This is a genomic window from Zhenpiania hominis (assembly GCF_014333425.1).
Lineage (GTDB): Bacteria > Bacillota > Clostridia > Peptostreptococcales > Anaerovoracaceae > Hominibacterium > Hominibacterium hominis.
Genome location: NZ_JACRYT010000005.1, coordinates 57,672 through 164,115 on the forward strand (window position 1 = coordinate 57,672; position 106,444 = coordinate 164,115).

At 40.8% G+C, this 106,444-nt stretch carries 99 protein-coding genes and 1 pseudogene (1 of these 100 running past the window's edge); 86 read left to right on the forward strand and 14 right to left on the reverse strand.

The genetic code is table 11. The annotated features are described in order from the left end of the window. Window positions 1-812, forward strand: partial view of a metallophosphoesterase gene (locus tag H9L42_RS06800; RefSeq protein ID WP_187302639.1) — the 3' portion only. Its footprint begins 400 nt before the window's first position; the window shows 812 of its 1,212 coding nt (coding positions 401-1,212); its start codon lies off the left edge, out of view; the stop codon is at window positions 810-812. A 3-nt stretch (window positions 813-815) separates the two neighbouring features. Here the strand turns inward: H9L42_RS06800 and H9L42_RS06805 are convergent, their stop codons facing one another. Beyond that, window positions 816-1,058 (reverse strand): YlmC/YmxH family sporulation protein, encoded by a 243-nt coding sequence (locus H9L42_RS06805; RefSeq protein WP_187302640.1) that lies wholly within the window; start codon window positions 1,056-1,058, stop codon window positions 816-818. Between the two features lie 58 nt (window positions 1,059-1,116). On the opposite strand from H9L42_RS06805, the gene H9L42_RS06810 reads away from it, so the two are divergent. From H9L42_RS06810 to H9L42_RS07055, 51 genes and pseudogenes are all read left to right on the forward strand, one after another. Next, entirely contained in the window at window positions 1,117-1,833 is a 717-nt protein-coding gene (locus H9L42_RS06810) for a ClpP family protease (RefSeq protein WP_187302641.1), read from the forward strand. A 59-nt stretch (window positions 1,834-1,892) separates the two neighbouring features. Next, the gene (locus H9L42_RS06815) at window positions 1,893-2,993 is read left to right on the forward strand and encodes a P-loop NTPase family protein (RefSeq protein WP_187302642.1); all 1,101 of its coding nucleotides are present in this window, start codon (window positions 1,893-1,895) and stop codon (window positions 2,991-2,993) included. 160 nt (window positions 2,994-3,153) lie between these two features. Next, window positions 3,154-4,839: a Na/Pi cotransporter family protein gene (locus tag H9L42_RS06820; RefSeq protein WP_187302643.1), complete on the forward strand. Its 1,686-nt coding sequence runs from the start codon at window positions 3,154-3,156 to the stop codon at window positions 4,837-4,839. Window positions 4,840-4,886: 47 nt separating this feature from the next. Continuing rightward, complete coding sequence (locus H9L42_RS06825; protein ID WP_465270651.1) at window positions 4,887-5,579, forward strand: response regulator transcription factor; 693 nt, start codon at window positions 4,887-4,889, stop codon at window positions 5,577-5,579. Continuing rightward, window positions 5,576-6,529 (forward strand): sensor histidine kinase, encoded by a 954-nt coding sequence (locus tag H9L42_RS06830; RefSeq protein ID WP_187302644.1) that lies wholly within the window; start codon window positions 5,576-5,578, stop codon window positions 6,527-6,529. Before H9L42_RS06825 ends, H9L42_RS06830 begins: the two co-directional genes overlap by 4 nt. Window positions 6,530-6,539: 10 nt before the next feature. Then, the gene (locus H9L42_RS06835; RefSeq protein ID WP_187302645.1) at window positions 6,540-8,849 is read left to right on the forward strand and encodes a monovalent cation:proton antiporter family protein; all 2,310 of its coding nucleotides are present in this window, start codon (window positions 6,540-6,542) and stop codon (window positions 8,847-8,849) included. Between the two features lie 135 nt (window positions 8,850-8,984). Next, window positions 8,985-10,466, forward strand: coding sequence for a DUF1538 domain-containing protein (locus H9L42_RS06840; RefSeq protein WP_187302646.1), 1,482 nt, complete (start codon window positions 8,985-8,987; stop codon window positions 10,464-10,466). Beyond that, complete coding sequence (locus H9L42_RS17265; protein WP_187302647.1) at window positions 10,453-11,106, forward strand: P-II family nitrogen regulator; 654 nt, start codon at window positions 10,453-10,455, stop codon at window positions 11,104-11,106. The genes H9L42_RS06840 and H9L42_RS17265 overlap by 14 nt, the downstream gene beginning before the upstream one ends. Before the next feature lie 210 nt (window positions 11,107-11,316). Continuing rightward, a complete protein-coding gene (locus tag H9L42_RS06850) occupies window positions 11,317-12,333 on the forward strand; it encodes a CpaF family protein (protein ID WP_346726293.1) in 1,017 nt (338 codons plus the stop codon). Between the two features lie 233 nt (window positions 12,334-12,566). Then, a complete protein-coding gene (locus tag H9L42_RS06855) occupies window positions 12,567-13,844 on the forward strand; it encodes a hypothetical protein (protein ID WP_187302649.1) in 1,278 nt (425 codons plus the stop codon). 39 nt (window positions 13,845-13,883) lie between these two features. Beyond that, on the forward strand, window positions 13,884-14,135 hold the full coding sequence (locus H9L42_RS06860) for an AbrB/MazE/SpoVT family DNA-binding domain-containing protein (protein ID WP_187302650.1): 252 nt from the start codon (window positions 13,884-13,886) through the stop codon (window positions 14,133-14,135). A gap of 144 nt (window positions 14,136-14,279) precedes the next feature. After that, complete coding sequence (locus H9L42_RS06865) at window positions 14,280-15,167, forward strand: DUF5688 family protein (protein WP_187302651.1); 888 nt, start codon at window positions 14,280-14,282, stop codon at window positions 15,165-15,167. Window positions 15,168-15,240: 73 nt separating this feature from the next. Continuing rightward, window positions 15,241-15,567, forward strand: coding sequence for a hypothetical protein (locus H9L42_RS06870; RefSeq protein ID WP_187302652.1), 327 nt, complete (start codon window positions 15,241-15,243; stop codon window positions 15,565-15,567). Between the two features lie 227 nt (window positions 15,568-15,794). Beyond that, window positions 15,795-16,601: a DUF6017 domain-containing protein gene (locus H9L42_RS06875; RefSeq protein ID WP_187302653.1), complete on the forward strand. Its 807-nt coding sequence runs from the start codon at window positions 15,795-15,797 to the stop codon at window positions 16,599-16,601. A gap of 401 nt (window positions 16,602-17,002) precedes the next feature. After that, a pseudogene (locus H9L42_RS17350) lies at window positions 17,003-17,251 on the forward strand (fibronectin type III domain-containing protein); the annotation flags it as partial. 111 nt (window positions 17,252-17,362) lie between these two features. Further along, the gene (locus tag H9L42_RS06880) at window positions 17,363-18,325 is read left to right on the forward strand and encodes a CAP domain-containing protein (protein ID WP_187302654.1); all 963 of its coding nucleotides are present in this window, start codon (window positions 17,363-17,365) and stop codon (window positions 18,323-18,325) included. A gap of 195 nt (window positions 18,326-18,520) precedes the next feature. Continuing rightward, entirely contained in the window at window positions 18,521-22,276 is a 3,756-nt protein-coding gene (locus H9L42_RS06885) for a SpaA isopeptide-forming pilin-related protein (RefSeq protein ID WP_187302655.1), read from the forward strand. Window positions 22,277-22,346: 70 nt separating this feature from the next. Then, window positions 22,347-22,682: a single-stranded DNA-binding protein gene (locus tag H9L42_RS06890; RefSeq protein WP_187302656.1), complete on the forward strand. Its 336-nt coding sequence runs from the start codon at window positions 22,347-22,349 to the stop codon at window positions 22,680-22,682. Beyond that, window positions 22,657-23,019, forward strand: a complete 363-nt coding sequence (locus tag H9L42_RS06895; protein WP_187302657.1) for a plasmid mobilization protein — start codon at window positions 22,657-22,659, stop codon at window positions 23,017-23,019. Before H9L42_RS06890 ends, H9L42_RS06895 begins: the two co-directional genes overlap by 26 nt. Before the next feature lie 82 nt (window positions 23,020-23,101). Then, on the forward strand, window positions 23,102-24,301 hold the full coding sequence (locus H9L42_RS06900; RefSeq protein ID WP_187302658.1) for a relaxase/mobilization nuclease domain-containing protein: 1,200 nt from the start codon (window positions 23,102-23,104) through the stop codon (window positions 24,299-24,301). Further along, window positions 24,291-25,313, forward strand: a complete 1,023-nt coding sequence (locus tag H9L42_RS06905) for a DUF3801 domain-containing protein (RefSeq protein WP_187302659.1) — start codon at window positions 24,291-24,293, stop codon at window positions 25,311-25,313. The genes H9L42_RS06900 and H9L42_RS06905 overlap by 11 nt, the downstream gene beginning before the upstream one ends. Continuing rightward, window positions 25,297-27,093: a VirD4-like conjugal transfer protein, CD1115 family gene (locus H9L42_RS06910; RefSeq protein ID WP_187302660.1), complete on the forward strand. Its 1,797-nt coding sequence runs from the start codon at window positions 25,297-25,299 to the stop codon at window positions 27,091-27,093. The genes H9L42_RS06905 and H9L42_RS06910 overlap by 17 nt, the downstream gene beginning before the upstream one ends. Window positions 27,094-27,096: 3 nt before the next feature. Beyond that, a complete protein-coding gene (locus tag H9L42_RS06915) occupies window positions 27,097-27,381 on the forward strand; it encodes a glutamyl-tRNA amidotransferase (RefSeq protein WP_187302661.1) in 285 nt (94 codons plus the stop codon). A 14-nt stretch (window positions 27,382-27,395) separates the two neighbouring features. After that, window positions 27,396-28,232: a VirB6/TrbL-like conjugal transfer protein, CD1112 family gene (locus H9L42_RS06920; RefSeq protein WP_187302662.1), complete on the forward strand. Its 837-nt coding sequence runs from the start codon at window positions 27,396-27,398 to the stop codon at window positions 28,230-28,232. A 27-nt stretch (window positions 28,233-28,259) separates the two neighbouring features. Beyond that, window positions 28,260-28,670, forward strand: a complete 411-nt coding sequence (locus H9L42_RS06925; RefSeq protein WP_187302663.1) for a DUF3846 domain-containing protein — start codon at window positions 28,260-28,262, stop codon at window positions 28,668-28,670. Continuing rightward, a complete protein-coding gene (locus H9L42_RS06930; RefSeq protein WP_187302664.1) occupies window positions 28,667-29,116 on the forward strand; it encodes a PrgI family protein in 450 nt (149 codons plus the stop codon). The genes H9L42_RS06925 and H9L42_RS06930 overlap by 4 nt, the downstream gene beginning before the upstream one ends. Next, complete coding sequence (locus tag H9L42_RS06935; RefSeq protein ID WP_346726294.1) at window positions 29,001-31,322, forward strand: VirB4-like conjugal transfer ATPase, CD1110 family; 2,322 nt, start codon at window positions 29,001-29,003, stop codon at window positions 31,320-31,322. Before H9L42_RS06930 ends, H9L42_RS06935 begins: the two co-directional genes overlap by 116 nt. A 17-nt stretch (window positions 31,323-31,339) precedes the next feature. Next, window positions 31,340-33,010, forward strand: coding sequence for a peptidoglycan DD-metalloendopeptidase family protein (locus tag H9L42_RS17000; protein WP_243235690.1), 1,671 nt, complete (start codon window positions 31,340-31,342; stop codon window positions 33,008-33,010). A 59-nt stretch (window positions 33,011-33,069) separates the two neighbouring features. Continuing rightward, the gene (locus H9L42_RS06945; protein ID WP_187302665.1) at window positions 33,070-33,342 is read left to right on the forward strand and encodes a hypothetical protein; all 273 of its coding nucleotides are present in this window, start codon (window positions 33,070-33,072) and stop codon (window positions 33,340-33,342) included. Then, a complete protein-coding gene (locus H9L42_RS06950) occupies window positions 33,314-34,018 on the forward strand; it encodes a hypothetical protein (protein WP_187302666.1) in 705 nt (234 codons plus the stop codon). Before H9L42_RS06945 ends, H9L42_RS06950 begins: the two co-directional genes overlap by 29 nt. 4 nt (window positions 34,019-34,022) lie before the next feature. Then, window positions 34,023-34,970 (forward strand): ArdC-like ssDNA-binding domain-containing protein, encoded by a 948-nt coding sequence (locus H9L42_RS06955; protein ID WP_187302667.1) that lies wholly within the window; start codon window positions 34,023-34,025, stop codon window positions 34,968-34,970. A gap of 502 nt (window positions 34,971-35,472) precedes the next feature. Beyond that, window positions 35,473-36,081: a recombinase family protein gene (locus H9L42_RS06960; RefSeq protein ID WP_187302668.1), complete on the forward strand. Its 609-nt coding sequence runs from the start codon at window positions 35,473-35,475 to the stop codon at window positions 36,079-36,081. Window positions 36,082-36,887: 806 nt separating this feature from the next. Beyond that, window positions 36,888-37,607: a sugar transferase gene (locus H9L42_RS06965; protein WP_243235691.1), complete on the forward strand. Its 720-nt coding sequence runs from the start codon at window positions 36,888-36,890 to the stop codon at window positions 37,605-37,607. A gap of 24 nt (window positions 37,608-37,631) precedes the next feature. Then, window positions 37,632-38,606, forward strand: coding sequence for a UDP-glucose 4-epimerase GalE (gene galE / locus H9L42_RS06970; RefSeq protein ID WP_187302669.1), 975 nt, complete (start codon window positions 37,632-37,634; stop codon window positions 38,604-38,606). 19 nt (window positions 38,607-38,625) lie between these two features. Beyond that, a complete protein-coding gene (locus H9L42_RS06975) occupies window positions 38,626-39,726 on the forward strand; it encodes a glycosyltransferase (RefSeq protein ID WP_187302670.1) in 1,101 nt (366 codons plus the stop codon). A gap of 141 nt (window positions 39,727-39,867) precedes the next feature. Continuing rightward, window positions 39,868-41,826, forward strand: a complete 1,959-nt coding sequence (locus H9L42_RS06980) for an HAD family hydrolase (protein ID WP_243235697.1) — start codon at window positions 39,868-39,870, stop codon at window positions 41,824-41,826. Between the two features lie 71 nt (window positions 41,827-41,897). Next, window positions 41,898-43,277: a hypothetical protein gene (locus tag H9L42_RS06985; protein WP_187302672.1), complete on the forward strand. Its 1,380-nt coding sequence runs from the start codon at window positions 41,898-41,900 to the stop codon at window positions 43,275-43,277. Then, the gene (locus tag H9L42_RS06990; RefSeq protein ID WP_187302673.1) at window positions 43,258-44,313 is read left to right on the forward strand and encodes a glycosyltransferase; all 1,056 of its coding nucleotides are present in this window, start codon (window positions 43,258-43,260) and stop codon (window positions 44,311-44,313) included. The genes H9L42_RS06985 and H9L42_RS06990 overlap by 20 nt, the downstream gene beginning before the upstream one ends. Before the next feature lie 14 nt (window positions 44,314-44,327). Beyond that, the gene (locus tag H9L42_RS06995; protein ID WP_187302674.1) at window positions 44,328-46,199 is read left to right on the forward strand and encodes a DUF2264 domain-containing protein; all 1,872 of its coding nucleotides are present in this window, start codon (window positions 44,328-44,330) and stop codon (window positions 46,197-46,199) included. 42 nt (window positions 46,200-46,241) lie between these two features. Beyond that, the gene (locus H9L42_RS07000; protein ID WP_187302675.1) at window positions 46,242-47,399 is read left to right on the forward strand and encodes a Coenzyme F420 hydrogenase/dehydrogenase, beta subunit C-terminal domain; all 1,158 of its coding nucleotides are present in this window, start codon (window positions 46,242-46,244) and stop codon (window positions 47,397-47,399) included. A 168-nt stretch (window positions 47,400-47,567) separates the two neighbouring features. Beyond that, window positions 47,568-48,959, forward strand: coding sequence for a lipopolysaccharide biosynthesis protein (locus tag H9L42_RS07005; protein WP_187302676.1), 1,392 nt, complete (start codon window positions 47,568-47,570; stop codon window positions 48,957-48,959). A 55-nt stretch (window positions 48,960-49,014) separates the two neighbouring features. Further along, the gene (locus H9L42_RS07010; RefSeq protein ID WP_187302677.1) at window positions 49,015-49,968 is read left to right on the forward strand and encodes a UDP-glucuronic acid decarboxylase family protein; all 954 of its coding nucleotides are present in this window, start codon (window positions 49,015-49,017) and stop codon (window positions 49,966-49,968) included. 3 nt (window positions 49,969-49,971) lie between these two features. Beyond that, window positions 49,972-51,180: a nucleotide sugar dehydrogenase gene (locus H9L42_RS07015; RefSeq protein WP_187302678.1), complete on the forward strand. Its 1,209-nt coding sequence runs from the start codon at window positions 49,972-49,974 to the stop codon at window positions 51,178-51,180. A 134-nt stretch (window positions 51,181-51,314) separates the two neighbouring features. After that, complete coding sequence (locus tag H9L42_RS07020; protein ID WP_187302679.1) at window positions 51,315-52,286, forward strand: LCP family glycopolymer transferase; 972 nt, start codon at window positions 51,315-51,317, stop codon at window positions 52,284-52,286. A gap of 16 nt (window positions 52,287-52,302) precedes the next feature. After that, window positions 52,303-53,037 (forward strand): CpsB/CapC family capsule biosynthesis tyrosine phosphatase, encoded by a 735-nt coding sequence (locus tag H9L42_RS07025; RefSeq protein WP_187302680.1) that lies wholly within the window; start codon window positions 52,303-52,305, stop codon window positions 53,035-53,037. Between the two features lie 11 nt (window positions 53,038-53,048). Continuing rightward, complete coding sequence (locus tag H9L42_RS07030) at window positions 53,049-53,774, forward strand: YveK family protein (protein WP_187302681.1); 726 nt, start codon at window positions 53,049-53,051, stop codon at window positions 53,772-53,774. 18 nt (window positions 53,775-53,792) lie between these two features. Beyond that, on the forward strand, window positions 53,793-54,473 hold the full coding sequence (locus tag H9L42_RS07035; protein ID WP_187302682.1) for a polysaccharide biosynthesis tyrosine autokinase: 681 nt from the start codon (window positions 53,793-53,795) through the stop codon (window positions 54,471-54,473). 18 nt (window positions 54,474-54,491) lie between these two features. After that, window positions 54,492-55,376: a glucose-1-phosphate thymidylyltransferase RfbA gene (gene rfbA / locus H9L42_RS07040; protein WP_187302683.1), complete on the forward strand. Its 885-nt coding sequence runs from the start codon at window positions 54,492-54,494 to the stop codon at window positions 55,374-55,376. A 43-nt stretch (window positions 55,377-55,419) separates the two neighbouring features. Then, the gene (locus H9L42_RS07045; protein ID WP_187302684.1) at window positions 55,420-56,442 is read left to right on the forward strand and encodes a PfkB family carbohydrate kinase; all 1,023 of its coding nucleotides are present in this window, start codon (window positions 55,420-55,422) and stop codon (window positions 56,440-56,442) included. Beyond that, the gene (locus H9L42_RS07050) at window positions 56,405-57,328 is read left to right on the forward strand and encodes a protein kinase domain-containing protein (protein WP_187302685.1); all 924 of its coding nucleotides are present in this window, start codon (window positions 56,405-56,407) and stop codon (window positions 57,326-57,328) included. The genes H9L42_RS07045 and H9L42_RS07050 overlap by 38 nt, the downstream gene beginning before the upstream one ends. Before the next feature lie 410 nt (window positions 57,329-57,738). Beyond that, window positions 57,739-58,281 carry a LexA family protein gene (locus H9L42_RS07055; protein ID WP_187302686.1) on the forward strand — a complete coding sequence of 181 codons (543 nt, stop codon included), beginning with the start codon at window positions 57,739-57,741 and terminating at the stop codon, window positions 58,279-58,281. Window positions 58,282-58,457: 176 nt separating this feature from the next. Here H9L42_RS07055 and H9L42_RS07060 read toward each other — a convergent pair whose 3' ends face one another. From H9L42_RS07060 to H9L42_RS07070, 3 genes are all read right to left on the reverse strand, one after another. Beyond that, entirely contained in the window at window positions 58,458-59,528 is a 1,071-nt protein-coding gene (locus tag H9L42_RS07060) for a DUF3102 domain-containing protein (protein ID WP_187302687.1), read from the reverse strand. A 115-nt stretch (window positions 59,529-59,643) separates the two neighbouring features. Beyond that, a complete protein-coding gene (locus tag H9L42_RS07065; RefSeq protein WP_187302688.1) occupies window positions 59,644-59,886 on the reverse strand; it encodes a YdbC family protein in 243 nt (80 codons plus the stop codon). Window positions 59,887-60,610: 724 nt separating this feature from the next. Then, window positions 60,611-60,850, reverse strand: a complete 240-nt coding sequence (locus H9L42_RS07070) for a helix-turn-helix domain-containing protein (RefSeq protein WP_187302689.1) — start codon at window positions 60,848-60,850, stop codon at window positions 60,611-60,613. A gap of 145 nt (window positions 60,851-60,995) precedes the next feature. Here H9L42_RS07070 and H9L42_RS07075 point away from each other — a divergent pair, with 145 nt between their 5' ends. Then, window positions 60,996-61,214 carry a hypothetical protein gene (locus H9L42_RS07075; RefSeq protein WP_187302690.1) on the forward strand — a complete coding sequence of 73 codons (219 nt, stop codon included), beginning with the start codon at window positions 60,996-60,998 and terminating at the stop codon, window positions 61,212-61,214. Window positions 61,215-61,421: 207 nt separating this feature from the next. On the opposite strand, the gene H9L42_RS07080 is transcribed toward H9L42_RS07075, so the two are convergent. Further along, window positions 61,422-61,880: a JAB domain-containing protein gene (locus H9L42_RS07080; RefSeq protein ID WP_187302691.1), complete on the reverse strand. Its 459-nt coding sequence runs from the start codon at window positions 61,878-61,880 to the stop codon at window positions 61,422-61,424. A 307-nt stretch (window positions 61,881-62,187) separates the two neighbouring features. Between H9L42_RS07080 and H9L42_RS07085 the strand changes: the two genes are divergently transcribed. The 20 genes from H9L42_RS07085 (at window position 62,188) to H9L42_RS07180 (ending at window position 81,358) form a co-directional block, all read left to right on the forward strand. Beyond that, window positions 62,188-62,661: an RNA polymerase sigma factor gene (locus tag H9L42_RS07085; protein ID WP_187302692.1), complete on the forward strand. Its 474-nt coding sequence runs from the start codon at window positions 62,188-62,190 to the stop codon at window positions 62,659-62,661. Continuing rightward, complete coding sequence (locus H9L42_RS07090) at window positions 62,658-62,888, forward strand: helix-turn-helix domain-containing protein (protein WP_187302693.1); 231 nt, start codon at window positions 62,658-62,660, stop codon at window positions 62,886-62,888. Before H9L42_RS07085 ends, H9L42_RS07090 begins: the two co-directional genes overlap by 4 nt. 377 nt (window positions 62,889-63,265) lie before the next feature. Continuing rightward, window positions 63,266-64,387 (forward strand): tyrosine-type recombinase/integrase, encoded by a 1,122-nt coding sequence (locus H9L42_RS07095; protein WP_187302694.1) that lies wholly within the window; start codon window positions 63,266-63,268, stop codon window positions 64,385-64,387. Next, window positions 64,384-66,072: a tyrosine-type recombinase/integrase gene (locus H9L42_RS07100; RefSeq protein ID WP_187302695.1), complete on the forward strand. Its 1,689-nt coding sequence runs from the start codon at window positions 64,384-64,386 to the stop codon at window positions 66,070-66,072. Before H9L42_RS07095 ends, H9L42_RS07100 begins: the two co-directional genes overlap by 4 nt. A 15-nt stretch (window positions 66,073-66,087) precedes the next feature. Next, entirely contained in the window at window positions 66,088-67,578 is a 1,491-nt protein-coding gene (locus H9L42_RS07105; RefSeq protein ID WP_187302696.1) for a tyrosine-type recombinase/integrase, read from the forward strand. Between the two features lie 4 nt (window positions 67,579-67,582). After that, window positions 67,583-67,927: a DUF6262 family protein gene (locus H9L42_RS17005; protein ID WP_243235699.1), complete on the forward strand. Its 345-nt coding sequence runs from the start codon at window positions 67,583-67,585 to the stop codon at window positions 67,925-67,927. A 112-nt stretch (window positions 67,928-68,039) separates the two neighbouring features. Further along, complete coding sequence (locus H9L42_RS07115; protein ID WP_187302698.1) at window positions 68,040-68,384, forward strand: Flp pilus assembly complex ATPase component TadA; 345 nt, start codon at window positions 68,040-68,042, stop codon at window positions 68,382-68,384. After that, window positions 68,374-69,120, forward strand: a complete 747-nt coding sequence (locus H9L42_RS07120) for a type II secretion system F family protein (RefSeq protein WP_187302699.1) — start codon at window positions 68,374-68,376, stop codon at window positions 69,118-69,120. The genes H9L42_RS07115 and H9L42_RS07120 overlap by 11 nt, the downstream gene beginning before the upstream one ends. Window positions 69,121-69,127: 7 nt before the next feature. After that, a complete protein-coding gene (locus H9L42_RS07125) occupies window positions 69,128-70,183 on the forward strand; it encodes a type II secretion system F family protein (protein WP_187302700.1) in 1,056 nt (351 codons plus the stop codon). Between the two features lie 12 nt (window positions 70,184-70,195). After that, window positions 70,196-70,354 carry a Flp1 family type IVb pilin gene (locus H9L42_RS07130; protein WP_187302701.1) on the forward strand — a complete coding sequence of 53 codons (159 nt, stop codon included), beginning with the start codon at window positions 70,196-70,198 and terminating at the stop codon, window positions 70,352-70,354. Then, on the forward strand, window positions 70,354-70,728 hold the full coding sequence (locus H9L42_RS07135) for a TadE/TadG family type IV pilus assembly protein (RefSeq protein WP_187302702.1): 375 nt from the start codon (window positions 70,354-70,356) through the stop codon (window positions 70,726-70,728). Before H9L42_RS07130 ends, H9L42_RS07135 begins: the two co-directional genes overlap by 1 nt. After that, the gene (locus H9L42_RS07140; RefSeq protein WP_187302703.1) at window positions 70,718-71,929 is read left to right on the forward strand and encodes a DUF5702 domain-containing protein; all 1,212 of its coding nucleotides are present in this window, start codon (window positions 70,718-70,720) and stop codon (window positions 71,927-71,929) included. The genes H9L42_RS07135 and H9L42_RS07140 overlap by 11 nt, the downstream gene beginning before the upstream one ends. Beyond that, window positions 71,913-72,674, forward strand: coding sequence for a hypothetical protein (locus H9L42_RS07145; RefSeq protein ID WP_187302704.1), 762 nt, complete (start codon window positions 71,913-71,915; stop codon window positions 72,672-72,674). The genes H9L42_RS07140 and H9L42_RS07145 overlap by 17 nt, the downstream gene beginning before the upstream one ends. 1 nt (window position 72,675) lies before the next feature. Continuing rightward, the gene (locus H9L42_RS07150; protein ID WP_187302705.1) at window positions 72,676-73,263 is read left to right on the forward strand and encodes a DUF6382 domain-containing protein; all 588 of its coding nucleotides are present in this window, start codon (window positions 72,676-72,678) and stop codon (window positions 73,261-73,263) included. A 424-nt stretch (window positions 73,264-73,687) separates the two neighbouring features. After that, the gene (locus tag H9L42_RS07155) at window positions 73,688-75,001 is read left to right on the forward strand and encodes a saccharopine dehydrogenase family protein (RefSeq protein WP_243235692.1); all 1,314 of its coding nucleotides are present in this window, start codon (window positions 73,688-73,690) and stop codon (window positions 74,999-75,001) included. Between the two features lie 76 nt (window positions 75,002-75,077). Continuing rightward, a complete protein-coding gene (locus H9L42_RS07160; RefSeq protein WP_187302706.1) occupies window positions 75,078-76,751 on the forward strand; it encodes an APC family permease in 1,674 nt (557 codons plus the stop codon). Between the two features lie 177 nt (window positions 76,752-76,928). Further along, on the forward strand, window positions 76,929-77,471 hold the full coding sequence (locus H9L42_RS07165) for an SPOR domain-containing protein (RefSeq protein ID WP_187302707.1): 543 nt from the start codon (window positions 76,929-76,931) through the stop codon (window positions 77,469-77,471). Between the two features lie 20 nt (window positions 77,472-77,491). Then, on the forward strand, window positions 77,492-78,784 hold the full coding sequence (locus tag H9L42_RS07170; protein ID WP_187302708.1) for a replication-associated recombination protein A: 1,293 nt from the start codon (window positions 77,492-77,494) through the stop codon (window positions 78,782-78,784). After that, entirely contained in the window at window positions 78,762-80,789 is a 2,028-nt protein-coding gene (locus H9L42_RS07175) for a bifunctional 4-hydroxy-3-methylbut-2-enyl diphosphate reductase/30S ribosomal protein S1 (RefSeq protein ID WP_187302709.1), read from the forward strand. Before H9L42_RS07170 ends, H9L42_RS07175 begins: the two co-directional genes overlap by 23 nt. A 74-nt stretch (window positions 80,790-80,863) precedes the next feature. Further along, complete coding sequence (locus tag H9L42_RS07180) at window positions 80,864-81,358, forward strand: shikimate kinase (RefSeq protein ID WP_187302710.1); 495 nt, start codon at window positions 80,864-80,866, stop codon at window positions 81,356-81,358. 28 nt (window positions 81,359-81,386) lie between these two features. Here H9L42_RS07180 and recN read toward each other — a convergent pair whose 3' ends face one another. Continuing rightward, window positions 81,387-83,006, reverse strand: a complete 1,620-nt coding sequence (gene recN, locus H9L42_RS07185) for a DNA repair protein RecN (RefSeq protein ID WP_187302711.1) — start codon at window positions 83,004-83,006, stop codon at window positions 81,387-81,389. 18 nt (window positions 83,007-83,024) lie between these two features. Further along, window positions 83,025-83,474 carry an arginine repressor gene (locus H9L42_RS07190; protein ID WP_187302712.1) on the reverse strand — a complete coding sequence of 150 codons (450 nt, stop codon included), beginning with the start codon at window positions 83,472-83,474 and terminating at the stop codon, window positions 83,025-83,027. A 170-nt stretch (window positions 83,475-83,644) separates the two neighbouring features. Between H9L42_RS07190 and ruvC the strand changes: the two genes are divergently transcribed. The 8 genes from ruvC (at window position 83,645) to H9L42_RS17270 (ending at window position 91,925) form a co-directional block, all read left to right on the forward strand. Further along, window positions 83,645-84,139, forward strand: a complete 495-nt coding sequence (ruvC, locus tag H9L42_RS07195) for a crossover junction endodeoxyribonuclease RuvC (protein ID WP_187302713.1) — start codon at window positions 83,645-83,647, stop codon at window positions 84,137-84,139. Between the two features lie 10 nt (window positions 84,140-84,149). Then, the gene (gene ruvA, locus H9L42_RS07200) at window positions 84,150-84,755 is read left to right on the forward strand and encodes a Holliday junction branch migration protein RuvA (protein WP_187302714.1); all 606 of its coding nucleotides are present in this window, start codon (window positions 84,150-84,152) and stop codon (window positions 84,753-84,755) included. Between the two features lie 10 nt (window positions 84,756-84,765). Further along, complete coding sequence (gene ruvB, locus H9L42_RS07205) at window positions 84,766-85,809, forward strand: Holliday junction branch migration DNA helicase RuvB (RefSeq protein WP_187302715.1); 1,044 nt, start codon at window positions 84,766-84,768, stop codon at window positions 85,807-85,809. A gap of 3 nt (window positions 85,810-85,812) precedes the next feature. Then, the gene (queA, locus tag H9L42_RS07210; RefSeq protein ID WP_187302716.1) at window positions 85,813-86,850 is read left to right on the forward strand and encodes a tRNA preQ1(34) S-adenosylmethionine ribosyltransferase-isomerase QueA; all 1,038 of its coding nucleotides are present in this window, start codon (window positions 85,813-85,815) and stop codon (window positions 86,848-86,850) included. 256 nt (window positions 86,851-87,106) lie between these two features. Beyond that, a complete protein-coding gene (locus tag H9L42_RS07215; protein WP_187302717.1) occupies window positions 87,107-88,144 on the forward strand; it encodes a YARHG domain-containing protein in 1,038 nt (345 codons plus the stop codon). 150 nt (window positions 88,145-88,294) lie between these two features. Beyond that, window positions 88,295-89,017, forward strand: a complete 723-nt coding sequence (locus H9L42_RS07220; protein ID WP_187302718.1) for a LytR/AlgR family response regulator transcription factor — start codon at window positions 88,295-88,297, stop codon at window positions 89,015-89,017. 17 nt (window positions 89,018-89,034) lie between these two features. Beyond that, a complete protein-coding gene (locus H9L42_RS07225) occupies window positions 89,035-90,312 on the forward strand; it encodes a sensor histidine kinase (RefSeq protein ID WP_187302719.1) in 1,278 nt (425 codons plus the stop codon). Between the two features lie 110 nt (window positions 90,313-90,422). After that, window positions 90,423-91,925: a diguanylate cyclase gene (locus H9L42_RS17270; RefSeq protein ID WP_187302720.1), complete on the forward strand. Its 1,503-nt coding sequence runs from the start codon at window positions 90,423-90,425 to the stop codon at window positions 91,923-91,925. Window positions 91,926-91,974: 49 nt separating this feature from the next. Here H9L42_RS17270 and H9L42_RS07235 read toward each other — a convergent pair whose 3' ends face one another. Continuing rightward, a complete protein-coding gene (locus H9L42_RS07235; RefSeq protein WP_187302721.1) occupies window positions 91,975-92,802 on the reverse strand; it encodes an alpha/beta fold hydrolase in 828 nt (275 codons plus the stop codon). 175 nt (window positions 92,803-92,977) lie between these two features. Here H9L42_RS07235 and tgt point away from each other — a divergent pair, with 175 nt between their 5' ends. The 4 genes from tgt (at window position 92,978) to H9L42_RS07255 (ending at window position 98,103) form a co-directional block, all read left to right on the forward strand. Further along, window positions 92,978-94,096 (forward strand): tRNA guanosine(34) transglycosylase Tgt, encoded by a 1,119-nt coding sequence (tgt, locus tag H9L42_RS07240; RefSeq protein WP_187302735.1) that lies wholly within the window; start codon window positions 92,978-92,980, stop codon window positions 94,094-94,096. Between the two features lie 344 nt (window positions 94,097-94,440). Continuing rightward, the gene (locus H9L42_RS07245; protein WP_187302722.1) at window positions 94,441-94,791 is read left to right on the forward strand and encodes a DUF6054 family protein; all 351 of its coding nucleotides are present in this window, start codon (window positions 94,441-94,443) and stop codon (window positions 94,789-94,791) included. Window positions 94,792-94,859: 68 nt separating this feature from the next. Then, window positions 94,860-96,038 (forward strand): 23S rRNA (uracil(1939)-C(5))-methyltransferase RlmD, encoded by a 1,179-nt coding sequence (gene rlmD, locus H9L42_RS07250; RefSeq protein WP_187302723.1) that lies wholly within the window; start codon window positions 94,860-94,862, stop codon window positions 96,036-96,038. Window positions 96,039-96,732: 694 nt separating this feature from the next. After that, window positions 96,733-98,103, forward strand: coding sequence for a restriction endonuclease subunit S (locus tag H9L42_RS07255; protein WP_187302724.1), 1,371 nt, complete (start codon window positions 96,733-96,735; stop codon window positions 98,101-98,103). A gap of 37 nt (window positions 98,104-98,140) precedes the next feature. Here H9L42_RS07255 and H9L42_RS07260 read toward each other — a convergent pair whose 3' ends face one another. Beyond that, a complete protein-coding gene (locus H9L42_RS07260; protein WP_187302725.1) occupies window positions 98,141-98,950 on the reverse strand; it encodes a tyrosine-type recombinase/integrase in 810 nt (269 codons plus the stop codon). Between the two features lie 98 nt (window positions 98,951-99,048). On the opposite strand from H9L42_RS07260, the gene H9L42_RS07265 reads away from it, so the two are divergent. Continuing rightward, the gene (locus tag H9L42_RS07265; RefSeq protein WP_187302726.1) at window positions 99,049-99,636 is read left to right on the forward strand and encodes a restriction endonuclease subunit S; all 588 of its coding nucleotides are present in this window, start codon (window positions 99,049-99,051) and stop codon (window positions 99,634-99,636) included. Here H9L42_RS07265 and H9L42_RS16815 read toward each other — a convergent pair. The 5 genes from H9L42_RS16815 to H9L42_RS16820 all read right to left on the reverse strand — a co-directional run. Further along, on the reverse strand, window positions 99,629-101,188 hold the full coding sequence (locus tag H9L42_RS16815) for a restriction endonuclease subunit S (RefSeq protein WP_207734940.1): 1,560 nt from the start codon (window positions 101,186-101,188) through the stop codon (window positions 99,629-99,631). The genes H9L42_RS07265 and H9L42_RS16815 overlap by 8 nt on opposite strands. Then, entirely contained in the window at window positions 101,188-102,618 is a 1,431-nt protein-coding gene (locus tag H9L42_RS07275; protein ID WP_187302727.1) for an N-6 DNA methylase, read from the reverse strand. The genes H9L42_RS16815 and H9L42_RS07275 overlap by 1 nt, the downstream gene beginning before the upstream one ends. After that, complete coding sequence (gene hsdR / locus H9L42_RS07280) at window positions 102,615-105,875, reverse strand: type I restriction-modification system endonuclease (protein ID WP_187302728.1); 3,261 nt, start codon at window positions 105,873-105,875, stop codon at window positions 102,615-102,617. Before hsdR ends, H9L42_RS07275 begins: the two co-directional genes overlap by 4 nt. A gap of 42 nt (window positions 105,876-105,917) precedes the next feature. Further along, window positions 105,918-106,130, reverse strand: coding sequence for a helix-turn-helix domain-containing protein (locus H9L42_RS07285; RefSeq protein WP_346726296.1), 213 nt, complete (start codon window positions 106,128-106,130; stop codon window positions 105,918-105,920). Between the two features lie 134 nt (window positions 106,131-106,264). Beyond that, a partial coding sequence (locus H9L42_RS16820) for a hypothetical protein (RefSeq protein ID WP_465270650.1) occupies window positions 106,265-106,444 on the reverse strand: 180 nt, incomplete at its 5' end.

The following is a 106,444-nucleotide window of genomic DNA, read 5'->3' on the forward strand; positions in this document are numbered from 1 at the left end:
TGTTTCACGCGGGGAACATAAAAGTAAGCGAATATCCTATTTCCATAGAGAAAAATTGTGGAGCAGGAGAGGAACTGCGAGTGGTGCTGGCGGCGGATATGCATATGGGGTATAGTGTCGGAGAAAAACAGATCGAGAAAATGGTAGAAGCGATCAACCGCCAGAATCCGGATCTGGTGTGTCTGGCAGGAGATATTTTTGATAATGATTATGCTGCTGTGCAGAATCCGGAGCGTCTAATCGAGCTATACCGGTCGATAAAAAGCAGGTATGGCGTCTATGCCTGCTTTGGAAACCACGATGTAGCGGAAAAGCTGATTGGCGGATTTACATTGCCTGCGGACGAAAGCCCGGTGAATGAAAAAGAAATGTACCGTTTTTTGCAAAGAGCGGGTGTTCAGCTGCTGGAGGATCAGAGTTTGCTGATTGATGATTCCTTTTATTTGATTGGAAGGCGAGACTATTCCAAACCGGGAACGAAAACGGAACGTAGAGCATCTATTGAGCAGCTAACACAAAATTTGGATAAAAGTAAGCCGATCCTGCTTATGGATCACCAACCAAAAGAATTACAGGAAGACGCGGACGCAGGGGTGGATGCTGTATTTTCCGGCCATACCCATGATGGACAGATCTTTCCGGGAAACCTCTTACTACCTCTCTTCTGGGAGAACGCCTGTGGATATTTAAAAAAAGAGGAGCTTCATTCGATTGTGACCTCCGGCGCTGGGGTATGGGGACCGGCCATGCGTGTGGGAACGGATAGTGAGATTGCGGTTATTGACATTTCCTTTACAGGCGAAAGGGAATGAGGTCTAATCTTCTGATTTAAAGATGATCATGTCTTCTCCGATTTTCACAATATTGTTCCAGGGGAGCTGAATCCACTGTTCGGAAGAGTGTTTGAAGGGACCTTTGCTGTGATAGCTGGGAATGAGAACCGCTTTGATAGTGCCGTCCTTTCGCTCAAAAAGCATTTCTGTATCCCAGAGTTGGCCGTGGCTGCAGCCTTTTGACAGATCGACGATTTCTTTGCTTCCAATTTCACTTAGTCGCATAATGACCTCCTGACAGGTAAATACTATTACCAGATTATATTAAGAAAGGGAGCGGATTATGAGCAGAAACAAGGAAATAAGCGAAGAAAAGAATCTTCCTTCGGAGGAAGACAAGAACAAGGAACTGATTAAGGAGTTGGGCCTTCTTTCTGTGGGAACTGATTTTGAGAGTGACGTTCAGTATATCAATATTATTGGCAGTGTGGAAGGGCATATGGTACTTCCGGCGGATAATAAAACCACAAAGTACGAACATTTAATCCCCCAGCTTGTAGCAGTAGAGGAGAACCCTAAGCTGAAAGGTCTGTTGGTGATTCTCAATACCGTGGGAGGAGATGTAGAGGCGGGACTTGCACTCGCGGAAATGATTTCTACGCTTTCCAAACCAACGGTATCTTTAGTGCTGGGAGGGGGGCATAGTATTGGAATTCCTCTGGCAACCTCCACCGACTATTCCTTTATCGCGGAAACCGCGACTATGACGCTTCACCCTATTCGTACAAACGGTCTTGTCATAACAGCGGAAACCACATTTGATTATCTGAGGAAAACGCAAGACAGGGTGATTCGCTTTATTGAAACTCATTCAAAGGCGGATCGGGAGACCATTACGAGACTGATGAATCGTACAGATAATATGCCAAATGATGTGGGGACAATTCTGTTCGGACATGAGGCGGTGGAAATCGGTATCATCGATGAAGTAGGAGGCTTGAGCCAGGCGCTGCAAAAGCTAAGGGGAATGTTTTCGAAAGAATCAGAAGAAAACAATTGACATATATTTACAGTTGTGATATTGTTAAAAAAAGGAAATTTAAAAGGGGGCAACTGTAAATGGAAAATATAAAAATTGCGGTTATTACTCCGGATCGGGACTATGGCCGAGCTTTGGGGTTGGCGCTAGTAGATGTGTACAAAAATTTTACGGTGACTTTGTATCAAAGCGCACCGGTACATAATGAACTTACCGGTTATGATCTAATCTTAAATGATGGAGCCGAAGGCATTGGAGAGAGAATCGTCGGTCTTGTGGAAAAGCCATCTATGACAGATCAAGATTATGAGCAAAAACGTTTTCTTTTGTATAAGTATGGAAATGTACGGCAGCTTGCCGCTGAACTTCTTTTTATTTACAGCCTTTTGACAGGCAGAAGAGCGCTGCCTATAAGGAATCGCGACGTAAAATTAGTTGTGTTTTGCGCGGCAGAAGGCGGGATGGGATGCACCTCAGCGGCGATAGCTTTTGCGCGGGAACTGACTCGTTTTCATGGAAAGAAAGTTTTATATATCAGTTTGGAAGAAATGGAGTCGACATTAGAGTATATGGGGGCGTTTCCGGAGGGAAAAAGTATCAGCGAGTACCTGTATTACTTGTTTCAGGAGAAAGAACGAAAACAGATTCCGTTTATTGAGAGTTTTCTGGTCTTTGATTGTTATGGCGTGGATTCGTTTCTTCCGTCACCTGGAAGAAACGCGCTGCGAAGTCTTGACTCAGAAGAAATGCAGTATTTTATCAGTGCGGTTATGGATACCGATCGATATGACTTTTTAGTAATTGACGCAGGAAGCGGCATGGATAATAGTATTTTAAGCTGTTATGAGATGGCAGACAATATTTGTATGGTTGCAGAGTCAGAGAAATGCAGCTACAAGGAGGAACGATTTCTTGAGTATCTGATTTTTCTAAAAGGAGATAAAATTCTGGAGCGAATGGGGAAGTTAGTAAACCGCGTTTTTTGCGGAGGATTAAAAAAAGAGGAAGATAAAAAGAATGAAGGCCAATATCAGGAAATTCTCAGGATTATATGCAGGCTAGAGTTGGATCCGGAAAGTTTTAGCGAGGAAAAAGGAGTTCGTCTTATTGCCCAGGACGGCGCGTACGGAAGAGGTATAAAGAAGTTGGCCGAATCTGTTCTAAATAATGTGATTTTGTAAACTATAAGCAATAGGAAAAGGATATGTGGAATATTCGCATATCCTTTTTCCTTGGATTTAACATGAAATTAACATTCCCTTAACATAGACGGGCTTTCCTCACAGAATCTTAACTTCTATAATAAACTTGTCTAATTATGTTAATAAAAGGAGAAATGTGATGAATTCAGATGTATTCCAGATGGTGATTACCTTGCTGGGAGGTCTTGCGCTGTTCATTTACGGCATGAATTTAATGAGCGACGGTCTTCAAAAAGCAGCAGGGGAGAAAATGCAGAAAGTTTTAGCGCTTCTCACGAAGAATCCTATATTGGGTGTACTTGCGGGGACGGTATGTACGGCTGTCTTGCAGAGCAGCAGCGCAACAACAGTAATGGTGCTGGGCTTTGTAAGCGCGGGTTTGATGAAGCTGCCTCAGGCAATTAGCATTATTCTAGGCGCAAATATCGGAACAACGATTACCGCACAGTTAATTGCCTTTCAGATTGGCGATTACGCATGGCTTTTTGTCGCGATTGGATTTATTCTGTATTTTTTTATAAAAAAAGAAATCATTACAAATATAGGACAGACTACTTTTGCGTTTGGTATGCTTTTTGTCGGTATTAATATTATGGGAGAGGCGATGAAGCCGTTGGCAAGTTCGCCGTTTTTTATTGATTTAATGATGCAGGTACAGGATATTCCGATTCTAGGCGTGCTGCTCGGAACAGGGATGACCGTGCTTGTACAGAGCAGCTCCGCAACGATTGCTGTTTTACAGAACCTGGCGTCAACGGCTGCTGCTGATGGAGTGAGCAGTATTATAGGGCTTACCGGAGCGCTTCCGATTCTGTTCGGAGATAATATTGGAACAACAATTACTGCGCTTCTGGCTTCCATAGGAGGAACCATAAACGCCAAACGGACGGCTGCTGCCCATATTATATTTAACATAACGGGAACGTTTATTTTTATCTGGTTTATCCCACTGTACGCGGATTTTATTCAGTTTATTTCACCGAAAGGAGCGGAAGTAGATGTGATCGCCAGGCAGATCGCGAATGCGCATATGTGCTTTAATCTGTTTAATACTCTGCTATGGCTTCCGTTTATTGGAATTTTAGTTAAAATTGTCACAAAAATTGTGCCGGGAAAGGATACGGACCGGCTGCCATCTGAACCGGTTTATCTGGACTACAATGTTTTGGAACGCCCCTTCGCGGCCATTCATTTGGCAATGAAAGAGTTGTCGAGGCTGGCGGGATTTGCTTCCCAGATGTTGGTCGCGGCTAAGAAGGCATTCCTGGGAAACAGCATTAATGAAGTAAAAAATGTTCTTGAACTGGAGAAATCCGTAAACGAATTGCAGAAAAAAATTGTCAGCTACATGGCTTCCATTTCTTCAACTGATACGGTAACGGAAAAGCAGGCGGCACAGCTTTCCGGTCTGATGCATGTGGCGGCAGATATTGAACATGTAGGGGATTATTGTGAAAATATTGCAGTTTTCGCGGAAGAGAAAACGAAAAATAAGTATGAGTTTTCTGATGCGGCATGCGCGGAGATTTATGAGTGTTTTGATCATGCGGCACGTATGCTGAGAGACAGTATAGAAGCTCTGGAAACAGGCGACTACCGGGTGGCTAAGGGAGTGAAAGAGCAGGAAGAGCAGCTGAATCATATAGAAGTTCTCTTAAGAAAGCAGCATATGAAACGGATCAGCGAGAAAAAATGTTCTCCGGAGTTTACTGTCATTTATACAGATGTAATACATAATATTGAACGTATTGGCGATTGCTGCGATAATATTGCCAATGCGGTTCTGGATAATGTTAATTTTAAAGCTTCCGACAGCAGCAACTGAATTTGAAAAAAACACAAAATTATGATAAAATATTAGGGTGGTGGATAATCATGAAAAAAATTCTCATTATTGAAGATGAACCGAATATTCGGGAACTGGTACTGTATAACCTGAAAGCCAATGGATATGAAGGCATTGAAGCGGAAGACGGTTATATGGGAATTACGATGGTACATAAGGAAAAGCCGGATTTGATTCTTCTGGATATCATGCTTCCGGGTAAAAATGGATACGACATCTGCAAGGAATTGAGAGAAGAGGGGAATGAAACCCCGATTATTATGCTGACAGCTAAAAATGAGGAAATTGATAAAGTCCTCGGGCTGGAATTCGGCGCGGACGATTACATTTCAAAACCATTTGGAATTCGGGAATTGATGGCGAGAATTAAAGCAGTTCTGAGACGGTATGACAATACACATGACAATCTGCCGCCGGGTGAACATATTTTAAAGATCAATGATCTGGAAATCAATATTGAGAGACATCAGGTGAAAGTAGGAGAGCAGCTTGTGGATCTGACTTTGAAAGAGTTTGAGCTTCTTTGCTATCTGGCGGAAAACAGGGGGCATGTTTTAACTCGAGATCAGCTTTTAGACAAAGTCTGGGGGATCGAATATGCCGGAGAAACCAGAACAGTAGATGTGCATATCCGATATCTGCGTAAAAAATTGGGGCAGAGCGGGGATGAAGAAAAATATATTGAAACGATCAGAGGTAAAGGATATAAGATAAAATGAGAAATAAATTTATTCGAGCCGCAGGCGAAATTGTTCTGTTTAACCTGTTGGCGCTGTTTCTTGTTTACAGGCTGTTTATCGCATCGCGCATGGAAGCTGCGGGGTCCGTGGATGAAAGCATTTTTATTGTGAGGAGCGGACTGTGGATTTTTGTCGGGATCTATCTGATCGGTATGATTCTTTTAGGAATTCACATCTATCTCAATATGGTAAAACCTGTGGGCAGAGCTCATGAAGATCTGAAAAGGGCTGCGGAAGAAAGTAAACGGGCGGAGATGATCCGTAAAGAGTTTGTGGCAAATGTCAGCCATGAGCTGAAAACTCCCCTTACTTCCATATCTGGATTTATCGAGACTTTGCAGCAGGGCGCCGCGGAAGATCCGGAGATTCGAACCAGATTCATTGATATAATCGCAATTGAAACTTCCCGTTTAAAACGACTGATTGAAGATTTACTGGTTTTATCAGACATTGAAAATCGAAAAGAGTCCGCGGATGTTCAGGAATTCAGCGCTAAGGAGGAAATTGAGAAAACGGTACAGACCCTGCAACCGATTGCAGAAGACAAAAATGTAGAGTTAATAACCGGTTTTGATGAAGATGTTGTTATCTTGGGCAGTCCGGATCGCTTTCGCCAAATGATGGTAAATCTGATCGAAAATGCAGTGAAGTATTCAGAAGAAGGCGGTCGCGTTTGGATTGAAGCAAGAAAACTGGATACAAAGGTTCAGGTTACAGTGAAAGATGAAGGAATCGGTATTGCGGAAGAACATCTGGATCGACTTTTTGAACGTTTTTATCGCGTTGATAAATCCAGATCCGCAAAGGCCGGGGGGACCGGACTCGGATTATCCATTGTGAAACACATCGCGGCATTGTTCAATGCAGAGTTAAAAGTGGAAAGCAAGGTCGGGGAGGGATCAATTTTCTATGTAATCTTTGAAAGGTAGGCTATTATATATGGAGACACTCGACTATTTAATAAGTGATCTGGCATATATTCTCGTAGTAGCTGGAATTGTGACGCTGATTTTTAAGAAAATTGGTCAGCCGGTTGTTCTGGCATATATTATTGCGGGTTTTTTAATCAGTCCTAACTTTTCTTACCTTCCCACGATTATTGAAGTGGAGGATATCGAAGTATGGGCCAATATTGGAATTGTTTTTTTGATGTTCGGTCTGGGACTGGAATTCAGTTTTAAAAAAATTGCCACTGTGGGGGGAAGTGCCTTCGTTACCTCTATGACGGTGATGATGTCCATGATCATCATTGGATATGCGACAGGACAGCTTCTCGGCTGGGAGAAAATGGACAGTATCTTTTTAGGCGGAATGATTTCCATGTCCTCAACAATGATTATTCTAAAGGCCTACGAAGAATATAAGTTGAAAAAAGAAAAGTTTGCCCAGCTAGTATTGGGGACGCTTGTTATTGAAGATATCGGGGGCATTTTTATGATGATCATTCTGTCAACTCTCGCAGTCGGACAGAGTACATCTGGTTTGGATGTTTTCAAAAATATTGGGATGCTGCTGCTTGATCTTGTAATCTGGCTGGTTTTAGGAATTTATCTGATCCCAACTTTTTTAAAAAAAATATCCCGCCTTGTGAACGATGAATTGTTACTCATTATATCCATTGGGTTATGTTTGGGGATGGTTGTAATTGCTAACGCAATTGGCTTTTCATCAGCTTTGGGGGCATTCCTGGCTGGTTCGATTCTGGCGGGGACTTTTCAGGGCAAGCGGATTGAGAGTATGGTTAAACCGATCAAAGATTTGTTCGGCGCTGTATTTTTTGTTTCAGTAGGGATGCTGATTGAACCCAATCTGTTGGTCGAATATCTGGGACCGATACTGATAATCACTGCTGTTACGATTTTAGGGCAGATGACATTTGCCACACTTGGTATCCTTTTCTCCGGGCAGTCACTCCATACAGCGATTCGCGGAGGCTTCAGCATGGTTCAGATCGGTGAATTCTCATTCATTATCGCTTCTCTTGGAATGAGTCTTGGGGTAATCAGTGATTTTCTTTATCCGATTGTGGTATGTGTTTCTGTAATTACTACATTTACGACTCCGATATTTATAAAAAATTCAGAGCGTGTTTATGAATTTGCCCGGCACCATCTATCCCCCAAGTTGTACAAATTTTTGAACCGCCATACATCGGAACAACAGAGTACAGCAGATAAAGACTGGGACTGGAATCGATACATCAAGCGTTTTTTTGTCCGCACACTGATCTGTACGGTTGCGATTCTGTTCATATATGTTGGAGGAACCAGCTTTTTACTTCCTTTTTTACAAGAATATATGCATGGAATTGAGGCGAATTTCATTGCGGCGGGCATTACTTGTCTGTTTATGATACCGCTGATTAATATTATGTGTTCCAAAAAAAGCGTTTTGTATACGAAGTTGTGGCTGAAAAGTCAGGCGAATAGAATGCCGCTGTTGGCATTTACCGGCATGCGAATCGTTATTTCCTGCGGATTCATTGTTATGACTTTGAGAAAGCTGCTGCATCTCCCCTATATTCCACTTATCGTATTGTCTTTTGCGGCAATTGTATTTATTGTAAAATCGGACTATATCAAGGGAAAAACTTTGAAAATAGAGATGCGTTTCATAGAGAACTTTTATGAAAATACTCTTGCGAGACAGAAACGGGAGCGAGGGATAAAAGGAGAACATCACTGGCTGGATGAATCCTTTTTCGTAGTGGAATTCAATGTAACCAAGACGATCCCGCAGAATACGATTCTCGAGTTCTGTCAGAGCCGCTTTTTTCATGTGACGATTATTAAGATTATCCGAGATGGCAAACATCTCAATATGCCAAGTGGGAAAACCAGAGTGATAGAAGGCGATGTGATTCATGCGATTGGAACGAAAACGGAAATTGAAGCCTGCATCCTGATGCTGGAGAACGCGGAACATATCCAGGAACCACAGGAACCAATGGTGACGCTCAGAGAGTATATCTATGGTCAAATTTTTTACGAAATTGAGCCGGAAAAACAGATTATATGCTGTCCGATTGAAGTGGAAGAAGGAGCCAGCCTGATAAAAAAATCGATTAAAAATTCCGGATTCCGTACAAAATATAAAGGGTATATTCTTGGAATCGAAAGAGGAATGTTGTCGATTGTGAATCCGGATATTGATATGGTAATCGAAGAAGGCGATTTGCTGTGGGTAATCGGTACTCAAAAAATGGCAAATAGCTTGCTGAAAGCTGATTTTTTAGATGAAGAAGAATAAAATTTTTCAAAGAAACCGCAAGTTATATAAATTTGCGGTTTCTTTGAATTAACTTGCGAAATCTAAAAAGATGTGATATAATATTCTAAAAGTTCGTTATTTTCTGTCGAAACCAAGAAGAAAGGTGGGATGCGATTGAATGCACTATTAGAAAAGTTGAAGGAAGTCTTTGTTTCAGTACTTCCGATTACAATGATCGTTCTAATTCTGAATTTTACCCTGACACCCATGTCCGGCAGTATGGTAATCCGGTTTTTAATCGGAGCAGTATTGATTATCGCCGGTCTCTCGGTTTTTCTTCTGGGTGTTGATCTGGGAATCACTCCGATTGGGAACCATATGGGTTCCTTTATTACAAAGAGCAACAAATTCGTTATTGTAGTTTTGGCTGGAATGGCTCTGGGATTTTTTATTTCGATTGCCGAACCGGATCTTCACATTCTGGCTAATCAGGTGGATAGTGTAACCGATGGACTGATTCCCAAAATCACCATTGTCATCGTTGTTTCTATTGGAATCGCGGTGCTGCTTGGCACTGGACTAGGCAGAATTGTAAAAGGGTTTCCGCTTTATAAGCTTTTGACAATTCTCTATTTGATTATACTGGTTCTTGCTTTATTTACTTCAAGAGAGTTTCTTGCGATTTCTTTTGATGCGTCAGGAGCTACGACGGGCGCCATGACAGTTCCCTTTATTATGGCGCTGGCAATTGGCGTAACCGCTATGAGAAAGGACTCTAAATCATCGGAAAAAGATAGTTTTGGCTTGGTAGCGATTGCGTCTACTGGCGCGATTATAGCTGTGATGATAATGAGTATTCTTTTCGGCACTGATGAGATACACGGTAGCATGACGGTTGACCCTGGAGAAAATCCGGCGATCCTGCTTCCATTTGTTCAGGAGTTCCCGCATATCGCGTGGGAATCCGCTCTGGCGGTGTTTCTAATCTGCAATATTGCGGCAATTAAAGTAAAAGGACGCAACCTGAAACGGATCTGTATCGGACTTTTTTATAACTGGATTGGTCTGACGGTTTTTCTTGTCGGTGTAAACGCGGGTTTCCTGGACGCGGGAAGTTACATCGGCCATTATCTCGCAGGGAATTATTCAAATGTGATTCTGATTATTGTCGGATTTGTGATTGGGCTGCTTACCATTCTGGCAGAACCGGCAGTACATGTATTAACGCATCAGATCGAGACGGTTACGGCAGGATATGTAAAACGTCCCTATGTGCTGGGAGCTCTGTCAATTGGCGTAGGGTGCGCGGTGGCTCTCTCGGTAGTGCGGATTCTGATACCGGAATTGCTGCTATGGCATTATCTGCTTCCAGGTTATGCAATTTGTATTGGATTGATGTACTTTGCACCAAAATTGTTTGTGGGAATAGCCTTTGATTCGGGTGGCGTTGCCTCGGGACCAATGACCGCTACTTTTATTCTGACATTTACGCAAGGTGCGGCTGAGTATGTAGAATGCGCGGATGTGATGGTAGAAGGTTTCGGCGTGATCGCAATGGTAGCAATGACTCCGATTATCGCGTTGCAGGTTTTGGGTTTGATTTTTAAAATAAAAACAGCGAAACAGGGAGGAGGGGAACAAAGTGAAACCCTTTGAGTGCGTTTATTTTGTAGTTCATCATGGGCTTGCCAGTAAAATACTGCGTTTTGCAAGGAATCACGGAATTTTCGGAGGAACCATTTTTTATGGAGTGGGAACGGTAAAGAATTTCTGGCTGGAGGTTTTTGAGCTGAGCCATACAGAGAAAGAAATTCTTGTTATGGTAGCCAAACCAGGCTATGCTTTTCGTCTGATGAAGCTGCTGTATGAGGAGCTGGAAATGGAAAAACAAAACCATGGAATTGTATTCAGTGTGCCAGCTCTGAGCTTTACGGGCGGAGTTCATGAGACGGATTTGGAGGGAGAAGACAAGGAGGGTAAAAGCATGTATCATCTGATAACGGTGATTGTCAATAAAGGTGACGCGGAAAAAGCGCTGGAAGCGGCACAGAGCGCGGGAACACAGGGTGGAACCATTATTAATGCCCGCGGAGCGGGAAGACATGAAACAAGCAGACTCTTTTTAATGGACATTGAGCCGGAAAAAGAAATTCTGATGATGATTGTGAAAAAGGAAAACTCGCAGGCAATAACAGAGGCGATTAACCGGGAAATGCATATGGAAGAACAGGGAAAAGGGGTTATGTTTGTTCAGGAAGTAAGCAGGGCCTATGGACTCTATCATAAGGAAAAATAAACACGGCAGATGAAATCCTTTTTTAATGAGAGATGCTCTTCAATTTCAGAGCATCTCTTTTTCGTGAAATTAACAGAGGTACCAGTACATTTGTCAAAATTTGTCGAAAAAGAATGATTGCAAAAAAATTCCAGTGTGTTATACTATACACAAGAAAGGAAAAATAAGTAAAATATGGATAAAAATGAAATTATAAAGCAGGATATAAATGTGAGAACTATTATTCAGAAAATACGGAATGCTTTGGCTCTGGAGGAAGAGGAGTTGACCGATGAGTTTGTCCGCGAGACCATTGAGGCACATATTTTAAAGGATAGAAGACTGATACAGAGACATCCGAAAGACGTAGAAAAACTGATCGACCGAATTTTTTTCTCTATGCGGAGAGAACTGGACATTCTGCAGCCTTATATTGAAGATGAACAGGTCTCTGAAATTATGGTAAATGGAAAGGATCATATCTTCGTTGAAAAAAATGGAATGATACAGAAGGCAGAGATTCAGTTTGATACCACAGAAGATCTGGAAGAGCTGATCCGAAGACTGGCGGCAGGGGTCCGTCGGGAAATTAATGAATTAAACCCGATCGTTGACGCTCGTCTGCCGGATGGATCCAGAGTAAACGCTGTTTACAAAAATATTGCTCTGAACGGACCAATCCTTACGATTCGAAAATTTCCGCAGAAAGCAATTGATATGCCCGCGTTGATAACAATGGGGAGCATCACAAAAGAAGCGGCGGATTTTCTTCAATCTATGGTAAAAGCGGGGTACAATTGTTTTATCAGTGGGGGAACTTCTTCCGGGAAAACGACATTTCTCAATGTGCTGTCCAACTTTATTCCTCATGATGAGAGGGTAATTCTAATTGAAGATTCCGCGGAATTGCAGATTAAGCAGATCCACAATCTGGTGCGATTGGAATGCAAACAGGCCAATGTCCAGCAGAAAGGCAGGGTGACCATGGAGGATTTGATCAAGACCAGTCTGCGAATGCGTCCAGATCGTATTATCGTAGGGGAAGTCCGGGGAAAGGAGGTGATGGATATGATACAGGCAAATATATCTACTAGAGAAAAAATGCGTTTGATGTTTTTTAACAAATTTCAAAATCATATTGCAAAATTTACATTTTTTGCATATAATAACTATAAATTACAAGATACTTTTTTTCATAATTATAAATTGGAACAGGTTAAAGATGAGAAAGCTGATAGAAACAGTTGAGATAAGAGTAAACAAGTTATTAAATCTTTCAAGCAGTTAAATACGAGTGCAAGAAAGGAGAAGTTCAAAGAGTATTAAAAAAGGAGATCAAATAGTGATATAGTATGAGAGCCAGATCGAAATGTTTTAATCAATAGTGAAGCTACAAAAGGAAATGCGTAATAGTACCTAAATCGCTCCACCAAAAAAGCGAAAGAGATGTTAAAAAATATAATATTTGGCAGGAAATACAGATGGATAAGATAATATTAGAAAAAGGATGGGATTTATCGGCATATTCCGGTTTATGCAGTTATGGTAAAACACTTTTTAACACTGGAACTCTTTCCACTTACTTTTGTGCAAAGCAAGACTGGAATACATATCGATTTTTGCTTCAAGAACTCCATCTAAAGCAATTAGAAGGAGTGGATTTCCATGGAAGAGAAACATTTGAGGAAAGAATAAATAAATTAAAAGGGATCGATGAAATTTCTATATTAAAAAAACTATTTAAGTTAATTTGTATGCCAGGATGGTTAAGCGAAAAAATAGCATATATTTATTCATGGGAGCAAATTGATTATGCTTGGAAGGGATTCACGCAGCCAATGGATCCAGAAAAACGGAAACGATTAAAAGAAGTGGTGCGCGAGTTAGAATTATTAGAAGCAGATGATACGCTACCAATGGGAGAAAAAGCAATTCGAAGAAACAATTTGAAGGCAGAAAAGAAATATCTTAACGATGGGCCAAGTTACTATCCAATGAGACGGAAGAAAACAGGGGATAAGATTTATAAGACTTGTTTTGAGGATCATATCTCGAGACTTATTATGAGAGAACTTAGAAAATATAAGAATGGAGAGCCGATTCCTAATACCCCTTCATCTTGCTTGAGTGAGGAAAAAGGTGAGGCGCTTGTAACCAACCAGTTTTTAAAAGAAACGATACTGCACGATGAACCTCAGAAGAAAAAAGAGAAAGCGATCCTTTATGTGCATGGTGGACTGATTCAATGTCTTAAGGAGAAGCACCCGATAGAAAGCCGTAAAGCAAAGGTCTACACAATACGAGGCATTGTAGAATTGAATATCAATTACTGTCAAAAATGTAGCATACATTTTATTAGCATTGATGAGTTAAGATACTATCTAAAAAAATATCAGGCGATTTTTACAGATTTTCGTTGGATCGAAGAGAACAGTGCCCGAGAAGATGTAATAAATTATAGTTCTCAAATCCATCAATCGCCATTGTATTTATGTGGATATACAGTGGACTCCAAGATTGGTTTAGATGCTTCGACAAGGCAAAACATTCTAAGCAAGATTATAGATTTCGAGATTCTAAAGAAATATGAAATTATTCAGTATTTAGATTTTTTTATCAAACGGAATGGAGCGATTCAGGCTAATAAATTTGCAAAAGAAAAATGGAAGTCAGATATCGAATTTGTAAGAAGTTATCACTTTGAAACGCAGCAAGAGGTGTGCATAAAACAGATCAAGCGCATACAAAAGAAACGTTAAACGTATTAATAGTATTCTAACTAAGAAAAGGAGGATGAGATGAAAAGTACAGGAATCGTGAGAAGGATTGATCCCCTGGGGCGAATTGTACTTCCGAAAGAGCTACGACGAACCTTAGATATTGAACTTAGAGATTCAATAGAAATATTTACTGATGGGGATAGGATTTTGCTGAGAAAGTATAGAAAAAACTGTATCATTTGTGGTTCGGAAAGCGATCTTATGACCTTTAAGGGAAAACCTGTTTGCAGGGCATGTATTGAGAGTCTAAGAAGAGAAACTTGTGAATAATGCGTAATAACTTATATTCATGGGAGGTGATGATATAAGGATAAGAGAACATTAAGCTTAATGAGATGCATATAAAAAATTGGTTTTGGATTACAGCAGATAACTCTGCTGTTTTTTTGCGCGAAAATTTAGGAGGAGAGATTTATGGAGAAAAGAATGATCTATGCAGAGTTTAAAGCCCGGTTGATAAAAGAACTGGAAGAAAAATTTATGTGTGAAGGAGAATTACAAAAACAAACGGTCATTCAATCAGGAGACAGGATGTTAACCGGCTTACATCTTGAAAAAGAAAGTTCAGGGATAGCGTGTACCATCTTCATTGAGGACTTATATCGAGATTATTTAGAACATGGAGATTTTAATCTTGCTGTGCTTGGTGCAGGAGAACTTCTTCAAAGAGAAGCGCCAGAATTCATGCGAAATCGTGCAGTGGATATAACTCCAGAATATATAAAAGAAAATGTTTTTTGTGAATTACTCGGAGGACGTTACAATCAGGAATTCCTTAGAACCGTTCCTCATCTATCTGTGAAGAATACAGATTTGGCAATTACATATCGCTGTATGGTTGGAGAAGATTCAAGTGGAATTGCAGCTTTTTTTATTCATCCTGATCTGATGGCCTATAGTGGAATGACTTTGAAGGAATTACATCAGACGGCACTATCAAACACACAACGAATGTTCCCTATGGAAATTATGGAATTAGCTCCAGAGATGAAAGCCATTACGAATCAACAGAAAGTGTTTGGTGCGACAGCGATTCTCTATCCTGGTGTTTTGGAAGCAATTGCCGAAAAAGAAAACAGTGACTTTTATCTTCTACCTTCCTCAATTCACGAGATGATTCTTGTTCCAGATCAAGGTAACTTTTCTGAAAAGGAACTGAGATGGATTGTCAGGAGTGCCAATCAGGAAGTCGTAGCACCGAATGAGGTGCTGTCCGACAGCATTTATCGTTATAAAAAGGATGAAAGGAAGCTAGAGCGCTGTAAGGAACCGACGGAGCGTCAGGTGGAACAGGATCGTTAAAAAATATGAAAAGACTTCCTAAGAAACAGCCTTTTTGCCTATATAATAGAGCATAGGAGAAAGGAGTAGATGTATGGAAGAAGTAAGAATGGAACAAACACTTGAGGATCGGATCTGGGATCAGATTTGCCAAGATGTATGGGAACGGTTGAATCATAATCCAAAATATCAAGACGTCTTGGTGGAAAAGGAACGTTTATTGGACAGATATGAAAATGTGACACATATTTTAGAGTATACGTCCAGTGGAGAATTGCGACTATCTGAACAAGAGCAAGAAGCATTGAAATCTTTACTAAGGCTTGAAGATAAGTGTCAGGAAATCGAACAAAGAGAAATCTACAAAGAAGGCTTTCGCCATTGTTATTTCCTGTTGAAAGAAATTGAGAGGAGCGGTTAAAATGAAGGAAAAACAAACAGATTATATGATCTATTTTGGAAGGATAAATACAATCGTTATAACTTGTCACTGGAAAGAGTCGCGAGAAACGTTATGGAAAAATTATTTAAAGAAGTGATAAGAATGTAAGGGCAACAGGGCAACTGTTGCTTTTTATTATGGTAAGAATACGAAAGTAAGGTATGTTTTATTGCTGGAAGAGACAATAGCGAATAAGGAGGACCGCGATGGCAGTATTTCGTGTGGAGAAAACAAAAGATTATACGGTAATGGCAAATCATCATTTGAAGAATCAGACGTTGTCACTGAAAGCAAAAGGGCTTTTATCTTTGATGCTGTCGCTTCCAGATACATGGGATTATACACTCCGAGGACTATCCGTGATTTGTAAAGATGGTGTGGATGGAATTCGGACTGCGGTTAAGGAACTGGAAGAACAGGGGTATATAAAACGTAGACGAATCCGAAATGAAAAAGGACAATTGATAACGATAGAGTATATGATTTATGAATATCCAAACAGGGAAGGAATGCCTATCAAGGAAGGGAGGGAAATGGGGAACCCTGTGCAGGCGCTTCCAAAACAGGAAAAGCCTGCACAGGTACTTCCAATCCAATTAAATACGAAAGTATCAAATACACAAAAACAAAATACATCATCCATCAATATGGATTCCATAGATGCTATTCGCAGTAGGTTTTGCGAGAAACTTGACACCTGTACACTACAGAAAAAATTAGGGAAACGCCGACTGGATCAAATCATTGAACTTCTTTCTGAAACGGTATTTCTGGCTTCCCATCAAGAGTATTTTTCGATTGGAAAGTATGAGTATCCAGCGAAGTTGGTCTTGGAACGTCTGACATCGTTAGATTGCAGCCATTTAGAATATATTCTGGAATGTATGGAAAAGCAGAATCAACCAATTCGCAATATTCGCGAGTATTGGTTGACCGCATTATTTCGTGCTCCGGTTACGATTGATGCATACTATGATTCCGAAGTGCGATGCGAGAATTCGGATTTTTTATGATACACTAAAAAGAGGATAATTAAATGGAAGGCAGGAGATGGAAGATGGAGAGAACGAAATGGCATAGATGGATAGGACTACTTCTGATGATTCTAGTAATCAGCGGGAACTGTGGATGGAATCTGGATACCGTATATGCAAGCATGATAGGAAGAGTTACAAAGGTGAAGACACTTCCACAAGGTGTCCATACGATTCAGATAACCTGGAACCGAATAAAAGGCGCAAACTTTTATCAGATTTACCGTGCAGCAAAAAAGCAAGGACCATACAAAAAAATTAAAAAGACGAGGAAACGTTCTTTTTTCGATCGAAAGCGGGTGCCAGGAAAACGATATTGGTACCAAATTCGCGCTTGCAGGGGTAAATCGAAAGGATCATTCTCAAGAAAAACCAGCGGAATGTCCAAACCGGAAACCGTAACCGGGTTAAAGGTAGAACAGGTGTCGGATCAATGCCTTAATATAAGTTGGAAGCGAGCAAAGGGTGCAACTGCCTATCAACTATACCGATCTACATCCAAAACAAGTTCTTATAAAAAGATAGGGAAGATAAGGCGTACGAATTATCAAGATAGCCAACTTCAACCTGAAAAAACGTACTTTTATAAAGTCCGTGCATGCCGTGGAAATGTATATGGTAAATTTTCAACTCAAAGAAGTGGCCGGACTCGTGGGAGAGAGCGGCAACAGGTTACGATTCCAAAGAATCCCATACCGGATCCGTCCCTGGCTACACAGCGGCATCTGAAAATCTTAGATATGGAAACAGGGCAGGAAGTACAGGAGTTAAGCGCAGGAGAAGATTATCTGCTTTCCTCAAGCAGCTTATATGCAATGTCCACTTCGGAAGCCTATGATGCAGATTCAAAAACAAAAGCAATGTCCTATTGCCATATTACACCACAAAGGAGTGAGGAAGGAATCTTAAAAGCGGTTCTTTCTCCGCTTCTTGCTGGAACGCTCTACTTTCAGAATGAAGATGGAATTGAACGATCTTATCCGATTACAGAAGGGACCAAGATTCAGACAGCCTCTATGAATATCGAACTGGGAGGAGCGGTTCCGCCAGGATTTATCGAAAGCTATGAGACGATCTATAATCGGCAATATCTGTATCAAGTGGAGAAAAATCCGGAGCATCTTATTCTGATTGGGGCGGAAAATGAAAGAGTACAAACCGTATTTTTGATGGAACCCTATCAGATAAATACCGAGAATGCGTATTTAGAAGTGACGCAGACTGCATTTGGCGGGACGACTATCCAGCCAATCCGCTACTATAGTGATAAACTTTTGGAAGGACGGCTAAATTCATCTATTTCATTGCTTCGAAATGAAAGTACCCTGGCGAATATCGTGGCGAATGCTATTCGCGCGGGGAATGGACTTTGTGACTTGATAGAGAAAGAAGATCTTACGAAGAAAGCAGAAGAACAAGCCATACGTGTCTCTACATACAACGGGAACTCTTCCTATTGGCACAATCTCGGAGGAAATCCAGGGCAACGCTACGGGAACTGTGGCTATCAATCCGTAAATGAAAATATCACAAAAGGCGGAATGGGAAGCGCACATTGTGTAGCTGTGGCGGCAATTGACGCCTATTATACTTCACCAGGCCACCGACAGAACCTCTTAGCACCGTCCCATGCTTATATTGGAACGGGGATTGTGTATCATGGAGCAGACAGCTTTACGATTACCCAAGCCTATGCAAAATAAAAAAAGTAAGTAAAACAAAAGTCAACAGAAGCGTTGGAATCTCCGCGCTTCTTTTTTGATCGGGAAGGGATATATGAAGGATATACGAAAACGGTTAAAAGAACCTTAAGCTACGAAAGAAATGAATGCAGAAGACCTTCGGGTCTTTTTCTTTTACAAAAAGTAGATGCCAAGATGAAGAAAAGGGGAACTCTTATGGAAACGGTAAAGAAAAAAGGAAAACGATTTCTGATTTTGCTTTTGATTGCAATGCTGATTTGCGGAATTCCATTAGAAGTCCGTGCTGGAGCTGTGAAAGAATCCAACATAGCTCAGAACGGAGAAGCGATCCAATTGGAGGCAGCAGATATAAAAACAGAAAGCGTAATGAAAGAATTAGAGCAACAAAATGGGATGGTACTGTTCAGTACCGGAGCATCACCGCTTGCTGCAAACGCTCGTGTGGAATTAACCTATTCCAGAACCATCCAGTATGAAAATTTCTTTACGAGGAATTTTCGTGTAAAAATTGACGGAAAGACAAAAGTTGCATATTGTGTTCAACCAAAAGAAACACCACCTGCAGAAGGTGCACATACAGCAATCGATTATAATAACAAGCTTATGAGTAAGGCACTATACTACAGTTGGGGCTATCCGGGATATGATCGGAATACCAAGCAGTATGTAAGTAAAAAGGATGATGACGATGATTGGGCAGACGATGATGATGCCTACGCGCTTTGTCATATGATTCTAAGCTACTTATATGATAAAAGCAGTGCGGATTCAGACGCTTTTTACGGTGTCAGCAGCGACACGATTAAACTTGTCAAACAGGTAGCTGATAAAATCGAAAATGACTGGCCCGATGCACCTACGGATTCCTCATTAAAACTAAATTATTCCAGCGTCAAGGCAACGTGGGATGCAGAAAATCAAGTGCAAGAAACACCTGTATTTCGTCTAACTGCGCATTCCGATAATCGAATCCAGATCCCACTCCCCAAAGGCGTCAAAATCCATCGGACTCGTGATGGTGTTACGAAAACCTATGGAAGCGAACGAACAATTAAGGTATATGGTGGTGATACCTTTTATTTTACGGCGGACAAGAGTGTAAGAGGAACTTGGAAGACAGGAAATTTAGAGGGTTCTCTGTCCAGTTTTAATCCTTATTTAATAAGGGTTTCCGGAAGCCAGGATATTCTTTTTTGCGGTACTGGAGAAACTTCTAACACTTCCTTTTCGGTTACCTGGGTAGAATGGGGAAAATTAACCGTAAAAAAACTACTGGAAGACGGAGAAAAAAGTATCGATCTGGAACTGGATTTTTACGATGGGATTCAATTTCAACTTACAGGAAATAACGTAAATATTGCCTTAAAGCCGGACAAAAATGGGAATCTTATAGATTCAAATGGAAATACAACTTTGGAACTGTTACCTGGCACTTATGTTTTGAGTGAAACTTCTGTGCCGGATCGATATCGGGAAAAACTTCAAAAGGAGATTATTATTACAGCAGGGGAAGAACGCAAAGAAAGCTTGAATAACCTTGTGAAAAAAGGAAATTTTCGCCTTCTAAAGGTTTATAAAGAAGACCTGCAGGACAACGAATCCATCGTTTTTGATCGGGAAGCCGGGGTGGTATTCCGCGTTTGGGACGCAGATTATTACATGGCAGGCTGGAATTTTGAAGATGTGCCAACCATGTTTAAAGATGAGATTACAACGGATCAGAATGGAGAAGCCGGGACGAAAGACCTGCCGGTGGGTGAGTATCTGGTTCAGCAGGTGACAACCGATCAGAACCACTGGAAAGTGAAAGACTTTTTTGTTGACATCGAAGATAAAACAACCACAACAAAACCGATTACTGTGATTGGAAACAAAACGACCGAAGTACCCGTGAAATTTATTAAAATTGATGCAGAGACCGAGAAAGTGGTACGGATTGCTGGAATTCAGTTCCAAGTATATGATCGGGAAGGTAATTTGATTATACAACAGGATAAAAAAGGAAATCCGGTTGATACTTATGTGACAGATGCAAACGGAGAGGCCTGGATGGAAGCCGCATTGCCGGCAGGCCAGTATCAGGTAAAAGAAATCAAGGCTCCTCCGGGTTATGCACTTGCAGATGAGATGGTTTCCTTCTCTGTCAATTCCGAGACCCAAAAAGGAGAAGTCATCGAAGTACGAGTTGCGGATAAACCGCAAAAAGTGGAACTCCTGCTTCATAAACAGGCAGAGACCTTTCTTCCAGATCCAACATATGCACGCTTTTCCTATGTGGAGATGGCCATGCCATTTGTCAAATTTGATGTAATGGCGGCAGAGGACATAGAGACTGGAGATGGAACCATCCGGCTTAAGAAAGGATCCATTGCAGAATCCGATCTTTTGACCGATGAACAGGGAAGTGCACAGACAAAGCCACTGTACCCAGGAAAGTATGTCATACTCGAAAAAGGTTTATACAGTAAAGTAAAACAATATCATCTGAAGGAAACCGATCTTACAAATATCGTTACAAACTGGCAGATCGCATTACAAGATGCAGGAAAGAAATTACCATCTCAAATAGAACGTGAGGCCTTTGAAACGGCACTTTCCAAGCCATTAGAGCAGGAATTTAAAATCGATCATGAAGGGAATAGCTTCTGGGAAGCACCAAGAGTTACAGGGCCAGAGTATTCGTTTGATTCCATTCAGGAAAAAATTCTACAAGATTATCTGCGCGACCTTCCGGTGGAACAGATAGAAGAAATCTGGAGAGAACTTTCTTTGGATCGGTATGATGTACCACAGGATGGAATTGTCGCACAGGTAGAACTGAAAGCGGATGAAGCTGCAGTTGAAATTACAAGACAGGAACTGACAATCAAAAATAAGCTGAAAAAAGGCGGAATGAAACTTACAAAAACGGATCTCAGTGACGGAAGACCGATTCCAAATACAGGGATACGCATTTATTTGGAAGATCAAAGGACGGTTATTTTTGAAGGAAGAACTGATCAAGATGGAATCCTCACTATTCCAGAACTTCCGATCGGCCACTACTATTTTCAGGAATACGACGCACCTTCGGGATACCTAATTGATGAGAATCTCTATTCCTTTACCATTCAGGAAGGAATCATAACAAAGTGCCAGATGACTAATCAAATGCAAATGGGGCGGATCCGGATACAGAAAAGCGGAGAATCTTACCAAATTAAGGATAAAAAGGAGTATCTCTATGAAAAAAACGAAGCTCTTGCAGGAGCCGAATTTGCAGTGATAGCGGCGGAAAATATTTATTCTCCTACTGGACATCTGTATGTAAGAAAAGGTGCTACTGTAGAACGAATGGTAACGAATCAAAAAGGACAGGCAGAAACAAGACCACTGCACTTGGGAAAATATCAGATAAAAGAAATCAAAATCCCAGAGGGATATGTGAAAGCAATCGATCGTCTTGTTGAACTGAAACCGGGAGAGCAAAATATAGAAGTCGTTGACGTACAGGTAAATATCCAAAATCACCGAATCAAGGGCGGGGTAGAAATCAGCAAGGTCGATGTTTCTACCAAGGAACCTCTACCAAACACCGGAATCCGTATTTTAGATGAAAGAAAACAGGAAATCTTAAAAGGAAGAACGGATAAAGATGGAAAACTGACATTTCAAAAGATGCCTGCAGGAATTTATTATTTCCAGGAATTTGATGCTCCACCGAATTATCAACTTAACGAAGAAGCGCATCTATTTGAAATAAAAGAAGATGGGGAAATCGTTCGATGTGAAATGACCAACAAAGCAAATCCAGTAGTGATGGGGAATACTCCCCAAACTGGTGATGGGAATAAAATTGGACCGTTGATCGGGATTTTACTGCTTTCTTTGATTGCCTTGTTCTTTGCAGCTCTCACAAAACGAAGGGATGTCGAAGAATGGGAGAATCAAGAAGTCGATCAAGATAAGTAGTTCTGCGAAAAAAGATAAAACCAAGGAAAGGCAGCCTTCGCTTTGCTGCCTTTCCGGAAAGGAATAGAAAATGAATCGAGTGACATTAATCGGGAGACTGACAACCGAACCGAAAGTATCAGAAACAGAGACAACAACTGTGTTGAATATGGTGATTGCAGTCAGGCGGCCAACCAAAGACGATAAAGCGGACTTTCCACTTATCACGGTATTTGGAAAATTGGCGAACCATTGTGCCGAACATCTGCAAAAGGGAAGCCTGATTGGAGTGGATGGGAAACTGCAGACCAGTCGGTATGAAGATGAAACCGGACATATGACTTATCGCTGCAATGTGGTAGCAAATAAAATTGATTTTCTGAGTTGGGGAGAACCGCGCGATGAAGACGAAGCCGATTCGGAGTAGTCAGTCCCCTGTTCGAGTCTATTTATCGAAAGAAGAACATCTGCGTCTGAATCGGCTATGCCAAGCGAGCGGTTATTCGAAGTCGGCCTATTTCCGAAGCCTTCTGAATTTATCGGTACCAAAGCCAAAGCCGCCGATTGAGTATCATCTGTTTATGAGGCATCTTTCTGCTGTCGGGAACAATCTGAATCAAATTGCAAAAGTGGCGAATGCATTCGGAATTGTGAAACCAGAGGAATGGGAACAGATTTCTCTGGAATTAAAAACACTCATACTGGAAATTCGGAGGGATTTTCAGCTTCCGGAAAGAATGAATGATGGCAATCACAAAGATTAAGCCAATTTATCAAAGCAGAGGGCTGAGGCAACCGATCGAGTATATAACCGATTTTCGAAAAACAGAAAAAAAGGAAGATATTTTGAATCAAGTTTCGGATTATGTAAGAAACCCGGAAAAAACACAAGCTCCGTTTGTAACAGGAATTAACTGCCAGCCAGATACTGCACCAGAAGAAATGGATTACGTGAAAAAACAGTTTGGAAAAGAAGATGGGATCTTAGCCCATCATGTTTTCCAATCGTTCCTGCCGGGAGAAATCACACCGGGATTGGCCCATCAGCTTGGAATCGAACTTGCGACACGCTTATGGGCGGATCGATTTCAGGTAGTAATTGCAACCCATCTTGACAAGGCTCATATCCATAATCATCTGCTCCTGAATTCGGTTTCCTTTGTAGATGGAAAAAAATACAACGGATGCAAAAAGACCTATGCAGAAATTCGCTCTGTTTCCGATGCTCTTTGCAGAGAATACGGACTGTCCGTGATTAACCATCCGAAGTATCGGGGAAAAAGCCGTGCCGAATGGGAAGCAGAGCATTCAGGAAGGTCAACCTGGCGAAGTCTCATTCGAGATGATATTGATCTGGCGATTCAGAAATCGAGGACAATGAGTGACTTTTATCGAGAATTGCGGCATATGCATTATGATTTAAAGATGGGAAAACACTTTGCATTACGACCAGCAGGAAAAGAGCGATACATTCGTTTGCGCTCTCTGAACCATGAAGCGTATACACTGGAAGGAATTCGTAAACGTATTGCGGAGCAGTATGCTACACATTACGGGCAAATATCAAAGCCAAGGCGATACAGTAAAAAATGCTATGCCTCGGCAGGGAAACCAAAGCGGAAACTGCCCAAATATAAAGCGTTGTACTATGTTTATTTGTTTCAACTTGGAAAAATTAAACAAAAACGCCCGACGTATTTAGATTATCGAATCAAAGAAGAGATTCGGTATCTGGAACAAATATCGGAACAGGCAAAACTGATTGCCAAGTATAACATTCAGGACGAGAGTGGTTTACAGGCTATTTTAGACACGCTAGAAAAAAATTGCAAATCTCTGCAAGGCGTATCGGATCCGGAACAAATGAAACAGAGAAACACGATTCAGAAAGAAATCCGAACTTGCAGACGTATTCAGACAATGAGTAAGCGACTGGCAGCAAAAAACAAATTAGTGCGGGAGAGCATCAAACAAAGACCAAAAGAGGAAATAAAAAAATCGAAATCATTTGCGAATTTTAAAGGGGGAAAGGAACATGAGCGTTGAAAGTGAAGCGGCAGAAACTGCGATTCGTATTACGATGGATGGGACGGAAAAAATGATTTTGCTTTCTGGAAAAGCAGCAGCGCTTTCCGGAAAGCTACTGATTTATTTGACGGCTCTGTTAAGTCAAAAAAGCCGTGTACGACAGATTGCGGAAAATCCTACAGGAATGTGTACCGCAACCATTCCAGAAGAAAAGGTGAAAGAGTTTGCAGTTACTGCGAAAAAATACAATCTGAAATTCTTTATTGCAAAAGATAAATTGCATGATCCGGGATTTGAAGATATTTGTGTGAAAGCGGAGGATGCACCTGTTGTAAAGCGGATTTGTGAAAAACTAAAAATTGGGATTCCCGATCAGCAAAACATGCAGTTGCAGGATGAAACCATTCCCTTTGAGCAGGTGATGCGAGCCTATGAAGGGAAGGCGATGGATCTCGATCGCGCGATTAATCGGATTACGGAACGGGATTATGCCAAAGATACTCCATGCTATGTCTGTGAACGAACCAACCCTCACAAGTATATTCAATTAGAGACAAGCAGGGAATCCTTTCACGGGGAAGCATACACTCGAACAAAATATCATGTCTATAAAGAAAATCAGTATGTGAAGACCTTTGATGATGGAAAATTTGAAGGCAGATCGATTACTTATTGGAGGGAATTGAAAGAGAAAATGCTTGTAGCTGGGGGTCTGTCTGGAACTGATCTATTGTTTTTTTCTGAGAAAGAACCATTCGAACAGTATCAAGCAAAATTTGAACAAAGCTGTACTGCTCTAGAACCGAAACAACTGAAAGAAAAACTGGAAGCAGAATTAAATGCTTTCCGCACAGAGAAAGAGAATTGCGCAAACCCCAGGAAAGCCCTGGCTGGGAAGGAGTCAGGGCATGGGCAGAAAGTTGGAAAATCTATGCAGAATAATAATGGTACGATACATCAATTTGTATCTGAATACCATCACAAGAAGGGAAAAGAATATGGAGGGCGTAGCCATGAAATGGAGCGATAAACTATATGTGGCTTTCGGCCTGGGAATCGTGCTGTATTTGGGCCTGTTATTTGCTCCAGTGGTTTATGGAGAAGGAAATTTATTTGTAAAATTAAAGCAAGCAGTAGAACTTTTTAAAACCCCATTGGCTATTCAATTGATACCGGAGACGCCGAAGCTACTGCTCCTATTATGTGGCCTGTATGGATTTGCTCTGTTGGTTTACGGGAGCACGCGAGGAAATCGACATATTGGGGAAGAGTATGGATCGGCAAAGTGGGGGAATCCGAAATCCTTGTGCCGTAAGTATGCAGACCGTACCTTTCAGAAGAATCGCCTGCTAACACAAAATGTTCGGATTAGTACGACGGGAAGACCAATTCGGATCAACCAGATGAGCCTGGTGCTCGGAGGATCTGGAACCGGAAAATCTTATTTTTATGCGAAACCAAATCTTCTTCAGGCCAATACGTCTTACATTGTACTGGATCCGGCAGGGGAACTGGTCGCTGCAACCGGAAACTTCCTGGAGGAGGAAGGATATAAGGTGCGTGTACTGGATCTGGCAGAACCGGAACGATCCTGGCATTATAATCCGTTCTGGTATCTTCGAAAAGAAGCAGATATTCTACGACTTGTGAAAAGTTTATTTCAGGCAACGGTTCCAAAAGACAGTAAAAGCAGCGATCCGATGTGGGATAATCTTGCGGAAATCCTCTGTGTTGCCTATGTTGCACTGCTTTATGATTTTGGAAGCCCAGAAGAGAAAAATATGCGTACCTTAATGTGGATTTCTCAGGAAGATACAATCGAGGAAGATGAGAATGGAGGAGTGAAAGAAAATGCGATTATGGCGTTTTTTCAAATGATTGAACAAAGAGATCCGGAACATCTGGCGGTAAAAGCCTATAAATCTGCCACAAAAGGTGCTGCAAAAACGAGACTAAGTGTACAAGCAACCCTGCAGGGGAGACTGGAAAAATTCAACCTGGAAAGTGTATGTCGAATGACAGATTATGATGAATTGGAGTTAGCGCAAATCGGAATGGAAAAAACCGCTTTGTTTCTTGTGATCCCCGCAGAAGACACAAGTATGAATTTTATGATCAGTATGCTGTATGGTCAACTGTTCCCGTTGCTTTATGAAACAGCCAAAAAAAGCCCGGGCCTGAAACTGCCTGAACCTACTCACATTTTGATGGATGAATTTTCCAATGTAAAAGTCCCAGATGAGTTTATGACCTATTTGACAACGGGGCGAAAACATCAAATATCCTTCTCCATTTTGATTCAATCGATCAGCCAATTAGAAAAGATGTATCCGAAAAGTGAGTATGAAACTTTGATCGGAAACTGCGATCAATTCCTGTATCTTGGTAGCAATGAACATAAAACTCAAAAGCTGATTTCGGAATGGATGGGGAAAGAAACAATCCAAGTTAAAACCAGCAATATCAGTAAAGGGCGGAATGGACAGTATTCGGAAAATGAGCAAAAAATTGCAAGGAATCTGTTGGAGCCAGATGAAGTGGACACACAAATTGGAGAAGAGTATGCCATTTTAAAAATACGAGGAAATCGATTTGTCCTGGATAAGAAAATTGATCCAAAGAAGCACCCCAACTATGCCCGATCGGCAGATGGAGCAGGAACGCGATTTCTCTATGGGAATGCGCAACTAGACGCAAGAATCCAGGAGACAACAGAAGTCAGAGAGGCAGATTTGGAAATCAATCTTAATTTTTTGTCCAAAGAAAAGCTGGAAACGGTAGTAACACTTAGCTTATACGATGAGGAGTAATTTATGAAACGAGCAATATGGATAGCATGTGCGAGCATGCTTTTTTTTGTATCTACAACTGCTGTTTGTTTTGCAGCAGGAAGTATTCAGGCTTCGATTAACAGCCTGAATACCCTGATTACAGGAGTGGTAAAGGGTGTCGGCGGAATTTGTATCATTTTGGGAATTCTTCAGTTTGGAATTTCGGTAAAGTCCCATGATGCAGCGCAACGCAGCACAGGGCTTTTGGCAATTGCAGGAGGCCTTGTGATTTTTTTCGCACCGGAGATCCTTGCAGAGATCTCCTGATGAGGAAGTGAACGATGAGTATTTTGGAACATGCGCTCAAGCTGTTCAATTCTTTTATGGAGAAAACATGGGAACTTTTAAGTCAGGGAATGGATAGTTTTTTGGGCGGAAAAATCTGGACTTTGATGTGCCAAATTAATGAAGGCCTGCAGGCCGGATCGTTTGCGCTTCTGGTGTTGTTTACTCTGATAGGAATTCTGAAAAGTGCCAGTGCCTTTTCCGATATGAAACGACCGGAAGTCGTAGTAAAGGTTTTCGTGCGGTTTATTATTGCCAAAGGACTGATTACTTATGGAGCTGCATTTATGCTAAAAGTGTTTGAAATTCTGCAAGCGGTTCTTCAGGAAATCAATCAGTATGGAACTGGCTTTACGCATGCCAAACTGCCAGAGATCGTGAATGAAGCACTGGAAGCACCGGGTCTGTTTGAAGTGGTGGATAAAGCGATTATGGGAATTGTGGGGCTTTTAAGTTGGATTGTGATCCTAATTGTTGCGTTGACGATATTGATTACGGTATATGCGCGTTTCTTTAAACTATACATGTATACAGGCTTGTCTCCCATCCTGCTCTCTACATTGGGTGGAGAGCCAACACAATCCATTGGAATTGGATTTCTGAAATCCTATGCGGCAGTGTGCCTGGAAGGTTCCATTATCACGATTGGATGCATTATTTATGCGCGAATCGCAGAAACGGTGCCTGTCACGACCTATGATCTGGATGATAGCTGGGGTGCGGTACTGACGGTATTGGAGTATGTCGTATATTTTGTCCTTTATGCATTGGTGCTGGTTGCATCGGTAAAGGGCGCAGATCGAATTGCTAAAGAAATGATGGGAACCGGATAACTGGTTTCGATTGAAAGGAGGAAATCAATGAAAGTTGTAATTGTTGAGCCGGAGAAGGATCCCTATGAAGCAGAACTGCCGGATACTTTGGAAGCGATGCAGGATATTGTTGGAGGGCATATCGAAATTGCCTATCCTTTTTCCGATCGTGCGTGTATCGTCTGTAATGAAACCGGTTTGCTAGACGGCCTTCCATTGAATCGGGCCGTAAATGCAGAAACCATTATTGCAGGGACTTTTTTTGTCTGTGGTTTAGGAGAAGAAGATTTAAAGTCCCTCAGTAAGGAGCAGGTTCAAACCTATCTAAAACGATTCCACTATCCAGAGATCTTTTTGGAATCACCCCTGGGAGGGATTGTGCCGATAAAAATAAAACGAATGGAGGAAAAGTTCAATCATAAAGAACATCATAAGAAAGGACCAAGCCAGGAACGATGAAACTTGAGACAAGGATCAATAAGGAAATCCGGAACTACTCGGAACAAATTTTCTTTGGAATGAACTTGAGAGAAACCTTTTTTTCAGCCGCAGCCGTGGTTGCCTCTATCACAACCTATTTTGCGGCAATTCCGTATTTTCATGTAGAAATTGTCAGTTGGCTTTGTATTCTTGCAGCTGCTCCGTTTGGTTTTTTAGGCTTCTTCCATTGGCATGAACTTTCGGCAGAACAGATAGCCATGCTTTTGTTGAAAGAAGCTTGCTCCCCGCGGATTATGCTGTATAAAAGCCGAAATGTTTTTTACGAATTAGAACAGGAGGTACAAAAACGTGGGAATCAAAACACTTACAAAATTGGAAAAAAGACAAAGAAGTCGAAAAAAAAGAAGGACAGCACAGGATCTGATTCCAGTCCTGAGAGAAAAAGATGGCATCTTTTTCTGTGAAGACGGAACCGTATCCAAAACATTTCGATTTGAGGACTTAAACTACACCATTCTTTCCGAACAGGGGAAGGAGAAAATGCTGGAGTCCTGGTCAGGGGCTCTGAATCTATTTGAACCGGGTGCAACGTATAAACTGACTTTGGTAAAAGAACGTCAGCCATTTGAGTTTTTACAAAATGAATCACTGTCCGAGGCGCTTTATTCGTATCAACAGGAATATAATGATATGCTGCAAAGAAAAATTCAAACACAGCAAGGAAGAACCCTCCATAAATACCTTACCGTATCCTGTAGTCAACAGGAAGGTGAGGCACTGTTTCAGCGTGTTGAATCCGGGATGGGAGAGACCTTTCGGAGAATGGGAAGTGATTTTGTGCCACTTCGTACAATAGATCGGATTGGGATGTTATATCCGTTCTTTCATGAGGAGGAAATGCTCCCGGATAATGTTATGAACGCGTTAAACATGAAACATGGAATTTGCGATCTATTAGCACCGGATTATGTGGAAAAAGAACCGACCTATCTAAAATTAGGAAACCGTTATGCCAGGGGATTATATCTTCCCCCAACGCATTATCCAACCTATCTAAACGATGAGATCTTGGCAGAAATCTGCAAATTGCCGGAACAGTTGACCCTTTCTATTGATTATATCCCTGTAGATACGATGGAAGCTTTAAAGCTGGTGGAGAAAATTAATTTAGGCGTAGAGACGAATCTCGCAGCCTGGCAACGGAGGCAGAATGAAGCAGGAAATTTTTCTGCAGTGGTTCCATATAAAATGGAGCAGGAGCGGGAAGAAGCGATTGAATTTCATAAAGATTTGGCGGCTCGGGATCAGAGAATGCTTCTGGTTCTTCTGACCGTTTTTCATTTTGCAGATTCCATCGAACAGCTTGATCAGGATACTGCAAAACTGAAAAGCATTGCGCAGCAGAATATGTGTAAGCTTGTAACGCTAACCTTTGAACAGGTTGAAGGGCTGATTACTGCACTGCCATTTGGACCCAACAGACTACTCAATCGAAAAGGAGGGAAGATGCGAAGCATGATTACAACCAGCGCTGCGGGGATGGTTCCATTTTCGACAAAAGAAATTACCCATAACACCGGAATTTATTATGGGCAGAATCGAATTTCGAAGAACCTCATTCTGATTGACCGGAGAAAATTGCAGAATGGAAATTCCTTTATTCTTGGTGTATCCGGAGCCGGAAAATCTTTTCATGTCAAAGAAGAGATCGTTAGTCTTATGTTGACGACAAATGATGATATTTTAATTATTGATCCAGAGCGCGAGTATCATTCTCTTGTGAAAGCCTTTGGCGGAGAAGTTGCTGTCCTTTCTCCAACAGGGAGCACCTATATCAATGCCTTGGATATGAATGATGCTTACGGAGAGGGCGCAAACCCGGTTACTCTAAAATCGGACTTTCTGATGTCTCTTTGCGAACAGGTAAATGGGACAAGCCTGGATGGGAAATATAAATCGCTGATTGATCGCTGCGTCATTGAAACCTATCAAAGCTATCAGGAGAATGGATTCTGCGGGAAGCCACCAACTTTAAAAGATTTCCGTAATGTGCTTTGCAAACAGAAAGAGTCATTTGCACAAGATCTGGCATTGCTGCTGGAACTTTTTACAGAAGGTTCCTTTGATATTTTTTCCAAGCAGACGAATGTGGATGTCCATAATCGACTGCTTTGCTATGACATTTTAGAATTATCGGCAAATCTTCAGTCCATTGGAATGACGGTGGTGCTAGATAATATTCTCCATCGGATCAGTCAGAATCGGCAGGCAAAAAAGGCAACTTGGATTATTATAGATGAAATCTATTTGATGTTAATGTACGAATATACTACGCAATTCTTTTACAAACTATGGAAGCGAATCCGAAAATATGGAGGATTTTGCGAAGGTATTACTCAAAATGTAACCGAGGTGCTTGAGAATCAAACGGCAAAGACCATGTTAGCAAACTCAGAATTTCTGGTTTTATTAAATCAGGCACCTTCCGATCAGGAGGCGCTTGCAGAACTTTTAGCGTTATCCAATGAGCAGCTCCGATATATTTCAAACGTCCCAGCAGGATGCGGACTATTAAAGATTCAAAAAGATCTTGTACCGTTTAAGGATGAGTTCCCCAAAAAAACCAAACTATATCAACTTATGACGACGAAATTAGAAGAGGCATTATAGGAAAGCGGGACATCACGATGAAGGTACAGGAAAAAAACAAGCAGTTTTTGGAATCGGGAAAGAAGAGATTTCGTCGGTCCTTTGCAGTTCGTAACTTTCGAAAAGAAGAAAAGAAGCTGCGGGATAATTTCGCGGAAGCGGCAGGAAAACGAGAGGAACAGCAAGAAGTTGAAGAAGTCAAGACTTATCAGGAACGAGGGAAACAGGCTTTTTCCTCGATGAAGCAAAGTGCGGAGCTTGTACGCATCATACAGAGGAAAAAACAGAAATCTTCCGCAGAATTCAGACAGGCGGCGGGAATGCAAACTGCTGAAAATTTTCAAGATATCCCAGTACAAATGGATGTTACCCAGAAAAAGAAAAGACGAACGGAGTATAAACGAAGATATTATATTCAAAAGACCTTATCGAATTACAGAGCCAGGAGAACTTCTTTTTTCGACTTGTCGCTGCTTTCCGTACGCCAGAGCCCGAATCGCAACCTGCAGATCGCAATGCAAAAAGTACGGAAAACATCATTGATTCTGCTTCTGAGTCTTCTTGGATTTCTTTTGTTCTCCGTTCTGATACTTGCTATGTGTGTAGAGCAGCAACCAATTACTGGCGAAACGGAAATGCTGTCAGGAACACAAGATCCGTTGACAGCAGCTTACCTGTATCTAGGAGCATTAGATGCCGATCATGGCAGACTTTCGGGAGGGGGAATGCAGCTGGATGGAGATGCGATTCTCGGATACTTTATTGCAAAGTATGGAGAGCGTTATCAATTTCGCAAGAAAGAAGTCGAGAGAATTTATACAGAAATCTATCAAAGCGGAGGAAATGCGGAAGCATACATAAGGATGCGTTGTAGAGAAGACGGACTTCTGCAGGCATATGAACATCTGAAAGAAACAGGAATCTATCACGGATATAAAGTCTTCGGTTCACCCTTTCCAGGAACGGTTTGGAATGGGAACATTTCTTCTAAATGGGGATGGAGGATACGTCCCAATTTTGGAACAGTAACCGTACATCGGGGACTGGATATTGCAATGCCTGCAGGGACACCGATTGCTTCCGTTATGGAAGGTGAAGTAACCGGAATTAGTAACCATGGAGGAAGTCTGGGCAATCATGTAGAGATTCGAAGTGCGCAGAAAACGGCAGATATCCGCAGTTTGTATGCACATATGGCAACGATACGGGTTCGAACCGGGCAGCATGTAAAAGCAGGAACGGTAATTGGGACAGTCGGAACTACCGGAAATACAACTGGGCCACATTTACACATTGAATTATATGCTGGGGAGTATCAGTACAGTAATTCTGGACAGCTTTTCTATCCGCGAATTTTTCTTGCAGAAACAAAGGATGGATTACCGAATGCTACAGAGGGAATTCCATCTGGAAAAAAGAAAGATTTAGGTATTTTTGAATTGACCGCATACTGCGCCTGCAGGAAATGTACGGGAGATGGTGATGGTATTACTGCAACGGGGACAAAAGCAGAATCTTACAAAACCGTTGCAGTGGATCCGAATGAAATTCCGCTTGGAAGTAAATTGTATATCGAAGGGATTGGAACGGTCCGAGCAGAGGATACTGGAGGAGCAATTAAAGGGAAACGAATTGATTTATTTATTGGAAGTCATCAAGAGGCACTCTCCTTTGGGAGGCAGAAGCATCGTGTTTATTTGATGAAATGATCGTTGTGAATTTCAAACGGTAATGGAAAATCGGAGAGGAATGGGAAAGGAGGCACAATATGCAAGCTAAAATTGAGAAACAGCGTACAAAAATTGCGCGTCTGAAACAAAAGGAAGCACAGGAGCAAGAACGTCTGGAAGCTTTGCAGAGTCAGCTTTCAGAAGCGGAAGAAGATCTTCGCATTCTGGAATTGACAGATATTGAAGCAATTATGAAAGAATATCGAATGGGGCACGATGATGTCATTTTATTCTTGAAAAATTTAAAAGAGAATGAAGACAGAGGAACGGAGGAAATAATTCATGTCCAAGAATTTGAAGATCTTATGTAGTTCGATGATGATACTTATCATTGGATTCACCTGCAGTGCATGTAAAGAAGATCCGTTAGAAGGAATTTGGTATTCTGATCGAATCGGATGTGACGAGGTTTTGCTGTTGCAAGAGGATCATCGCTATCACTATGCAGGTGAAACCGGAATCTATCAGACAGATGACACCTGTTTGATTCTTGCTGGAGATGATCTGTTCGGGGAACAAATTCTTAAGATAGAAGACGGAGAAGAAGGAGAAAAACAATTTTCTTTCAACCTTCAGGACGGTGAGGAAATTTTGGAAACAATCCGGTTCTTTCCCAATCAGAATCAGGCAGAAGAAAGCAGGAAAGAAAAAGAAGCAAAGAAGCAGGAAGAAGAAAACGAACGTTTGGAACAGGAGATCCGGCAAGCAGAAGTTATGCTGCTGGGGGTATGGAGCTGCAAAAAAGGAAAAACGCAATTATCAATGGAGTTTCAAGAAGGTGGGGTATTGATTGCATTTGAAAAAAACAAAAGGAATACAGAGACCATTCAGATGACTTATCAGATTAAAGATGGAAGTACCCTTATGCTCTCTGAAATGGGAAAGGAAGTTGAGAAAAAATTTTCGATTGAGACGAAAGAGGGACAGACGCACTTAACGATCAACCAGGTTGGTAATAAGATGGTTACATATGTGAAAAGTAGGTGAGGGTATGCAGGAACGTGAGAAAAAAATCAAAGAACTTTTGCAGAAAGCTGAAGAAGGGGTTCAAGGCGTATTTGAGAGTGAATCCTTCCAGAGCTATTTGAAAATAATGGCCAAATTCCATGATTATTCGGCAAGGAATGTACAGTTAATTATAAGTCAAAAACCGGATGCCTCATACGTAGCAGGATATCAAAAATGGAAAAAGGAGCTAAAACGAATCGTAAAAAAAGGGGAAAAAGGGATTGCAATCGTTGCATATACACCCCAGACTCGTTATGATGAAGTTCCGAAACTGAATGAAGAAGGGAGGCCTGTTTTAGATGCGGATGGAAAGCTGGTTTATACGTTGAAAAAAACCATAAAACCAGCATTTTCTATTAAATACGTCTTTGATATTTCGCAAACAGAAGGCGAGCCGCTTCCAACTCTTCCAGACAGATTGGAAGGAACTGTTGAGAACTATGGACAGATTTTAGAGAGCGTTAAATCACTATCCAATTTTAAGATAGAGTTTCAAAAAATAGAAGGAAATGCGATGGGACTTTGTGATTTGGAGGAAAAAAGAATCGTCATTGATCGGGATATGAGTGAACTCCAGAGCATTTCCGTTCTGATTCATGAAATTGCACATGAAAGACTTCATGGAATTGCAGGGAGAGAAACGATTGATCGACAAACAAGAGAAGTAGAAGCAGAAGCAACGGCTTATGTTGTTTGTGAATACTTGGGATTAGATACTTCTGAGGTAGCCTTTCCATATATTGCTTCCTGGAGCAAAGAAAAAGATACGAAAACCTTATATCAGTCCCTGGATCGAATTCAAAAAAATGCACATGAAATGATCTGTAACTATGAAGAATATATGAAAGGTCAGGAGAAAGAGCAAGATACTGAGAAAGCTCCTGAACAAAAAAAGAAAGTACGAAAACGACAAAATGAAGTTGAACGATAATTAAAATTCGCAAACGTATGCGAATTTGATACAAACAGAGATAATCTTATTGGTTGGGCAGCAAGGGCAACGGATCCTGCTGCCTTTTTTTCTTTTTTTTTAAGAGAATCGCAATATGTTTTATAAGCGGACAAGCGAATCACTCAAACTATTTGCAAGAAGAACATTACTCAGGAGCAGGAAGATAAAACTATAAAAAATATAGGAGGGGGAGCATTTGGGTGGAGGGATGTGATAGGGGTCTTAGGGCCTCCTAACCAGATACGGAAAGTAGGCCTACTTTCCAATGCTGGCAACAACGATAACATACTAAAAAACGATTACTTTTATAGCAGAGAATGAATTTGTTCTTCCCTATATATTCCTACATAGGAAAAAAGTATCTGAAAGTTATAGGGCTTATAGCTAAAAGATAGTTTGAAAGAATTTGTAGAAAAGAGAAGATATCAATATGTCATAGCTTAACCATAGAATCAACGAAATAAGAATGAGGAGGAGAATCATGGGAACAATTTATGGTTATATTCGTGTCAGCACCAGAGAGCAAAATGAAGACAGACAGCTTATAGCAATGGAGCAGCTTTCGATTCCGAAGACAAATATTTTTATGGACAAACAATCCGGAAAAGATTTTGCAAGACCTCAATATAAAAAGATGCTTCGACGGCTAAAAAAAGACGATTTGCTTTATATTAAAAGCATTGATCGTCTTGGTCGTAACTACTCAGAGATTTTGGAACAATGGCGGATTCTGACAAAAGAAAAAGGCATAGATATTGTTGTGCTGGATATGTCGCTTTTGGACACACGGAGAGGAAAAGATTTGATGGGAACGTTCCTCAGTGATATTGTCTTGCAGATACTTTCGTTTGTAGCGGAAAATGAACGCCATAATATTCGCCAGAGGCAGGCAGAGGGAATTGCGGCAGCAAAAGCCAGAGGCGTGCGATTCGGCAGACCGCCGAAAGCACTTCCAGAGAATTTCCACCAAATATATCAACAGTGGAAAAAAGGCGATATAACTTGTACCGAAGCAGCAAAAGCCTGTGGGATGCCGATTTCGACATTTCGATATCGGGCAGAACTTTACAGAAAAACAAAATTCTTGTAAATTATGATTTTTACAAGAATGTGTAGGTTTTTGTAAAATGTTCAATTCCATAAAACGTATTTAATATAACACACTTATTCTAAAAGATCCAGTAAATTTCGTTCTTTTTCTTAAAAAATCTTTCAATTACACGGTCGCTTTTTACCCCACCAAAACCTACACTTTTTTACGTATTGTGGAGGATAGGACGGTGTGGAACAAAGAACTCGAATTGGCAAAAAAGTAACCCTCGCGGAAAGCGCCAAAGATAAACGAAGGGAAACGATCCTTTCTTGCTTTAGAGAAATGTGGAATCCCAATCTTTTCAGAAGGGGTCAACTAACAGAGGATTCGGAAAGATACTTGTTGGATTGTTGGAATCTCAGAACAATCAGAGGATTGTACGTCCATTGTCTTGTATGGGGAGCCAGCCAGTGTTTATTTCCAACAGAAGAATGTCCTCTATTATGGGATGCAGGGCAGTGGTGCGTATTGGAATGGGCATCCAATTCAACCATTTAAGGTAACTAGATGTGCCAATGCAGTGATCCAAGAATGTGGTTTAGCAACAGTAGGAGGCGTCTTAGTTGCCTGTGGGAAGCTGGATACATATTTAGGGAAACCGTTGTCCTTACAAGAGGTTGCAACAGCGTTTTGCAACACAGGGTCTCATATAGACATGTTATATGACTATAAAATCAAAGTTTTGAAAAGGCGACTTTTAATAGGGTGTATTTTAAAGTTTAAAAATTAAAGAGATGTATGGTTAGTGGAAGAAATTTTAAAGGAATAAGCATAAAAGAGAATGGTATTGAGGTGGAATATATATGGATAACACAGAAAATATGATAAATGATACCGTTGTAGTGTCAACTGGGTTCAAAAGTATGATGTTAGAAACTACCGAAAAAACAGATGCACCCCAAATCATTCTGAATAGAAGTATTTTCTATCGCTTATTAAAGCGTATACTTGACATAATGCTGAGTTTGATTGGACTTGTGATACTGTCACCCATTTTTCTTATTACAGCAATTGCGATATATATAGATGATCCAGGTCCAATTCTATTTAAACAGGAGAGAAGCGGGATCAATGGTAAACCGTTTATTATGTGGAAATTCCGCAGTATGTATCAAAATGCACCAGAGCTTCGGTTTGAATTGGAAGATCAAAATGAACTTGACGGTCCAGCTTTTAAGATAACAAATGATCCAAGAGTGACAAGGGTAGGTAAATTTATCCGCAGAAAAAGTATCGATGAGTTGCCTCAACTGATAAATATATTAATAGGAAATATGAGTATTGTTGGGCCGAGACCGTTGCCTACATATGAAACGGAGCAACTTACGGCAGCACAAAAGAAAAGGTTGTTGGTAAAGCAAGGGCTCATATGCTACTGGCAGATAAGCGGCAGAAACGATATTTCTTTTTCCGAGTGGATGAAGATGGACATTCGATATATCAATGAAGCAAGCATATTGACGGATTTGAAAATAATAATAAGTGCGATACCAGCGGTGATAGGAATGAAAGGTGCACGGTAGCAATAGAAAGAAAGCAGTTTGAACATGGCGATATTAATCTGTGGTGGGGCAGGATATATAGGCTCTCATACAAACAAATTACTTGCAGACAATGGGTATGAGACCATCATATTTGATAATCTCATATATGGACATGAAGAAGCAGTAAAGTGGGGAATTTTCAGAAAAGGAGACTTGAAAAATTCAGATGAAATTGAAGAACTATTCCAGGACTATAAGATTGATGCGGTATTACATTTTGCTGCGTACGCTTATGTAGGGGAGTCAGTAAAAGAGCCCGAAAAATACTATATAAATAATGTATCTAACACACTTAATCTTTTAAAAACTATGCGTAAGCATGGTTGTAAAAAAATTATCTTTTCATCGACTTGCGCTACATATGGTAAGCCTGTAAATATGCCTATCACTGAAAACATGAAGCAGATGCCTATCAACCCATACGGTACAAGTAAGTATATGATAGAAAGGATACTGGATGACTATCATCGAGCGTATGATCTTGAATATGTAGTATTACGATATTTTAACGCTGCTGGAGCAGACTTCGGAGGAGAGGTAGGTGAAAGCCATGACCCTGAGACACATGTGATACCATTGTTGCTTGATGCAGCTTCAGGGAAAAAAGATGAATTTAAGATATTTGGCACGGATTACCAAACACCAGATGGAAGCTGTATCAGAGATTATATCCATGTTGTAGATCTCGCCAGGGCACATTTAGCAGCATTGAAATACCTTGAGCAAGGAAGGAAAAGCGATTGCTTCAATTTGGGGAATGAAGTAGGTATATCAATTTTTGAATTGATAGAGACAACAAGAAAAGTGACCGGGAAGAACTTCAAAGTCATATATGCAGATAAACGCGTAGGAGACCCTGCAGTACTTGTTGCTAGTAGTGCGAAAGCAAAGGCTACATTTAATTGGAAACCGAAATATTCAGATATAGAGACGATAATTAAGTCTGCATGGCAGTGGCATGAGAATAAAGCGTATTGAGAAAGGTGATTGCGTTTGTATGAGTGAAAAAATTAAAGTATTACACATTGTAGAAGCATTTGCTGGGGGCATGATAAGTGTCATACAAGGCATCGTAAATAATACAAATAAAAGCTTTCAACATTATATACTTTTTAATATAAGAAAAGAATCCCCTAAAGTGCCTGAAGATTTTTTTAAGAAAGATGTCATCTTGATTCCAGCTAGACATCTTATACGTGAAATAGATTTATCTGAAGATATAAAAGCAATCAGTGAGGTGAAGCGGACTTTTAATAACATACAACCGGATGTGGTTCATCTATATTCATCGAAAGCTGGAGTAATTGGAAGGCTGGCGTTAAACGGAAAGAAAGTGGCAATTTTTTACTCACCTCAAGGATATAGTTTTTTAATGCACGATTGCAGTGAGCTAAAAAGAAAAATGTACTATATATTTGAAAAAATATGTGGATATAGAACTAGTATGTCAGTGGCAGCTTGCAGGGGAGAATATATTTTAGCGCAAAGGGTATCGAAAAAGTCAACATGTATAAATAATGGTATAGATACAAAGGAATTAGATAGATTCAACCTAAATGTGAAAAGTGAATCAAAAAAGATAAGAGTATGTACATTAGGGCGAATTGTATCACAAAAAAACCCAGATATGTTTAATCGTATAGCTCAAGCTTTCCCTGATGTGGAATTCGTATGGATTGGCGGAGGAGAACTTCGGGAAAGGCTGACTAGTGAGAATATAGAAGTGACAGGGTGGATGACAAAGGAAAAGGCCCTCGACAAATTATTAGAATCGTCTGTATTCATACTGACATCATATTATGAGGGTTTTCCCCTTGCGTTAATTGAGGCGATGTATTTAAAAAGATGCTGCATCGTAAGTAGTATATCGGGTAATGTAGATGCTATAAAAGATAGGAAAACAGGGTATATATGCGGAACATTTGAAGAATATGTAGATATAATTTCGCAGTTAAAGGAGAATGGAATAGATAACAATATGTTGGAAGCTGCACATGATTACGTTTTGAACGAACTGAACCAAACAGTTATGGCTGAAAAATATGAGAAAATATACAAAGAAGAAATAGAAAGATTACGAAAAACGGTTAGTCAATGAAAAAGGAAAGAACGTCTTATAGTAAACAAAAACCTTTAATTGTTAATGCAGTTTCACTTAAATAATCTGAGTTGAAATGGAACGAGTGACAAAGGAATGCAGTGAAGAACAAAAAGAAATTAGAGGTAGAGTTATTTGAATATGCCATTTTTAAAAAAATGTATATATAAAGTTTTGAAAAAAGAATATAAAGAAATTCTTCTGATGATTAATGATAAATCAGTAGTTTCTTTTGATGTGTTTGACACACTTTTAAAAAGAGAAGTGGCTTCACCAAGAGATGTTTTCAGAATAATGGAATTGCATTTTCAAGATAATGGAATTCAACCAATAAAAGGTTTTTCAGTATTACGAGAAGCTGCAGAGGAACAAGCTAAAAAAGAAGTTATTAATAGCGCAATCACTATTGAGGAAATATATGATTATATTCCTGTTGATAATGCATTAAAAGCAGTTCTTATAGATATGGAATGTGAAATCGAACTCCAGTTATCATTTCCGAACTTGATTTTTCAACTCATATATGATGCCTGTATAGAGCAAGGAAAAGATATTTATTTTATTTCCGATATGTACTTACATTATGAAATCATTGAGAAAATGCTCAAAAAAGCAGGATATAACAAAGGGAAATTATATGTGTCATCTGAAATAGGGAAAACTAAATATAATGGAGAGCTTTTTTCATATATTCGTGATACAGAAAAAATAAATACCAAGAACTGGATACATATAGGAGACTCAGTTCGCTCTGATTATTTAATGCCAAAGCGTTTAGGCATTAATGCGATTTTGATTGAAAGAGCTCCAAAGAACAATAAGTATTATGATAAGAACATGAATAATAAGAATAAACACTATATGCGTATGAATCATTTTATTAATACGCATATAAGTGAATACCAATCTCCTTATGAGAAAATTGGATATGCGGTATTTGGACCATTGCTTTATGGATTTTCGTGTTGGCTTGCTCAAAAAATACCAGAAAATAGGACAATCTTATTTCTTGCACGTGATGGTGCAGTGATTCGAAGAGCATTCCAGATTATTTCGAAAAGATCGACGTTGTATTTATATATTTCGCGTAAGTCCGTATATGGTGCATATCTTTCTTGTGTAGAAAACACTAATGAGATAATCAAGAATAAATTCCCAATTATTTCAAGACGGCATACCACAGGAGAATTAGCAATTAGCCATAATATTTCTGAAAGTAAGATGCAGGAACTATTTGAAAAAAATGGTATAGAGAAAGATGAAATCATAATTAGTGATGAGATAGAAAAGCAAGTATTAGATACTATATGGCCAGTGGTTAAGAATAACGCAAAAGAACAATATCAATTGTTCCAAGAGTATCTTAACCAATTAGGTGTTTCTGCAAAGTGTGCGGTTATTGATGTGGGTTGGCGTGGAACCACTCAGACATTATTACAGCAAGCTGGGTTTAAAGTTGGAAGAGAAAAGATAGATTGGGAAGGATATTATTTTGGAATACATTATCTTATCAAGAATGAATTTATTCAGGAAAATAAAAACAGGATGTTTGGTTTCCTCTATAAAGAAGATTCATTTAAAGACAGGAATTATATACGAGAAGTAATACTAGGAACGATTGCATTTTTTGAAATGTTCTTCCTTTCTACAGAGGGAACTACAAAACAATATATACGAGATAATGATGGAATTGTACGACCAGTTATTGGAAAAAAAGAAAATAATAGTTTAATGAATGAAAATATTGATTTAATTCAGAATGCTGCATTAGACTTTGTATCTGATCTGAATCAATCAACAGCAAAACTGTTGGTCAATATAGATTCAAAAATTGCTTTTGGAAATTATTTGGCGTTTGTAAAAGCACCTACTAAAGAGTTATTGAGATATTTTAATGGGTACAATTGTTTTAATGGGGATACGCCAAAGATATTTTTGGGAGAGCATGGGAGTATCTATTATTTAAGGCATCCTAGGCAACTTTATAAAGACCTTATTAGATGTGATAATAGAGCATTGTTTTTAAAACGGATTTTCAAAATACCATTGCCATATTTTCATATCTTGTATTTCTTGCGAAAGTTTTTTGATAAAACTTAATGGTACCTTAGTAAATCTATCTCATTTGTATAGAGCTTTGAAATAAAATATAGGAGAGTGAGATATAAATAATGATACGACTTGAATATCCAAGTTTATATAGATGGACTATCGGTTTTGCAGTGCTATTTTCAAGTATGGTTGGGGGAACTATTTTAGGTATTTCTATGAATAAAATAGCCCTTATTCCTCTTTTTATAGTACTTTGCATTGAACGCATACAAAACGTCAATATAAACCCCAAAATGTATCTCCGATTCCCACACTTAATGTTTGTTATGTATTGTATTTTGTGTGGAATATCAGATCTTATCGCCCTATTTAACAGTTCTGCAATAGATAAATATCCTCTATATTTACCTATTGCAGAAAAAAATGCAATACAAATGATTATTGTATATATACCATTAGCTTTACTTGTTTGGAATTCGGTGTACTGTAAAACTTTCAAGAACATTTTTTTTAAAGCTCTAAAATATGTCGCATATATCCATTGTGGTTGGGCGGGACTTCAGTTTATATGCTTTACTACATTACAGTTGGATGTAAATACTTTTTTCTTTGAGGAAGTTTGGCATGGAATTTTAGGAATAGAGTATGGTTCAGTATACACATATGAAAATGGGATTTTAGCTATGCGTATAACAGGGCTTACTTGTGATACAGCGTATTTATCTATTCTACTTGTTTTGGGTTTTTTGATGTCTAAATCGTGGATACCAAAGGCAATGTGTATAGGGGTGACTATTTTGTCTATGAGTCGAACAGGAATGCTTGCAATGGTTGTGGCTATAATTTTAGAAATGATTATGCGCGAAAACAAAAATCAGTTGCATTTAAAAAAATTGTTTATGGGTATAAACGGATTTCTGCTTGCTTGCGGCGTAATGGTGATACTTTATATGAAGATACCGGAAATACAATATTATGTTGACTATTCTTATGAACGTGTAAAAAATATATGGTCTTTTGCGACAGGTGGCACTTATGATAGTACGTCAATACATTTGAATTATTTACTTTACTTAATTCCAATGTTTATTACTATGTTAAATCCTCTGCAATGTTTCGTTGGTGTTGGTCCAAGAGTATCTATCCCAACTTATATTGAATTTGCAAAAGAAAATAATTTGGCATATGAACATAATTATACTCATTCATTAAGCATTGAATGTGATGTGGCGGATTTATTAATTGGCAGTGGATTAATCGGTTTTTTTCTTTATTATTATATGTTTTTTACAATTTTTTTTCATACTTCCGATAAGATGCTCAAGAAGGCAATAGTGATTTTTGTAATTGCAGGAGTTACATATCAGTTTAATGCTATGACATTATTAATACTGTTTATTATCATTGCACTCGGAGAGTTTTCTAAATTAAGGACTTTAGAAGACTATGAAAGAGACTATAAGATTGGAGAAATTATTTATGAGGCAAAACCTGATTAGTGTTATTGTGCCAATTTATAATATGGAAAGATATTTGGAACAGTGCATTCAAAGCCTGCTCAACCAAGATTATAAAAATATAGAGATATTATTAATCAATGATGGCAGCAATGATAATTCAGCAGCTATCTGTCGAAAATATAGCAAAAAAGATAGAAGAATTATCTATATTGAACAAGAAAATCAAGGAGTGTCTGCCGCTAGAAACACCGGAATTTGTCACTCATCTGGAGAGTGGATATCTTTTGTAGATGGTGACGACTGGGCTACATTAGATATGCTTTCGTCTCTATTAAGATGTGCAGAAGACAAGGATGTAATTATTGGGGACGCATATGCGGCTAAAAACGGCAAAATAGATAAATTTTCCTTTTTTACTATTGATATAGCGGAATCACAAAAAAGGAGCCCTCTTTATTTGATAGGAAATGCCTTGGGATGCACTTCCTATGGAGCTGGTAAATATAGCAATGTAGGGGTGCCTTGGGCGAAGTTATATCGACGAGAATTTTTAGTAAGGAATCATATTGAGTTTCCAGTAGGAGTCAGGCGTATGCAGGATATGCTTTTTAATATTAATATATTTTCTAAAACTCAGAGGGTAAACTTTTGTAATCGTCCTATTTATTACTATCGGATAACAGATAACTCTGTATGTCGACGATATGACTCTCAGTATGATGAGGTTATCCAGCAAATACTTTTAGGTTTAAGGGATTTAGTAGAAAGCAATAAGGACCCTGAAATACAAAAACTGTATGATTTTAAGAGAGTACAGTTACTGTTGGAAAATATTGCATTGCACTATGGACACCCTAAATGTCCTTTAGCATATAAAGAAAAAAGGAAAGGGATCAAACAAATTTTTGACTTATCGGTAAACAGAAATGCTTTAGAAACTTGCGAAAAAAGTTTATTTAGTCGCAAACAAAAAATCATTTTAGGATTGTTATTAAATCATAGGTATGCGGTTGTTTACCAGATATATCATTTGCGAAATATGGTGCAGAAGTTTTTGAAGAATGTTGATATGTAGTAAGGAAATCAAAGATGAATGAGAGAAAATGGGTTAAACATTTGCTAAAAGAATATTTGGACTCGTTAAAACCATTTCTTACGAAAGAATGTGGGGGAATCGAATTTCCAAACCGTCATTGTGCAAGTTATAGTGATATGATATCACGAATTGAATGTTTTGCACGGGTTATGTATGGCGTTTGGCCGGCTGTTTTGGGTGGGGAAATGGATATATGTTCTGAGTTTCTTGAGTATTATAATCGAACATTATTAAAAGGAACAAATCCAGAAGAAAAGAGCTACTGGGGAGATTTTGATAATGCTGATCAACGTGAAGTGGAAATGGTTCCTTTAGTATTGATGCTGTACTATAATCGTGAGCAAACATGGGACACATATTCAGATAAGGAAAAGAATATGGTTAATCGCTGGTTTCTTCAAGTAAATAATGGAAGAATCTATCCGTCTAACTGGCTTTTTTTTCGCCTGCTTGTAAATACAGTATTTTTGAAATTAGGAGGCAAGTACTCACAAAGTAAAATCGAAGAAACGTTGGACAAAATAGAGATGTTGTATATTGGAAATGGATGGTACATTGATGGTCCATCATTAGCGGTAGATTATTATGTTGCATTTGCATTTCATTATTATTCGCTGATTTATATTTCTATTGAAAAAGGAACTGCTGTAGCAGAACGATATAAAGAACGAGCTTGTTTATTTGCAAAAAATTTCATTTTATGGCAGTCCAGTACAGGAAGCTGTGTACCATATGGCCGTTCATTGACATATCGGTTTGCACAAGGAGCTTTTTGGGCTGCATTGGCTTTTTCTGACATATGGCCATATGAAAAAGGAATTATAAAGGGAATCTGTATGCGACATTTCAAATGGTGGCATGAAAGACCAATTTGTGATAATGCTGGGATTTTGACAGTGGGATATGCTTATCAGAATGCCTTAATGTCAGAAAAGTATAATGCTTGGGGATCCCCCTACTGGGCTTTTAAATCCTTTTTGATTTTGGCGATAAAGGAAGATGATGAATTTTGGAAAGTCGAATCTCTACCACTTCCTGATATGAAGCAACAGATATATACAGACAAAATAGGAATGGCTATCGCAACAGATAAACGTCGTAAACACACTATTTTATTTCCAAATCGCCAAATAAAAAATGAGACACTAGAGCATTATGAAGGTAAGTATATGAAGTTTGCTTATAGTAGTTATTTTGGATTTTGTGTAAGGAAAGGGCTTTTTAATTTCGAACAAAGTGGATGTGACTCTGTGTTGTCTGTATCAGAAGATGGAATGACCTTTTTCCCAAGGAATGAGATAATTGAACCTACAATTGAAAAAGGGATACTTATTTCAATATGGCACCCTTTAAAAGGAGTTCGGATTAAAAGTTATATTATACCTGGAGAGCCCTGGCATATTCGTATACATAAAATAAAATCCGACTATAAGATTTTTTTGAGAGATGCGGGATTTGCGATTGATAGCACAGAAGGAAAAATAATTAAAGATGAAAATTCTCTTTCCTTTTTAACAACGAAAGCCAAAAGTGGTGTGAGATGTCTTACAGGAAATGGGATAAGTGGGATTTCCGATTTTTGTCCAGGGACAAATATATTGTATCCGCGTGTAAAAGTTCCATTTATTCAATGGCATATTCCTAAAGGTAGTACCGTTATAGCAACAGCTGTATATGGGAGTGTATTACCTGAAGAAGAAAATATTGTGGAGCCTTTTCTGACAATAAGGGGGAGAACAGCAACTATTTCAGTTAATGGGGAAATGATTTCGATGCAATTTTCTGACAAAATTAAAAAAAGAACCTATATGGATAGGTGTTTTCTTATAATGCGACGGATTGTAAGACTATATCAATCTTTGTAGAGTTTAGGGTTAAATTTACAAATGGAGATGAAAAAGATAGATATGAAAATTGAAAAATGTTTTGGATGTACTGCCTGTGTAAATATTTGCCCCGTACAATGCTTACAGATGAAACCAGATGCCTTTGGCTTCCTATATCCTGAACTTATAGGAAACTGTATTAGGTGCGGTCTTTGCGAAAAGGTTTGTCCAGCAGAAATAGTTATAGATAAAAAATCATGTGGTGAGGTATGTTTTGCAGCAATTGCAAAAAAAAGACATAGTGAGAGTACTTCGGGAGGGATCGCATCACTTATGTCAACAAAAGTAATTGAGAAAGGTGGGGTTGCTTATGGTGTTGGATTTAAAAGAGGAAAATGTGTTTACAACAGAATAGATTCTTTATCTGAAATTGAAGGTATAAGGGGTAGCAAATATGTTCAAGCAGAATTGAATGATACTTTAGCCCTTATAAAATGTGATTTAGTAAATCATAAGTCCGTACTTTTTGTAGGGACACCATGTACCATTGCAGGGGCACAGCTTTATTTAGATAATCAGGGTATTGATATGGAAAAATTTATTGCAATAAGTTTTCCCTGTGGTGGTGTTCCATCTCCTTTATTTCTGCAAGAAGAAATAGGAGAGATAAATCAAACCAATATAACAGTAAAATTTAGAGAAGGACGAAAATATCTATTTCAATGTAAAACATTATCAGGTGAAGTGTTAAAGAGTCAAACTAGAGTTAGAAGTCCTTATTTAATAGGATATGATTATCGACTGACTTTACGCTCCTGTTGTTATAGTTGTCTTTTTTCTAAGGAATCACGAATTGGTGATATTACAATAGGAGATTTTTGGGGATTACAATCAAATAATGAGCCATTTAAAAGTCTTTATAAACGGCAGCAAACAGCTTCACTAATAATTATAACATCCCCAAAAGGAGAGGCTTTTTTTAAATTTATTGAGAAAGATATATGGCTTGAAAAGCATTCTTTAAAAGAAGCATTTATACATAATCCTAGATTACATGAGCCGGCACCTGCAATGACAATAGCTGCAAAGAATTTTCGTTCAAAATATATGCAGATAAGGAGCATCAAAAAAGCAATTTATAGCAGTTTGTCGTTATATGATTTCTTCAAAGAATACTATAGATATAGCAAATTACTACAACCATTCCATTTTATAATGGGCAAAATTAGAACACAATAGAACGAATGCTAAAAATTTAAACCTGATAATATATAATTACGGACAACATTGTAATACATGTGAAATGGTTATTGATGAATTTCTTATATATGTGACAACTTTGATATAGAAAAAGATGTATGGATATATGAGATAATGAAGTATTTAAGATGGAAGAATATGAACACGATGAGCAAGACAAGTAACTTAGTAAAAAATACATTGATGCTCTCTATTGGAACCGCTTTATCGAAAGGAATACAATTTATTTTAGTGATATTTGTAAGCCGATGGTTATCTACGGAGATTTATGGGACGTTTGATGTATTGTGTACATATATCACATTACTCCTTCCCATTTTGTCTATATCGACAGGAGAGGCTGTTTTTCGTTTTTCGGTTTCAAGTAAAACACAGAAAGAACAGTCGGGATATATAACAAATGGGTTTGTCCTTGTTACATGCAATTTAATAATTTGTATAGGGGTGCTTGCCGTACTATCCGGTGTTAAATTGCTTTCTGCTAAGCTTGTATTACAGTTTTTATTCCTTTTGGGAACTCAACTGTTCAATTATTATCTGCAGGCATTTTTGAGAGCAATTAAAAGACTCAATATATATACGATAAGTAATATCATATCAGCATTTATGATAGCATTCTGTTCGGTGCTTTTTATTCGAGTACTCCAGTTTAGAATGGATGGATTAATATATGCTTATTCTATTGGGTATATGGTGGCAAATCTATTGATCATTTTTTCGGCTAGGCTATGGAATTACATTACTTTGAAAACAATTTCACGAAAAATAGTGAAGCAATTGGTTCACTATTCTTTGCCATTGGTGCCAAACGATATTTCATGGTGGATATTGAATGTTTCAGATCGACAGGTGATATCGATTGCATTAGGCGCAGCAGCAAATGGGATTTATGCTATTGCTAATAAGTTACCAGCTTTATGTAATTCGATCTTTGGGATGTTCAGCGTATCATGGCAGCAAAGCATGGCAGAAAAAATCGAGATGGAAAACTGGCAGGAATATGCTAATCAGGTGTATAACCAAATGACGGTTGTCTTGTTAACATTGTGTTCAGGCATTTTGAGTGTGACATTTATCTTTTTTAATTATATGTTTGACATAAAATATTATTCGGGAATGGTCTATGTACCAATTTTACTAACGGCTACTATTTTTTCATCATGGATGTTGTTTTTTGGAGGGGTACAGATTGCACTGAAAAAAACGTCGGAAAATGGAGTTACTACAGTTATAGGCGCTATTATTAACTTAATTATCAATATTGCTTTAATCCATTTTATTGGTTTATATGCAGCAGCTATTTCCACACTTGTGGCAAATATAATTACTGCTGTATTACGTCGACATAGGCTGAAGTGGTTCGTTAGATTTTGGTCAGACTCAAAAACCCGAAGCTGCTGGATTATATATGGATATTTTATTGTCAGCTTTTATTTTTTTCAAGAATATATAGTACTTGAATGGATTAATATCTTGCTAGCAGGAATTGCATTTATTGCAGTGAATCATCAATTTTTACAGGCCTTTTTTAGAAGATAGTATTCAATGGCATTGTAATTAATAAACAAGAAGTTGAGAGGAGATTAGATTGTTCATGAAGCATAAACGAATACTTGTTACAGGCGGAGCAGGATTCATTGGTTCCAATCTGTGCGAACGGTTGTTAAATGAGGGTAATGAAATTATTTGTTTGGACAACCTGTTTACTGGCAGGAAGGAGAATATCCGGCATTTACTGGATAACTCGGATTTTGAGTTTATTCGGGGCGATATCATCAATGAGGTGTACATAGAATGTGATGAGATATATAATCTGGCTTGCCCTGCAAGTCCGATTCACTATCAGGCCGACCCGATCAAGACCATAAAGACAGGAGTGTTCGGTGCACTTCATCTTTTAGGTCTTGCCAAGAGGTGTAATGCGAGGATACTTCAAGCATCAACAAGCGAGGTATACGGAGATCCACAGATACATCCACAGCCGGAAAACTATAGAGGCAGTGTAAATCCGATCGGCATACGTGCTTGCTATGATGAGAGTAAGCGGATTGCTGAGACTTTGTTCTTCGATTATCACAGGGCATATGGAGTAGATATCAAAGTAATTCGCATTTTCAATACTTATGGGCCAAGGATGAGATCGGATGATGGAAGAGTGGTGTCAAATTTTATCACACAGGCACTGAAGGGAGAAAAACTTACGGTTTATGGTGATGGAAGCCAAACCAGAAGTTTCTGTTATGTTGATGATCTAGTAGATGGAATGATAAAGATGATGGAAAGTAGAGAGGGATTCACAGGCCCCGTCAATTTAGGAAATCCAGGAGAGTTCACGATGCTGGAGCTTGCGGAAAAAGTAAAAATCATTACTCGTTCCAAGTCGGAGATTGAATATATGCCACTTCCGGCAGATGATCCGACACAAAGACAGCCAGTAATCGATTTAGCGAAGAAAGAACTTGATTGGGTGCCGAAGGTAGCACTTGAAGATGGATTAAAGAAGACGATACCATACTTTGCAGAAATGATAAAGAAGGAGAAGCAGTAAGATATGGATAAAAGAATAGTGGTAGTAGGAACGGGATATGTGGGCTTATCAAATGCGATACTTCTTGCCCAGCATAATGAAGTAATAGCGGTAGATTTATTACCTAAAAAAGTACATATGATAAACAATGGTGAGAGTCCATTAAAGGATAAAGAGATAGAAGATTATTTAGAAAGCGGTAATCTTAACCTTACTGCCACAACGGACGGAGATATGGCATATATGGGTGCAGATTTTGTCATTGTATCTACACCTACAGACTACGATCCAGAAGAGGATTACTTCAATACCGATTCCGTAGAGAGTGTAGTAGAACAGGTACGGAAGCTAAATCCATCTGCTTATATTGTAATAAAGAGCACAGTTCCTATAGGATTCACAAGGGCTATACAGGAGAAGTTCGATACCGATCATATCCTGTTTTCGCCTGAGTTTCTAAGAGAAGGACAGGCTCTTAAGGATAACCTTCATCCGTCGCGCATTATTGTCGGAGCAAACATGGAGAGCGGAGAATCTGTGGTGAAAGCGAAAGAATTTGCGGGACTTTTAAAGGAGGGGGCTCTTAAAGAAGATGTGCCTGTTCTCATCATGGAAACTACCGAGGCAGAAGCGGTGAAGCTGTTTGCCAACATGTATCTTGCAATGAGAGTATCATACTTTAATGAACTTGATACATATGCGGAAGCACAAAAACTTGACACAGAGTCGATTATCAGAGGGGTATGCTATGATCTTAGAATAGGAGGAGGCTATAACAATCCCTCCTTCGGATATGGAGGATATTGTTTCCCTAAAGATACCAAACAGCTTTTAGCTAACTATAAGGGAATTCCGCAAAATATCATAGGGGCAGTGGTAGATTCTAATATCACAAGAAAAGGCTTCATAGCGGAGCAGATAATTAAGACATTAAAGAAAAGAAAAGAAGATAGGAGCGTAGCTGGGGTCTACCTGTTAGCCATGAAAACGGGATCAGATAATTTCAGACAGTCTGCGATTTTAGATATCATCGAGATATTGAAAAAGAGAGATATTGAGATCATCATATATGAACCGGCACTCAAGGAAAACCTTTTCATGGGGTGCAAGGTTATTCGTGATATTGATGCGTTCAAAGCTGTATGTGATATTATCATAGCTAACAGAAAAACAGCAGAACTTAAAGATGTTGCAGATAAAGTATATACCAGAGATATATTTTTATCGGATTAAGATATTTAGCCTAAAAAGGTGAAAAGGAGATGGATATGGAGATGAAAACAGAAAAAGAGCAGATGCAACCGAATAAGGGTAAAAAAAAGAAATTGGTTTTCATTATAGCGATAATCATCATAGCCGCCATTATAGTGCTTGCAGTAGTAATAGCACTCGACCATGAGGAAGTACAAAAACAGAATATTCAGTCTACGACAGAGGTGGAACAGATGATCTATGGTGACGAGAGCCTTGGGATAGACGCAGAGGTAGATGAATCGCTTAAGGATTACAGAAATATCGTCATTTATGGACTGGATGCAGAAGATAAGGACTCCGCATCTGGACATAGAAGCGATGCCATGATGATTTTAAGCATCAATAAAAAGACGGATGCAGTTAAGCTGTTTTCTGTATATCGTGATACATATCTTCAGATCAATGATGATGGAACTCTTGACAAGACGAATCATGCCTATGCCTATGGGGGTATGCGTCAGAGTATGAAGGCACTAAACCAGAATCTCGATCTGAATATCCGAGAAGCGATAACGTTCAATTGGAAGGCAACCGCTGATCTGGTAGATGCACTGGGTGGTATTGAGATGGATGTGCAGGATAATGAGATCCAATTTATAAATCAGCATTTAAACGGAATGGGTGCAGAGGAGCAATATATCACTCAGAGTGGTACGCAGACTCTGAGTGGAAGGCAGGCAGTAGCATATTCGAGAATACGGTATGATTCAAGCGATTTTAAGAGAAATGAGAGGATGCAGGCAGTGCTGATTGCAACATTTAAAAAGGCGCAAACTCTTGGAGCAGGACAACTTATGAGTATCATGGATGATGTGGTAGGAGAGATAGACAGTAACATGAGCAGGAATACGATGACAGAGATATTAAGTCAGATTAAGGAATTGGATATCGATGAAAACATGGGATGGCCGTTTAAGAAGCAGGGTTGGATGCATAATGAAATTTATTACTGTGTACCGGTAACGTTAGCTTCCAATGTATCGGAACTTCATGCCAGAGTATTCGGACAGAGCGGATATGTGCCAACGGAGTTTGTACAGAACGTAAGTAGTCAGATCGAATCCATCAGCGGATATAGTCAATAAAGGAGGGAGTGTGCATATGGGAGAAAAATGGATATATACAGATATTCATGCACACATCATCCCAGGAGTAGATGATGGATCCTCAAGTATGGAAGAAAGCCTTGAAATGGCCGAACTCGCATATCAAGAAGGGGTACGGGCGATCATTGCAACACCACATTATGGAAGACGCAATCCTGAGTACAATACAAATCGTACAGTCGCATTAGCTATGGAATTGCGGGAGAAGATCAAAAAAAACCATCCGGATTTGAGTCTCTTTCTGGGGAATGAATTGTATTACAGTCCCGGAATTATTGAGGAAGTAAACTCCAGAAAAGCATTTACATTGGGAAGTACAAACTACGCGTTGGTCGAATTTGATGTGCTGGCAGAATATCCGGAGTTGAAACGTTGTATCAGAGAGTTTGTGATGGAAGGCTACCGGCCAATCCTCGCGCACACAGAGCGATATAGATGTCTCTTTCATGACATAAGCAGGGTAAAAGAGCTAATCGAGCAGGGTGCATACATACAGGTGAATACCAGAGGATTTATACAAAAAAAGAGGGAGGAACGCAGTTTATGGTGTTGGGAATTGCTTGAGACTGGTTTGATTCATTTTATAGCAAGTGATTGTCATAATATGCGGGAACGAAAACCCATCATGAAAACGGCAATAAGGGAAATGGTGAAGCTGGCAGGAGAAGAAGCAGTAAAGGAAATTGTATATGCCAATATCTTTAAACTGCTCAAGAATGAATATATCTAGGAGGAACATAAATGAATCATGAGAGAAATGAGATAGAATTCGATCTGCAAGAGGTTTTCTATATATTAAAAAAGAAGATTCTGCTTATCATTCTTGTGGCAGTTCTGGGAGCAGTGGCAGCCGGTGTATACAGTTTTCTTCTGGCCTCTCCCATATATCAGTCTACGGCAAAAGTGTACATACTGTCACAGTCTACATCATTAACTTCTTTTGCAGATATCCAGATCAGCTCCAGTTTAACAACAGACTATGAAGAGATGATTACGGGCAGACGTGTAGTCGGACAGGTAAAGGAAAATTTGAATCTTGATATGAAATATGAAGACATCGTGGAAATGGTAACGATTGAGAACCCTCCGGACACACGCATTTTAAATATATCAGTGGAATCTACAGATGCGCAGGAAGCGGCGGATATGGCAAATGAGTTTGCGGAAGTGTCGAGAGAGCAGATTTCGAGGATCATGGAGACCGATGAGCCGGCGTTATTTGAGACAGCTATCGTGGAAGACGATCCGATCAAACCGCAAAAGGCAAGGAATACTATACTGGGGTTCCTGATTGGCTTGATATTGTCAGCGTTCGTGGTGATTGTGCTGCATGTGCTTAATGACAATATCAAGAATCAGGAGGATGTGGAAAGGTATCTAAACCTCAATACGCTTGCCAATGTACCGCTTGAAAAGGGCAGTAAGGGAAAGAAAGAAAAGAAAGGGACACTCAGAAGAGAACGGTAAGGAAAGGAGAACGGATTCATGCTGGATATAGAATTTGGAAATTTGCAGGAACCAGAATATGGACGAAGAGAGGCGCTGAATTCACTTAGAACGAATATACAGTTTTCCGGATCGGGATTACAGACATTGTTGTTTACAAGCTGTCAACCTAACGAGGGAAAGAGTACCATATCGTTTGAGTTGGCATACTCAATGGCAACAAATGGAAAAAAGACGGTGTTCGTCGATGCCGATCTCAGAAAGTCGGTAACGATCAATCGATATAAAATTACTAACCAAAGAAAGCGAATCGGCGGTTTGTCGCACTATTTGTCGATGCAGGCAACTCTGGACGATGTCCTTTGTCATACAAATGTAGAAAATATGGATATCATTTTATCAGGGCCTTATACACCGAATCCTACCGCCTTATTCAATGAACCTGCGTTTGATGTACTCTTACAAACGCTTAGAAAGTTATATGACTATGTGATTATAGATACCCCACCGCTTGGGGCCGTCATCGATGCTGCAGTCATAGCACCTAAGTGTGATGGGGCAATCCTTGTTCTGGAAGCCAATATGACAAATTCCAGGGCAGCTATCAGCGTAAAAAAGCAACTTGAGCTTGTAGGTAGCAACATATTGGGAGTAGTCCTTAATAAAGTCCCTGTAAGGAGTAGTGGATATTATTATCAGTATTATGGTGAATACAAATAGCGGAGGGAAGATGCATAAATGAAAGGGATCATATTAGCAGCAGGTAAGGGAACGAGGCTCTATCCAATAACGAAATCAATCTGCAAGCCGTTGCTTCCTGTGTATGATAAACCTCTGATCTATTATTCTATTTCAACATTGATGTTGGCTGGGATAAGAGATATATTGATTATTATACCTGATGGACAGCAGATTGCGTTTAGAGAATTGCTAGGAGATGGTAGTAAGTTTGGAATAAATATCGAATATGCGATACAGGACGTACCGAGAGGAATCGCAGATGCATTTATTGTAGGCGAGCGCTTTATCAAGAACGATCAAGTCTGTCTTATGCTTGGCGATAATATATTCTATCATCCGAATCTTGAAGGGATCTTAAAAAAAGCAATGCGATTCGTAAAAAATGCAAGTAAAGCAACGATATTTGGGATAAAGGTAGAAGATCCATATTCATTTGGTGTAGTGGAATTTGATGAAAATGGAAGAGTGATATCAATAGAAGAAAAGCCGGACTACCCAAAGTCTCAGTATGCAGTACCTGGATTATACTTCTATGGAAATGATGTGATCGATATAGCAAAAGAGCTTAAACCGTCAGCAAGAGGTGAGCTTGAGATAACGGATGTGAATATTGAGTACTTGAATCGAGGGAAATTGAACGTAATACCGCTTGATGAAGAGGTCATTTGGCTTGATGCAGGGACGGTCACTACATTACATGAAGCGGCATGTAGGGTATATGAGATGCAGCAGATAGGAGTCTATGTGTCGTATCCTGAAAAAGTAGCTATAGATAAAGGTTATATTACTTGGGATAAATTTATTCATGAAATAGAGGAAATGCACAACACAGAGTATGGAAAACATTTAAAGGATATGATGGATAGCATCAAACTAATATAATTTTTTTGTGATCTAAAAATTATGAGAAGGAGAAACTAATTGGGTGTTAAATAAAAGACATTTACAGAATATTTCAATTGCGGTAATTGGAGATTATTTTCTTGACAGATTTATTTATATAGATACAAATAGGACAAATAAATCCCTTTATGGCAACGGTCCAGTATATCATGTCAATGAGGTTAGGAAATATGCTGGAGCAGCGGGAACAATTGCAAAAAACTTGGCTAATCTGGGTGTTGGACATATCTATGCTATTGGATTTATCGGAAATGACAGTAATGGAGTCGATCTAAGAAATTCAATGACTGCACTAGGCATTGATTGTGAGGGACTTATTGTAACTGATGCTTGTATTACACCAACGTACACTATGGTACTTCAAAAAGGTTCTGTGCAAAGTGAAATCTGTGAATATGATTACTTAAATGATAGTGTGACCCCCATAGAAATACAGAAGCAAATTTCAAGTGCCATATATAAATTAGCAAATGAGAATGATTTAGACGCAATAATTGCGCTAGATCAACTAGATACGGAAGACTGTGGTGTTATTACTTCGTTAGTTGCGAAAACTTTATCATATATAGGTAATAAAAAAATAGTTTGTTTTGATTCTAGAAAACACATTGGAAAGGTAAAAAATGCGATTATTAAATGCAACTATAAAGAATTTATGGAATCCGAATTATATGATAGTTCAATAACATTTCAAGACTCATGCAAAAAGATAAGTAAGGAAACAGGGCAGACCCTTATTGTAACGAAAGATAAAGAGGGTGCATTTATAGTAGTAGACGGTAAAGTGACTCATATTCCTGCAAGAGAAATAGAACAGCCTATAGATTCTCGTGGTGCTGGTGACGCATTTACTAGTGGTTTTGTTACTGCCTTTTGTTGTGGAACTTCACTTTATACTTCTGGTCTAATTGGAGCAGTAACAGCATCATTGTGTGTAACTGAAATTGGTACAACAGGACGTATGCTATTTGATGATGTAATGAATACCTATGAAAGGTGGCGTAATCATGACAGCTTCAGATATTTCTCAAAAATTACATATTGATAAAGGCAAAACTCTCACAACGAAGGGTAGCAAGTATCTAATAATTAGGGCTATAGGGCTTGGGAAGAATAATGTTGTATACTATGCGTTAGGCATAGAAGGTTTACGGAAAGGAATGTTTGTTGCAATAAAGATACAATATAATTTGGAGGGAAAACGAGTAAAACGATTTTTTCGTGAAGTTTCTTTCCTGCGTCAACATCAACATTTATATACGGTAAAGTATTATGATGAAGGATATTATCAAGTAACAAATAAAAGATATCCATTTGTTGTAATTTCATATTTGCCATATACATTAGAAGATTACATTATCAATTTTGAAATGAGCTTTGAGAAAAAACTATGTTTTGCATGTCAAATGGCATCCGTACTATGCTGGCTGAAAAGGTTAAATACGCTTCATCGTGACATAAAGCCATTAAATATTCTTACAGATGGAGAAAATGCAGTTTTGGGGGATTTTGGACTAATCAAAAACTTAAACAAAGAACGATTACTAATATCAGAATGGGATGATGGCGAAGCAGAGGATATTCTAGATATATCAGATACGATACCGAGGTTTTATCGTACACCAGAACTGGTTCGATTTGCGAAGAAGGAAGACATTCTTCGTATAGAATCTGACACTTTTCAAATGGGACTTGTATACGGTAGACTGTTTACAGGAAAAAATCCGTTACAGCCATCTAAAATGAAGTTGGATGATTTGAACATTTCCTTTTCTGAAGTTGATGAATATAATGTAGAATATAGAATCGTAAAAAGGCTCAACTGTTTAATAAGGAAAATGTTAAACATGGATTATAATATACGGGCAACTCCAGAATATGTTCTTCAAGAAATGATGGAGGTATATAAAATCTATGCTGTATATCCATGAACCTATCGTGAATTTTATATAGCAAGAGGCGTTACTGGTGTTTGGGATTATATTCATGTGGTCGATGTGACAAAGGGGCATGTATCAGCCTTGGAATTTCTGAACAGGAACCCGAGATTTCATGCATTTAATCTGGGAACTGAGCAAGGTGTCAGCGTTCTAGAACTACTCGAAACCCTTCAAAAGATAAACAGTGTAAAGGTACCGTATCGCTTCGTCCTACGTTGCCCGGGTGATGTGGTAGAATGCTATGCGTCCGTTGAAAAGGTGAAATATGTACTGGGCTGGCAGGCAAAGCGAAGTCTGGAAAATATGACAATGGATGCTTGGCGGTTTGAAATTAGTTGCTAAGTCTAAAATATTATAATTGGCAGGTAGGGCGCATGTTCATAATACTACAGGAGAAGAATATGGGAAGGATTACTTTCGCAGAAAGATTGCATGATATCCTCAGAGAAAGAGATATCATGCAGGTGGAACTTTGTAAAATGACGGGTATAGGAAAAAGTGCAATGAGTCAGTATTTGAGTGGAGCTTTTACTCCAAGGCAGGAGACTTTGTATAAGCTGGCTTCTGCTTTGGATGTCTCCGAGGCATGGCTTATGGGATATGATGTGCCTTGTGATAGAAAGATTCCTACTGGCAGAGAATCAGATTCCGATTCCTTTTATTTCACTGCTGCCGATGATAGTATGGCATCATTTTGTATCCCAAATGGTTCCAAAGTTCTTATTCAAAAAAACGATTACGCCCATTCGGGTCAGATCGTATGCTTTTCCATTGCGGATGCTCAAGAGATGCTCTTGAGAAAATTATACAAGCAGGGGACTGGGTTCGTTTTCACTGCATCGTCAAGCGGTGATTACCCGCCTTTTATTTTCAGCGAGTCAGACTTTTCTGCCCGCAGGCTGAAAATTCACGGTGTTGCAATAAAAGTCATCATTTCACTATAGTGCAGGTATGAAATTTTTAAAGACAGAAAATGCAGTTTAGATTAAGTCTAGAAAATGTAAACTGACGAAAAGTACGTTCACTGTGTGTGAAAATTTTAAGAGAAAAATCCCTGCATTAGCTATCATTCAATGCTTGCAGAGATTTTTGAGGGAGTGCTCTTCCAATTTATCCATATTTATTTTTTCACTTCCATCCGTTCTGCCATGGACGTAAGCACATCGCTGATGGAAGCTTTTAATTCTTCGGCCGTCTTAGAATTTAGTTTCCGGAGCCGACTGAGACTTTCTTCTAAATCCTCGTAAGTTTGTTGAAGACTGAGTAAAATGTATTCACATTTTACAGCTTCCTTTGCCATTCTGGCACGAAGATTTGCTGCTTTTTTGTCAGCATCCAGCTTTTCTGCCTTTTCTTTTAACTTTTCCAACTGTTGATTGAATTTTTCTGTTGCTTTGCGCATTTCATCGTCTTTTTTTCGCAACACTTTTTCCGTTGCCTCTTTTTCTGCCTGTTGTAAGGCGTTTAACTCTTTTTGGTGAGCGGAAATAAGGGCTTCTTTTTCTTTAAGTAAAGACGATTTTTCCTGTTCCGCTTTTTTCAGCTTTTCCCGCTCTTCTGCAACTAATTGCTCCAACTGTTTCTGTACTTCCGTGTCACGATTCTTTTCTGCCTGTAGAGCCTGATCTTCCAGAGAGGAAATTTTTTTTGTCAGGGCTTCGATCCTGTTTTGATTTTCTGCCTCTTGTTTTTTCTGTTCTTGTTCTTTTTTCTCGAATACCGTTATCTTTTCTTGAAGTACCACATTTTCCTGTTTCGCTTCTTGAATCATCTTTTTTAGTTGTGCAATGGACATGTCCGTCACATTATTTTTCTGTACAAAAGGTTCTCGATCTTCGGAAGGAAGTGCTAATAATTGTAATGCCTGAGAATATCCGATATTCGCAAACGTCTGCGAATTTGCAAGGCCAGTTTTACCATATTCTTCATAAAGCTTCATTAGGTTATTCGCTGTGCGCTGAGAAAACTCAACACGCTCTTTCAACCAATCTGCCCACTTCCCATGTTTGATAATCTGCTTTGCCTCAGTCAACCGTTTCCCAATTTCAATGGAATTTAGGAGGACGGTTTGCTGCGTTTGGGCGGTGATCATGCGGATTTCTGTTACAAGCTGTGTTTCCTGTTGCGAATGATCCATTTCAACAAAGCTTTCGTTTGTAGTTGCCATAGCGGTATGTTCTTCTTTTTTCATTTCTGTATTGTTCTTCATGATGAAACTCCCTTTCTTTTATCAATCTTGTTAAGGTTGTGATATAGACCTTTCCAGCAGGCAGAGCCGAGAACCCTGCCTGCCTCAAAAGATACGGTTAGATTTCTCGATTGTTTAATAAGGCGATTAATGTCCGTATTTCTTTTGGGTGAAAGGTAATCCCTCTTGACATATGTTCATGCTCCGGATCCCAGTCACGGATATCATATTTGGGTGCATTTCCATTCCAAGAGACAAGATTCAATTCCTTATTCCACCCGGTTGGGTATTCGGTAATGATTCCGATTCGTTCTTTGATTTCAAATACGATTTCTTCTCTTTCTGTTCTCTGAATTGCCATATTGTGTTCTCCTTTCCAAAATGGTTGAATTAAGAAATAGATTTTTGCCACCGAATGTGGTGGTGAATGCTTATATCTGTGGTAGTGGTAGCGCAGCGGAAGTGAGAAGGCCAGTCAAGGGCGTAAGACTTTTTCAGATTTTTTTTCGAAGGAGAAAAATGTTAAAAAGTTGCGGATGCACCCTTGACGTCAGCCAGCGAACGACCAATCATGGCCACCCACAGAATAAGCATCCTTTTAAGGTCACTTAAAAGAACCGATTGCATATAAAAACGTTCTCCAGGCAATGTGGAGAACGAACCGATTAGAAAAATGCAGGCAGAGACTTGCAGAGAATTTTCATGGATAGAAAGATAAGACAAAAGCTGCAAGGACATAACGGTATATATGGGAAAAATAATGGAAGTCAATCTTATATAAATTCCTGTGAAATCGTAAAAAACATGTGTATGTATAAGATTTCCGTTTTATTAGGCCGAACAGCCTTTTGATCCGGAAATAGGAATTTCAAATAAATCAGGATCATTGCGAGTAGAGACGTGTAGGAGCTTTATGTAGAAAATAGTTCCTTTGAAAGAGCAAAATGCGATTAAAAAGTAGAAGAATCTTGTTTTTCTCAGAAAGGAAACCAAAAAGAATTCCGGTTACCCCTGATAACAAAGGAATCTTTCAGTATATAAGGTGGCAGGGAATCTGCAGAAATGAAAAAAGTTCAAAAGAATGATTAGAGAGAGGAATTTGATTCCGTTTCTTCCGGTTGCTTGTCCTGTTCAACAACAAATAATTCTTCAATCGGACAGTCAAACAGTTTTAATAATTTATCAATCGTTGCAAAACTGATGGAGGAAGTCTCATTTTCCAGCATTTTATTCAGTGCTGTATAATTTGTATCCAGCTTTCTTACAAGCCAATACTTGCTTTTTCCACTTTTTTTCAACACTTCTTTTAAGTTTAAATATACCATAGCTTAAGGAACCTCCTGCCTAGTATTATAGCCAGAAGAGAGTTAGAAAATAAGGCGTTTAGAGTTGAGTCAATTATAATTTACTGTATGCTATGGTATAATGATAGCAGAGACGCAGATAGTAGATTTAAGAAATGGGGATAAAATGCTAAGTACGAAAGCAAAGCAGCAAATCGAAGTACATGAGGAAGCCATTAAAAAGATTTTAAAAATGGAACTGCCAGGAGATTTGTATCAGGAGATCGTAAGTTATATACAGTTGGTGAGAGGGTTAAGCCGAATTGCCTTTCTGTTTTATCCCTATAAAAAGAAAGAACTAAATCAGGACACTTCTAAAGGATACAAAGAGAATGACGTAAAGTAGAAGAAACGCGGTATTTTCTTAAAAAGCTTTCAAGTCAGAAATTTTTTATTTCATTTTCATATTTCCAATCTGTCCATCCTATTGATTTCATAGAACAATCGAGCGTTTCTATGAAAGAAAAACGCATCAAAGTGCTGAAATCAACAAATTCGATGCGTTTACTCTGCGCTTATGCCAGATAAAGTATGTAGGAGATTTTTTATTTGTTTAGACGAAATTCCATTCTTTCAGACTGATAAAATCACTTTCATTACCAACGATAATATGATCCAGAACAGGAATTCTAAGAAGTTTACCTGCTTGGACTAATTGTTTTGTAGTTTCAAAATCTTTCTTGCTGGGATTTGGATTTTCAGAAGGATGATTGTGAGCGAGAATAGCGGCGGATGCATTGCATTGAATCAGAAATTTGAAGATCTCTCTTGGATGAATCAGTGTGGAATTCAGAATCCCGATCGACGCCGTATGATAGCCGATAATGCTTCCTTTTGCATTCAGCGCAATCACAAGAAAGACTTCCTGTGGATTTAAATGTAGTTTGCAAATTTTGGTTAAAAATTGATGGGCCGGAATGGGACTTGAAATTTCGTAGTGCTCCAAAGATTCAACGGAATCTTCTTTTACGAGCTGCAGTTTGTACTTGACATATTCATATGGTGTGTTCATATGGGTTCCTCCCTCCCATGAATGATAGTTTGTACACTGCAAATCAAAGTGCGGATACTTGGGATATCAGGCATAGTACGGAGTGAGGATGGGATGTCATAGGGAGAACGACTTATTTTTCTATTTTTTTTGCAAAAAAAAGGGACAAAATCAGGAGAGCGACCTTGACAGGAACACAGAACGACGGAAACTAAAGATTCCTGGGATCCGCAGGACTGGTGCGCCCAGTCCGTTCTATTTTTATAAAGAGAAAATATTTGACAAAAAAACCGATATTTCAGCACGATCCAGATAGTGAGATCGTTCTATGATTGTGAAGCGAAATCACTTTATAAACATACGCTTGAAAGGGAAGGTGATAGTCATTTCTTTTTATGAAAAAGTAGAACGGGAATTTGATGCTTACTGCAAGCGTACCCTGAAAAACAAACTGGTTGATTACAAACGGCAGCAAGCCTGTCTTCGTAGGAAAGAGCTTTCCTTTGATGAGACGCAGCAAAGAAAACTGGATCAATTTTTCTCTACGATGGATGAGTATTTTGCAGATATGATTCAGTTTGGAGATTATGCAATCGAGTTGAAAGATGAAACGCTCTATAAGGCCCTGTTGCAACTATCCGAAGAGAAGCAGATGATTCTTATTTGCCACTATGCAATGGGAATTAGCGACAGAGAGATTGCAACTCAGTTAGCACTTCCCAAAACAACGGTCCGATACCGAAGGGAGGCGGCGTTACAGAGGTTAAAATCTTTGATGGACCAAGGGGCAAAGAACGAATGAGCCGTTATACACGTATTACATTTCCTGTCATTACTGGTGCAATCAAGGGAGACACTCTCGCAATGGAGCAGATCCTGAATCATTATAAGGGGTATATTAATAAATTGTCAGTGGACAAACTCTACGACCATTTGGGAAATGAACGTCTTACAATAGACAGTCAACTTCAAAAAATATTGGAACTGCACCTGATTGTTGCGGTTCTAAAATTCCAAATCCGCAAATAAAAGAAAAAGTGATTTCGCTTTTTATTGGAACCTTTACAATTTCATACTGCGAAAGGTACGTTTGAACTGCAGGGAGCGAGTTTCGATTGTACGCCAGGACCCTGTTTATAGGCGAGCGAACTCTACAACCGATCAAACAGGGAGGGAAACTCTGTCTGCGAAGAACTGCAGAAAAGAATCATGATACGTCCGTCAGATGTACGGTGCCCACGGGAATGGGAAAGGACTGCACTTGCAGGACTGCGGAGCTGCATCCAACAGCCGCCTTTTTGCAGATAAAAATTGATCGTTCAGTATGAATTAAATAAAAAAGGAACCCTGTTTTTTGCGTGTATAATGTAGATAGTGTAAGAATGGAAAAGAAATGAGAGGGAATTATGAAGTTTTATCAGGTGGAATCTATCAAAGAGCAGGAAATCGTTTATTATATTATTCGGAGAATGACTGATTTTTGTATGCTTCCGGAAGAAAGTCAGTATCTTGCCTATCGGATTCGTACGAACCTATCACCCAATACGGTGAAGCGCGCGGCATTTTCCATTATGTATTACTGCGAGTTTCTAAAACAAAAGGATTTAAGAAAAGAAGAGATCTGGCAACTTTCTTTTGCGTTCCAGCACGAGCATTTCATTGAATTTTTGAATTGGTTAAAAAATGGGAACCATACGGATCGTAAAGGAAAATTGCCAAGTAATCGAACCTGTAATATGTACCTGAGAGATGTATTAGAATTTTACCGTTATCTTGAACAGCAGGGAACGGAAGAATTAAAAGTGCTTTCGGAACAGGAGAACACCTTTATAACTTCCTGTGGCATTCGGAAGCATAAAATGATCAGGCGATTTCGAGGTTTCTTCAGAGAGGAGCCATCCAAAGGGGATAGCATTACAGCAGAACGTATCGGAGCACTCGTGGCAGCTTGTACGAATCTGAGAGATTCCCTGCTTCTGCTACTTCTGGCAGAAACCGGATTTCGAATTGGAGAGATTCTGGGAATTCGATTGGAGGATATTGATTTTTCTTCCAGACAAATTCAAGTCCAGTTTCGATCCAATAATAAAAATCAGGCGAGAGCAAAAAACGCAGAATATCGAAAGGCACTTTTAAGTCCGACCACCTTTTCTCATTTAACAACCTATCTGACACAATGCAGAAAGAATGGATATTCGGATTATCTATTCGTGAACTTAGAAGGAAAACAGCTTGGCCAACCCATGAAGGTACAAAGCGTTTATGCGATGCTAAAACGATTGGAACAGAAAACCGGAATTGCAAGCCATCCACATCAACTCCGTCATTATTTTGCTAATGCACGGTACAATGCAGGCTGGGAGTTGCTTTTGATTAGTAAAGCTCTTGGTCACAGGCAGCTAGAGACCACGCGCAACTATCTGAATCTGGAAGAGGAAACGCTGCGCAGTGCGTCTCAAACGTATTTTGAACAGACTGAAGCGCTTACGCAGATTTCGACGCTGATTGGAAACGGAGGGCAAGAATGAAATCGAATGTACAGAGCCAGCGAGCAGATACAGGGCTTTCTGCCCTTGGGATTTTGCAGGAAATCGAAGCCTGTCCGGTTCTTGCGGAACGGCAAAAACAGAAGCTTTGTTCCTTTTTCACTTCTTATCCACACCGTTCCGCAAAAGAGATTACCTATTCGGATCGGGAAGCGTATGGAGTGTATCTGCTTCAGACTGGAGTAAAGAAAAAGCATGCGGAATATCTGCATGCTTTGGATCAATTCAAACTTTGGTATCAGGAAATGCAGCCACTTACAGTTGTCGAAAAGCGCCTTTCGTTTACTGACGATCGCATCTTTCTTCTTTATCATCCAGATACGAGAATTGCAAAGGAGCTTTTCAAAACAGCGGATAAGGAAGAACTGCTTTGGGACTTTTCCCAACCTGCTTCAGAATCTTTTACCGATCAGGTGTTTGAACTTCTGAATACAATTTTAATGCAGCCAATGGATCGGAAGCTTCGGAGAGCCAGGCTTCTGGTACTCAAACAACTCTATGCGTTTGGTATTCGGTATCACCTTTCTTCGATTCTGCACCTGGATTTGGCAGACGAAAAGCGATTTGAACTGTATTTAAATCAAACACCCCATCTGCAACGCTACCGAAAATCAGCGCTCTCTTATTTTCGAAAGACCTTATTTCTGCAATCGGATTCCATCTGTTGGGATGCAAGCGTCTGGTATTTAGAACGCTTTCATTTGGATTCGGCAAGGGTGAACGTGGCTAATCCAGTCCGTCAGTTTTCCTTTTTAGAAATCCAAGATCCGGAGCATCGGAGATATGGGCAGCAGTATCTTCGTTACTTGCTGGGTGCAACGGAACTTTCGATTGCAACGATTCGTTTTCATTATAGTGTGTGCAAATCATGTTTCCGCTTTCTGGAACAGGAAGCCATTTCTTTCACAGAACTGAAGGATTCCGTGTTGGAAGACTTTCTGCATGCAGAGAAGACTGATTGTGCGGAAACTATCAATCGAAAGGTGATTGTGTTAAGCCAGATGTTCCATTATCTGTCTGTTCGGGAGAACCTGTCCGTTCCGTTTGACAGCGCACTTCATATTCGAAAAAGCCAGCCGTACCACTATAGGGGGAATGTGACAGAAAAACGAATGGAGGAAGTTATAGATGCCTTGTCCGATTTGGATACAACACTTCGGCTGATGGTTGTGACCCTTTTTTGTACCGGACTTCGAAAAAATGAGGTGTGTGTGTTGACTGGAGATTGTCTGTCCCATGATGGGACCGATGGATGGATTCGACTGTACCAGTCCAAGCTTCGAAAAGAAAAACGGATCCCCATTCCGGACGGATTGTATCAGATGCTGAAGCAGTATATCGAAACCGAACGTAGAACGGCGAATGACTACCTGTTTCAAAATGCAAAAGGGGATGCGTATAATGCGCAGACGTTTACGAATCGGATGCGAATGGCCTGCGGGAAATGGAACTTTGCGCAAGATGGGTACCAGTTTCGAGCACATGCCTTTCGGCACTGGTTTGCAACAGAACTCTTTGAGGAATCCAACCTTCAGGTTGTCCGGGAATTCTTAGGACATGACCATGATGATATGACGAAAGCCTATATTGATGGAATTCCCAGGCAGATTCAGGAAAAAAGCCACGCTTATTTTATGGAACATGAAAATGAATTTATGAAAGACTAAGGAAGGAATAAAGAAATGAAAAAACAGGCACACCAAAGCAATGGATTGGAACTGCAAGCGTGTTCGGATGCACGCAGCAAACATCGTGAAGAAGCATGGAAGGCTCCTTTACATTGGCTCAAGAAGGAGAAGCTGCGGGAGGAACTACGCACCTTTCTGGACACTCGTGTACAAGAGGTTTCATTTACTACCTGGAAAAAGGAGAAATCTCCCTGTCGACAGGTTTGTCGGTTTTTAGAAGAAAAGGAATCTGAGTTGAAAAGTTTTCATGAAAAAACCTATGAGGAACTTAAACAGAGTCTGACCGCATGGCTGCTTGCAAATGGGTATGTGGTGTATAAGAAGCACTATCGTAAGGATAGAGGGAAATATACTTATCAGGATGCGGATGCAATCTGTTATTTAAAAAAGATCTATCGATTTTTAGGCAAAAAGGAGGAGTCGGAAGTTTCGGATCCGTGGGACTTGCGTTCCCTGGATATTCCTCCGGAACAAAATCCAATCAATCCACATTATCGGTTAGATTTTGTAGGAATCAAACAAGATGCAATGCGACAGGAAGTGAAAGACGTGTTGGCTTTTCATGCTCGATATAAAGCGGCGGAGACACTGCGGCTGGAATTGTGGGCAGTAACCGCTTTTTCCCGTTTTTTGCAGAAGAGCTTCCCAGAAGTGGAGTCGTTTAAACAGATTCAAAGAGTGCAACTGGAAGACTACCTTATCTATGTACGGACAGAATCAAAACTGAAAAGTTCCAGTTATGCTTCGCAGTTTGTACATTTAAAGAATGTATTCATTGATCTCGGACAAATGAAGGAATGGCCGCATTTGACCAATCTCTTTTTAAAAACAGATTTTAAGACACGGATTACAATCAAAATGAAAATCTATTCGGAAGAAGAACTGAAACGACTGAATCAAGGAATTGTAACATTGGAACCACAAGTTGCACGGGCACTGTTCCTGCATCAGATTCTGGGGCTTCGAATTTCAGATACACTGACGCTGCGAACCGACTGTCTTCTTGAGAAGTGTGCAGGTTTTGTGATTCGCATCCACCAGCCGAAAACGACATCCTATGAAAAGCCAATCACGGAGGAGGTGATGCAGTTGGTGCAGGCCGCAATTTCGAATACCTTTCAGAACCATGGAGAAACGGACTATATCTTCGTTCAGGATCGCCATCCGGAAAAACCGATGTCCTATGGGAAAGTGGAATATCAATTGAAGGCAATGATTCGAGAAAAACAAATCTTAGATGATCAGGGAACTCTCCTTCAATTTGGTACACATATTTTTCGGCATAATTATGGAAAGAAATTGGCGGAATTGGGGCTGGATGATTATACGATTATGCAGCTTCTTGGACATTCTACGTTACGATCGATACGACATTACCGGATGTTAGGTAGCAAACAGTTAGCAGAAGAGACAAGAGAGATGCGCAACAAGCTGGATCGGCGCATACGGCCATATTTACAGGAGTGGGGTTATGAAGAAGTATGAGAAAATGCTTGAAGTTAATCGGAAACGAAATCAGGAAAAGGAACAGCTTGCTCGGAAGGCCATTTTTTCTCTGAAACAGGAAGGCCTTCCGATTTCAGTTGCAACATTGGTGCAACGTACCGGATTATCAAGAGGGTACTTTTATAAAATGAAAGAAATCAGAGACCTTTGGGAAAAGGAGCAGGCAACTGGGGTTCAGGAACCTGTAGGAGAGTTTATAGATCCACGTGATAAAGAGATTGAGAAGTTGAAAGCAGAGCGAGATTATTTGATAGAAGAAAAAAAGAGACTGGAGCAAGTCTTAAAAAAATATGAGCTTGGATTTTTAACGAGAAAGGACAGAATGTAATCCCGTTAATGAACTATAAGTGTGCATATTGTGTATTATGTAGAACCGTTGTAATTCTAAAGGCTGCAACGGCTTTTTTTATGGGAAAAGAACAGGAGTACATATATAGGCAATGAATACAGGGCATGACGGGAGTTTGTCCACCGGACACGGAAATTCCATTTCCGGTATGCTCCGGCGGCTGGAATCCATGTTCCTGCAGGCGGCAGATTTCCCTATAGATGCCATACGGGCGCAAATTGCAGAGGGAATTGATCTGATTATACATTTGGGGAGACTGTCGGACGGGAGCCGCAAGGTTTTGGAGATTGCCGAGATCGATGGTGTTTCTCAGGGGGAAATACAGATCAATATGCTTTTTCGTTATCGGCCTTCCAAGGGGCTGATTCGGACAACAAATCATTTGATTCATACAGAAAAGCTGGAACTCAGAGGGATAGCGGCATATGGAAATTGATTATTCAGAATACAGATTGTCTGGAAAAGAAACGATCACTTTTTTAGTGGCAGGGTATATGGTAACCTTTACAGTGCTCTTTTTGTTTTATCACAGTATTGCTTTTTCTTTGGCAGGAGGAATCCTTCCCTATTTTGCGCTGAGGAACTATAGGCAATGGAAAGCGGAGAAAAGACGGACGCTTCTTACAATACAATTTAAGGACCTGTTGTATTCACTTTCCGCATCGATTGCGGCAAATTTTCAGATTTCTGAGGCCTTGGCAAACGGCCTTGAAAGCCTTAGAATGCTCTATGATGAAAGCACTCCCCTCATAAGTGAATTGAAATACATGGTCAAAAATATATCTGAGAACAGAGAAAGCGACATACAGATTTTTCTTGATTTTGCAAAGAGAAGTCACTGTGAAGATATTGATAATTTCGTTCAGGTTTATATGACCTGTAGAACGATGGGAGGGAATCTTGAAAAAGTGATTAAAAGTACGACTGAGATTATCGTAGATAAGATTAATATTGAAAGCGAGATACGGACTTTGACTGCGCAGAAGAAATTTGAAGGGAAGATTATCAGTATGATGCCCTTTGCGATTTTGCTGCTTTTAAATCTGTTTTCTCCGGATTATCTGGAACCTCTGTACACAACTCTGACAGGAAGAATCGTTATGACAGCGGCCCTTGGAGGATTGGTTTTTGCCTTTTTTCTGACTGAGCGTTTGACGGCTATTGAGGTGTAAAGTGAACATGTTACAGATGTTTGAACGATCCCTTGCCGAGCGGTATGCCAGACTCTATGGAAAAAAGAACTTTCAAAAAAAGGTAGAAAAGGAAAGAAGAAAACTACTATTCACAGGTGCCGCAATCCTCGCTTTTTTATGCGCGGCTCTGCTTTTCGGGCTTGCGGAAGGAGAGGAAAGCTACGAATATATGAGGTTTAATCAAAAGGGGGAACTGATCGAAATAAAACGACCTTCCGCGGAGCAGGGCGCAATTTCCTTTTCTGCCCGGGTACAAATGGGAGCAGGCGCGTCAGCCAGGACAAAGGAAATTTTTATAACGATCGATCCGCTCGGAAGTGCAGAGGAAGTGGATCAGGATGGGATCCTTCCAGAAAAAACAGAGGAGGAAAAGGAAGAAGATGAATTAAATCAGCTGATTGCCGGATTTAACTCGGATACGACAAATTCAAAGATAACGATGCCGAAGGAACTGAAAAACGGGGAAAATCTTGTATGGAAAAAAAGTGAGGATTCCGGTCTTATGCTGTATTTCACACTGGCGGTCGTAATGCTGTGGATGCTGTACAAGGGACGCTTTTATACAGTGGAGAAGGAAGAAAAACGAGCCAGAGAATCAATTATTCGTGAACTTCCGCAATTTATCAACAAAATGATACTTTTGATAAGCGCGGGAGTTGTTCTTCACACTGCGTTTCTGAAAATAGTGGATGATTACGAAAAAAGCGGGAAGCACGGAAGCTATTTTTATATGCAGCTGACTCAGATTGGCCGGGCAGTTCGGGAAACAAACGGCTCGCTCTGTCAGGAATTACAGCAATTTGCAAAGAGGAGCGGCGTAAAAGAGCTGATTCGGATATCAAATATTTTGAGCGACAATTTAAACAAAGGCGCGGATTTATCGGAAAAGCTGAAACAGGAAAACAGCTTGCTCTGGCTGGCAAGAAAGCAGCAGTCTGAAGAGAAGGGGAGACTGGCGGAGACAAAGCTGACACTGCCGCTGATGATTCTTTTGCTTGTTTTGATTATGATGACGATTGCACCGGCGATGATGGAAATATAAGGGGGATAAAGAATGAAACGAAAGAAATGGATTCACAATAACAAACGGGGAATGGAGATGGTACAGGTGGCGATCCTTGTGGCGATTGCCATCATATTAGGACTGATCTTTAAAAATGAAATAACAAACTTTGTAAATAAGACATTCGAAAGTCTGAACAGCGGCTTCTGATGAATCGAAAAGGGACGGCAATGGTAGAAGCGGCGGTGGTTTTCCCGATGGTTATTCTGACTGTAATGGCTTTGATCTACATGTTTCAGATTTTTTTTAGAGAAACAGAAATACGGGCCGACATGCATAAAGCGCTGCGGGCAGAGAGCGGGAAGTGCTGTCAGACGCTTCAATATCAAGAAAACATTCAATCTCCCTTTCCGATTTACCGGAAAGGAGAGCGGCTATACTGCCGGGGGACTTTGCAATCCAAGGAAAGAGGCATTTTGAAAGCGGGAGAGAAAATGCTGTATTCAGACAAATATCTGGACGATGAACGGGATTTTATTCGAAAGATCGATCTCATCCCTCAAAGGGAGTTTTATGATGAATAAGAAAGGAAGCGCTTCTGTGTTCCTTGTGTTTATTCTGACAGCTGTGATTTTCATGACTGCCGCGTTTATCTATGCTGCCAAAGAGATTGCCTTTGAAAGCTATGAAGATGGGTTATTAGGGATTGCCTCCAGGTCGGTTCTTTCAGAATTCCATACCGAATTGAAAGATCGATATGGTATCTTTGCCTTCGAAAGCCACGGCAGTGACACGGAGGCCGACATAAGGGGATATGTAAATGAGTCGCTGCTGGTTAACGGGGAACGACGTCTTGAAGAGATTAAAGTGAAATTTGGGGACTACTCGCTGGGCAATCCGGAGGTTTTTAAAGAGCAGATCTTGGATTATATGAAGTTTGTCATTACAGAGGATCTGTTTTCACAGGAGGTGGAGGAAGAGGAGTCTCAGGGACACAGAAAAAGCCGGACTCTGAGGAACGAGCAGATTATTCAGGGACTGCCATCGCGACCTATGAAAGAACAGAGCGAGAGCTTCCTGGAGTGGGGAAAAAATATCGCTTCCCAGATGGGAAATGTGACACAGATTTTTGATCAAACAAAAGAAAACTATCTAATGAATAAATATATTCTTATGCATTTTAAAAATAAAATAGACAGGCCGTCATCTGAGCCGTCCTTTTTTGAAAATGAAGTGGAATATATATTGGAAGGTGACTACAGCAACGAAAAAAATTATGAGAAAACGCGAAGGGGCCTTGTTCTTTTTCGAAGCAGCCTCAATGCTATCTATCTTTATGTCAATCCGCAGAAGCGGGCAGAAACCCTGGCTGCCGCGGAGATTTTAACGCCGGGACCGGCCGCCGTGGTGACGCAGGCTGTTCTGATTGGAACATGGTCTCTTGCAGAGGCAGAAAATGACGCGAAGCTTTTAGAGCGTAAAAAGCCGGTAGCTTTGTTTAAAGACGACAGGACCTGGGCAACGGATTTGCAGTCGATCCTGGATAATAAAGAAAAAGGATGTATTGAGACAAAAAGTAAAAAGGGTCTGTATTATGAGGACTATTTAATGATTTTTCTTTCTTTTCAAGATGAGGAACTCAAACTGATGCGGATTATGGATTTGATTCAGATTAATATGAAAGGAAGCTGTGACAAAGATTTTTTGATACGGACATTAAACTGCGGCTTTCAGATGAAGGCTGTGATTAACGGCAGGGAATATGCGTATGAAACAAGATATTAATAAAAAGGGGTATTTTACACTGGAAGCCGCTATTGTCCTTCCAATCTTTGTAATAGGGATCCTGTCCATCGGATATTGTATGAAGATTTTCAGTACTGCAGAAACAATCACTTATTCTATGATGGATGAAACGGGGCATCTGGCAGCGCAAGCATATGGAAAACCGGTTGCGCCGGGATTCCCAGCAGTACTGAAACAGCGGATTAGAGAAGAAAACAAACGAATTCGGCATATTAAAATTACGGAGTTTCAATATCGCCACAGTGGCAGAGGAAAAACGGATTTGATTACAGTGGCCTGCAGATATCAACTTGATTTATCTCTGCCATTGCATCTGCAAGATAATTTTGAGATGGAAAGTAAAATTCAGTGCAGAGGATTTGTGGGAAAAAACAGCAGAGGAAGCCCTATGAATTTTAAAGAGATGGAGAAAAACGGGGACGCTTCACTGGTATGGATTTTTCCGATGTGGGGAAAAAAGTTTCACAAGGAAACTTGCATTTATGTAACAAACAACCCCAGACAGATGGTTCTGACAGCCGAATTAAAAAAACGTTTTAAAGCATGTGAGCTGTGCGGAGCCGAGCGTGTTCTGACGGGGTCCTATGTATATTGTTTTATGCGTGCCGGAACAGTTTACCATAAAGATAGTTGTAAAATCGTTGATAAATATACAATTGAAGTTGAAAAAAGGGACGCGCTTGCGAAGGGATACATACCCTGCAGTAAATGTGGAGGAGGATAACATGGAGATTCGAAATAATGACTTTAAACTGCAGTTGAAAGATGGCTCTATCAAAGAATTTGAAAAAGTGGTGCTTTCATCTGGTATTTGTGATCTGTTTATGCCGATGGGATTTGTGCGGCTGGAAGACGGAGAACTGGTTTCTTATAACTGCAGTGGGTATACAGCTCTGCGGCAGTGTAATATCAATGAGGCAAAAGAAGCTTTTGAAATTCTGGAAAAAACATTGCTGTTAGTAAACCGAGCAGGAGAGTATCTGATTACACCGGGAAAAATAACACTCAATATGGATACCATTTTTTATAACCGAAAGACCAAACAGGTAAGAATCGCGTACGTTCCTGCGGAAGAACCACAGCTCAATCTAAGGGAGAATGTAGCAGAATTTTTTACACAGATGGAGGGAAAACTGAAAAAAACAGAGAGAGCTTATCTGGAAAAGATGAAAACACAGATGGAAGAACATAATTATTATATAGGGGATCTAATCAATATGATTGGGGAAATCCGTAGAAAGCTTTACATGTCTGATAAAGCGTCGAATCTTGTGGAGATGTCTGATTCAGATGGACAGGAGGGCCAGGAGTAAAGATGTGAAATTAATAACTAACGAGAAAAGCTTGAAAATTCTGAAATAATATGTTAAACTAATTACAAAAATATAACAACTAAATACTTCGGATGAGGATAGCTTTAGACATTCTATTTAATTAGGAGGCCGAAGAAGCAAATCAGAATAGTGGCAGTTATTCTGTGGAAACTGACAGGCAAAAGGAAGGTTATCTGACGAGTCTTTGGAGAGATCACTTCAGTGTGGCGCCTACGTGGATATAACCAACTGGCAAAGGGACAGAGAAATATGCAGCACCGGCTTTGGTGAAGTATATTTCTCTTTTTTATGTATACCCTGAAGCCGAAAGGAAAAGGAAATATTTTTTCTGCATGATGTATTTAGTTTTCTACTGCTGAGAAAGAACCCGTAAAAACGGATCAAACGCGAGGAGGAAATGAGTATGAAAATGTTATTAGTAGGAGCGGGAGCGGTAGGTGAATCCATTCTTCGTATTCTGCAGGTAAGAGATCCGGAAGGAAAGTGGCTGGAAAAAGTTGTAGTGGGCGATTACGATTTTGATAGGGCAAAAGAGGTCTGTGAACATCTGGCAGGTGATAAGCGTTTCACTCCGCAGCAGTTAAATGCGAAAAATACGAATGAACTGGTAGAAATTATTAGAAAGCAGGACTGCAACTTTGTGATGGATGCAGCCGCGCCTTTTGTTTCCAATAATATTTTTGACGCTGCTTATGAAGCGGGAGCTGATTATGTGAGCATGGGGACATGGTCTGTGCCGTACGACCCACCTATTTATGGAACACTGGAGGAAAGCTTTTCTGAGCCTATGTCCAAATACAACTTTGATCGGCATGAACAATGGAAAGAAAAAGGGAATATGGCTTGTATCTGCCTCGGCATCGACCCGGGCGTTGTAGATGTATTCGCCAAATTCGCGGCGGAATATCTGTTTGACGAGCTGAAAGAGATTCATGTAAAAGATGGAGGAAATCTGGAAATCCCAAGTGCGGGTGAAGACGATATCACCTTTGGGTTCAACGTCTGGACTGTACTTGACGAATGTATTAACCCAAATGTAGAGTGGGATAAGGAGAAGGGTTACATAACGGATGTTCCTTTTGCAGGAGAAGAAGTTTTTGAAATGCCTGCTGGGGTCGGCCCGAATACGATGGTAAAAATCGAACATGAAGAAACCGTTTTGATGCCGCGGTTTCTGGAGAAATATGGTTTGGAAAAATGCACCTTCAAGATCTCTCTGGACGAGAATCTGATGCAGGCGCTGAAAGTTATTACAGCACTGGGACTGCGCAGTCTGGAACCGGTAGAGGTAAACGGGGTTAAAGTGGTTCCTAGAGATATTGTCGCGGCCTGTGCGCCTCAGCCGAAAGATATCGGAGATGAGATGATCGGAAAAATGTGCGTTGGAATCCATTGCAAAGGAATCAAAGATGGAAAAGAAAGAGAAATTTTTATGTATCAGCCCTTTGATAACCAGGAATCCATGAAAAGATGGAATATGCAGGCGGTTGTTGCCCAGACCGGATTTGGAGCGGCTGTGGGAATTGAATTGATCGGCAGAGGTATATGGAAAGACGCGGGAGTCTTTGCGCCGGAATATTTTGATCCGATTCCGTATCTGGAGATTATGGATGAAGCAGGCTTTGAATATGGTTTTGTAGAAATGGATTCTCCTTATAAAACGGCTCAAGACAAAGAAAAGATGGCGGAAATCTTTGCAAAAGCAAAGAAAAAGTAATAAAATAGAAAGGCTTACATTCAAAAACTATGGGGTATGCTCCGCCCCATAGCTGACTTTTAAAAGGAGGTGCATGATGAGTCAAAATCAAACTCAGGCACATACGCATGGTGTCGCAGGACTGAAAAAGCATGATATCCGGGTTTCAGGGATTGTATTTATGCTCTACTGTCTGGTAGCAGCAGGAGCTTTCGGGATTGAAGAAATGATCCCGGAGGCAGGTCCGGGAATGACGCTCATTCTCTTAATTGCGTTTCCAATTGTATGGGCGTATCCGATTAGCAATTTAGTCGCAGAGCTGGGATCCGTCCTCCCTTCAGAAGGAGGCGTATACGTATGGGCAAAAGAAGCCTTCGGCGAGTTCTGGGGCTTTCAGGCAGGATGGTGGGGGACGGTTTCCACCTATATCACAAATGGAGTATACGTTGCTTTAGTTGCGGGATATGTGACACAAATGATCCCTATGTCAGAGGTAGCCGTTCACGCACTGAAAATTGGAATGATTTTAATTTTCACAGTTATCAACCTGATGGGATTGAAAGAAGTAGGAAGGGTTAGTACAATTCTTTCAATCTTGATTGTACTTGCGTTTGCGTTGGTAACGGTCGTAGGACTGTTGAATTGGCAGACGAATCCGATGGATCCAATCATGCCGGAAGGATATTCGATTGTTGATGGGATTGGTGGAGGAATTTGCATCTGTGTATGGATGTACTGTGGTTATGAATGCATTTCCAATATGGCAGGAGAAGTGAAGAATCCACAGGTAATTCCAAAAGGACTTATGATCGCTATGCCGCTGGTTGCGCTTACTTATGTACTGCCTACTTTAGCGGGGCTGGCGTCGCTTCCGGAAGGAAGTTGGGAAAACTGGACAACAGATGGCGGTTTTTCCGGTGATACCATCGGATACGCAACGGTATTGACAGCAAATCTCGGGCAGGCATGGGGGTATATCTTCCTTGTAATTGCCATTGTTTCTCAGTGCGCGATTTTTAATACCTACCTTGCTTCCGGTTCAAGAGGCTTTTTTGTACTGGCAGATGACAATTTATGTCCGAAATTCCTTGTAAAGGTGAGCAGAAAAAGAGGAGTCCCTTATGTTGGTATTCTGTCACTTTCAGTTGTAACTCTGATTCTGGCACAATCGGACTTTACGACGCTGGTCAGTGCAGAGGTCGTATTTATGCTTGCGCTGTATATGATTCTTCCGCTATCTGTGATTAAACTTAGAAAGACGATCCCCGTAGAAGAACGAAAAGCGAGAGGGCTTTATGTAATGCGCGGAGGAAAAGCAGGGCTGGTCTTTTACGCAGGGGCGCCGATTGTAATCGCGATTATTGCGCTTCTTGTAAATGGGACGGATTATCTGTGCATGGGTCTGATCGCTATCAGTACTGGACCGATTGCCTATATTATATTTAAAAGACTCTATGGCGGAATGGCGAAAAATGATCCGGAACGCTATCCGGTTAATAAAAAAACAAAGCTGGCGATGGGAGATACAATCAGGATTGGGGTGTATCTTATTATCGCAGGAGCCTTTGCGTTTCTTGGCCAGTTCTGGCTGCATTGGTATGAGATTACCTGGGGCGAATGGGAGCCGAGTGATTACGATATGTTTTCAAACTCCATACCTCAGGTACTGGAAGCCTTGAAATGGGGAGGCTTAATCGCAATTGTCATTGGTATAGTATTGGCTCTTGCAGGGAGAAAATTGGAGCGGAAAGAAAATCGGCTGCAGAACTAAATAATAGTCGAGATAGGCAAATAAACGAAACCGGTTAAACAGACAACCGATTAAAAAAGCAGGACTCATAAGAAAAAATGGGGCCTGCTTTTTTAATGGTTTTTAAGGCTTGTTGGTCTATTTTTCTTTAGAGACTAATAATATGTACAAAGCTTTATGAGAGAAAGAGGGAATGAGATGAACCGGAGAAGAAGAATCAAAAGAAGGCCGGCTGTATACAGGGGAAGAAAAATACAGGTGAATTTTGTGCCTGTTATTGTTATAATATGCTTGTCAGTCTGTGCCGGATATCTGACAGCAAAATATGTTGTCTATCCGATTTTAGGCTCTGAGCCTGCCGGCCTCAATATTTTTCAGGAAAAAGAATCGAATGAACAAAAATCTGAAGAAACAGAGGCTGAGACGACGGAATCGGCAGCGGAAAATAAAAGCACAGAAGCAAGCGCAGAGACGACAGTCGCCTCCGCCGGCGTAATTGAAGATCAGGTAGAACTGACGCAAACACCGGAATACGCAATTCAATTTGGCAGTTATTCAACCAAGGATGCTGCGGAGAAAAGCGCAGCCCAGTTAAAACAGTCGGGAATCAAGGTTGAAGTTGTGGAAAAAGACGGAGCATATAAAGTAATCAGCAAGCTATTTGACACGAAAGAGAAAGCGAAAGCAGTGCTGAACGAGATGGATGCATCTTTAGGGGCATTTGTAACAACGATTAAATAAAGCAGAAACTGGAGCAGAACATGATACCTTTATCTACGAGGATGCGGCCGGATAATTTGGATGAATTTGTGGGACAGACTCATTTCATGTACAAGGGGTCGCTTTTATACAATGCAATCAAAAATAAAACCTTTGATTCTGCCATCTTTTTTGGGCCTTCTGGTACAGGCAAGACAACGCTTGCCAGAATTACGGCCAAAGAAATGGATGCGGATTTCATAGAAATCAACGCGTCTACAACCGGAACAAAAGAGTTGAAGGAAATTTTGGAAAAGGCTAAAAACCGTTTTTTTGGCCTTATGAAGGAAACGACTTATGTGTATGTGGACGAGTTTCACAGATGGAATAAGCTTCAGCAGGACTCGCTTTTAAAAGCGCTGGAGGAAGGGGTGATTCGTTTTATCGGAAGCACCACAGAAAATCCCTATTTCGCTGTAAATAATGCGATTCTCAGCAGGGTGAGAAATATCTATGAGTTTCGGAGGCTGCGAACAGAGGATATTCATAAACTTCTGAAGCGGACGATTAAAGATAAAAACAAAGGTCTGGGAGGGTGGGGAATATCCTATGAAGAAGAGGCCCTATACCTTTTAGCAGATATGAGCGGAGGCGACGCGAGGGTGGCTTTGGACACCTTAGGATTTATTGCAGATAATCTCAGCAGCGGAGAAGTTATGAGCAAAGAGATCATCGGAGAAGCGATGCAGCGCCAGACAACTTTTTATGATAAAAGCGAAGATAAATACAACCTGCTTTCCGCACTGCAAAAGTCCATAAGAGGAAGTGATCCGGATGCGGCGATTCATTATCTGGCAAGACTTCTTGAAGGAGGAGGCGATCTCCAGATGATTGGGAGGCGGCTCCTTGTGATCGCCAGTGAAGATGTAGGGATGGCGTATCCAAGCGCTATTACCATTGTCACGGCCTGTGTGCAGGCGGCTCTTATGGTAGGGCTTCCGGAGGCCCAGATTAATTTGGCGCAGGCAGTTGTACTGATGGCCTCCTGTCCAAAATCCAATGCCGCGTGTATGGCGCTGGAACGGGCAAAGAGCGATCTGAAAACGAAAAAAATTGATGATGTGCCGGCTCACCTGAAAGATTCCCATTACAGCGGAGCAACCAAAAGAGGACATGGGATCGATTACAAATATCCTCATAATTATGGCGGGTATGTGACACAGCAATATTTGCCGGACAATTTGTACCACCAGGGAGTGCGGTATTATGAGCCTACCAGTAATGGAAGCGAATCATCTTTTAAAAAATATCTGGAGGAACTGAAAAAAATTGATGAAAGAAATCATAAGGGCTGATCATTCCGGATTTTGCTTCGGAGTGCGGGAAGCAATCGCGAAGGCAGAGGCAGCTGTCAGAGAGTATGACAAAAGAATTTATTCTTACGGGCCGTTAATTCATAATAAGCAGGTAACGGATCGTCTCGAGAAAAAAGGTGTGAGAGTGATTGAAAGCCCGGATGAAGCGGAGTGCGGAGCCGTGGTTATTATTCGATCCCATGGAGTCGGAAAACGGTTTTACGAAATCGCAGAGGAAAAGAATTGGACTTTGATTGATGCAACCTGTCCCTTTGTTGCCAGAATTCACGATCTAGTGCGAGCAGCAGATGAAAAAGGAGAACAAGTTTTGATTGTAGGTGATGCAAATCATCCGGAAGTTCAAGGGATTAACGGGTGGTGCGGAAATTCGGCGATTATCGTAGGGAACTCGCAGACTATCCCAGACATGGAAGCGGAGCATTTGTTTGTAGTAGCGCAGACGACGATTCCCAAACGCCTTTTTGAAGGCATCTTAGAGGAATTGAAAAAGCAAAGAAAGGAATTGTCTGTCAATCATACAATATGCAGCGCGACGGAGAATCGCCAGCAAAGCTGCATGAAAACCGCTCAACAAGTGGAGTTGATGCTGGTTTTAGGGGATCGGAAAAGCTCCAACACAAAGAAATTGTACGATATTTCAAAAAAATATTGCAATAACACATATTTTGTTGAAAATATAGAAGATTTACCATTGAAAGAAGTTGAAAAATGTAATAGAATAGGAGTAGCAGCGGGTGCCTCGACGCCTGAATGCTTAATTAAGGAGGTTATTGCCAATATGAGTGAAAACACACTTGAAAACAATGAAATGAATTCAATGGACGCCTTAATGGACGAAATCGAAAAATCCTTAAGGCTGCCCCGCAGCGGAGAAATTGTAACCGGAAAGATCCATCAGGTTACAGACAGAGAAATTATTGTCAATCTCGGCTGCAAAAAGGATGGAATTATTCCATCTGATGAAATTACACTGGAAGGAGATCAAAAGCTAACTGACTTATATCATGAAGGCGATGAAATTCAGGCAAAAGTTGTAAAGACAGACGATGGCGACGGCAGCATCCTGCTGTCCAAGAAAAAGCTGGAAATTGGCGAACACTGGGATGAAATCAACCAGGCGCTTGAAGATAAATCAAACATTGAAGTTAAAGTTGTCAGACCGGTTAATGGTGGCGTAATTGCCGCTTATAAAGAAGTTTCCGGATTTATTCCGCTTTCACAGCTCTCCGATCATTACGTGGAAAACGTAGACGAATTTATTGGACAGACTCTTACAGTCAAAGTATCCAGAGTGGATCTGAGAAGAGGAAAGGCCGTATTCTCCCACAAACAGTATTTGAATGAAGAAAAGAACAAGAGAATCGCGGAGATCTGGGAAGGTCTGAGCGTTGATGATGTAGTAGAAGGTACTGTAATGCGCTTTACAGACTATGGCGCTTTTGTAGATATCGGCGGAATTGACGGACTGCTGCATATCTCTGAAATCTCCTGGGGCAAACTGAAGCATCCACAGGAAGTGCTGAGCATCGGCGATAAGATTCGCGTAAAAGTTCTCTCGATGAATCAGGAAAAAGGAAAAATTTCCTTGGGTCTGAAGCAGAACCAGCCGGAACCGTGGAGTGTAATCAACGAAAAATACGACGTTGGACAAATTGTAAACGGAAAAGTTGTGCAGCTTAAGGAGTACGGCGCGTTTGTAGAACTGGAGCCGGGGCTTGACGGACTTGTACATATTTCCGAGGTTGCCCATAAACGGGTTGGAAACATTGCGGACGAGCTGTCCGTAGGTCAGGAAGTTGCGGCCAAGATTCTGGAAATTGATCAGGACAGAAGACGTATCAGCCTGAGCATCAAAGAAGCGTTGGACGAAATGCCACAGCCTGAGGAAGAAGTCTCGGAAACTTATGAAGAAGAGGCAGAACCTGCGGACGTACCGGCAGAAGAAGCTGCTATGGAAGTGGAAGAAACCAGCGAAGAAGCGTAAACTTGTAAAATAAAAGAACAAGTAAAGGGCGAGAGTTGAACCTCGCCCTTTTTCTGTAGAAAGAGGATAGACTTATGAACAACATCATCCTGGTGGGAATGCCGGCCTGCGGAAAAAGTATTACCGGCGTTGTTCTTGCCAAGACCATGCGGAAAAGCTTTATTGATACAGATCTTCTGATTCAGGAAAAAGAAGAACGTCCGCTGCAGGAAATTATTAACGAAGAAGGCCTGGAATATTTCAAAAAAGCGGAAGAAGACGTCCTTACAGAACTGGAAGTGGAAAACGCGGTCATTTCCACAGGTGGAAGCGCGATCTACTACCCGGACGCCATCGCTCATTTGCAAAAAGGTGGAATTATCGTTTATCTGAAGGTGTCGTTAGCTACAATCGAAGAGCGGCTGGATAACATTAAGACAAGAGGAGTCGCTATGGGGAAAGGGGAGACTATCGAAAATCTTTATGAGCGGAGAGTTCCCCTCTATGAAAAATACGCGGACGTGACCATTGAAGCCGATGGCCTGACGGTTGAAGAAACAGTGGAACAAATTGTGCAGTCTTGTAAATGAAAAAACGGAAGAGGGGAATCTTCCGCTTTTATTTTGACGCTTCGATTAGCTCCCGCGCCGACTGAAGCGTAGTTTCTGTAATATTGATTCCACCCAGCAGCCGCGCGATTTCCTCGACTTCCTCTTCCTTTTTTAGAGGGATGACAGTCGTATAGGTATTGGTATCATCGGATTCTTTGTAGATCTTATAATTGTGGTCGCCGAACGCCGCGATTTGAGGCAGATGGGTGATGCAGAGAATCTGATGGTTCTCCGCGATCTGTTTTAATTTTTTTCCGACAATGCTGGCAGTGATGCCGCTGATTCCCGTGTCGATTTCATCGAAAATCATCGTTGGAATTTCATCATAATCGCCGACGATTTTTTTAAAGGCCAGCATGATTCGGGACATTTCACCGCCGGAGGCGATTTTGGAAAGGGGCTTCAGCTTCTCTCCCTTGTTGGTGCTGATAAGAAATTCTACCAGATCCGTTCCATTGTCCGTATATTCCCTGCTTTCCTTAAATTCGATGACAAGCTGCGCGTCTTTAAAATTCAGTTCTGCCAGTTCCGCGAGAATTTTACCTTCCAGCTCTTTCGCCGCCGTTTTTCGAAGCTCGGTCAGCTCGTGGCTGGCGGCTTTTAATTCCGTTTCGCATTTTTTCCGTTCCGCGGTCAGCTTTTCCCTCGCGCTGTCCACATTTTCTACCTGTTGGAGCCGTTCTTCCAGTTCCTGTCCGTAGGCGATGATTTCTTCCAGGGAAGCGTTATGCTTCCGTTTTAACGCGTTTAAGGCTTCCATGCGGGAAATGGCCTGATCCAGCTCATCCGGAGAAAATACCGTATTGTCGCGAAGCTCCCGTACCTGGCTGCACAGATCCTCCAGCAGGTAATAGGAGTCTTCCATCTGGCGGTAAATTTCCGCTAAATCTTTCGAATATTCCTGAATTCCGCCGATCCGATCCATCGCCTTTTTCAGACCGGACAGAGCGGCATATTCTTCCCCATTTGTAAGCTCATAAGCCTCAGCCAGGCTTTCGTAGATGGTCTCGCTATTCTGAAGCAGATTGATTTCTTCTTCTAACGTTTCATCTTCGCCGGGAGTCAGATTCGCTTTTTGGATTTCTTCCAGTTCAAACCGCATAAAATCAAGCTGGCGCTGGTTTTCAGCAGCGTCGGCGAGGAGGTGCTTTAGCCGGGAAGAAAGCTCCCGATAACGGGTAAAAATTTCTGACACCTTCTGTTTTGCCGGGAAGATGGAATCTTTTTTATAAAGATCCACCAGCTTGATATGATACTCCGGATTCAGAAGGGATTGGTGGTCATACTGCCCATGAATGTCCGCCAACTTTTTACAGATCTGGTTGAGATTCGCCAGGGTGACGATTTCGCCGTTGACTTTACACAGGTTCTTACCGGCTGCAGACACTTCCCGTGTGATGACATATTCCTCTCCTTCATGGGTTCCGGCTAGCTGAACAATGGCCTTAGTGGCTCCGGAGCGGACAAAAGCGGTATCCGCACGACTGCCCAAGGCCAGACTGATGGCTTCGATGACGATGGATTTTCCTGCCCCGGTTTCCCCTGTGATGATATTTAACCCTTCGTGAAAGTCGATATCCACTTCTTTAATAATCGCGAAATTCTTGATACTGATATGAGAAATCATGAATTACCTCTTTATGCCCTATCCCAGCATTTCATTAAACTCTTTTAGAAATTCAGGGGTGTTTTCCGGATCGTCGATGATGATCATCAGTGTGTTGTCGCCGGCTACAGAACCGATTACATGAGGAAATCCCAGGGAATCAATCGCTTCTCCCGCGGCGTTCGCGCAGCCGGAAAGCGTCTTTACCACAACAAGATTTCCGGAAGAGTCTACGGATTTGATCGTTTCTCTGAATATATTTACAAAACGATCGGAAACAGGACTTTCTACATTTGTAGCAACTGCATATTTATATTTTCCGCTGGAGGAAAGTGTTTTTATCAGATGCAGCTCCTTTATATCACGGGATATCGTTGCCTGTGTGACGTCATACCCGTATTCTTTCAATAGGGAAGCCAGCTTGTCCTGGGTCTCCACCTCATACTTTTCGATCAGTTCCAGTATTTTGCTTTGCCTCGAATAACGCATGGTATTCTCCTTTAATATACATTTTTTATTAAGTTTATACATTTATAATTATACCATATCCTGCGGAAAAAGCTACCGGAAAATACGTTTTGAGAATTGCGGAACGTATGTTTGTGTGATATACTAAATAAGCGCATTTATAAGGAAAAGGACGGTGGGAGAAAGGGTTTATGCGGATACTGGGAATTGATCCGGGCTACGCGATTTTAGGCTACGGAATCATTGAGATGAGGGGAAACCGGTTCAAGGTCATCGACTATGGCGCCGTAACTACGGAAGCGGGTATGGAGATGCCGGACAGGCTGAAGGTTTTATACAATTCTCTCATGGAGCTGATCGGGCGTTTTGAACCGGAAGTGGCCTCTGTTGAAGAATTGTTTTTTAATACGAACGCGAAGACCGCCATTCTGGTGGGACAGGCCAGGGGAGTCGCGCTGCTGGCGTGTTCCAATTCAGGGCTGGAAATCGCGGAATATACGCCCTTGCAGATTAAGCAGGCGCTGGTGGGAAACGGCAGAGCGGAAAAGAAGCAGGTACAGTTTATGGTAAAGACCATTCTGAATCTGAAAGAAGCTCCCAAACCGGACGATACGGCGGACGCCCTGGCCGCGGCCATTTGCCACGGACATTCCGCGGGGGCGAGAAACAGGCTGAAAGGATTATAGGAGGAACGCAATGCTGCATTACATAAAAGGCACGCTGGCTATGAAACTGGAAAGCAGCGTGGTGGTAGAAGCCGGAGGACTGGGCTACGAACTTTCTGTGCCAGCTAATTCCAGTATTTATCTGGCGAAGGAAGGGGAAGAAGTTACCGTTTTTACAGCCATGATCGTAAGGGAAGATGATATCAGTCTGTACGGCTTCGGAGAAAAAGCGTCTCTCGACACGTTCCGCAAACTGATCAGCGTCAGCGGGGTGGGAGCGAAGGCGGCCCTGGCGATTTTATCCGCTATGCCGCTGAATGAAGTGCATCAGGCGATTGTGACAGAAGACGCGAAAACCCTTACTCGGGCAAACGGCGTTGGGAAAAAGACCGCGGAACGGATTGTGCTGGAACTGAAGGACAAATTCGGGCAGCTGGAAGACGCGGTCCTGCCAAAAGGCGAGGAAGCCGCGGAAACGGCGGGAGACAGTGCCGGAGACAACCGGGCCGAAGCGGTAAAAGCATTGCTCGCGCTGGGTTATACCAAGGGTGAAGCGGTGAACGCGCTGGCAGCGGTAAAGGAAACGGATCTTACCGTGGAAGAATACATCAAACAGGCATTGAAAAAACTGTTTTAGAGGATAGCGTATGGGAGAATATGAAGGAAGAATAACTGCGGCAAACGCAGGGGAAAACGAAGAGATTGCGGAGTTTACATTAAGACCCCAATCTCTGGCGGAATACATCGGGCAGAAAAAAGCGACCGACAATCTGAAGATTTTTATTGAAGCGGCGAAACTGAGAGGTGAGCCTCTGGATCATGTGCTTTTTTACGGACCTCCCGGACTGGGAAAGACAACGCTGGCGGGGATTATCGCCAATGAGCTGGGGGTAGATCTTCGGATCACGTCCGGACCCGCTATTGAACGGGCGGGGGATCTGGCGGCGATTCTCACAAATCTCAACGAAAACGATGTGCTTTTCATTGATGAAATCCATCGCCTCAATCGGCAGGTGGAGGAAGTCCTTTATTCGGCTATGGAGGATTTCGCTCTGGATATTGTCATTGGAAAAGGGCCTTCCGCAAGGTCTATCCGGCTGGATATTGCCAAATTCACCCTGATAGGGGCCACCACCAGGGCGGGGAGCCTTTCAGCGCCTCTGCGGGATCGATTCGGGGTCAGCTGCAAGTTCGAGCTTTATACAACGGAAGAACTGATGCAGATTATCCGGCGATCCGCGAAGCTTTTAAATGTGGAAGTGGACGAGCCGTCTCTGAAAGAAATGGCAAAGCGCTCCAGAGGAACGCCCCGTGTGGCCAACCGGATTTTGAAACGGGTTCGGGATTTTTCCCAGGTAAAGGGAAACGGCGTCATTGATCTTGCGATTACGGAGAAGGCGTTGACCGCGCTGGGGGTAGATCCCATGGGACTGGAGAGTCTGGATCGGGAAATCCTGCGGACGATTATTGAACGTTTTAAAGGCGGTCCCGTGGGAATCGACACGATTGCGGCTTCCATCGGGGAAGAACGGGTTACCATTGAAGATGTATATGAACCCTATCTGATTCAGGCAGGTTTTCTGCATCGTACCCAGAAGGGGAGAGTGGTTTCCGAACAGGCTTACCATCATCTGGGGATTGCTGTGGACGATGAACAGAGCGGGCAAATAGAAATAAAAATTGAGGAATAATATATGAATATCAACGAATTTGACTATCATCTGCCGCAGGAGCTGATTGCGCAGAAACCGGCGGATCGGAGAGACGGATCCCGCCTGATGGCAGTGCACAGAGACAGTGGAAAGGTGGAGCATCGTCATTTTTATGACATCTTAGAATATCTGAATTCCGGGGACTGTCTGGTTTTAAACAACTCGAAGGTCCTTCCTGCCAGGCTTTTCGGAGAAAAGGAGCAGACTGGGGCAAAAGTGGAGTTCCTTTTAATCAAACGGATCGAAGGCGATGTGTGGGAAACCATGGTGCGTCCGGGAAAACGGCTGAAACCCGGCGATACGGTAGCATTTTCCCCTTCCTTTAAAGCGGAGATTGTTGACTATGGACAGGACGGGACGCGGCTCGCCAGGTTCCGATATGACGGCATTTTTATGGAACGCCTGGAAGAACTGGGGAAAATGCCTCTTCCGCCTTATATTGAGCGGGCCAGCGACGCGGAAGACAGCGAACGTTATCAGACGGTTTACTGCAAAGAAGAAGGATCGGTGGCCGCGCCGACAGCGGGTCTCCACTTTACAGAAGAACTGCTGGAGCAGGCAGATAAAAAAGGCGTTCAGATCGCCTATGTGACCCTTCATGTGGGAATCGGAACCTTCCGGCCGGTCAAGTGCGAAAACATCGAAGACCATCAGATGCATTTTGAAGAATACGAAGTGACGCAGGAAACCGCGGATCGGATTAACCGGGTAAAGCGGGCAGGAGGGAGGATTATCTCTGTGGGGACGACCTCCACCAGAACGCTGGAAAGCGCGGCCGTTTTAAAAGATGGACGTTATGAAGTCAGAGCCGGCAGCGGGAGCACAGGGATTTTTATCTATCCCGGATATGAGTTTAAAATGATTGACTCGCTGATTACGAATTTCCATCTGCCGAAATCAACGCTCCTGATGTTGATTTCCGCTTTCTATGACCGGGAAAAAATTCTGGAAATCTACGATACAGCGGTAAGGGAAAAGTATCGGTTCTTCAGCTATGGGGATGCGATGCTGCTGATTTAACTAGCTACGAGCGCCTTTCCAGCGAAAGGAAAGGCGCTCAGACGTTTGAGGATTTTGTGATAATCACAGGCTGAAAATTGACTTAAAGGATGGGTTGGAGTATAATAAAAAGGACTATTTTGTAATGGTTTTCAAGGAATGAGCCTTGTGCAAAAGGCGTTCTGGTAATGTCAGCTTTCGATCTGACATGTGTGAAAGGGATTTTTCCATTGTTCACACTTTTTTAATATAGATTCATATTTCAGGGGTATATTTCATGTATTGCAAAAATTGTTTCAAGAAAATCAGTTCACGCAGTCATTTCTGTAAATACTGTGGCGCTCCTGTTCAACCAAGGAAAAAAGAAAAGGAAGAAGAGCAGGAAAAGATATCTGTACAGACACCACCAGATGTAGAAGAATCAGTAACAGAACCGGAAGGGATGGAACTGCCGGCATCCACGTTACCGAAGGCAGAGCCTGCAAAAGAGACGAAAAAGGAATATAGCTTTAAACTTCGTTCGGAACGGGAAAAGGAATTCCCGATACCACCAAAAGTTATCGGAATTGTCATCGGGATTATCTTGATTTTTCTGGTGCTGTTTGTGCTGATGAGGAGTTCTATTTTTCAGAGCGAAGACTCTATCAACTACAACGATTACATAGGCGTATGGCAAGAACGGGGCGTTGAGGATGTGGAAACTTCCGGAGGCGTACGGCTGGAAATCCTGTCTGTTGACGGAAGCACCATGGTGATTTCCATGGGATTTTATGACGGAGGCGCGGCTTATAACAGTATTCGCGTGGAAAATATTGGGGCAACGCTGAAGGAAGGTTCCGCCTACTATACGTTCTCCAATGACGGATATGGCAATAGCGGAAATGGCGTTCTGACCTTTAACAACAGGAGTATCCAGTGGAGAAGTGTCATCAATAAAAATGAAGCTAAAAATTATGAGGTATTTAAAGTCGCCAATTCTGTTCCGGAAGAAACAGAGCCTTCACAGGAGTCAGAAACTACAGAAGCGACATCTGAAAGCAAGACAGATAACGATTACGTTTTGCCTGACAGCTCTACAAAATATCTGACAGAAGAAGATCTGCAGGGATTGACAGCAGAAGAACTGCGGATTGCCAGAAACGAGATTATGGCAAGGCATGGACGGCAGTTTAATGATCCGGCGCTGGCAGCTTATTTTGAGAGCAAAGATTGGTACAACGGAACGGTAGATCCGGAGACCTTTGACAGCCAGGTTGGAGAGATTCTGAATGAGTATGAGATGCAGAACGTGGAACTGATTCAGAGTATGGAATAAATTTTTAAGAGAGCGGTATTTCAGAGCAAATGCCGCTTTTTTAATCAACGCGAAAGTTGATTTTGTTTTGCGGAGAAGTATATAATAGGGTTGTGAAGTCGGCAGAGAGGAAACTGCCAACGGTGGAATCAGATCGGGAGGGCAGCAGGAATGTATAACATCGCAGTCTGCGAAGATGAGGAACGGGATTTGGAAATCGTAAAGCAGTTACTGGAACTCTATGGCGCGCGGCATGAATGGAAATATGCGTTAAAAACATATGATACAGCGAAAAACTTTATAAGGGATATGGAACGGATGAAATCTATTCCGGATATCGTGTTTCTTGATATTTATCTGCGGGAGGGAAACGGCGTGGAGGTTGCGAAAGAAATGAGAGCCAACGGATTCGCAAATCCGATCGTATTTCTGACTGCTTCCCGGGAATATGCTCTGGAAGCTTACAATGTAGACGCGGCGCAGTATCTTGTAAAACCTCTGGAGCAGAAGCGTTTCTTTTCCATATTGGATAGATTGTTTCTGAAAACAGAAGAGGAACGGGAACAATGGATGGTTCTGCGCGTTGGAGGAGAGTTCCGCCGTATTCCGCTGGATAAAGTTGTGTATTGTGAAGCACAAAGAAACTACCAGCATCTTTGTATGGAAGATGGAAGTAAATATAAAGTGCGGATGACCATGATCGAATTATTCAGCTATCTTGAAAAACGTTCCGAATTTGTTAAGGTAGGCAGCGCCTATATTTTCAATCTGGCATTTATTGAAAGCATGAATTCGAAAACAGTAACTTTTGGAACAGGAAAGACAATTCACCTCCCCAGAGGTTCCTATTCATCTTTGAAAGAGGAATATTTCCAGTATTACTGCGGTGAGTAAAAAGGAGAAACTTTTTTATGGAAGTGAGTACGATTGGTCTGATAACTTTGTTTCCCCTGCATGCGGTTTCCCTGTCTATGCTGGGGAGATTAAGATATTCAAAGGGCGTTACAGCGGTTATCTGGGGGATATTATGTATATGCTGTCTAACCGTTACTCTTCTGCTGAAGGCGTTTCGTCCGGATTTGTGGGTGGACAGCGCGTATCTTATCACCATTCTGCTGTTTTTCGTGTGTTATGCGTGGCTATCAGAAGAAAACACTCCTCAGATGGTGTTTTTGTTTTTTCTATATTCTTCCACCTTTCTGGCAACCTGCATTTTTTCGGAATTTATTGTTCATTTATTCTGGAAAGACCAGAGTTTGCTTATATCGACGATTATCCGGCGTGTTTTGCAGATTGGAGAGATTTTCCTTTATCTCCGCTGGGGGAAGGAACGATTTGACAAAGTAAGGAACGCAATATCGGAGGGCTGGTGGCCGCTAAATCTAATAGCTGTGATGATACAGACATTTGAAGGAATGATCATGGTGGCGATCTTTATGCGTTATCCGCAGATGCGGGAATGGATTCTGATCCTTTTTGCACTCACCTTTTTTGGGATCATATATGGGGTACTTTTTCGGACAATGAGTCTGATGAAAAAAACGGCAGAGCAGGAAGAAGCCAGACAGAGAGAGCATTTTCTGAAGTGGCAGCTCAATATGATGAAATCGGCAGAGGAAGACGCGAGGCGTATTCGGCATGATGCCCGGCACCATGATCTGGTGATTGCGGATTACGCAAAAAACGGAAAGATTCAGGAATTGCTGCAGTACCTTGACGAACAGGAAGCAGAACAAAGAAGAGGAGCGAATCTGAAGTTCTGCGAAAATAGAGCGATTAACAGCATTTTGGTTTCCTATGTTTCAAAGGCAGAAGAACAGGGAATTTCCACGTCGGTACAGGCGGATGTAAAGCAGGATACGGGCATAAGAGATATGGATCTGACCGCTATTCTGGGAAATCTCATGGAAAATGCTGTGAACGGCTGTTTGACCTCCCGAAAGGCAGAGCGGCGTATTGAAGTACGAATTCATACCAGGTCCGGAAAGCTGGTATTTACCGTAAGGAATTCTTGTAGTGACGATTTGCGCTTTCAAGGTGAAAAAGCGCAAGTTAATATTCGGACAGGTACAGGAATTCAGAGTATCCTGCGTAGCGCGAGGCTCTATAATGGAGAAGCGGATTTCCAGGGTGAAAACGGCGTCTTTGTTAGCAGAGTTTTAGTGAATCTCCATACAAAGTATCAATAAAAAAGGGCGTTTTGTCCTCAAGCTGATATTGCCCTATGATTCTATGCTAGAATAAAATCGGATTTGTAGATGGAAACGACAGTATGAAATAACTAGAGAGGAACGGATCTGTGCAGAGAAAAAATGACTTTAAGAAGATTAAAAGGGATTATACGGAAAAAGCTACCGCTTGGAACTGTAATCTGTTGTTGTTTGTGTGTCTTTTTTGCATTTTAGTAGAATTGTTTAATATCATCCGTGTGGTCGGATTTTCGAACTCCGGACTGGGAACTTTAAACAACCGGATTTATTTCGGTTTCTATACAGCATTGCTTTTTCTTTGTGTTTTGTATGTGACTTTGGAGCTGGCGCTGCGCAGAACACAGAGGATTTCTGTCCGCTATGGAATCTGTATGAGCGGAATGGCGATGATTCTCTTATGGCAGACGCTGTTTCAAATTTACGATATCAGCAGATCTTCGGCCAACGGATATATTACGATTGTAGCTGCGCTTGTGGCGTTTTCGTCAATCGCAATCATGCGTCCTGTCTATGCTGTGGTGAATTTAATTTTCAATTATGGTCTCTTTTTTCTGGCTCTCCGGGACTCGGGAGATCGGTTTAACTTCACGATTATGCTGCTGCTTTGCATGGTAATCTATTTGGTAAAATATAGGAGTTTTTTGTCCGGACTGTTTCAGGAACAGGAACTTCAGTTTGTGCATCATGAATTAAATGATAAAACAGATAAACTGCGTCTTTCCAATGAGCAGTATGAGATACTTGCGCAGAGCAGCAACCTGATTGCGTTCCAGTGGCACATGAAAGAAGGATGGCTTCATTTTGCCTCGAATCGGGAGACGGAATTTGATTGGCCGGATCGGATCGAGGATTTTCTGCTGAAGGTGAGGGAAAGTAAAATCATTCGGGAAGAGTCAAAGCATATTATTTACCGCTGTGAACAACAGGCGATACAGGGAATTTCCCATCAGAAATATGAGATTCTGCTGCCTTCAAAAAATAGAACCGAAAAGTGGTACGAATTGCAGATGACGATGCAGATGGATCGGGAAGGAAACCCGCTTTTGGGGATTGGTTTTTTATCTAACATTATGAAACAGAAGGAGAAAACCGAAAATCTGGAAGAACAGCTGCAGATGGATTCGTTTACGCGGCTTTTGAATAAAGCCGCGATTGAAGAGCGGGGGATGCAGATGATAGAACGGCTCAAGGCAGAAGAAGAGTTATACATGCTGATTACCGATATTGATAATTTTAAGGCCATTAATGATCGGTTCGGACATATTTGCGGGGATCATGTACTGAAAACGATTGCAGATACAATGAATCGCCTGGCTCCGGAAAATATGGAGACTGGACGCATTGGTGGAGATGAGTTTATGGCGCTTTTCTCAGGTGGGCAGGGGAAAGAGATCATAAAAAACTATGCGCGACAACTGCTTGAAGGTACTTCTGAGGTTTTATGGGCAAAAGAAGAATTGCCGGTAAGCCTCAGCATTGGAATCGCTTCAGCCGCGCCGGGAGAAATGACTTACGCGCAGCTATATACTGCCGCGGATAAGGCGATGTATATCGCCAAAAAAGATGGAAAAGGGAAGATCGTCTTTGCCTGATTCGATTAAACAGGCGGCATATCACGGGAATGCCGCCTGTTTTTCTGTTCTAACCTTTCAGAAAATCTTTAAGCTCTCTGTTGAATTTTTCCGGATCTTCCAGAAACAATCCGTGGCCGCAGCCCGGGAAGATTACAAGCCGGCTTTCTCCGCCCAGATGTTCTTTCATATATTCCCCGTGGGAAGGTCCGTAGAGGAGGCCGTCACCGCTGTAGGTAAGGAGTACCGGGATTTTGATGGTTGGAAGAACATCGCGGAAGTCTTCAATAGCCATAGCGATCCACATGTTCATCATACAGTGAGGCGTGTTGTCGAGCGCCTGCTGCGCAACCCATTTGAATTCGTCCGACTTCTGGTCATAGTCTTTGGCGAAGACATTTGGGATAAACAGCTTGGCCGCGAATTCCCAGCTAACGGCGATGGCTGCCATAAACTGCAGGTTCTGTACGATATCGAAGGTACAGCTTTGTCCTAGCTTCCACTCCGGATCGTTTAACAGTTTTGGCGTCATGTCAATGAAACACATTTTTTTGATATACTGGCATTTGAATTCTCTCGCGTAGGCAAGAAGGGTGCTGGTTCCCATAGACCAGCCTACCACGTATACCTGATCCAGCTTCAGATATTCGATGAGTTCATGCAGATCGGCGGCAAACCGGTTGAGATTCATGCCGCGCTCTGTGACTTCGGAACGGTCGGACTGGCCATGTCCCCGGAAATCATAGAGGATGACACGGTAATTTTTCGCGAATTCGTCTACCTGATACTTAAAAAACTTGTGGTTACAGGACCAGCCGTGAATAAAAATCAGAGGCTCGCCGCTTCCATGCTCTTCATAATAAATGTTACAGTTGTCTTTTGTGGTAAAATAAGCCATGTTCGTTCGATTCTCTCCTTTCCTTTTTTAGTGTCGGTCCACAGCGAGAAAGCGGCTGCGGACGATGATTTGTTGTGATGCTAACATAAATTTATTATATGCTTTTTTGTTTAAAAAGTAAAGCGGGTGTGGTATGATAGACAGAGTTTGCGGAAAAGAAAAAGAGGAGAGCGATATGGCAGCAGTAACTTACGAACTGATAAAAAAGGACGCGAAAACGAAAGCTAGGCGGGGCAGAGTCACGACGCCTCACGGCACCATTGAAACTCCGGTATTTATGCCGGTAGGCACCGCGGCTACGGTAAAAGCCATGCGGCCGGAGGAGGTAAAGGAAATGGGGGCGGAGATTATCCTTTCCAATACCTATCATTTATATCTGCGGCCGGGACATGAGATTGTCCGGGAAGCGGGAGGACTTCACAAGTTCATGAACTGGGACCGGGCGATTCTGACAGACAGCGGCGGCTTTCAGGTCTTCAGCCTGGGAGATCTGAGGAAAATCACAGAAGAGGGTGTCGAATTTCGCTCTCACATTGACGGATCAAAGCACATGCTTTCTCCGGAAAAATCCATCGAAGTGCAGACGGCTCTGGGGTCGGATATTATGATGGCCTTTGACGAATGCGCGCCTTATCCGGCGGATCGCGGCTATGTAAAAAATTCTCTGGAGAGGACAACCAGGTGGCTCCGCAGGTGCAAAGAAGCTTGGAACGATCGGGAAAATCAGGCGCTGTTCGGCATTATGCAGGGAGGTATGTATAAAGACCTGCGGAAACAGTCCGCGGAAGAAATCGTGGAGCTGGATCTGCCGGGATACGCCATCGGAGGCCTCAGCGTAGGTGAGCCAAAAGAGCTGATGTGCGATATTCTCGATGATTGCGTGGATTATCTGCCTGAGGACAAGCCCAGATATCTGATGGGTGTGGGAACCCCGGATTATCTCTTTGAAGGTGTAGAGCGGGGCGTGGATATGTTCGACTGCGTGCTTCCGACGCGTATTGCCCGCCACGGAATGGCTATGACCTCAGCAGGGAAAGTGAATATTAAGAACGCCAAATATGAACGGGATTTTACGCCGCTGGATCCGGAATGCGACTGCTATACTTGCAGGAACTATTCCAGGGCATATCTGAGGCATCTGTTCAAGAGCAACGAGATTTTGTCAGCTATGCTGCTTTCCAATCATAACCTGCATTTCCTTATTAACCTGATGAGGCAGATCCGAAAAGCCATTGAAGAAGATCGGTTCCTGGAATTCAAGCGGGAGTTTTATGGGAAATACGGCGAATTTTAATCTGCAAGCGGCGTGGGAGCGGTTTTTGTAGCCCTTGTGGTTCCTGAGGCTCTGAGGTTCCGAGGCTCCAAGGGATCTACGGACTCTGCGGGCAGCGGATTTATCAACAAATGGGAAATTCTGCGAGTTGTTGATATTTTTATCAGGGGTTTCGCCTGCTGCGGCGTGGGAAAAAGGTTGCGGCCGCCTGAATTTGGAAAATGGAGCCTGGAAACCCTTGAAAATTTGGAAACAAATTGGATTTTGAGAGAATTGTTTCTATTAGGAACAGTGGGAGGGATAAGCTTTCCAAATCTTCGGTTAAGGAAAGAAAAGAAGTGTGTGTGTAAAAGAGGAGAGACGTTATGAGCAGGAAAGTTATAAAAATGATCGGAAACGGTCTAAAGCCAATTGAGGAGCTGGTGCCGATATTAATTCGAAACCTTTCTGAAGAGCTTGTTCTGAAAAGTATACGGCAATATGATGATTGCAAAGTTGGGCTGGTGGTAATGGAAAAACTCTATTTACGAACCGGAAGCTATGTAAACCTGACAGTCCTGCTTGTAGAAACAAGCAAAATACAGACTGCGCAGATTATCGGTTCCGGCGGTGGAAATGGTGTGTTCAATCTTTCGTGGGGAACAAATTCTAATTTTGCGGAGTCCGCGCGATCCGTCTTGGAGGAGTATGGCTTTACAGAACAAAAGGGATCGTAAGCAGACAGGAGAACGTGTAAAGGAAAAAGACGTGTTTCGATAGAGGCAAGAGGAAGGATGAATTGGAGATGAAAAACGAATTTGAAATCTGTAAGCACAGTGAGTTCTGCGGAGGGTGCGTATATCAGGGCGTTTCCTATGAAGAACAGCTGAAAATGAAGGAGGGAGAGGTTCGCGGCCTGCTTGAGAAAAAGGAAATCCGCTGCGGGGAGCTTTTGCCCATCGAACCGGCTCCATCCCAGTTCGAATATCGGAATAAGATGGAGTATACCTTCGGCGATATGGAAAAGGGCGGCGAGATGACCCTGGGAATGCACCGGAAAAAGCGGTTTATGTCCATTGTCACAGTGGATGAGTGTCAGCTGGTGCATCCGGACTTTAATAAGGTGCTTCGGGCTACGCTGGATTTCTGCCGGGAAAAAGGGTATTCCTTTTACCATAAAAAATCCCACAAGGGGATGCTCCGCCATCTGATTGTGAGAAGAGGCGTGCGGACCGGCGAACTGCTGATTAATCTGGTTACATCGACAGAGCCGGGGTTTGACGAGGAAGCTTATGTGGAAATGCTCCGGGGGCTTGCGCTGGAACACAAAATCGTCGGCGTGCTCCGCACGTTTAACGACCGCCTGGCAGACGCGGTTTACTGCGAGGAACTTTCGGTTCTTTGGGGCCGGGATTATTATCTGGAGCAGATTATGGGGCTTGAATTTAAAGTCAGCGCCTTTTCTTTCTTTCAGACCAATGTGGAAGCGGTGGAGCATCTGTATTCTTACGCGGTAGGGCTGATCGATAACTTTGAGGGAAAGGTGGCCTTCGATCTGTTCTGCGGGACGGGAACCATCACCCAGACGCTGGCGAAAAAAGCGAAACGGGCTGTAGGCGTAGAGCTGGTTGCGGAAGCAGTGGAGGCGGCCAGAGAAAACGCGGCGCGAAACGGGCTGGATAATTGCGAGTTCCTGGCGGGGGATGTGTTTGAGGTCCTGGAGAATCTGACGGACAAGCCGGATGTGATCGTGGTAGACCCGCCGCGGGTAGGCATTTCTCCCAAGGCGCTGGACAAGATTATCAGTTACGGGGTGAAGCAGATTGTGTATGTGTCCTGCAACCCGAAGACTTTGGTGGAAAATCTTTATTATCTGCAGTATTACGGGTATGAGACGGTGAGTTTGAAGGCGTTTGATAATTTTCCGAATACGCGGCATACAGAATGCGTGGCGCTGCTTTCGAAAAAAACGGGGCGAGGCTAGGGGCGGCAGAAGATAGATATTTCGGCGAAAGTATATTGCTTGATAAAACAGTAACAAAAAAGTGGCATTGCATTTTTTAACGAGATGTAATGCCATTTTGTTATAAATACAGATTTTATTAAAATGGACAATTACATTTAATAATACTCTCTGGTGTTCAAACTTTATTCTTGGCATAAATGTAAATTTGAAAAAGCCCGGAAATACGCCGTTTCTGGCAAGTTAGTTGTCCTTTATTTACATATTTTTTCTGCAATTTTTAGCTTCATTATTTGCGATTGTCCTTTTGAGAACTTCAAGGGGGTGGTAGGTTTCTTACAAAAAATGGCGAAAGTATATAATCTTATGGCAAAAATACAATTTAACGGAAGGGAGAAATACAAAGATGGGGATAGTGGCAATTCGTTATTATAATGTATGGTTTTATTTACACTTACAATCGGAATTAGATGTGGTGAAGTTTTCATATTTATCGAAACGTATAGAAGCAGGTGACAGTTTTAGAATGAGAGATATATATAAGTGGTGTGCTATGCAAAAAATAAACTATAGAACAAAGTTTGTATATAGAAAAGACTTTCCAGTAACAGCAAATTTCTGGAATTTTTATTCATACATACGTTCGAAAATCGAGAATGGCATATCTAAAAGAATTTCTTAGAATTTACATTATGAGAAGTTTCAGGATGGAACTGTGAAATGTATTGAGGATGAGATACCATTTGAAATGCCGGAGGGCTGGGAGTGGTGCCGAGTTCGGGATATTGCTTCTGTCAAAGGAGGTAAGCGGCTTCCAAAGGGAATGAGTTTTTCTCTTTATAAGACTTCTCATGCATATATTAGAGTCACAGATATGAAAAATCATGCTATAAATACAGATGATTTAAAATACATTTCAGAAGATGTATTTTTGAAAATTAAAAATTATACTATTTCCAAAGATGATCTTTATGTTACTATTGCAGGTACAATTGGCGTCGCCGGTGAAGTTCCAGCAGAACTGGATGGGATGAATCTTACTGAAAATGCTGCAAAGGTTACCAATATACAAATCAACAAATCCTTTTTGTGTTTGTTGTTGCAATCAGAATTTGTTCAGCAACAGTTTAAAGGAAAAACACATCAGGTTGCCATGCCAAAGCTGGCATTAGAACGTATTTTATCGACTTTGATTCCTGTTTGCTCTACGGAAACACAAGCAGCTATAGTTAAAAGATTTTGCAAAATAGATCAGTTGATAGATCTAATTAGTAAAGAAAAGGATGCATTGACAGATACTGTTTCTAAGACAAAATCTAAAATTCTCGACTTGGCTATCCGTGGACAGTTGGTTCCACAAGACCCTAATGATGAACCTGCTTCTGTTCTTCTGAAACGTATCAAAGCAAAAAAGGAAGAACTTATTAAACAGAGGAAAATTAAGCGGGACAAGAGGGAGTCCATTATCTTCAAAGGTGAGGATAACTCTTATTATGAAATAATATGTAATAAAGTAAATAATTTGGATGATTCTAATCTTTTTGATTTGCCAGACAATTGGTGTTGGTGCCGTATGCGTTCGATTGCAGATGTAAAAGGTGGGAAACGCTTACCGAAGGGCTGTAATTTCAGTGATACCTCAACAAATCATGCCTACATCAGGGTAACAGATATGAAAAATCGAACTATAAATACAACAGATTTAAGATACATTTCTGATGAGGTTTATGAACAAATTAAATCATATATAATTTCTAAAAATGACCTTTATATTACCATCGCAGGTACAATTGGCCTGGTTGGAGAAATACCTGATGAACTTGACAACATGAATTTGACAGAAAATGCAGCTAAGATCTGTAACATAAAAATCAATAAAAAATATTTATTATATATACTGTCGAGTCAATTTGTACAGAATCAATTTCAAGAAAAAACACATCAAGTAGCAATGCCTAAATTAGCATTGGAAAGGATTTTGACCACAATCATTCCTATTCCGCCATTTAAGGAACAACTTCTAATTGTAAAAAAAATAGAGGAAATTTTATGTAGAATGGATGCAATAGAAAATTGTACATACTAATATTACAGCCGTCCTTGTCATACGGACGGCTGTGCTTTTACCATGTTACAATTTTATCTACAAGAGCTTGTTGCTCGCTTGATGTACGGCGTAGATAAATACGAGTTGTTTCAATACTTTCATGTCCCATCAGATCAGCCAATAGAGCGATATCATTATATTTCTCTAAAAAATTTTTGGCATAACGGTGTCGAAAAGAGTGTGGATATACCACTTTTTTATCCAGCCCGTATTTATCGGCATAATTTTTAAGCTGCTGAGAAATACCACGAGTAGTGATCCGTTCTCCATAGCGGTTCAAAAACAAATAGCCGGAGGCACGGTTTGTTTCCTCCAGCCATTCGATGGTCTCTGTTCTTAATTTTTTCGGTATGTACAATCTGCGTAGTTTACCTCCCTTTGTATACAGATCGAAATATCCAAGTTCGACGTGTTCAATTTTGATCTGAATAAGTTCGCTGACACGGGCACCGGTAGCAGCCAGATACCAGACCACGAAGTACCACTCCATATTGCCGTCCTTTTTAAGCTGCTTCTTCAAAAAGTTGTAATCGGCATTGCTGATCACATTTTCAAGGAAGTTCTTCTGCTGAACCTTTACAGCTTTCAGTTGCAGCTTATCCTTTCCCAGATAGACCAAATACTTATTCATAGCCTGAATGCGGAGATTTACCGTCTTGGGCTTATAAAACTCCATCAGATACCCTTTGTACGCCAATAGATTTTCTTTGCTGACTGCATCGTAATGTGCATGGTAGTATTCCACCGTCCACAAATACGATGTGATCGTGTTTTCGGAAAGATTGCTCTTTCGCAGATGTTCTTCAAATGTGCTATGCTGCTTCATAATAAGCGGCCTCCTTATAATATTTTCTGCGGTTTTCCGCACAAATATTATAAAGGGAATATGTAACTTTCTCTTATTATGAGAAGCTTGGAGAAGATGTGTGTTGTATTGACGAAGAAATACCATATGATATTCCTGATTCATGGGAGTGGGTGCGGCTGAAGAATTGCTGCATTAAGGAAATTCGTCGTGGAAAATCGCCGAAATATACAACGAAAAGCAATACTCTTGTTTTTGCACAAAAATGTAATACAAAATATAATGGCATCGATATCGGGCTAGCATTGTATCTGGATGAAAGCACATTAGGCAGGTATCCAAATGAAGAATATATGCATGACAACGATGTGGTTGTGAACTCTACAGGTACAGGTACTTTAGGGCGGATTGGATTGTACAGAACAACTGATAACATTTCCGGTTTACCGATAGTGCCGGATTCTCATGTAACCGTTATTCGTGGATTTCGTAGTATTCGAGCATTTTATCTGTACATATTTATGAAGGCAAACCAAAGTGTGCTTGAGAAAAAAGGTGAAGGTTCTACAAATCAAAAAGAGTTAAAACCAATAACATTGAAAGAAATACTGGTGCCAATGCCGCCAGCCTCCGAGCAACAACGAATTGAAAATGCTATAATTACTGCATTTTCCTTTGTTGAAACAATAGAAAAGAGCCTTAATTGAGGCTCTTTTCTATTGAGATGAGAAAGCTCGTCAACATAGCCATTTGTTTAACTACTCTTGCTTGATAAGCCCTTGGGGGCACTGGCAGAATTAAATTTAGGATATCTTCCCTTGATATTCCGGGGATAAGTCCTTTTGCGACGTTTTTTATGGCGCTGATATGGAAAGCCATACAAAGAGCGAGATATTCTGGATTGAGTTCGAACGTGTTGCGTATCGCCATGATTTGTCGTGCAATATGAGCGTCACCAAAATTATTGAATGCCATCTCACCGATAGTTCCCTTACAAGTGAGTAGCAAATCTCCAGTTTTGGTTATCACTTGTGGTGATGTTGTCCATCTCACCAATTCGACCTTACCGTTTGTGAAATTACTTGCTCCCGTGATATACGGAATTCCAACTCCTTCAGCATTGTATTCAGAAGACGCAAGATCTCGTCCAGAGATAAGTTCCCACATTTCTTTCAGTCGAACAAACACCCATCCATCTGGCAATTCAAAGGGGATTTCGCCATCTATATTTACGACTGTATTGCCGACCTTCTCATAATAAGAGTTATCCTCACCTTTGAAGATGATAGATTCCTTCTTATCACGCTTGATTTTACCCTGTTTGATGAGTTCTTCTTTTTCTGCACGGATACGTTCTAAAAGTACAGAGGCAGGCTCATCATTCGGATCTTGCGGAACAAGCTGCCCACGAATAGCAAGGTCGAGAATTTTAGATTTTGCTTGCCGTATGATTTCTTCAAGATCTTCTTTTGCGTTTTCTATTCTAATAATAAATTCAAATATTGAATTTATTTTCTGAATAATTCGAGTTTGCTCATTTCGGGGCGGGACAGGTATCAAATATTGCGAAATATAATCTTTTCCCACACGTTGCTGCCCGACTGCTCCTGAAAAAGTATGAACGCCTCCCTGAATAAAAGAATCCATTTTAGCAATCCATAATAAATATTCATTTGAAATTGTATCATCAAGTGTTCTTAATATATGAAGTTCAGTTGTTCCGGCACCATAACCATTAACCAAATCTTTAAAAATGACTGATTTCCTATTTTCAAAACATGGTGTTATTTTAGCAATGCCGATATCATTTTCTGCAAAATGAGTAAAACCACTTTTAACTTTACTCCAGGTTCGAATTTCATAGGTATACATATTTGTATATCCTTCAGAAATCAATGACATAGGGACAAAAGATACCTCTAAACTATCAGAAATATTATTTCTGGGATTTATGATACATATCGATCCTATTCTTGTCCATTCCCAGCCCGCTGGCACCTCAAACGGTATCTCATCCTCAATGCATTTCTCAGTTCCATCCTGAAACTTCTCATAATGTAAATTATCTTCTCCAACATAGATTATAGAATCATTTTTTATGTCTTTTTTCTTTAGTTTTCCTTCCTTGACCATCCGGGCTTTTTCTTCACGGATTTTTTCTAATAAAACAGAGGCAGGCTCATCACTGGGATCCTGCGGTACAAGTTTTCCACGAATAGCAAGATCCAATATCTTTTGGCGTAATGCTTTTGTATCCACTATTCTTCAACCTCCCCGATCAATTCTTCCAGTTGTGCTACGGCTTTTGAAATATTTTCAGATTTAGTTTTTATTAAATCCAAGAGTTCTGCCAGGGTATAATCATCGGTCGGATTATCAGCTTTGATCCATGCGATATCTAAGCTTGTTTTGTCACGAGCCAAAATTTCTTCATAAGTATATTTTCTCCAGCGGCCATTTGGATTTTCTTCACTATAGGTTTCTTGGCGCTTTGAAAGGTCTCCACCTGCATAGCATTGCTCGAATTCTTCGAAGTCTGATTCTTTAAGAGGGTTTGTTTTTCCAAAGGAGGGCATATCTGTCCGGAGATCATAGATCCACACCTCTTTTGTATTTCCGTGGTCAGTCTGTCCTCTGGTAAAAAACAGTACGTTTGTTTTTACGCCTTGGGCATAAAAAATACCTGTGGGTAAGCGAAGAATAGTATGCAAGTTGCACTTTTCCATAAGATCGCGGCGTATTTTTTCACCGTCACTATCTGCAAACAACACATTGTCCGGAAGTACAACAGCAGCACGGGCAGTGCCAGTTGTTTTTAGACTCCTATAAATATGCTGGAGAAAATTAAGCTGTTTGTTGCTGGTCGGGAATGTGAAATCGTCACGAGTTGCACGTTCACCACCTTTTTTTGTTCCGAATGGAGGATTTGTTAATACCACATCGTATCCTTTTAGCTGCTTTCCAAAATTAGAAAGCGTATCTCCAAGATAAATAGGACCATCAATATCATGGAGCATTGCGTTCATTAAGGCCAGACGGTGTGTATCGTGAACAAGTTCACAACCGGAAAAAGCAGCAGTGCGCTGGAATTCTTGTAAATCAATAGGCAGATCAAAAAGGTTGTCCGTATTATTCTTTATATATTGGTCTGCAGCAATCATGAATCCAAAAGTACCACAGGCGGGATCATTGCAACGTTCTCCGGGCTGTGGAGAAAGCAAACGAGTCATGACGTTGATTAGTACACGAGGAGTGAAATACTGTCCGGCTCCAGATTTTTTTTCGTTTGCGTTTTTTTCCAAAAGCCCTTCATATAAATTGCCAAGACCTTCCTCTTTTGCAGAATACCAATCAAACTGATCGATGGTCGTAATAATTTTTTCCAGATTCTTCGGTTCTTCTATATTTGTTTGTGCACCCTGGTAAATTTCACGAACCCGCCCAGTACAATTTTCACCTAAGTATTCCAGCAATTCTTTATAAAATTTCTTCAGTTCCAGTCCTTGTTTCGTAATGAGATTATCCCATCTGTATTTTTCCGGGATAGAACTTTCACTGTTTGTTTCTTTACACATTTTAAGAAACAGGATATATGTAAGCTCTGTTACATATTGATGGTAAGTAATGCCATCATCCCTAAGAACGTTACAGAGATTCCATAATTTTGCTACAAGTTCCTGATTATTCACGCTACTGTTCCTCCATCCTCATACATATATTTGTTAATTTCTGTAATTATATCGTGCAATTTTCCACCAAAGCGGCGATCTATATTGGAAAAGCCACCTGCATTGCGGAATGCACCAACTTCGAAAATTTGTTCGTCCAGAACGGATTCCTCTAACAAGACTTTTTCTATACGCTTCAGCCAGTCTAACTGATTTTTATTAAAAGTGTGGTTGAGGCGTAATTTGGCAAAAGCGTGTTTTACCCTTTGTTCATGACTGATTAGTGTAGAGCCGATAGCCTGTTGACGTATAAAAGCAATAATATCTGCGGCAATATCCTGATTTGTCATATCATTCCATGCAGAATTTAATTGCTTTTCTGTAAAGTCGTGACGATCAAGTTCTAATAATAAAGTTTTTAAATCTTTACGAGTCAACTCGGTAGGCTTTGTACATACAGTTTTTAATGCAGCAATTGAATTCAAATTATTTTGGATAAATTCACGGAAGGATTCTATATAATCTTCCGGTTTTTGTCCTGTACCGTAGCCTCTTGTATGACTGATGACCTTATCATCATGGTCATCAATGATACGTCCATGTTTACGCTTGCTTTTATCATAATCTAAGACTGAAAATGCTTCTCTATGTTTAAGAATATGTTCTTTTGCCTCATTGGCAGACCAATGCTCTAATTTGTGTGCAAAGGAAGCAAGATCATTACCGTCTGATAAAGCCATAAACTGTTCCAACCCTTTTTTGCTTATGTTCCGGCGTTTACGTTGCAATTTGGCCACGATTTGATCTATCTGGTACGCAATCTGATCTTCTGAGGTTAGAATTTCCAACCCTTTTAATAAATCTTCAAAACTTGTGGTGGGATTAACCACTACAGGTTTCATATTACTAACATCTTGCAATGTTTCATAAACGCCGACAGGATCGTAGATTTCAAAATGCGTTTTTTCAATTTCAGGGCATAAGCGGGTGGCTCGTCCTAACATCTGCTCGAAAAGAATACGAGATCTGATCCGGCGCATAAAAACCAGGTTAGTTATTTCAGGGACATCAATACCTGTTGTTAACAGGTCTACAGTAACAACCACTTTTGGGTTTTGTTCATTTTTAAAACGTTTGATGGCTTCAAGAATTTTCTTTTTATTTCCGCCTTCGATGCTACCAGTGATTTTCATAACTGCATCATTTGCCACGCCTCCTTCACTGTAAATATTTTTTAAGATTTTTACAATAAGATCAGCATGATCATCGTCAACCGCATAAATCAGTGTTTTGCCAGGGCCATCAGGATTAAAGTCCCAAGCAATCTCCTCAAAAACAGCACGGTTAAATTTTTCTGTCACAACTTGACGATTAAAGGTATCTATATCAAATTTCATATCATCTTCCAGTTCATCACTATTTAGAAGTTCGCCAGAAATAGGGTCATAGATAACCAAGCTATCGCCTTTTTTGTATTGGATCCCTTCTGTTCCCAGACGTGTGCGGATATTATGAGGAGCATCGTGGTCAACGAGATATCCATCTATGACAGCTTCACGGTAGGAATAGTTAAAAATTGGCTTACCAAATATTTCAGTTGTATGTAGAGCAGGTGTCGCTGTCAGAGCAATTTTTACCGCATCAAAATATTCGATGACTGTACGATATTTGCTAATGTAATCGTCTTGATTGCGGTACAATAATTCGGAATCACTCATATCTTTGTCCAGAGCGTATCCACGATGAGCCTCATCAACAACGATTAAATCATAGTCAGTTACAGAAGGCATTGTTTCATCTTCATTAAAAAGGATTTTCCGAACAAGACTTTGTACTGTAGCAACCTGAAGCCTTGTCTCTGGGTCAATATCCTTATCATCCAGCCCTTTGATGGAATAGATGGAACCGAGTGTCATTAATTCTTCCAGCTTTACCTCTTTAAATACATCCATAGCCTGTTCACCTAAAGCATTCCGATCAACCAAGAATAAAATGCGCCTAAAGCGATTGCTACGAATAAAGCGGTAAATCATTCCAAGTATAGTACGGGTTTTCCCTGTTCCAGTAGCCATAGATAAGAGGACATTTGTTTTGCCGTTAATAATAGCCTGTTCTGCAGCTTCGATAGCCTGAATTTGATAATCTCGCAGATTCAGCCCATCAGGATCTCGTAAAAAGTCGTACGGAGCATTCGTAAGTGTAGCATTCGCACTTTCTATATCTTTTTCTAATAATTCCATAATGCCCTGTGCGCTTATCCATCCCTGTAAAGCTTTGTCTGGATTTGTGTTTTTACGAACATCACGGAACCATATTCCAGATTTGGTTTCTATTTGTTTCAGGTATTTTCTTCCGTTAGTGGCAAACAAGAACGGTACCTTATACTCACCCCAAGAGGAGATTATATATTTTTGGTGTTCATTACGAATCATTTTTGCGTATTCGGCGCACTGATAAGAAAGAACAGAAGGAATGTCTATGGCAGCCTTTTTTGCTTCGATAATTCCCACCATCTTTTCACCAATAAAGAGTGCATAGTCAGCATAGCCAAATTTTCCTGTTGTGGAATCGGTAGGCCATTCGGCAATGGCTATATTGCGACCCTTCTGGGGACGTGTTCCTTTTGGATAACGAAGATTGTTTGTATCAGCTTCCCAACCGACACGCCGCAACTGATCGTCAATAATAATACGTGTTTCTGCCTCAGATAATTCCATATTTTCAGAGACAGATTCCGCTTTTTTGGTTCTTTCTTTTATGGAACTATTGGATACGGACGTTTTAACAGTATCTACTTGCTTCATCAGTTCTGCTATTTTAGCTTCTTGTTCTTTAATTATAGAATCATAATCGGGCTGGATGGTCTCCGCGGGCATAGCAAAAGCAGGTGCCGTAAAATCCCAATCACCGTAAACTTCCATAAACCAGACTGCGAGATTATATGTAAGAGAAAGCAGGGTCTTGGAGTCATCTACGGAATTAATATATTTGTGAACAGCATCATTTCTGTTTTTCCGAAGAGCATATAATATATCATCTATTTTTTTAGGAATTAACCTTTCGCGCTTCAGAATACGGATTCTGTGGGCATGTGTATTGTCATAAGATGGCTCTGAAAGTTTTTCAAAAGCAAAAATTTCATGAACCAATCGTTCCCCAAACATTCCTAATTTGTACATACATGAGTTCGGATCTGAATATAAATAGTGTTCTGCCGTTTCACCGATTTGAGCGAGTGCAGGCCAATATTTTTTTAAAAAATAAAAATTGGACTTCATAATATTCCTCCTCAATAGTCATGTTCCCATAATAAAAAAATATCAGAAGTTGGTAGGCAAAAAATGGAAAATTATTGGATACATGTCAAAAAAATATTTTTCATCCGGAACGAGTTCCATAATGTCACAAAAATCTACATTCAGAGCTGTACAAACCCGAATTAAGACGTCAAGACTTACATTTTCATTTTTTGCCAGTTTGGAAATAGCGTTAGAAGAAAGAAAAGCCATTTTTGCTAGTTCGCCTTTCTTAATTTCTCAGTCAATCATTAATTTAAACAATTTTTTATAACTTACCTTCAATGAAGCACATTCAAAGACAGGATTTTCTTTAATTGTACCAAAACTTTTCTATATCTACAACATAACATTGGCGTTTGCCAGGGAAATCAAGTTTCAGAAAATACTGATGCAAGCAAGAGTGGATCGAGCAGACAATCCAGCATAATTTTGGAAATGGGACGTTTGGATTTCTCCTTTTCTTTGTACCGTTTGATGAGATTCAAAGCCATCTTCCGAAAGACATTGAGCTGTTCCTGAACCTCTCTGGTTTCTACTCTACAGGAATC

What these genes read in the sequence shown, in the direction of transcription:
- H9L42_RS06805 (WP_187302640.1), bottom strand. Translation starts at nt 1,058, where the DNA reads ATGCGACTAAGTGAAATTGGAAGCAAAGAAATCGTCGATCTGTCAAAA.
- H9L42_RS06810 (WP_187302641.1), top strand. Translation starts at nt 1,117, where the DNA reads ATGAGCAGAAACAAGGAAATAAGCGAAGAAAAGAATCTTCCTTCGGAG.
- H9L42_RS06815 (WP_187302642.1), top strand. Translation starts at nt 1,893, where the DNA reads ATGGAAAATATAAAAATTGCGGTTATTACTCCGGATCGGGACTATGGC.
- H9L42_RS06820 (WP_187302643.1), top strand. Translation starts at nt 3,154, where the DNA reads ATGAATTCAGATGTATTCCAGATGGTGATTACCTTGCTGGGAGGTCTT.
- H9L42_RS06830 (WP_187302644.1), top strand. Translation starts at nt 5,576, where the DNA reads ATGAGAAATAAATTTATTCGAGCCGCAGGCGAAATTGTTCTGTTTAAC.
- H9L42_RS06835 (WP_187302645.1), top strand. Translation starts at nt 6,540, where the DNA reads ATGGAGACACTCGACTATTTAATAAGTGATCTGGCATATATTCTCGTA.
- H9L42_RS06855 (WP_187302649.1), top strand. Translation starts at nt 12,567, where the DNA reads ATGGATAAGATAATATTAGAAAAAGGATGGGATTTATCGGCATATTCC.
- H9L42_RS06860 (WP_187302650.1), top strand. Translation starts at nt 13,884, where the DNA reads ATGAAAAGTACAGGAATCGTGAGAAGGATTGATCCCCTGGGGCGAATT.
- H9L42_RS06865 (WP_187302651.1), top strand. Translation starts at nt 14,280, where the DNA reads ATGGAGAAAAGAATGATCTATGCAGAGTTTAAAGCCCGGTTGATAAAA.
- H9L42_RS06870 (WP_187302652.1), top strand. Translation starts at nt 15,241, where the DNA reads ATGGAAGAAGTAAGAATGGAACAAACACTTGAGGATCGGATCTGGGAT.
- H9L42_RS06875 (WP_187302653.1), top strand. Translation starts at nt 15,795, where the DNA reads ATGGCAGTATTTCGTGTGGAGAAAACAAAAGATTATACGGTAATGGCA.
- H9L42_RS06880 (WP_187302654.1), top strand. Translation starts at nt 17,363, where the DNA reads ATGGAAACAGGGCAGGAAGTACAGGAGTTAAGCGCAGGAGAAGATTAT.
- H9L42_RS06885 (WP_187302655.1), top strand. Translation starts at nt 18,521, where the DNA reads ATGGAAACGGTAAAGAAAAAAGGAAAACGATTTCTGATTTTGCTTTTG.
- H9L42_RS06890 (WP_187302656.1), top strand. Translation starts at nt 22,347, where the DNA reads ATGAATCGAGTGACATTAATCGGGAGACTGACAACCGAACCGAAAGTA.
- H9L42_RS06895 (WP_187302657.1), top strand. Translation starts at nt 22,657, where the DNA reads ATGAAGACGAAGCCGATTCGGAGTAGTCAGTCCCCTGTTCGAGTCTAT.
- H9L42_RS06905 (WP_187302659.1), top strand. Translation starts at nt 24,291, where the DNA reads ATGAGCGTTGAAAGTGAAGCGGCAGAAACTGCGATTCGTATTACGATG.
- H9L42_RS06910 (WP_187302660.1), top strand. Translation starts at nt 25,297, where the DNA reads ATGAAATGGAGCGATAAACTATATGTGGCTTTCGGCCTGGGAATCGTG.
- H9L42_RS06915 (WP_187302661.1), top strand. Translation starts at nt 27,097, where the DNA reads ATGAAACGAGCAATATGGATAGCATGTGCGAGCATGCTTTTTTTTGTA.
- H9L42_RS06920 (WP_187302662.1), top strand. Translation starts at nt 27,396, where the DNA reads ATGAGTATTTTGGAACATGCGCTCAAGCTGTTCAATTCTTTTATGGAG.
- H9L42_RS06925 (WP_187302663.1), top strand. Translation starts at nt 28,260, where the DNA reads ATGAAAGTTGTAATTGTTGAGCCGGAGAAGGATCCCTATGAAGCAGAA.
- H9L42_RS06930 (WP_187302664.1), top strand. Translation starts at nt 28,667, where the DNA reads ATGAAACTTGAGACAAGGATCAATAAGGAAATCCGGAACTACTCGGAA.
- H9L42_RS17000 (WP_243235690.1), top strand. Translation starts at nt 31,340, where the DNA reads ATGAAGGTACAGGAAAAAAACAAGCAGTTTTTGGAATCGGGAAAGAAG.
- H9L42_RS06945 (WP_187302665.1), top strand. Translation starts at nt 33,070, where the DNA reads ATGCAAGCTAAAATTGAGAAACAGCGTACAAAAATTGCGCGTCTGAAA.
- H9L42_RS06950 (WP_187302666.1), top strand. Translation starts at nt 33,314, where the DNA reads ATGTCCAAGAATTTGAAGATCTTATGTAGTTCGATGATGATACTTATC.
- H9L42_RS06955 (WP_187302667.1), top strand. Translation starts at nt 34,023, where the DNA reads ATGCAGGAACGTGAGAAAAAAATCAAAGAACTTTTGCAGAAAGCTGAA.
- H9L42_RS06960 (WP_187302668.1), top strand. Translation starts at nt 35,473, where the DNA reads ATGGGAACAATTTATGGTTATATTCGTGTCAGCACCAGAGAGCAAAAT.
- H9L42_RS06965 (WP_243235691.1), top strand. Translation starts at nt 36,888, where the DNA reads ATGGATAACACAGAAAATATGATAAATGATACCGTTGTAGTGTCAACT.
- galE (WP_187302669.1), top strand. Translation starts at nt 37,632, where the DNA reads ATGGCGATATTAATCTGTGGTGGGGCAGGATATATAGGCTCTCATACA.
- H9L42_RS06975 (WP_187302670.1), top strand. Translation starts at nt 38,626, where the DNA reads ATGAGTGAAAAAATTAAAGTATTACACATTGTAGAAGCATTTGCTGGG.
- H9L42_RS06980 (WP_243235697.1), top strand. Translation starts at nt 39,868, where the DNA reads ATGCCATTTTTAAAAAAATGTATATATAAAGTTTTGAAAAAAGAATAT.
- H9L42_RS06985 (WP_187302672.1), top strand. Translation starts at nt 41,898, where the DNA reads ATGATACGACTTGAATATCCAAGTTTATATAGATGGACTATCGGTTTT.
- H9L42_RS06990 (WP_187302673.1), top strand. Translation starts at nt 43,258, where the DNA reads ATGAGGCAAAACCTGATTAGTGTTATTGTGCCAATTTATAATATGGAA.
- H9L42_RS06995 (WP_187302674.1), top strand. Translation starts at nt 44,328, where the DNA reads ATGAATGAGAGAAAATGGGTTAAACATTTGCTAAAAGAATATTTGGAC.
- H9L42_RS07000 (WP_187302675.1), top strand. Translation starts at nt 46,242, where the DNA reads ATGAAAATTGAAAAATGTTTTGGATGTACTGCCTGTGTAAATATTTGC.
- H9L42_RS07005 (WP_187302676.1), top strand. Translation starts at nt 47,568, where the DNA reads ATGAGCAAGACAAGTAACTTAGTAAAAAATACATTGATGCTCTCTATT.
- H9L42_RS07010 (WP_187302677.1), top strand. Translation starts at nt 49,015, where the DNA reads ATGAAGCATAAACGAATACTTGTTACAGGCGGAGCAGGATTCATTGGT.
- H9L42_RS07015 (WP_187302678.1), top strand. Translation starts at nt 49,972, where the DNA reads ATGGATAAAAGAATAGTGGTAGTAGGAACGGGATATGTGGGCTTATCA.
- H9L42_RS07025 (WP_187302680.1), top strand. Translation starts at nt 52,303, where the DNA reads ATGGGAGAAAAATGGATATATACAGATATTCATGCACACATCATCCCA.
- H9L42_RS07030 (WP_187302681.1), top strand. Translation starts at nt 53,049, where the DNA reads ATGAATCATGAGAGAAATGAGATAGAATTCGATCTGCAAGAGGTTTTC.
- H9L42_RS07035 (WP_187302682.1), top strand. Translation starts at nt 53,793, where the DNA reads ATGCTGGATATAGAATTTGGAAATTTGCAGGAACCAGAATATGGACGA.
- rfbA (WP_187302683.1), top strand. Translation starts at nt 54,492, where the DNA reads ATGAAAGGGATCATATTAGCAGCAGGTAAGGGAACGAGGCTCTATCCA.
- H9L42_RS07050 (WP_187302685.1), top strand. Translation starts at nt 56,405, where the DNA reads ATGACAGCTTCAGATATTTCTCAAAAATTACATATTGATAAAGGCAAA.
- H9L42_RS07055 (WP_187302686.1), top strand. Translation starts at nt 57,739, where the DNA reads ATGGGAAGGATTACTTTCGCAGAAAGATTGCATGATATCCTCAGAGAA.
- H9L42_RS07060 (WP_187302687.1), bottom strand. Translation starts at nt 59,528, where the DNA reads ATGAAAAAAGAAGAACATACCGCTATGGCAACTACAAACGAAAGCTTT.
- H9L42_RS07065 (WP_187302688.1), bottom strand. Translation starts at nt 59,886, where the DNA reads ATGGCAATTCAGAGAACAGAAAGAGAAGAAATCGTATTTGAAATCAAA.
- H9L42_RS07070 (WP_187302689.1), bottom strand. Translation starts at nt 60,850, where the DNA reads ATGGTATATTTAAACTTAAAAGAAGTGTTGAAAAAAAGTGGAAAAAGC.
- H9L42_RS07075 (WP_187302690.1), top strand. Translation starts at nt 60,996, where the DNA reads ATGCTAAGTACGAAAGCAAAGCAGCAAATCGAAGTACATGAGGAAGCC.
- H9L42_RS07080 (WP_187302691.1), bottom strand. Translation starts at nt 61,880, where the DNA reads ATGAACACACCATATGAATATGTCAAGTACAAACTGCAGCTCGTAAAA.
- H9L42_RS07085 (WP_187302692.1), top strand. Translation starts at nt 62,188, where the DNA reads ATGATTGTGAAGCGAAATCACTTTATAAACATACGCTTGAAAGGGAAG.
- H9L42_RS07090 (WP_187302693.1), top strand. Translation starts at nt 62,658, where the DNA reads ATGAGCCGTTATACACGTATTACATTTCCTGTCATTACTGGTGCAATC.
- H9L42_RS07095 (WP_187302694.1), top strand. Translation starts at nt 63,266, where the DNA reads ATGAAGTTTTATCAGGTGGAATCTATCAAAGAGCAGGAAATCGTTTAT.
- H9L42_RS07100 (WP_187302695.1), top strand. Translation starts at nt 64,384, where the DNA reads ATGAAATCGAATGTACAGAGCCAGCGAGCAGATACAGGGCTTTCTGCC.
- H9L42_RS07105 (WP_187302696.1), top strand. Translation starts at nt 66,088, where the DNA reads ATGAAAAAACAGGCACACCAAAGCAATGGATTGGAACTGCAAGCGTGT.
- H9L42_RS17005 (WP_243235699.1), top strand. Translation starts at nt 67,583, where the DNA reads ATGCTTGAAGTTAATCGGAAACGAAATCAGGAAAAGGAACAGCTTGCT.
- H9L42_RS07115 (WP_187302698.1), top strand. Translation starts at nt 68,040, where the DNA reads ATGAATACAGGGCATGACGGGAGTTTGTCCACCGGACACGGAAATTCC.
- H9L42_RS07120 (WP_187302699.1), top strand. Translation starts at nt 68,374, where the DNA reads ATGGAAATTGATTATTCAGAATACAGATTGTCTGGAAAAGAAACGATC.
- H9L42_RS07125 (WP_187302700.1), top strand. Translation starts at nt 69,128, where the DNA reads ATGTTACAGATGTTTGAACGATCCCTTGCCGAGCGGTATGCCAGACTC.
- H9L42_RS07130 (WP_187302701.1), top strand. Translation starts at nt 70,196, where the DNA reads ATGAAACGAAAGAAATGGATTCACAATAACAAACGGGGAATGGAGATG.
- H9L42_RS07135 (WP_187302702.1), top strand. Translation starts at nt 70,354, where the DNA reads ATGAATCGAAAAGGGACGGCAATGGTAGAAGCGGCGGTGGTTTTCCCG.
- H9L42_RS07140 (WP_187302703.1), top strand. Translation starts at nt 70,718, where the DNA reads ATGATGAATAAGAAAGGAAGCGCTTCTGTGTTCCTTGTGTTTATTCTG.
- H9L42_RS07145 (WP_187302704.1), top strand. Translation starts at nt 71,913, where the DNA reads ATGAAACAAGATATTAATAAAAAGGGGTATTTTACACTGGAAGCCGCT.
- H9L42_RS07150 (WP_187302705.1), top strand. Translation starts at nt 72,676, where the DNA reads ATGGAGATTCGAAATAATGACTTTAAACTGCAGTTGAAAGATGGCTCT.
- H9L42_RS07155 (WP_243235692.1), top strand. Translation starts at nt 73,688, where the DNA reads ATGAAAATGTTATTAGTAGGAGCGGGAGCGGTAGGTGAATCCATTCTT.
- H9L42_RS07160 (WP_187302706.1), top strand. Translation starts at nt 75,078, where the DNA reads ATGAGTCAAAATCAAACTCAGGCACATACGCATGGTGTCGCAGGACTG.
- H9L42_RS07165 (WP_187302707.1), top strand. Translation starts at nt 76,929, where the DNA reads ATGAACCGGAGAAGAAGAATCAAAAGAAGGCCGGCTGTATACAGGGGA.
- H9L42_RS07170 (WP_187302708.1), top strand. Translation starts at nt 77,492, where the DNA reads ATGATACCTTTATCTACGAGGATGCGGCCGGATAATTTGGATGAATTT.
- H9L42_RS07175 (WP_187302709.1), top strand. Translation starts at nt 78,762, where the DNA reads ATGAAAGAAATCATAAGGGCTGATCATTCCGGATTTTGCTTCGGAGTG.
- H9L42_RS07180 (WP_187302710.1), top strand. Translation starts at nt 80,864, where the DNA reads ATGAACAACATCATCCTGGTGGGAATGCCGGCCTGCGGAAAAAGTATT.
- recN (WP_187302711.1), bottom strand. Translation starts at nt 83,006, where the DNA reads ATGATTTCTCATATCAGTATCAAGAATTTCGCGATTATTAAAGAAGTG.
- H9L42_RS07190 (WP_187302712.1), bottom strand. Translation starts at nt 83,474, where the DNA reads ATGCGTTATTCGAGGCAAAGCAAAATACTGGAACTGATCGAAAAGTAT.
- ruvC (WP_187302713.1), top strand. Translation starts at nt 83,645, where the DNA reads ATGCGGATACTGGGAATTGATCCGGGCTACGCGATTTTAGGCTACGGA.
- ruvA (WP_187302714.1), top strand. Translation starts at nt 84,150, where the DNA reads ATGCTGCATTACATAAAAGGCACGCTGGCTATGAAACTGGAAAGCAGC.
- ruvB (WP_187302715.1), top strand. Translation starts at nt 84,766, where the DNA reads ATGGGAGAATATGAAGGAAGAATAACTGCGGCAAACGCAGGGGAAAAC.
- queA (WP_187302716.1), top strand. Translation starts at nt 85,813, where the DNA reads ATGAATATCAACGAATTTGACTATCATCTGCCGCAGGAGCTGATTGCG.
- H9L42_RS07215 (WP_187302717.1), top strand. Translation starts at nt 87,107, where the DNA reads ATGTATTGCAAAAATTGTTTCAAGAAAATCAGTTCACGCAGTCATTTC.
- H9L42_RS07220 (WP_187302718.1), top strand. Translation starts at nt 88,295, where the DNA reads ATGTATAACATCGCAGTCTGCGAAGATGAGGAACGGGATTTGGAAATC.
- H9L42_RS07225 (WP_187302719.1), top strand. Translation starts at nt 89,035, where the DNA reads ATGGAAGTGAGTACGATTGGTCTGATAACTTTGTTTCCCCTGCATGCG.
- H9L42_RS07235 (WP_187302721.1), bottom strand. Translation starts at nt 92,802, where the DNA reads ATGGCTTATTTTACCACAAAAGACAACTGTAACATTTATTATGAAGAG.
- tgt (WP_187302735.1), top strand. Translation starts at nt 92,978, where the DNA reads ATGGCAGCAGTAACTTACGAACTGATAAAAAAGGACGCGAAAACGAAA.
- H9L42_RS07245 (WP_187302722.1), top strand. Translation starts at nt 94,441, where the DNA reads ATGAGCAGGAAAGTTATAAAAATGATCGGAAACGGTCTAAAGCCAATT.
- rlmD (WP_187302723.1), top strand. Translation starts at nt 94,860, where the DNA reads ATGAAAAACGAATTTGAAATCTGTAAGCACAGTGAGTTCTGCGGAGGG.
- H9L42_RS07260 (WP_187302725.1), bottom strand. Translation starts at nt 98,950, where the DNA reads ATGAAGCAGCATAGCACATTTGAAGAACATCTGCGAAAGAGCAATCTT.
- hsdR (WP_187302728.1), bottom strand. Translation starts at nt 105,875, where the DNA reads ATGAAGTCCAATTTTTATTTTTTAAAAAAATATTGGCCTGCACTCGCT.